At 66.2% G+C, this 115,343-nt stretch carries 93 protein-coding genes and 1 pseudogene (2 of these 94 running past the window's edge); 59 read left to right on the top strand and 35 right to left on the bottom strand.

Going from position 1 to position 115,343, the window contains the following annotated elements:
* Positions 1-2,833 carry the 5' portion of a hybrid sensor histidine kinase/response regulator gene (locus D3877_RS20960; RefSeq protein WP_119832738.1) on the bottom strand. 716 nt of this gene lie to the left of the window's left edge, so the window shows 2,833 of its 3,549 coding nt (coding positions 1-2,833); the start codon lies at positions 2,831-2,833; its stop codon lies beyond the left edge, outside the window.
* A gap of 501 nt (positions 2,834-3,334) precedes the next feature.
* On the opposite strand from D3877_RS20960, the gene D3877_RS20955 reads away from it, so the two are divergent.
* The 3 genes from D3877_RS20955 (at position 3,335) to D3877_RS20945 (ending at position 5,616) form a co-directional block, all read left to right on the top strand.
* Complete coding sequence (locus tag D3877_RS20955; RefSeq protein ID WP_119832737.1) at positions 3,335-3,583, top strand: hypothetical protein; 249 nt, start codon at positions 3,335-3,337, stop codon at positions 3,581-3,583.
* Positions 3,584-3,810: 227 nt separating this feature from the next.
* The gene (locus tag D3877_RS20950; RefSeq protein ID WP_119832736.1) at positions 3,811-4,818 is read left to right on the top strand and encodes an alpha/beta hydrolase; all 1,008 of its coding nucleotides are present in this window, start codon (positions 3,811-3,813) and stop codon (positions 4,816-4,818) included.
* 69 nt (positions 4,819-4,887) lie between these two features.
* Positions 4,888-5,616: an SDR family oxidoreductase gene (locus D3877_RS20945; RefSeq protein ID WP_119832735.1), complete on the top strand. Its 729-nt coding sequence runs from the start codon at positions 4,888-4,890 to the stop codon at positions 5,614-5,616.
* Between the two features lie 19 nt (positions 5,617-5,635).
* Here the strand turns inward: D3877_RS20945 and D3877_RS20940 are convergent, their stop codons facing one another.
* From D3877_RS20940 to D3877_RS20920, 5 genes are read right to left on the bottom strand one after another with little or no spacing between them, the layout of a single operon-like run.
* Positions 5,636-6,430, bottom strand: a complete 795-nt coding sequence (locus D3877_RS20940) for an amino acid ABC transporter ATP-binding protein (RefSeq protein WP_119832734.1) — start codon at positions 6,428-6,430, stop codon at positions 5,636-5,638.
* A 12-nt stretch (positions 6,431-6,442) separates the two neighbouring features.
* Positions 6,443-7,222 (bottom strand): amino acid ABC transporter permease, encoded by a 780-nt coding sequence (locus D3877_RS20935; protein WP_238475009.1) that lies wholly within the window; start codon positions 7,220-7,222, stop codon positions 6,443-6,445.
* A complete protein-coding gene (locus D3877_RS20930; RefSeq protein WP_119833124.1) occupies positions 7,219-7,980 on the bottom strand; it encodes an amino acid ABC transporter permease in 762 nt (253 codons plus the stop codon). The genes D3877_RS20935 and D3877_RS20930 overlap by 4 nt, the downstream gene beginning before the upstream one ends.
* 24 nt (positions 7,981-8,004) lie before the next feature.
* Complete coding sequence (locus D3877_RS20925) at positions 8,005-8,814, bottom strand: transporter substrate-binding domain-containing protein (RefSeq protein ID WP_119832733.1); 810 nt, start codon at positions 8,812-8,814, stop codon at positions 8,005-8,007.
* 17 nt (positions 8,815-8,831) lie between these two features.
* Positions 8,832-10,268, bottom strand: coding sequence for an aspartate ammonia-lyase (locus D3877_RS20920; protein WP_119832732.1), 1,437 nt, complete (start codon positions 10,266-10,268; stop codon positions 8,832-8,834).
* A gap of 566 nt (positions 10,269-10,834) precedes the next feature.
* Here D3877_RS20920 and D3877_RS20915 point away from each other — a divergent pair.
* Positions 10,835-13,081, top strand: a complete 2,247-nt coding sequence (locus D3877_RS20915; protein ID WP_158599958.1) for a SulP family inorganic anion transporter — start codon at positions 10,835-10,837, stop codon at positions 13,079-13,081.
* 6 nt (positions 13,082-13,087) lie between these two features.
* Here D3877_RS20915 and D3877_RS20910 read toward each other — a convergent pair whose 3' ends face one another.
* A complete protein-coding gene (locus tag D3877_RS20910; protein ID WP_119832730.1) occupies positions 13,088-14,758 on the bottom strand; it encodes a response regulator in 1,671 nt (556 codons plus the stop codon).
* 596 nt (positions 14,759-15,354) lie between these two features.
* On the opposite strand from D3877_RS20910, the gene D3877_RS20905 reads away from it, so the two are divergent.
* From D3877_RS20905 to D3877_RS20890, 4 genes are all read left to right on the top strand, one after another.
* The gene (locus D3877_RS20905) at positions 15,355-16,116 is read left to right on the top strand and encodes a class I SAM-dependent methyltransferase (RefSeq protein ID WP_158599957.1); all 762 of its coding nucleotides are present in this window, start codon (positions 15,355-15,357) and stop codon (positions 16,114-16,116) included.
* The gene (locus D3877_RS20900) at positions 16,113-17,549 is read left to right on the top strand and encodes an MmgE/PrpD family protein (RefSeq protein WP_119832728.1); all 1,437 of its coding nucleotides are present in this window, start codon (positions 16,113-16,115) and stop codon (positions 17,547-17,549) included. Before D3877_RS20905 ends, D3877_RS20900 begins: the two co-directional genes overlap by 4 nt.
* Before the next feature lie 596 nt (positions 17,550-18,145).
* Positions 18,146-18,931 carry a transporter substrate-binding domain-containing protein gene (locus D3877_RS20895; protein ID WP_158599956.1) on the top strand — a complete coding sequence of 262 codons (786 nt, stop codon included), beginning with the start codon at positions 18,146-18,148 and terminating at the stop codon, positions 18,929-18,931.
* 121 nt (positions 18,932-19,052) lie between these two features.
* On the top strand, positions 19,053-20,747 hold the full coding sequence (locus tag D3877_RS20890; RefSeq protein WP_158599955.1) for a methyl-accepting chemotaxis protein: 1,695 nt from the start codon (positions 19,053-19,055) through the stop codon (positions 20,745-20,747).
* A gap of 103 nt (positions 20,748-20,850) precedes the next feature.
* On the opposite strand, the gene D3877_RS20885 is transcribed toward D3877_RS20890, so the two are convergent.
* Positions 20,851-21,327: an Lrp/AsnC family transcriptional regulator gene (locus tag D3877_RS20885; RefSeq protein WP_119832725.1), complete on the bottom strand. Its 477-nt coding sequence runs from the start codon at positions 21,325-21,327 to the stop codon at positions 20,851-20,853.
* A 185-nt stretch (positions 21,328-21,512) separates the two neighbouring features.
* Between D3877_RS20885 and ald the strand changes: the two genes are divergently transcribed.
* The 7 genes from ald to D3877_RS20845 all read left to right on the top strand — a co-directional run bounded on the left by ald (position 21,513) and on the right by D3877_RS20845 (position 29,889).
* Entirely contained in the window at positions 21,513-22,637 is a 1,125-nt protein-coding gene (ald, locus tag D3877_RS20880; RefSeq protein ID WP_119832724.1) for an alanine dehydrogenase, read from the top strand.
* Positions 22,638-23,425: 788 nt separating this feature from the next.
* Positions 23,426-24,331, top strand: a complete 906-nt coding sequence (locus D3877_RS20870; protein ID WP_119831375.1) for an ABC transporter permease subunit — start codon at positions 23,426-23,428, stop codon at positions 24,329-24,331.
* A 4-nt stretch (positions 24,332-24,335) separates the two neighbouring features.
* Positions 24,336-25,823, top strand: a complete 1,488-nt coding sequence (livM, locus tag D3877_RS20865) for a high-affinity branched-chain amino acid ABC transporter permease LivM (protein ID WP_119832722.1) — start codon at positions 24,336-24,338, stop codon at positions 25,821-25,823.
* 20 nt (positions 25,824-25,843) lie between these two features.
* Entirely contained in the window at positions 25,844-26,731 is an 888-nt protein-coding gene (locus tag D3877_RS20860) for an ABC transporter ATP-binding protein (protein WP_199720851.1), read from the top strand.
* Between the two features lie 16 nt (positions 26,732-26,747).
* On the top strand, positions 26,748-27,458 hold the full coding sequence (locus D3877_RS20855; protein WP_119832442.1) for an ABC transporter ATP-binding protein: 711 nt from the start codon (positions 26,748-26,750) through the stop codon (positions 27,456-27,458).
* Position 27,459: 1 nt separating this feature from the next.
* Positions 27,460-27,813, top strand: a complete 354-nt coding sequence (locus D3877_RS20850; RefSeq protein WP_119832721.1) for a DUF6867 family protein — start codon at positions 27,460-27,462, stop codon at positions 27,811-27,813.
* Positions 27,814-28,182: 369 nt separating this feature from the next.
* Positions 28,183-29,889, top strand: coding sequence for a methyl-accepting chemotaxis protein (locus D3877_RS20845; protein ID WP_119832720.1), 1,707 nt, complete (start codon positions 28,183-28,185; stop codon positions 29,887-29,889).
* Positions 29,890-29,927: 38 nt separating this feature from the next.
* On the opposite strand, the gene D3877_RS20840 is transcribed toward D3877_RS20845, so the two are convergent.
* Positions 29,928-31,097 (bottom strand): acyl-CoA dehydrogenase, encoded by a 1,170-nt coding sequence (locus tag D3877_RS20840; RefSeq protein ID WP_119832719.1) that lies wholly within the window; start codon positions 31,095-31,097, stop codon positions 29,928-29,930.
* A gap of 334 nt (positions 31,098-31,431) precedes the next feature.
* On the opposite strand from D3877_RS20840, the gene D3877_RS20835 reads away from it, so the two are divergent.
* The 11 genes from D3877_RS20835 (at position 31,432) to D3877_RS20785 (ending at position 45,806) form a co-directional block, all read left to right on the top strand.
* Positions 31,432-33,072, top strand: coding sequence for a VTT domain-containing protein (locus tag D3877_RS20835; protein ID WP_238475008.1), 1,641 nt, complete (start codon positions 31,432-31,434; stop codon positions 33,070-33,072).
* A gap of 16 nt (positions 33,073-33,088) precedes the next feature.
* Positions 33,089-33,742 (top strand): DUF1345 domain-containing protein, encoded by a 654-nt coding sequence (locus D3877_RS20830; RefSeq protein WP_119832718.1) that lies wholly within the window; start codon positions 33,089-33,091, stop codon positions 33,740-33,742.
* Between the two features lie 41 nt (positions 33,743-33,783).
* On the top strand, positions 33,784-34,941 hold the full coding sequence (locus D3877_RS20825; protein WP_119832717.1) for a serine hydrolase domain-containing protein: 1,158 nt from the start codon (positions 33,784-33,786) through the stop codon (positions 34,939-34,941).
* 94 nt (positions 34,942-35,035) lie between these two features.
* Positions 35,036-36,469, top strand: coding sequence for an efflux RND transporter periplasmic adaptor subunit (locus D3877_RS20820; RefSeq protein WP_238475007.1), 1,434 nt, complete (start codon positions 35,036-35,038; stop codon positions 36,467-36,469).
* Positions 36,466-39,600, top strand: coding sequence for a multidrug efflux RND transporter permease subunit (locus tag D3877_RS20815; protein WP_119832715.1), 3,135 nt, complete (start codon positions 36,466-36,468; stop codon positions 39,598-39,600). The genes D3877_RS20820 and D3877_RS20815 overlap by 4 nt, the downstream gene beginning before the upstream one ends.
* Positions 39,601-39,606: 6 nt before the next feature.
* Positions 39,607-42,729 (top strand): efflux RND transporter permease subunit, encoded by a 3,123-nt coding sequence (locus D3877_RS20810; RefSeq protein WP_119832714.1) that lies wholly within the window; start codon positions 39,607-39,609, stop codon positions 42,727-42,729.
* Positions 42,730-42,811: 82 nt separating this feature from the next.
* Entirely contained in the window at positions 42,812-43,366 is a 555-nt protein-coding gene (locus D3877_RS20805; protein WP_119832713.1) for an RNA polymerase sigma factor, read from the top strand.
* Positions 43,363-43,791: a hypothetical protein gene (locus tag D3877_RS20800; RefSeq protein WP_119832712.1), complete on the top strand. Its 429-nt coding sequence runs from the start codon at positions 43,363-43,365 to the stop codon at positions 43,789-43,791. Before D3877_RS20805 ends, D3877_RS20800 begins: the two co-directional genes overlap by 4 nt.
* Positions 43,788-44,243 (top strand): periplasmic heavy metal sensor, encoded by a 456-nt coding sequence (locus tag D3877_RS20795; protein ID WP_119832711.1) that lies wholly within the window; start codon positions 43,788-43,790, stop codon positions 44,241-44,243. The genes D3877_RS20800 and D3877_RS20795 overlap by 4 nt, the downstream gene beginning before the upstream one ends.
* Positions 44,244-44,336: 93 nt before the next feature.
* Positions 44,337-45,356 carry a magnesium/cobalt transporter CorA gene (gene corA, locus D3877_RS20790; protein ID WP_119832710.1) on the top strand — a complete coding sequence of 340 codons (1,020 nt, stop codon included), beginning with the start codon at positions 44,337-44,339 and terminating at the stop codon, positions 45,354-45,356.
* Between the two features lie 45 nt (positions 45,357-45,401).
* A complete protein-coding gene (locus D3877_RS20785) occupies positions 45,402-45,806 on the top strand; it encodes a hypothetical protein (protein WP_119832709.1) in 405 nt (134 codons plus the stop codon).
* Positions 45,807-45,953: 147 nt separating this feature from the next.
* Here the strand turns inward: D3877_RS20785 and D3877_RS20780 are convergent, their stop codons facing one another.
* Positions 45,954-47,075, bottom strand: a complete 1,122-nt coding sequence (locus D3877_RS20780) for a LysM peptidoglycan-binding domain-containing protein (RefSeq protein WP_238475006.1) — start codon at positions 47,073-47,075, stop codon at positions 45,954-45,956.
* Positions 47,076-47,430: 355 nt separating this feature from the next.
* On the opposite strand from D3877_RS20780, the gene D3877_RS20775 reads away from it, so the two are divergent.
* Together D3877_RS20775 and D3877_RS20770 are read left to right on the top strand one after the other, a co-directional pair.
* Positions 47,431-49,527, top strand: a complete 2,097-nt coding sequence (locus tag D3877_RS20775; protein WP_119832707.1) for a methyl-accepting chemotaxis protein — start codon at positions 47,431-47,433, stop codon at positions 49,525-49,527.
* Positions 49,528-49,620: 93 nt separating this feature from the next.
* Positions 49,621-49,911 (top strand): hypothetical protein, encoded by a 291-nt coding sequence (locus D3877_RS20770; RefSeq protein ID WP_119832706.1) that lies wholly within the window; start codon positions 49,621-49,623, stop codon positions 49,909-49,911.
* A gap of 51 nt (positions 49,912-49,962) precedes the next feature.
* On the opposite strand, the gene D3877_RS20765 is transcribed toward D3877_RS20770, so the two are convergent.
* From D3877_RS20765 to D3877_RS20750, 4 genes are all read right to left on the bottom strand, one after another.
* On the bottom strand, positions 49,963-50,469 hold the full coding sequence (locus D3877_RS20765) for a copper chaperone PCu(A)C (protein WP_119832705.1): 507 nt from the start codon (positions 50,467-50,469) through the stop codon (positions 49,963-49,965).
* Positions 50,470-50,549: 80 nt separating this feature from the next.
* Positions 50,550-50,909 (bottom strand): DUF2946 family protein, encoded by a 360-nt coding sequence (locus D3877_RS20760; protein WP_238475005.1) that lies wholly within the window; start codon positions 50,907-50,909, stop codon positions 50,550-50,552.
* A 128-nt stretch (positions 50,910-51,037) separates the two neighbouring features.
* A complete protein-coding gene (locus D3877_RS20755) occupies positions 51,038-51,922 on the bottom strand; it encodes a c-type cytochrome (protein WP_119832703.1) in 885 nt (294 codons plus the stop codon).
* 6 nt (positions 51,923-51,928) lie between these two features.
* The gene (locus D3877_RS20750) at positions 51,929-52,405 is read right to left on the bottom strand and encodes a c-type cytochrome (protein ID WP_119832702.1); all 477 of its coding nucleotides are present in this window, start codon (positions 52,403-52,405) and stop codon (positions 51,929-51,931) included.
* A 161-nt stretch (positions 52,406-52,566) separates the two neighbouring features.
* Between D3877_RS20750 and D3877_RS20745 the strand changes: the two genes are divergently transcribed.
* The 6 genes from D3877_RS20745 to D3877_RS20720 all read left to right on the top strand — a co-directional run bounded on the left by D3877_RS20745 (position 52,567) and on the right by D3877_RS20720 (position 58,422).
* Entirely contained in the window at positions 52,567-53,151 is a 585-nt protein-coding gene (locus tag D3877_RS20745; RefSeq protein ID WP_119832701.1) for an LOG family protein, read from the top strand.
* 126 nt (positions 53,152-53,277) lie between these two features.
* Positions 53,278-54,786 carry a replicative DNA helicase gene (locus tag D3877_RS20740; protein ID WP_119832700.1) on the top strand — a complete coding sequence of 503 codons (1,509 nt, stop codon included), beginning with the start codon at positions 53,278-53,280 and terminating at the stop codon, positions 54,784-54,786.
* Positions 54,779-55,894, top strand: a complete 1,116-nt coding sequence (gene alr, locus D3877_RS20735; protein WP_119832699.1) for an alanine racemase — start codon at positions 54,779-54,781, stop codon at positions 55,892-55,894. The genes D3877_RS20740 and alr overlap by 8 nt, the downstream gene beginning before the upstream one ends.
* A 56-nt stretch (positions 55,895-55,950) precedes the next feature.
* Entirely contained in the window at positions 55,951-56,727 is a 777-nt protein-coding gene (locus D3877_RS20730) for an MlaE family ABC transporter permease (protein WP_119833122.1), read from the top strand.
* A gap of 11 nt (positions 56,728-56,738) precedes the next feature.
* Entirely contained in the window at positions 56,739-57,548 is an 810-nt protein-coding gene (locus D3877_RS20725; protein ID WP_119833121.1) for an ABC transporter ATP-binding protein, read from the top strand.
* 106 nt (positions 57,549-57,654) lie between these two features.
* Positions 57,655-58,422 (top strand): substrate-binding periplasmic protein, encoded by a 768-nt coding sequence (locus tag D3877_RS20720; protein WP_147395246.1) that lies wholly within the window; start codon positions 57,655-57,657, stop codon positions 58,420-58,422.
* Between the two features lie 46 nt (positions 58,423-58,468).
* Here D3877_RS20720 and D3877_RS20715 read toward each other — a convergent pair whose 3' ends face one another.
* Positions 58,469-59,515: a GMP reductase gene (locus D3877_RS20715; RefSeq protein WP_119832697.1), complete on the bottom strand. Its 1,047-nt coding sequence runs from the start codon at positions 59,513-59,515 to the stop codon at positions 58,469-58,471.
* A 209-nt stretch (positions 59,516-59,724) separates the two neighbouring features.
* Here D3877_RS20715 and D3877_RS20710 point away from each other — a divergent pair, with 209 nt between their 5' ends.
* Complete coding sequence (locus D3877_RS20710) at positions 59,725-60,399, top strand: dienelactone hydrolase family protein (protein WP_119832696.1); 675 nt, start codon at positions 59,725-59,727, stop codon at positions 60,397-60,399.
* A 19-nt stretch (positions 60,400-60,418) separates the two neighbouring features.
* On the opposite strand, the gene D3877_RS20705 is transcribed toward D3877_RS20710, so the two are convergent.
* Positions 60,419-61,237, bottom strand: a complete 819-nt coding sequence (locus D3877_RS20705) for a DeoR family transcriptional regulator (protein ID WP_119832695.1) — start codon at positions 61,235-61,237, stop codon at positions 60,419-60,421.
* Between the two features lie 393 nt (positions 61,238-61,630).
* On the opposite strand from D3877_RS20705, the gene D3877_RS20700 reads away from it, so the two are divergent.
* The 11 genes from D3877_RS20700 (at position 61,631) to D3877_RS20650 (ending at position 74,744) form a co-directional block, all read left to right on the top strand.
* Positions 61,631-63,811, top strand: a complete 2,181-nt coding sequence (locus D3877_RS20700) for a methyl-accepting chemotaxis protein (protein WP_119832694.1) — start codon at positions 61,631-61,633, stop codon at positions 63,809-63,811.
* A 334-nt stretch (positions 63,812-64,145) separates the two neighbouring features.
* Positions 64,146-65,714 (top strand): glycerol-3-phosphate dehydrogenase, encoded by a 1,569-nt coding sequence (glpD, locus tag D3877_RS20695; protein ID WP_119832693.1) that lies wholly within the window; start codon positions 64,146-64,148, stop codon positions 65,712-65,714.
* Positions 65,711-66,814 (top strand): ABC transporter ATP-binding protein, encoded by a 1,104-nt coding sequence (locus tag D3877_RS20690; protein ID WP_119832692.1) that lies wholly within the window; start codon positions 65,711-65,713, stop codon positions 66,812-66,814. Before glpD ends, D3877_RS20690 begins: the two co-directional genes overlap by 4 nt.
* 12 nt (positions 66,815-66,826) lie before the next feature.
* The gene (locus D3877_RS20685; RefSeq protein WP_119832691.1) at positions 66,827-67,924 is read left to right on the top strand and encodes an ABC transporter ATP-binding protein; all 1,098 of its coding nucleotides are present in this window, start codon (positions 66,827-66,829) and stop codon (positions 67,922-67,924) included.
* A gap of 12 nt (positions 67,925-67,936) precedes the next feature.
* Positions 67,937-68,812: a carbohydrate ABC transporter permease gene (locus tag D3877_RS20680; RefSeq protein ID WP_119832690.1), complete on the top strand. Its 876-nt coding sequence runs from the start codon at positions 67,937-67,939 to the stop codon at positions 68,810-68,812.
* A 47-nt stretch (positions 68,813-68,859) separates the two neighbouring features.
* On the top strand, positions 68,860-69,678 hold the full coding sequence (locus D3877_RS20675) for a carbohydrate ABC transporter permease (protein WP_199720904.1): 819 nt from the start codon (positions 68,860-68,862) through the stop codon (positions 69,676-69,678).
* A 16-nt stretch (positions 69,679-69,694) separates the two neighbouring features.
* Positions 69,695-69,973 carry a DUF2160 domain-containing protein gene (locus D3877_RS20670; protein ID WP_119832689.1) on the top strand — a complete coding sequence of 93 codons (279 nt, stop codon included), beginning with the start codon at positions 69,695-69,697 and terminating at the stop codon, positions 69,971-69,973.
* Between the two features lie 70 nt (positions 69,974-70,043).
* Positions 70,044-71,831, top strand: coding sequence for an ABC transporter substrate-binding protein (locus D3877_RS20665; RefSeq protein ID WP_238475004.1), 1,788 nt, complete (start codon positions 70,044-70,046; stop codon positions 71,829-71,831).
* A 280-nt stretch (positions 71,832-72,111) separates the two neighbouring features.
* Positions 72,112-73,602: a glycerol kinase GlpK gene (gene glpK / locus D3877_RS20660; protein ID WP_119832688.1), complete on the top strand. Its 1,491-nt coding sequence runs from the start codon at positions 72,112-72,114 to the stop codon at positions 73,600-73,602.
* Between the two features lie 144 nt (positions 73,603-73,746).
* The gene (locus D3877_RS20655) at positions 73,747-74,373 is read left to right on the top strand and encodes a DUF6198 family protein (protein WP_119832687.1); all 627 of its coding nucleotides are present in this window, start codon (positions 73,747-73,749) and stop codon (positions 74,371-74,373) included.
* Between the two features lie 161 nt (positions 74,374-74,534).
* On the top strand, positions 74,535-74,744 hold the full coding sequence (locus D3877_RS20650; RefSeq protein WP_119832686.1) for a hypothetical protein: 210 nt from the start codon (positions 74,535-74,537) through the stop codon (positions 74,742-74,744).
* A gap of 77 nt (positions 74,745-74,821) precedes the next feature.
* Here D3877_RS20650 and D3877_RS20645 read toward each other — a convergent pair whose 3' ends face one another.
* Complete coding sequence (locus tag D3877_RS20645) at positions 74,822-75,082, bottom strand: hypothetical protein (protein WP_238475003.1); 261 nt, start codon at positions 75,080-75,082, stop codon at positions 74,822-74,824.
* A gap of 293 nt (positions 75,083-75,375) precedes the next feature.
* Between D3877_RS20645 and D3877_RS20640 the strand changes: the two genes are divergently transcribed.
* The 3 genes from D3877_RS20640 (at position 75,376) to D3877_RS20630 (ending at position 80,047) form a co-directional block, all read left to right on the top strand.
* Positions 75,376-76,626: an allantoate amidohydrolase gene (locus D3877_RS20640; protein WP_119832685.1), complete on the top strand. Its 1,251-nt coding sequence runs from the start codon at positions 75,376-75,378 to the stop codon at positions 76,624-76,626.
* On the top strand, positions 76,623-77,876 hold the full coding sequence (locus D3877_RS20635; RefSeq protein WP_119832684.1) for a M20/M25/M40 family metallo-hydrolase: 1,254 nt from the start codon (positions 76,623-76,625) through the stop codon (positions 77,874-77,876). Before D3877_RS20640 ends, D3877_RS20635 begins: the two co-directional genes overlap by 4 nt.
* A gap of 116 nt (positions 77,877-77,992) precedes the next feature.
* Positions 77,993-80,047 carry a YgiQ family radical SAM protein gene (locus D3877_RS20630; RefSeq protein WP_119832683.1) on the top strand — a complete coding sequence of 685 codons (2,055 nt, stop codon included), beginning with the start codon at positions 77,993-77,995 and terminating at the stop codon, positions 80,045-80,047.
* Here D3877_RS20630 and D3877_RS20625 read toward each other — a convergent pair.
* The 4 genes from D3877_RS20625 to D3877_RS20610 form a co-directional block, all read right to left on the bottom strand.
* Positions 80,040-80,699: a retron system putative HNH endonuclease gene (locus D3877_RS20625; RefSeq protein ID WP_119832682.1), complete on the bottom strand. Its 660-nt coding sequence runs from the start codon at positions 80,697-80,699 to the stop codon at positions 80,040-80,042. The genes D3877_RS20630 and D3877_RS20625 overlap by 8 nt on opposite strands.
* Complete coding sequence (locus D3877_RS20620) at positions 80,696-82,042, bottom strand: AAA family ATPase (protein ID WP_119832681.1); 1,347 nt, start codon at positions 82,040-82,042, stop codon at positions 80,696-80,698. The genes D3877_RS20625 and D3877_RS20620 overlap by 4 nt, the downstream gene beginning before the upstream one ends.
* A 73-nt stretch (positions 82,043-82,115) precedes the next feature.
* Positions 82,116-82,997: an FkbM family methyltransferase gene (locus D3877_RS20615; RefSeq protein ID WP_119832680.1), complete on the bottom strand. Its 882-nt coding sequence runs from the start codon at positions 82,995-82,997 to the stop codon at positions 82,116-82,118.
* Positions 82,994-86,791, bottom strand: coding sequence for an O-linked N-acetylglucosamine transferase family protein (locus D3877_RS20610; RefSeq protein ID WP_119832679.1), 3,798 nt, complete (start codon positions 86,789-86,791; stop codon positions 82,994-82,996). The genes D3877_RS20615 and D3877_RS20610 overlap by 4 nt, the downstream gene beginning before the upstream one ends.
* Before the next feature lie 359 nt (positions 86,792-87,150).
* Here D3877_RS20610 and D3877_RS20605 point away from each other — a divergent pair, with 359 nt between their 5' ends.
* Positions 87,151-88,293, top strand: coding sequence for an MFS transporter (locus D3877_RS20605; protein ID WP_119832678.1), 1,143 nt, complete (start codon positions 87,151-87,153; stop codon positions 88,291-88,293).
* 10 nt (positions 88,294-88,303) lie between these two features.
* Here D3877_RS20605 and D3877_RS20600 read toward each other — a convergent pair whose 3' ends face one another.
* Complete coding sequence (locus D3877_RS20600; protein WP_119833117.1) at positions 88,304-89,587, bottom strand: family 4 glycosyl hydrolase; 1,284 nt, start codon at positions 89,585-89,587, stop codon at positions 88,304-88,306.
* Between the two features lie 226 nt (positions 89,588-89,813).
* On the opposite strand from D3877_RS20600, the gene D3877_RS20595 reads away from it, so the two are divergent.
* Both D3877_RS20595 and D3877_RS20590 read left to right on the top strand, forming a co-directional pair.
* Positions 89,814-91,154, top strand: coding sequence for a GH1 family beta-glucosidase (locus D3877_RS20595; protein ID WP_119832677.1), 1,341 nt, complete (start codon positions 89,814-89,816; stop codon positions 91,152-91,154).
* 90 nt (positions 91,155-91,244) lie between these two features.
* Complete coding sequence (locus D3877_RS20590; RefSeq protein WP_119832676.1) at positions 91,245-93,083, top strand: ABC transporter ATP-binding protein/permease; 1,839 nt, start codon at positions 91,245-91,247, stop codon at positions 93,081-93,083.
* Positions 93,084-93,236: 153 nt separating this feature from the next.
* Here the strand turns inward: D3877_RS20590 and D3877_RS20585 are convergent, their stop codons facing one another.
* From D3877_RS20585 to gloB, 3 genes are read right to left on the bottom strand one after another with little or no spacing between them, the layout of a single operon-like run.
* Positions 93,237-94,001 carry a C40 family peptidase gene (locus D3877_RS20585; RefSeq protein WP_119832675.1) on the bottom strand — a complete coding sequence of 255 codons (765 nt, stop codon included), beginning with the start codon at positions 93,999-94,001 and terminating at the stop codon, positions 93,237-93,239.
* A gap of 52 nt (positions 94,002-94,053) precedes the next feature.
* Complete coding sequence (locus D3877_RS20580) at positions 94,054-94,662, bottom strand: glutathione S-transferase C-terminal domain-containing protein (RefSeq protein ID WP_238475002.1); 609 nt, start codon at positions 94,660-94,662, stop codon at positions 94,054-94,056.
* A gap of 30 nt (positions 94,663-94,692) precedes the next feature.
* Entirely contained in the window at positions 94,693-95,466 is a 774-nt protein-coding gene (gene gloB / locus D3877_RS20575) for a hydroxyacylglutathione hydrolase (protein ID WP_119832674.1), read from the bottom strand.
* 53 nt (positions 95,467-95,519) lie between these two features.
* Here gloB and D3877_RS20570 point away from each other — a divergent pair, with 53 nt between their 5' ends.
* A complete protein-coding gene (locus tag D3877_RS20570; protein WP_119832673.1) occupies positions 95,520-96,305 on the top strand; it encodes a class I SAM-dependent methyltransferase in 786 nt (261 codons plus the stop codon).
* Here the strand turns inward: D3877_RS20570 and D3877_RS20565 are convergent.
* Complete coding sequence (locus D3877_RS20565) at positions 96,290-97,504, bottom strand: methyl-accepting chemotaxis protein (protein WP_119832672.1); 1,215 nt, start codon at positions 97,502-97,504, stop codon at positions 96,290-96,292. The genes D3877_RS20570 and D3877_RS20565 overlap by 16 nt on opposite strands.
* A gap of 134 nt (positions 97,505-97,638) precedes the next feature.
* Here D3877_RS20565 and D3877_RS20560 point away from each other — a divergent pair.
* The 3 genes and pseudogenes from D3877_RS20560 (at position 97,639) to D3877_RS20550 (ending at position 99,931) form a co-directional block, all read left to right on the top strand.
* Positions 97,639-98,195, top strand: a pseudogene (locus D3877_RS20560) (RBBP9/YdeN family alpha/beta hydrolase).
* Between the two features lie 66 nt (positions 98,196-98,261).
* Entirely contained in the window at positions 98,262-99,161 is a 900-nt protein-coding gene (locus D3877_RS20555; RefSeq protein ID WP_119832671.1) for a 4-(cytidine 5'-diphospho)-2-C-methyl-D-erythritol kinase, read from the top strand.
* A gap of 128 nt (positions 99,162-99,289) precedes the next feature.
* Positions 99,290-99,931, top strand: coding sequence for a LysE family translocator (locus tag D3877_RS20550; protein WP_119832670.1), 642 nt, complete (start codon positions 99,290-99,292; stop codon positions 99,929-99,931).
* A gap of 9 nt (positions 99,932-99,940) precedes the next feature.
* Here D3877_RS20550 and D3877_RS20545 read toward each other — a convergent pair whose 3' ends face one another.
* From D3877_RS20545 to D3877_RS20515, 7 genes are all read right to left on the bottom strand, one after another.
* On the bottom strand, positions 99,941-101,383 hold the full coding sequence (locus D3877_RS20545; protein WP_119832669.1) for an aldehyde dehydrogenase family protein: 1,443 nt from the start codon (positions 101,381-101,383) through the stop codon (positions 99,941-99,943).
* Between the two features lie 185 nt (positions 101,384-101,568).
* On the bottom strand, positions 101,569-103,191 hold the full coding sequence (locus D3877_RS20540; protein WP_119832668.1) for a 5-guanidino-2-oxopentanoate decarboxylase: 1,623 nt from the start codon (positions 103,189-103,191) through the stop codon (positions 101,569-101,571).
* Positions 103,188-104,243 (bottom strand): agmatinase, encoded by a 1,056-nt coding sequence (gene speB, locus D3877_RS20535; protein ID WP_119832667.1) that lies wholly within the window; start codon positions 104,241-104,243, stop codon positions 103,188-103,190. The genes D3877_RS20540 and speB overlap by 4 nt, the downstream gene beginning before the upstream one ends.
* 75 nt (positions 104,244-104,318) lie before the next feature.
* The gene (locus D3877_RS20530; protein WP_119832666.1) at positions 104,319-105,119 is read right to left on the bottom strand and encodes an ABC transporter permease; all 801 of its coding nucleotides are present in this window, start codon (positions 105,117-105,119) and stop codon (positions 104,319-104,321) included.
* Entirely contained in the window at positions 105,116-105,970 is an 855-nt protein-coding gene (locus D3877_RS20525) for an ABC transporter permease (protein ID WP_119832665.1), read from the bottom strand. The genes D3877_RS20530 and D3877_RS20525 overlap by 4 nt, the downstream gene beginning before the upstream one ends.
* Positions 105,967-107,004, bottom strand: a complete 1,038-nt coding sequence (locus tag D3877_RS20520; RefSeq protein WP_119832664.1) for an ABC transporter ATP-binding protein — start codon at positions 107,002-107,004, stop codon at positions 105,967-105,969. Before D3877_RS20520 ends, D3877_RS20525 begins: the two co-directional genes overlap by 4 nt.
* A gap of 189 nt (positions 107,005-107,193) precedes the next feature.
* Complete coding sequence (locus D3877_RS20515) at positions 107,194-108,288, bottom strand: ABC transporter substrate-binding protein (RefSeq protein WP_119832663.1); 1,095 nt, start codon at positions 108,286-108,288, stop codon at positions 107,194-107,196.
* A 238-nt stretch (positions 108,289-108,526) separates the two neighbouring features.
* Here D3877_RS20515 and tenA point away from each other — a divergent pair, with 238 nt between their 5' ends.
* Entirely contained in the window at positions 108,527-109,222 is a 696-nt protein-coding gene (tenA, locus tag D3877_RS20510; protein WP_119832662.1) for a thiaminase II, read from the top strand.
* A gap of 186 nt (positions 109,223-109,408) precedes the next feature.
* On the opposite strand, the gene hppD is transcribed toward tenA, so the two are convergent.
* A complete protein-coding gene (gene hppD, locus D3877_RS20505; protein ID WP_119832661.1) occupies positions 109,409-110,482 on the bottom strand; it encodes a 4-hydroxyphenylpyruvate dioxygenase in 1,074 nt (357 codons plus the stop codon).
* A 166-nt stretch (positions 110,483-110,648) separates the two neighbouring features.
* On the opposite strand from hppD, the gene D3877_RS20500 reads away from it, so the two are divergent.
* The gene (locus tag D3877_RS20500) at positions 110,649-111,128 is read left to right on the top strand and encodes an Lrp/AsnC family transcriptional regulator (RefSeq protein WP_119832660.1); all 480 of its coding nucleotides are present in this window, start codon (positions 110,649-110,651) and stop codon (positions 111,126-111,128) included.
* A 55-nt stretch (positions 111,129-111,183) separates the two neighbouring features.
* Positions 111,184-114,969 carry a tetratricopeptide repeat protein gene (locus tag D3877_RS20495; protein WP_119832659.1) on the top strand — a complete coding sequence of 1,262 codons (3,786 nt, stop codon included), beginning with the start codon at positions 111,184-111,186 and terminating at the stop codon, positions 114,967-114,969.
* Here the strand turns inward: D3877_RS20495 and D3877_RS20490 are convergent.
* Positions 114,941-115,343, bottom strand: the final stretch of a protein-coding gene (locus tag D3877_RS20490) for a MetQ/NlpA family ABC transporter substrate-binding protein (RefSeq protein ID WP_119832658.1). It continues 404 nt past the right edge of the window; 403 of the gene's 807 nt are visible here — the last part of the coding sequence; its start codon lies off the right edge, out of view; its stop codon occupies positions 114,941-114,943. The two genes, D3877_RS20495 and D3877_RS20490, sit on opposite strands and share 29 nt — an antisense overlap.

Genomic DNA, 115,343 nt, shown 5'->3' with positions numbered 1-115,343 from the left:
CCCGGCCCTTGGGCGTGTAGCGGACGGCGTTGGACAGAAAATTCTGCAACACCCGGCGCAGCAATTGCGGATCCGAACGCACCACCGCGCCGGAGCCGACGACGCGCAGGGTCAAGCCGCGCTCCTGCGCCAGGACGGAGAACTCGACGGCCAGCCCGCTCAACAGATCGCCGATGGCGAAGGCGCGGATCTTGGGCCGGACGTTCCCGGCGTCCAGCGACGAAATGTCGAGCAACCCGCCCAACAGCATTTCGGTGGAGCGCAGGGACGCCGCCGCGTTGTCCACCATGCCGCGTTCGGCCTCGCGCTGCGGTCCAGTCGGCAACGGACCGCGCACGCTTTCCTCCAGCGCCGACACGAACAGCCGGGCGGCGTTGAGCGGCTGCAACAGATCATGGCTGGCGGCGGCGAGGAAACGCGTCTTGCTGGCGTTGGCGGCTTCCGCCTCACCCTTGGCCTGTTGCAGCGCCACCGTGCGCTCCCGCACCCGGCGCTCCAGGCTTTCGTTGGCCTCGCGCAGAGCCTCCGCCGCGCGGTAACGCTCGGTCACGTCGGTGTAAGTGGAGACGTAACCGCCCTCCGGCATCGGGTTGCAGGCGATTTCCAGCACGGTCCCGTCCGGGCGGCGGCGTTCGTAGCGGTAGGGCCAGGCCATGGTCGTGGTGTCGCGGTTGACCAGCAGGGCCTTCAGATCCTCCGCGTCATACTCGCCGCGCTCGGTGTTGAAGCGGATCAGCTCGGCGAAGGGCACGCCGACCCGCACCCGGTCGGGCGGCAAATCCAGCAGTTCCAGATAACGGTGATTCCACGCCGCCAACCGAAAATCGGCGTCGATCACGCAAATCCCCTGCCCGACATTCTCCAAGGTGTTCTGAAGCAGTTTGCGGTTGAAGCGCAGCGCCTCCGACGCTTCATCCAGCATCGCCATGGCGTCGCCGCGCGACAGGGCGCGGCCTTGCAACGACGCCGCCATCACCACGCGGGCGGACGCGGCCCCCACCGCTCCGGCGATCAGATTTTCGGTGAAGCGCACGGCGTCCAGATCCGCCGGTCCCGCCCCGCCGCCGCGCCCGACGCCGTAGCCGTCAAAGGCGGCGTTGCCGCGCTCCGGCCCGACGAAGCGGATCGCCAGCGCCCGCAGATCGGCCAGCTTGGCGAGCGAACGGGCCGACGGGCGGCGCTCCTCCTCCTCGCCCTCGTCATAGGCGGCGTCGATGTAGGCGATGGCCTGGGTCCGCTCCACCGCGCTGGGCTTGGCCAGCAGGGAGCCGACCACGAAGGCCAGCAGATTGGCCAGCAGGCTCCACAGGCTGGCGTGGGAAATCGGGTCCAGCCCCTCCAACCCGAACAGCGCTTGGGGCTTCAGCCAAACCAGCCCCCAAGGGCCGTTGTCGAGAAAGGCGTCGGGCACCGGAACGATCCGCGCCATCGACGGGATCAGCAGCGTGTAGACCCACAGCAGAAACCCGGCCCCCAACCCGGCCAGCGCCCCCACCCGGTTGGCGCGCGGCCAATAGAGCGCGCCGAAAAAGGCCGGGCCGAACTGCGCCACCGCGACAAAGGACAGCAGCCCGATGACGGTCAGCGGATAGCCCTTGTCCACCAGCCGGTGCATGACGTAGGCCAGCAGCAGAATGCCGACCACCGACAGCCGCCGCACCAGCAGCAGCGTTCCGACCATGTCGCGGCTGCCGACGCGGGCGGCGAAGCGCGGGCGACTCAACAAAAGCGGCATCACCACGTCGTTGCACAGCATGGTGCTGAGCGAGACCGCCGCGACGATGACCATGCCGGTCGCCGCCGACAGCCCGCCGATGAAGGCCATCAGGCTGAAGGCCCCCGCCTCGGCGGCGATGGGCAGGGTAATCATGAAGGTGTCGGGGTTGATCCGCCCGTCGCCGAACGTCACCAGCCCGGCCACCGCAATCGGAATCATCAGCAGGCTGAGCGCCAGCAGATAGGCCGGGTACATCCAGGCGGCGGCGCGGACATGGCGGGGGTTGTCGTTCTCCACCGTCACGACATGGAACATTTGCGGCAGGCAGAGAAAGGCGATGACCGAAATCACCGTGTTCGACCACCAGGTCGGGTGCAGGAAATCCGGTGTCAGCAGGGCCGCCGCCTGCGGGCGCGTCAGCAAATCGCCGAAACCGTCGAACATGCCAAAGACGATGAACAGCGCCACGGCGAGAAAGGCCGTCAGCTTCACCAGACTTTCAAAGGCGATGGCCAGCATCAGGCCGCGATGATGCTCGCTGGCGTTGATGTGGCGGACGCCGAACAGGATGGTGAAGACCGCCATCGACAAGGCCACGGCAAAGGCCGTGTCGCCCCACACCGGACGGACCCGCCCCGCCTCCTCCAAGGTAGCGGCGGTCAGCACGTCGAAGCTGGCCGCCACCGCCTTCAGTTGCAAGGCGATGTAGGGCAGCACGCCGACCAGCGCCGTCAGCGTCACCAGCGCCGCCACCGCCTGGCTTTTGCCATAACGCGCGCCGATGAAATCGGCGATGGAGGTGACGTTCTGCGCCTTGGTGATGGCGATGGTCTTGGTGAAGATCGGGCGGGCCAACAGCAACAGCAGGGTCGGCCCCAGATAGATCGGCAGGAAATCAACCCCACTGACCGACGCGCGGCCAACCGACCCGTAAAAGCTCCAGCTTGTGTTGTAGATGCCAAGGGTCAGCGCGTAGAACACCGCCGACCAGCGCGATCCCACCGACAGCAGCCCGCCGCCCGACCGACCGGCGGAGCGGCGATCCCCCCACCAGGCGATGGCGAACAGCACGCCCAGATAGGCCGCCGACACGGCCAGCACCAGCCAACTCTGCACGGCGACGTCCCCTTAGCCCTCTTCGAGTCTATGGCTGACCCAACCAACCGCCGGATCTCCACGGCTTACAGACTAAGACAACAGCGGGGGCGGCAACAACGTCCAGCCCCATGAATGCCCAATATTTAGGCGTTTTTGAACCAAGGTAGGGGGCGCGGCTGGTTGGGGCTGCGGAGTAGAACAGCCTCACTCAGGGTCCGGCGCGCATCTCCCACACCGGGAATGGGCAGGCCCGTCCCAGTCGCCGCTGCCGCGACGGTCCAGGCCGGATCCAGGGAAGCGGCCATTCGCGCACCCTCCCTCACGCGTGGATGGCCGCTTCCATATTTTCCACCCCGTCCTCATCACGCCCATTGAAACAAAATTGCGCTTTCGCCATTCTGCATGGGAAAGCGTCGCGCGTGGCGCAATCTGTGGCAAGATGGAGTCCAGAGTGAACCACGCGGGATCACGCCCCCTGCCGGGAGGCTCCCGGAAACGGAAGACGGACACCCAATCAGAATGTTGATCGATGCCTATTTGGGGTTCCGGGTCGGTGACGTCGTGCTTGACCGCGCAGAGCTTGCGGCCGGCACCGCCACCATCAAGGAGATTCACGTCGTTCCGTGCGACTGGGCGCATGGGCTGACCGGCATTGCCGTGATGGAAAACGGCGCCGAGCGGTTCATCGTTCAACTGAAAAAGGTTCGGCCAACCGAAGCGTCGGAAACCGAAACCAACGTCCGCCCGCTGCGCCACCGCGTGCGCTGACCAATGGGGGCGGGAGGCGCGCGCCCTCCCGCCTGTTTCTCCGCCGCCTCGTCCGCCCCCCGACCGCCGCTTGATCCGGCGACCGCGTCGCGCCCGCCGGAAGCTCGCTTGCGCCATAATTTCACAGTATGATATTGCTGTTTATTGGATTTATAATCTATATTGTCAGTAGATATATGCCCGCGTAGCGTCTGGCCCATGGATCGCTCGATCAAGGGGATGGGGTTATGCCGGACACCAATCAGCTTTTCGCGCTCGACCGTTTGGACCCGCAAGTCACCGCCCTGCACGAGCGGATGGGCGCGTTGGGGTTGGCTTCGGCGGATCCCTTGACCATGCCCATCGCCCAGGCCCGCGCGGCGGCGGAGCGCGCCCATGTCTTTTTGAACCAGAACGCGCCCCCCATTCCCGCCCGCGACATCGTCGCCGAGGGGCCGGTCGGACCCTTGCAACTGCGGCTCTACCGCCCGCCGACGACGCAGGACGGCCCGCTGCCGGTGCTGCTCTATTTCCACGGCGGCGGCTTCGCCGTGAACAGCGTTGACACCCACGACCGGCTGTTGCGGCTGCTCGCCCTGCGCAGCGGCGCCGCCGTGGTCGCTGTCGCCTATGGCAAGGCTCCCGAACACCGTTTCCCTCATCAACATGACGAGGCCTTGGCCGCGCTGCGTTGGGTGGCGCGCCATGGCGCCTCCCATGGGCTGGACGGCGAGCGCATCGCCGTCGGCGGCGATTCCGCCGGGGCCAATCTGGCGCTGGGGGTCGCGCTGGCCGCCCGCGCGCCGGGCGAACCGCGCGTGTCCTTCGGCCTGCTGTTCTACGGCATGTTCGCCCATGATTTTCATACGGTGTCGCACCGTCGCTTTGGCGATGGCCGTTATGGCCTGACCACGGCGCGGATGCGCTGGTATTGGGACCAGTATCTCGGCCACGCCGAACCGACCCGCGACCCGCGCGCGGCGCCGCTGCTGGCCGATCTCAAAGGGTTGCCGCCGCTTCTGTTGCTGGCCGCCGGTCTGGATTGCCTGCGCGACGACAGCCTGCGGCTGGCCGAACGGTTGGCGGCGTCCGACGTTCCGTTCGCGTTGTCGGTGTATGAATCCCTGCCCCACTCCTTCGCCAGCATGACCCGGTTGGTCGAGGCGGCGGACGGGGCCGTCACCCGCGCCGCGTTGGCGGTGCGCCAGCATCTGACCGAGGCGTTCGCGCGCGGCGCGCAACCGACCGAAGCTTGACGCGGGCGTCCGCATCACCGACCTTTCCGGAGTTCGGCCGAAACCGCCAGCTCCCAAAGGACCATCGCCATGAAAGCCATCGTCACCGGCCATTCCCGTGGGCTTGGCGCGGCGTTGGCCGCCGCTCTGCTCGACCAGGGCGCCGCCGTTTTGGGATTGGCGCGCTTGGGCAATGAGTCGCTGGCCGGGCGTCTGGAACAGATCGCCGTCGATCTCTCCAACCCCGACGCGGTCGCCGCCTTGACGGCCAAGGGCGGACCGCTCGACCGCTTTCTGGACAATCCCGGCCTTGGCCCGGTTCTGCTCATCAACAACGCCGGGATGGTGGAGCCGATCGGCCCCGCCGGAACGTTGGATCCGGCGGCCATCGCGCGGGCCGTCGCGCTGAACGTCACGGCGCCGTTGATCCTGGCCGACGCCGTCATCGCCGCCACCGACGGCCAGCCCGACCGCCGGGTTTTGCATGTGTCGAGCGGGGCCGGGCGCACCGTCTATACGGGATGGAGCGTCTATGGCGCGACCAAGGCCGCGCTGGACCACCACGCCCGCGCCGTCGCCGCCGACGCGCGGCCCGGTCTGCGCATCGCCAGCGTCGCCCCTGGGGTGGTGGACACCGACATGCAGGCCACCCTGCGCGCCACGCCGGAGGACCGTTTCATCCTGCGAGAGCGATTCGTCTCTCTGAAGGACAGCGGCGCCCTGACCTCGCCAGAGGCTTGCGCCGCCACGATGCTCGCCCACCTGTTGAGTGACGCGTTCGGACGCGACCCCGTCGCCGACGTGCGCAATCTGCCGTAAAGCCTTAGAAAATCACGTTTCAGAACGTCACATGGCCGAGGAAGTCGCGGGTGCGCGGGTCCTCTGGCTGGGTGAAGATCATCTCGGGCGGCCCTTCCTCCACGACGATTCCATGATCGGTGAAGCAAACCTGATCGGCAACCTCGCGGGCGAAGCCCATTTCGTGAGTCACCAGGATGCAGGTGATGCCCTCTTCCGCCAGATCGCGGATGGTCGACAGAACCTCCTTGACCATCACCGGGTCCAGGGCGGCGGTCACTTCGTCGAACAGCATGATGGTCGGCCGCATCGCCAGCGAACGGGCGATCGCCACGCGCTGCTGTTGCCCGCCGGACAGGGCACCGGGGTAGCAATGGGCCTTGTCCAGCAAACGGATTTTGGTGAGCAACGCGACCGCCCGCGCCTCCACCTCCTCCCGGTCCTCTTGCAGAACATGGATCGGCGCCATCATGACGTTTTCCAGCGCCGTTTTGTGGGGAAACAGATTGTATTGCTGGAACACCATGCCGACGCGGCGGCGCAAGGCGAGCTTGTCGAGCGCCGGGTCATGAACCGCAATGCCTTCGACGACGACCGTTCCCGCATCAACCGGGGTCAGCGCGTTGATGCACCGCAAAAGCGTTGATTTCCCGGACCCCGACGGCCCGATCACGCAGGTGACGTCTCCCCGTTTGACCGACAGCGTCACCCCGTTCAGCACCCGCGTCGATCCAAAGCTCTTGCGGACGTTGGCGAGCATGACCGCCGGAGCCGCCGCCGGGCGAGCGGACGCGACGGCGGCTGGGGCCGGGCGTTCGGCGATGGTGTCGAGCATCAACGGACCTCCTCAGAGTTTGACGGCAAACCGGCGCTCCAGGCGGGCGGTCCAGCGGGCGATGGGGTAGCAATAGGCGAAAAAGGCGATCAGCAGCGCCAGATACATCGGCAACAGCAATTCGCTGCGGTTTTCGGCGGACAGGGCGAAACGGGTCAGCGTCATCGCCTCCTCGACCCCGACCACCGACACCAGCGGAGTCGCCATAATCAGCACGGCGTACAGATTCATCCAGGGCGGCAGCATCGGCTTGATCGCCTGCGGCAGGATCACCATCCACAGGGTCTGACGCCGGTTGAAGGCCAGCGCTTCGGCGGAATCCCACTGCGCCGGGGGCAGCGCCTGGACCCCGCCGCGCACGATCTCCGACACGTTGCCCATCACCGGCAGGGCAAGCCCGACCGTGGCCTTGATCCAGGCGGGCATCGCCACCACCAGACCACCCAGCCGCATTTCATAGGGCAGCAGCAGAATGCAATAGAACAGCAGAACCAGCCACGGCGCGTTGCGGAAGAATTGGGTCACGATCTGCGCGGCGTGCCGCAACGGCCAGATCGGCGACATCTGCCCCAGCCCAAGCCCAAGCCCGGCGACGGTGCCAAGCGTCATCGCCACCACGCTGATGAGGATGTTCAGCAGAAACCCCTGCCCGATCAGCGGCGCCCATTTCCACATGGTCGCCAGCAGGCTTGCCGAGCCATCCGCCGCCTGCACCTCGCCAAACAGCACGCTGGCCAGCAGCAGCCCCATCATGCCGACGCCAAAGCGGCCCGAAACCCGAAGAGCGTTCATATCCGCCCCCCCACCGTGCCTAGGCCCGGCACCCGCAACGCCGTCTCCAGCCGACGCAGACCAAAGGACAGCACGCCAACAATGCCGACATAGGCGACCAGCAGAAGATTCATCATCTCCCGCACATTCATGGTGTCCGACCAGACTTGCGCCGAAACATACAGCAGCTCCGGCACGCCAATGGCGTAGGCCAGGGTCGAGGTCTTCACCAGATTGACCAGATTGTTGCTGAGCGCTGGCAGGCAGATGCGCAGCGCCAGCGGCAGGACGACATGACGGTACAAACGCCAACGGCCAAACCCCAACGACTCCGCCGCCTCGATGGTGGAAGCCGGGACCGCCTCGATCCCGGAACGAAAGATCTCAACGTTGAAAGAGCCGCCGAACAGCGACAGAGTGATGACCGCCCAGGCGAATCCATCGAGAAGCGGACGGCTGCTCCCGCCCACCCCTTCCAGGCGCGGCAGCAGATTGCCGACCGCGAAATACAGAAACGACAATTGGATCAACGGCGGGGTGTTGCGGAAAGCATGGACATAGCCATGCACCAGCCGCCGGGCGATGATCGACGAGGTGCCCAACAGCCACGCGCCGATCAACCCGATGACGACGCTGGCGACCACGCTCAACGCCGACAACTCCAACGTGGTCAGCAGACCGGCGAAGAAGCGTTGCCGGTCATAGGAATCATAGAACACCGGCAGATTTATGCCGTGCGCTTGATTCAACCAGGCGAACCATTCCCAAACGCCGTTCATGCCAATCTGCTCCACAACAACGGCTTAGCTTTTCTCGTGCATCGTCTTGAGAAACGGCGACGGCGGGATGCCCCAGTTTTTTTCCAACTCGATCAAGTGACCCGTGCGGTGCCATTCGACGCTCAGCCGCGACAGAAAGGTGGCAAAGGTGCCGTCGCGATTGGCCGCCGACACAGCCATCACCCAGGCCTGTTCGCCAAAGGTCTCCATCGGCATCTCAAAATCCGCCCATTTCGCGCTGTCGCTGACCAGGGTGGACGCGATGAGCGAACTGTCCTGCACGAAGGCGTCGCAATTGCCCGCCAACAGATCGATGTAAGCCTCCGGCACGCCGGGGAAGGCCACGATGATGGCGCCCCAATTTTCCGCAACCGGGCGGTTGTAATAGGCGCCCTGAAGGCCGCAGACCCGCCGTCCGCGCAGATCCTGCCAACGATGGAAGTTCATCGATTTGCGGGCGAGGATGTTGGTGCCGCCCGCGTAATAGGGCGGATCGATCACGGTGGCGGCCTGACGGCGGGCCGGGGTGTCCGACATGGTCGCCAGGATCAGATCGATGCGGCCCTGCCGCAGAAATTCGATGCGGTTGGCGGTGGTGACGGGCACCATTTCCAGGCGGACGCCCAAACGCTTGGCGATCTCGTTCGCCATGTCAATTTCCATGCCGACGAACGCCCCCGATGGGTCGATGAACCCCCAGGGCCGGTAATCGGCCTTCACACCAACAACAAGGACGCCCTTCGCCTGGATCGCCTTGATATCGTCAACCCCCGCTAAAGCCGTCGTGATCGTCAGCAGCAGAAAAAGCAAGGAAGCGGCGATTCTGGAGAGCATGAGGAACCTCTCTCGTATCAAAGATTGGGCGTGATGGCGGTAGCGCGGATCAGGGTAAGCGCCTCATCCCGTGTCAGCAACCCGGCCTGCTCCAGCGAGTCCAGAAAGGGTTGACCCGCCCGGCGCGCGCCCTTCACCAGCTCCGTCGCCTGGACGTAACCGACGCGGGGCAGCAAGGCTGTCGCCACCGCGTCCGACGCCAGCAGATGATCCAGGCAGCGCTGCCGGTTGGCGGTCAACCCCGTCACGCACTGGTCGGTGAACAGAGTGACGCCACGGGTCAGCAAGGCGAAGGATTCAAACAGGCGGCTGGCGATCACCGGGCCAAAGGCGTTGATCTCCAACTGCCCCTGCTGCGCCGCCATGGCGATGCAGGCGTCGTTTCCGGCCACCGCGAAGCCAATCTGCGACAGGGTCATGGGCATGACCGGGTTGATCTTTCCCGGCATGATCGAGGAGCCGGATTGCACCGGCGGCAACGTCACCTCGCCAAAACCGCCGACCGGGCCGGAGGCCAGCAGGCTCAGATCCCCGGCCAGCTTGCCCAGCGCCAGAGCGGCAGTGCGCAGTTCGCCCGACAAGCGGGACAGCGTGTCTGCGTTCTGCATCGCGTCGAACGCGTCGTCCGGCGCGCGCAAAGCGCGCCCGGTCAGTTCGGACAATTCCGCCAGCGCCCGATCCCGAAAGCCGGGCGCCGCGCCGAATCCGGTGCCGATGGCGGTCCCCCCCAAGGGAACCGCGCTCAACCCAGGCAACAGCGCGCCCAATTGCCGCGCCAGACGGCGGACCAGACTGGCGTATCCGCCAAAGGCCTGTCCCAACGTCATCGGCTGGGCGTCCTGCAAGCAGGTCCGGCCCAAACGCAGCGCGTCGGCAAAATCCGCTGCCCGTTCACCCAGCGCGTCCGCCAGCCGGTTCAACGCGACAACCAGCCCGTCGCCATAGGTCCAGGCCGCCAATTGGATGGCGGTCGGCACCACATCGTTGGTGGATTGACAGAGATTGACGTGATCGTTGGGGTGCAGATGCCGGTAATCGCCCGGGCGATGGCCAAGCTGAAGCAGCCCCAGATTGGCCAGAACCTCGTTGACGTTCATGTTCCAGGAGGTGCCGCCGGCCCCCTCCATCAGATCGACGACGAAGGCGTCGCGATGCGCGCCGTCCACCACCGCGCGGCAGGAGTCGATGATCGCCTGGGCCTGATCGGACGCCAGATGACCAAGCGCCCGGTTGCTTCGCGCGGCGGCCTCCTTGACGCGCAACAGAGCGTCCAAAAGAATCGGCTCCTGAGCCAGCCCCCGCCCGGATACCGGAAAATTGCGCACGGCCCGCCATGTGTGGACGCCATAGAGGCGATCGGCGGGCAGAGCGACCTCGCCCAGAGAATCATATTCGATTCTCTTCCCTAATAAATCAGAAATATTTGATGAACTTATCTCAGAATCATCGACCATTCCGTCACCCATAGACCATCCTTCAGAATATTGCTCGCGCAATCATCCGATTAATACCAGAGTATGCGAGCAACACCCGCTTCACAACCGATTTTCTTTTCTTAAAAATTTGCGATCTTTGATTATGAAGTCTTTCTATGTCTCAACCATTCATCAGGCGGGTGGTGGGGTTGGCGAACCTCAAGGCTGGCTCCAAGGCTGTGCGCCACATCGAAGCCATGCACGTCAGACAACTCGGGTGACACACCATCCATTCTTCGCATCGCGCCACCCGTGCTGAAATCATATAGGACGTGCAACAGGCTGCATGGTACTACCTTAAAGACATATGAATAACAATATACTCGCGAGCCTTTCGGGAAATATGCGATCAGGTCCATTTCAGGCGAATTGAACAAGCGTCGGTTGGTCCGTGGTGGCGGTTTCGCCGCCACCGCTCAACAAGGCTCCAAAGCGGGCACTTCAGCGGGGCGGCCCGTTGTTCGGATGGTGTGGGAGGCGGTATGACAGAGCGTGAGAGACGGGAGCGGGACGGCGGGGCCACAGCGTCTCCAGCGCCGCGCTGGATGCCGTCCGATCCTCTCCGCCGGGTCGGCGCCTATCTGACCTCGCACGCCCTGATTGGCGATCTGTCCGGTGGGGCGCTGTCCGGCTTCATCTCCATCACCTATGGATCCTCCTACGCCGCCCTCCTGTTTTCCGGGCCACTGGAGGGCTATCTGCCTTATGGCGTCGCCGTCACCCTCATCACCGCGATTCTGGGCGCCCTGATCGTCAGCCTGATCAGCTCCCTCTATTTCTCCGTCGCCGGTCCCGATTCCAACACGACGTCCGTCCTGTCCATCATGCTGGCCGCTCTGGCGACCCAGCTCAACGAGATGGGGCTGGGCGGCATGGTGCTGCCGCACGTCATGCTGGCGCTGTTCATCAGCACGCTGGCGACCGGGGCGATGCTGTATCTGCTGGGCAGCTTCCGCATGGGGCGCTGGGTGCGATTCGTGCCCTTTCCGGTGATGGGCGGCTTTCTGGCGGCGACCGGCTGGCTGATGACCAGCGGCGCGCTGGGAATCATCGCCAACACGCCCTTGACGCTGGCTGGCCTGCACCGCTTGCTGGATCAAGGGCCATCGCCTCAGTTGCTGGTGGCCATCGCCATGGCGGCGCTGTTTTTCGCCGTGATGAAACGCTCGCGCCATCCGCTGGCCCTGCCGCTGCTGCTGGTCGTCGACATCGCCGCCGTCTACGCCGGTCTCGCTGTGTCCGGCGTCGATCTGGCCACCGCGCGGGCCGATGGCTGGCTGTTCCAGGGCTTGACCGACATCCGCGTCTTTTCCCCCTGGGAGCTGTTGAGCGTCCAGGATCTGCAATGGAAACTTCTGCTGTCCCACGCTGGCGAAATGGCGGCGGTGATGATGGTGGCCGCCATCACCATCCTGCTGTGCGCCACCGGCATGGAGGTCGCCACCGGCCAGGACATGGATCTGGATCGGGAGTTGCGCGGCCATGGGCTGGCCAATCTGGTCACGGCGCTGGCGGGCGGCTATCTGGCCCTGCTGTCGCCGGGGCGCAGCCTGACCATTCTGCGCGCCGGGGCGAAGACGCGGGTCAGCGGGTTGATCGTCGCCGCGCTGTGCGCCGCCGTGCTGTTCGTCGCGCCGACCCTGGTCGGCTATCTGCCCAAGATCGTTCTGGGCGCCTTCCTGCTCTCGCTTGGCGCGACGCTGATGCACGAGTGGCTGGTCGAATCCTGGTCCCGCCTGCTGGTTCGCGAGTATCTGCTCATCATCCTCATCCTGGTGGTGACGATCCTGTTCGGCTTCACCGTCGGAATGCTGGCGGGAATCATCGGCGCCTGTCTGGATTTCGCCATCAATTACAGCCGTGTCGACGTCGTCCAGCATGATCTGAGCGGCGTTGAGTTCCGCAGCACCTTCCAACGGTCGGAGGAGGAACAGACGGTTCTCGACCAGCAGGGCGAGGCGATTCGCGTCATCGTCTTTCGCGGTTTCATCTTCTTTGGCATGGCCAGCCCGTTGTTGGACCGGATTCGCCATGATCTGGCGGTGCGCCACGTCATGCGCTTCCTGATTCTCGACTTCAAAGGCGTCGATGGCGTCGACACCTCGGCGGCGATGACCTTCTTCAAGGTGCGACAAATTGCCCAGCGGGCTGGCGTGGCGGTGGTGTTCACCGGACTTTCCCCGCGAATCCTGCGCGTCCTCAACAGCGCGGGCAGCCTGCGCCTGCAAAAAAAAGACAGTTTTCCCACACTGGACGCCGCGACGGAGTGGGCGGAGGAGCAGATTCTGGCGACCTTCGAGGGGCGGATGGACGACCAGTTCCCGATGCTGAACGAATGGTTGCTGACCGGGCTGGGCGACGGCATCGCCGTGGAGTTCCTGAAAACCTATCTCCAGCCCTTCTATCTGGACAGCGGCGAGTTGCTGTTTCGCCGGGGAACGGCGGCGACGATGCTCTATCTGGTCGATTCAGGCCGCGTGTCGGTGATGGTCGAGGATGAAAACGGCTCGCCCCGCCGCGTCGCCAGTCTGGTCGGCGGCGCCATGGTGGGGGAGGAAGACCTCTACACCTCCGGCACCCACCAGGCGACGGCGATCGCGGAGGTTCCCAGCGTGGTCTACGGCCTGCCGAACGACAGCATGGAACAGCTCAACATCGACCATCCCCGGTTGGCCGCCCGTTTCCACGCCATCATCCTGCGCCTGATGGCCAAACGGCTGCGGCTGTCGCAAAACGAAAGCGCCATGCTGCGCCGGGAAGCCGCCTCCCGCCGCTCCCTGAAACGGGCGTAAACCCTTTCAGTTCAACAGATGCGTGATGCGGTCGATCATCCGCCGCAAATCACGCTTGGCCGTCGTGATCTTGCCCGCCAAAGCCGGAGAGGCGATTTCGGTCGCCAACCAGTCGGGTTCGGCCTCGCGGATGCGGGCCACCACGGTCCGGAACGCCTTGACGACCAGGGGATCGAACAACCGCCCGGACTCCTCCGTCACCCAGGACAGGGCGGCGTCGACCGTCCAGGCCTCGCGATGTTCGCGGTCGGAAATCAGCGCGTCGAACACATCCACGACCGACACGATCCGCCCAGAAATCGGAATGGCGTCGCCAACCAAACGGTACGGATAACCGCTGCCGTCCATCCGTTCATGGTGAGACAGCGCGACTTCCGCCGCGATGGCCAGGATGGAGCGCCCCCGCAGCATGGTCGCGGCGTCGCGCAGGATCTCCCAACCAACAATGGTGTGCTGGCGGATCAATTCGACGGAATCACCATCCAACACCCGCGTGCTGTGCATCACCTGATCGGGCACCACCATCATGCCGATGTCGGCCAAAACGCTGGCGACGCCGACCTTGGCCACCAGATCCTCGTCCAGCTCCTCAGGGTGAAAGGACCGTTGCAGCATCTCGCGCGCGGTTTCGCTGACCAACCGCTCGATTCGCTTGTGATGCCCCTGGATCAGGTTCTTCTTGTATTCGGCCACCCGCGCCAAAGCGAACACCGCCGCCTTTTGCGAGGCGTTCAACTCGTCGATCAGCATCATGTTGCTGAAGGCCGTGGTCGCCTTGGTGCGGAAGATTTCGATCATTTGCCGTTCCATCGCGCTGAGGCCAAGCGCCCCATCGATGAAGGCGACCGCCATCACCTCGTAGCGTGTCTTGATGGCGAAGGCGAAATGCTCGTTGGTCTGCACCGTGCGGCCGTTTTGGAAGACCTCGCGCACGGCAGAGACGATGCGCGGATCCTCAATGGCCGCAATGGTTTGGTTGCGCAGCGCGGAAAAGCGCCCGGACGCGGCGCGGATGCGCGCCACATCGTCTTTGGGCGCGCTGTCGCCGACGACGAACAACAGCGAATCCTGAACAATGTTGAACAGGCTGTTGATCTGCAACAAAAGATTGAAATAAAAATGATGGGAGGACCGCAGCTCGAATATCCCGGCGGTCGACACCATCACCCGCGCCATTCCCTTTTGGCTGCTGTCCTGCGCGATCATCGACGCGTGCAGGCGGATCCCCGACAACACGGCGCCATACAGGCGATCCGTCGCCATAGGGGCCGTCACGACATACCCGTCGATGGCGGTCGCCTCGAACGCGGCGCGCTCAGGCCATTGATCGGGATCGCGGGTGCACAAGACGACGCGGGGCCGCAGGCCCGGACCAGCCCAGGTCGCCGTCGCTTTGTCCATATGCTCGATCAGGCGCTGCACGGCCGCCGGTCCGTCCAGTCCGACATCCATCAGGACCACGGCGATGTCCGGGTGCTGGCCGAACAGGGCCGTCGCCTCCCGCGCGGAAAAGGCGGACAGACACTCAACCCCCCGCCCGTCGTGACGCAGGCTGGCCAGACAACGGCCAACGGCGTCGTGCTGATCCGGCTGAGAATCGGCGATCAGCACCTTCCAGGACGGGATCGGCGCGCCGATCTGGGCGTTGCTTCCATCGTGACTCTGAGACTGCTTCATGGCTGATGACCTGCTGAAACCGGATGGCGCCTCGGCCCATGGCCGGACGCACCATACTAAAAACGACGGACCCGGTCTATGATGGACAATTTTTTAGATCGGCAAGTCGAATCAAGCCTATTGCTGGCGGCAATCAATCCCATAGAAATAATCTTATAAATTGATTCTCTCAGCGGGCGCTCTATCGAGCACACCGCTTGGCGACCGCCGCTTCCTGACATTATGAATTGCTAAACTTCCCTTTGCTTTTGCAAAGAACCACTCCGCTATGCGCGCTTCCAGAAAAAATCAACATTAATTTCATTTATGAAATATTCATGTATTTGCAAACAACTCAAAAGTATATCAAGAAGGACTTAAAACCCACGCCCCGATAGCCGCCGCATACCATAGTATACATTTTAAAAAGCTTACTTTTCTATTGATTATTCCCAAAACTAAATTTATTTAAATTCTGAAACCAAAATCAACCATCCCTTTTGTCTCAGAGACCGGAGATATTCACAATGACGCCCGAATCGCAGTGCCTGCCGCCCCTCAGCGCCGAGGCCACTCCAATGCCAATGGATTCCGTAAAGGGACGTGCGGCGGATGCGATGGTGGAGACGTACCGCAAATATTACACGAGCGGCCTTTACGACAACCGATACCCCGACGTCAGCCCCTTCGCCCTTGAACGCGTCGTCAAGGATCTCGAAGGCAGCAAACGCATCCTGGATTTCGGCTGCGGCACAGGCCGTTACCTGATGCGGATGCTGGAACACACCGACGCTGAGCTGATTGGCTTCGATGTGTGCGCCATCGCCCTGGAAAAGCTGCGCAAGCGCCTGGAAAATCATCCCAAACGGCATCGCGTTCGGCTGATCTGCGGCGATTTCAACGAATGCCCCGATTATGACGGCGCCATGTCGATGTTCGGCGTCCTGTCGCACATCCCGACCCGCGCCGGTCGCCTCGCCACCCTGCGCGGCATCCGCCAGCGCCTTCAGGTCGGCGGTCGTTTCGTCGCGTCGGTGCCGAACGGCATGCGGCGCTATCACAAGGAAAACTTCCTGCGTCACATCGGCCTGGGGCCGCGCGAGTTTGAAGGCACGCCGCTGGAGCCGAACGACATCGCCTATTCGCGCCTTACCGACGACGGCGCCCGCCTCGACCTTTACTATCATGTGTATTTCGGCGGGACCTTCCGCCGTGATCTGTCCGACGCCGGTTTCTCGGTGAACAAGCTTGAGGCCGAAAGCCTGCTGACGGAAACCACCATCTCGCACTCCCTGCGCTGGGCGGTTGTCGATGATGTGGCGCGCCGGATGATCCCTGCAATGGCGGGCTATGGTCTCTACGCGGTGTCCAGCCGATGAGCGCCACAGCCACCGGCGCCGCCAGCAACGCTGACGCCGACGCGCTGCTGCATCGGTTGGCCGTCTGGGTTTCCGCCTTCCGCCTCGACGGCCCTGAGCTGGACTCGGATGTTCGCAGCCGCCTGCGCGCCGCCGCCATTCGCTCCATCATCGACACCGTCGGCGTCGCCTTGGATGGAACCCAACGCCCGGCGGCGCAAACCGCCCGGCGTCTGGCCCGGATGCAATACGCCCCTGGCGCCAGCGCCCTGTTCGGCGCGACGCCCGCCGACCGGGCGGACGCCGGGCTGGTCAGCGCCGGCGCCGCCTTCGCCAACACGGTCGCCGCCCACGCCGATGATCTGGACGACACCTGTTACGTTGGCATCGCCCATGGCAGCGCGGTGGTTCTGCCCGCCGCCATCGCCGCCGGTCAGGCCGTCGGGGCCAACGGGCGCGACCTGCTCGACGCCTTCATCGCCGGGTCGGAGGCGACCTACGCGGTGGGGCGCCTGATGGGCGATCACCTGTATTTCAAGGGGTTCTGGAACACCGGCGTGTTGGGCGCCATCGGCGCCGCCGCTGCGGCGGCCCGGATTTCCCGCCTCGGCCCCGACGAAACCGCCCACGCCATGGCCATCGCCGCCACACAAGTGATGGGGCTGCGCGCGTGTCTGGGCCGTCTGGTCAAGCCGGTGATGGCCGGACGCGCGGCGGAGGCGGGCGTCAGCGCCGCCCTGCTGGCCAGCATGGGCATCGACGGGCCGTTGACCATTCTGGAAGGCGACAATGGTTGGGCCAAGGTTCTGAACGACGGCCAGATCGACCCGACCGCGTTGGACCGGCTGGGCGCGCCGCCGGTGCTGGTCGAGCCGGGCGTGGCCTTCAAGATGTACCCGGTCTGCTCCGCCGCCCAGGCCGCCGTCGAGACGGTGTGCGAGTTGTTGCGCGAGAATGGGTTGAGCGGGGACGACGTCGCTCATGTCCTGTGCGACGTCACCCCGCTGGTTCACATCAGCCTGCGCTATCCCCAACCGCAGACCCCCGCCGAGTCCCAGTTCAGCATGCCGTTCGCCGTCGGTTGCGCCCTGGCCTTCGGCGCGCTGACGCCCAACCAACTGACCCCAGCGGTCCTGGCCGATCCGGCCCTGCAAGCGGCGATGACGCGGGTTGAGATGCGGCTCGATCCCGAGATGGCCGCCGACCCCAAGGCGATGGAGCTGTACCCGGAAGGGTCCCGCGTCACCCTGACCCTGCGGGATGGCCGGGTTTTGAGCCGGTTCCGGGGCGTTTGCACGGGCATGCCGACCCAGCCGATGCCCGACGCTATGCTCCACGCCAAATTCCACGCCTGCGCCGATCCGGTCATCGGCCTGACGGCGGCCGACACGCTGCTGGAGCGTCTGTTGACCTTGGACCAGTTGGACGATCTCGCGGCGCTGTTCCCCGCCTGATCGCCAGCCCTTTCACCCGCAAGGCCCGCCGATGGAACCCCATCGGCGGGCCTTGCGCGTTTCAGCGCGACAAAATGGCCCAGCCGGGCAAAAGCGAACGATCCGCCGCCCTCGCCCCTCCATTTTCGCCTGATTCGGCGCTGGATCGCCACGCCTGCGTCGTCCGCCCCGTCCTTCATCCCCGGTTGTCAATGCTTTGACGCGAACAACCAGCCAAAAGTGGGATTGCAATCGCGATTTTTCCAAAAAAACACCCTCAAACGTTCTATGACGTCGGGGTTTTTCCGATTTTGGTATTTGCTTAGCAGCCTAAAGGAATATAAACACGATGATGCGTGCGTTGTTAACGGTTAGTCTGCGTCGCCGATACAGCCGATACGCACAAAACTGCCGATTATACACAACTGGATGGCGGACAGGCGACATTGCGAACGGAACGCGCCAACAGCAACCCGGACGACAAGCGGCGTAAGGCCGGTTCCGCTTGTCCGCCTCGTCCTGTCGGCGGGTCCGCTTTGGGACCGCAGCGTCGCCATCCCATCCCGCTTTCAACTCATGTGGAGGACGCAATGACGATGAAATGGGCAGCCGTGGCCATGGCCGGCATCCTTTTGGGGTCTTCCTTCGCCGGATCCGCCAAGGCCGACGGCGTCCTGGACGAGGTCAAGAAGCGTGGTCAACTGGTTGTCGGCAACAAGACCGACTTCGCTCCGTTCGGCGCGCTCAACGCGTCGGGCGAACCGGCGGGCTTCGAAATCGACCTTGCGCGCGACGTCGCCAAGCGTTTGGGCGTGGAGCTGAAGATCGTGCCGGTGGTGTCCGCCAACCGCATGCAGTTCCTGCAACAGGGCAAGATCGACCTGATGATCGCCACCATGTCCTACCGCCCGGAACGGGCGGAAGCGGTCGAGGTGGTGCAGCCGGCCTATTACGCCAGCGCGCAAAGCCTTCTGGCGCCCAAGAACGCCTCGCCGAAGCTGACGGCCTGGGAAGATTTGCGGGACAAGAAGGTCTGCGGCGTTCAGGGCGCCTTCTACAACGCCGATGTGGCGGCGTTCGGCGCGCAGATCGTCAATTTCAAGGACACGACCGAGGCGCTGAACGGCCTGAAGGACGGAAAATGCGTCGGCATGGCCTTCGACATCACCTTCTTCGCGGGCAAGCTCCAGGAACCGGAATGGGCGGCTTATGAACTGCCGCTTCCGTCGCGCAACGACGATCCGTGGGTGCTGGCCGTCAAGAAGGGCGAAACCGCCTTTCATGAGTACATGGTCGGCGTCGTCAAGGATTGGCACAAAACCGGCAAGCTGATCGAGTTGGAAGGAACCTGGAAGCTTCCGGCCTCCAGCTTCCTCAAGGCTCAAAAAGAAAAGAACTCGTAAGATCGGCTGAAAAATAATCAGCGATTGTTGATTTCGAAGTGGCGGCGGTTGATCCTGGAAGCCCAACCGACCGCCGCCACTTTTTCTTTACCGGATAAAAGGGTGGGTTCGAATAATGTCTATGACTGCGTTGGCTCATCTTCCTCTGCGGATCAAGCTGCTGATCGCTCCCGTGGTCTACACGGTGGCCCTGTTCGCCATCCTGTTTGTTGGCTTGCAGCAGGGCCGGGACGCGATGCAGGTCGCCGTTGACCTTCATGAACGGGGCCTGCCCCGTCTCCAGCGCGTCTATGAGGTGGTTCAGCGGTTGGGGGACGTCCAACGCAACCTCTTCCTCCTCGCCAGTTGGGAGGGGAATTATTTCCCGGCGGACGACATCAAGCGCTTGACCGGCCAGATCACCAAGGACGGCGAAAGCGTCTCCGCGATGCTGAAGGGCATGGCCCAGGAGGGCGGGGCCGCGTCCGACGTCGGCAAGCTGATAACGCCGACCGACCTGTATCTGTCCCATGTGAGTGAGACGATCCGTCTGCTTCACATCGACATGAGCACCGGCACGCTGAAGCTCAACGACGTCGCCAAAGAGTTTGAAAGCCTGAACGCGGGCATCAAGGGCGTCCGCACCAAGATCGAATCGTCCTTCGACACTCAGATCACCGAATCCCTGTCCGACACCGAGCAATCACGGATCACCATGATCGGCGGCCTCACCGCTGTTCTGGTCCTCTGCACGCTGCTCAGCCTTGTCGTCACGCGCTTCATCGCCCGGATGGTCAGCGGCATGACCAAGGCGATGACCCGGCTGGCCGAAGGCGACGTGACGGTCGAAATCCCCGGCGCCGACCAGCGCGACGAAATCGGCAAGATGGCCGAAGCTGTCCAGGTCTTCAAAGGCAACCTGCTGCGCATTCAAGACGAGCAGGTCAGCAAGATGCGCGCGGCGGAAGAGGAGCGGCAGAAGCGCGAACGGCTGGTCCATCTGGTCAACACGCTCCAGGAAAATGTGCAGAGCGTGGTGAACGCGGTCTCCTCCTCGGCCCAGTTGATGGAGAACAACGCCTCGAACATGCTGCACATCGCCGAGGACACCAGCCGACAGGTGGTCGCGGTCGTGTCCACGTCGAATCAGGCGTCTCTCAACATGCAGAGCGTCACCGATTCGGCGAACATGCTGCTGAACTCCGTCACCACCATCGAAAAGCGCGTGGCCTCCTCCGCCGACATCGCCACCGCCGGCGTCCGCGAGGTGGAGCGCACGAACGAGGTGATTTCCGGCCTGTCCAACGCCGCCCAGCGGATCGGCGAAGTGGTGAAGCTCATCGGCGCCATCGCCGGGCAGACCAACCTGTTGGCGCTCAACGCCACCATCGAGGCGGCGCGCGCGGGCGAAGCGGGCAAGGGCTTCGCCGTCGTGGCCAGCGAGGTCAAGGGGTTGGCCAACCAGACCGCCAAGGCGACCGAAGAAATCTCGCAGCAGATCATCGAGATGCAGACGGCGACCAGCAGCGCCATCGACGCCATCCGCACCACCGGGCGGACGATCACCTCGATCCACGACACCGTGGACAAGATCATGCACGCGGTCAGCGATCAGCGCGTGTCGATCACCGAAATCGTCGATGTGGTCCACCAGACGGCCAGCGGCACGGCGGAGGTGACGCAATCCATCACCACCGTCTCGCAAGCCGCCGAAAAAACCGGCTCGACCGCGCAAACAGTGCTGCGGGCCTCCAAGGATCTGGCCCAGCAATCGGACCTGTTGTCGCGCGAGTTCAAGAGTTTCATCAGCAGCGTCCACCCCGACACCCCGGCGTGACGCGCGCCTGACGACAAAAGCTCTTCTTAAAACAGGACAGCGCGCGGCAAACCTCCTTGCCGCGCGCTGTTTCTTTTCGGGCACAGCCGCCTTGACCGGACGTTCAGGCCCCCGAATCGTCGGGCATCGCCATGCCGGGACGAATCACGCTGCGGATGGTGAAGCTGGATTGGATGCGCACGACGCCGGGCAGGCGCGACAGCGAATCCTGAAAGATCCGCTCATAATCCGCCCCATCCTGCGCCACCACCCGCAGGAAGTAATCCGAACTCCCCGACAGCAGATAGCATTCCCGCACCTCCGGGCAGCGGCGGACGGCGGCGTCGAAGCGGCGGAAATACTCGTCGGTTTGCCGTTCCAACGTGATCTGAACGATCACCACCACCGATTTTTCCTCGTCCACCGTCTCGACGATGGCGGTGTAGCCCCGGATGACGCCGGAATGCTCCAGCATGTGCAAACGGCGCAGGCAGGCCGACGGCGACAGGCCAACCTCTGCCGCCAGCTTGGCGTTGCTCATGCGGCCATCCTTGCGGAGAAGCCGGAGAATTTTGTGATCGAGGGCGTCGAGAGCGTGCATGCAAGTTTATACGAAAAATTGGCGATTCATGCGAACCCACAATCGCATTATCGTGGAATCATGCAAGGCTTTGCAGAGATCCTCCCCGTTCCCCCGACGTAAGATAGGGCCATCAAGACAATCCGCTTCGCTGACGTTTTTAGCGCCCGGAACAGTCTGGCTCTGGACATTTTGGGAGGATCCGAATGGTCACGCGCGTTGGCGTTCCCAAAGAAATCAAGAATCACGAATACCGGGTTGGCCTGACGCCAGGATCGGTTCGCGAATTGACGTCGAGCGGCCAGACGGTGCTGGTCCAGACGGGGGCCGGGGCCGAAATCGGCTTTTCCGATGACGATTACCGCGCCGCCGGGGCCGAAATCGCGGCGACCGCCGAACAGGTTTTCGCCAGCGCCGACATGATCGTCAAGGTGAAAGAGCCGCAACCGGCGGAATGCCGCATGCTTCGCCCCGGCCAACTGCTGTTCACCTATCTGCACCTCGCCCCCGACCCGGAACAGGCGCGGCTGCTGATGGAGAGCGGCTGCACCGCCATCGCCTATGAAACCGTCACCGACCGCAATGGCCGCCTGCCTCTGCTGGCGCCAATGTCGGAAATCGCCGGGCGCATGGCCATCCAGGTCGGCGCGGTGGCTTTGCATAAAAGCGCCGGCGGATCGGGCGTGCTGCTGGGCGGCGTGCCGGGCGTGCTGCCGGGCAAGGTTCTGGTGATCGGCGGCGGCGTGGTCGGCGCCAACGCCGCCCGCATGGCGCTGGGGCTGGGGGCGGACGTCGTCATCGCCGACCGCTCCGTGCCGCGTCTGGCCCAGCTTGACGATCTGTTCGGGCCGCGCCTGAAGACGGTCTACGCCTCGGTCGACGCGCTGGACAAGCTGGTGGCGGAAGCCGATCTGGTGGTCGGCGCCGTTCTGGTGGTCGGCGCCGCCGCGCCAAAGCTGGTCAAGCGCGCGCAGTTGGCCCGCATGCGCAAGGGGTCGGTGCTGGTTGACGTCGCCATCGATCAGGGCGGCTGTTTTGAAACCAGCTGCGCCACCACCCATTCGGATCCGATCTACATCGTTGACGGCATTCTCCATTACTGCGTCGCCAACATGCCGGGCGCGGTCGCCCGCACCTCGACCGAGGCGCTGAATCACGCCACCCTGCCCTTCGCCCAGGCGCTGGCCGTCAAGGGCTGGAAGCGGGCGCTGGCGGAGGATCCGCATCTGGTCGCGGGCCTGAACGTCCATGCGGGCGCGATCACGCATCCGGCGGTCGCCGAGGCGTTGGGACACCCCTTCCGGGACCCGAATTCACTGCTTGCGGACTGAAACCTCAAAACTGAATAAAATATCGCTGCACGCTTATTTCAAGAAACTTTCAACGGAAACAATCGCGCCAAACCGTCGGATTGTTGTTTTTTTTGAGGGTTGGAAAGAGAGTGTTGCGTCCACGGATCACTTTGCTTTACCTGTTTGTGACAAGAATAGGGCCAGCATACGCCACCGGCGCCAAAGTGCCGGGGCCAAAGATCAAGAACAGTTTTGAACAGGGTAAGGCTCGGCGTGTAACGCCAACTGGACCAGAACGGGTGGAAACGCCGCCCGTTCTGGTCGTCGAATCGTTCGGACGCAGCCCGGCTATCACGGCCGGTGGGAACGCCGTGGCCTTGTCGCCACGCCGCGTAAGGGGGAGCTGTGGGTATGGTGTTTTGCCGTGTTTCTGGCTGGGAACGAGGGGCCAACGCCCTTTCCGCGCCAACCGTGATTCCTCTCATTTTGCACGCGCGCCGCGCGGTCGCGTCGGTCGGTCGGACAAGCGTCCGGCGACCGACGGCTCCGCGCGCCTTGCCGCGCGCGCAGCGCTGTCGCTGACCGCAAGCCCCGCCGGACCATCCTTCGGCAGGGCTTCGGTCAAAACCGGGTGCGGCGGCGGGGGGCCAAGCGTCCCCTGCCTCGGGTTTGGATGTTCTCCCCCGTTCATCCATCCCCGGCCCCTCGCCGCCACACACGCCGGTTCCATTGATTAGGCGGCGACAGCCGTTTCGATCACTCCATGCCATCGACGAAGGCCGGTCGTCTGGGAGACGTCGTCTGGGAGATTGGGAGAGCCTGACCTTATGGAATATTTTCTTCAGCAATTGATCAACGGGCTTTCGCTAGGGGCCATTTATGGTCTGATCGCGATTGGCTACACGATGGTTTACGGGATCATCGGGATGATCAATTTCGCGCACGGCGAGATCTACATGATCGGGTCGTTTGTGGCGTTGATCACGTTTCTGGCGCTGGGGGCGTTGGGGATCACCTGGGTGCCGTTGGCGCTGGTGGTGATGCTGGCGGCGTCGATGCTGTTCACCAGCGTGTATGGGTGGACGGTGGAGCGGATCGCCTACCGGCCTTTGCGCAACTCGCCGCGTCTGGCCCCGCTGATTTCGGCGATCGGCATGTCGATCTTTCTGCAAAATTACATGCAGATCCTCCAGGGCGCGCGGTCGAAGCCGTTGCAGCCGATCCTGCCGGGCAATTTGACCATTCTGGACGGCGCGGTGTCGGTCAGCTATGTGCGGTTGGCGACCATCGTGCTGACGCTGGCGCTGATGATCGGCTTCACCATCCTCATCAACAAGACCTCGCTGGGTCGGGCGCAGCGCGCCTGCGAGCAGGACAAGAAGATGGCCGGTCTGCTGGGCGTCAACGTCGACCGCATCATTTCGCTGACCTTCGTCATGGGCGCGGCGTTGGCCGCCGTGGCGGGCATGATGGTGCTGTTGATCTATGGCGTGATCGACTTTTACATCGGTTTCCTGGCGGGCGTGAAGAGCTTCACCGCCGCCGTTCTGGGCGGGGTCGGGTCGTTGCCCGGGGCCATGCTGGGCGGGGTGGTGATCGGGCTGATCGAATCCTTCTGGTCGGGCTATGTCGGTTCCGAATGGAAGGACGTCGCCACCTTCACCCTGCTCGTCCTCGTGTTGATCTTCCGTCCGACCGGCCTGCTGGGTCGGCCGGAAATCGAGAAGGTGTAAGGCCATGACCATGCCGTCTCACGCCGCTGGCGCTCCACATGTCGCCGCCAAGGCCGTCGACTGGTCGGGCAGCCTGCGCGACGCGGGCTTCGCCGCCTTCGTCGCCCTGCTGCTGACCGTTCCGCTGGTCGGTTTGCGCACCATCGACCGCCCGACCGGGCTTGGCATCGAAGCCCGGCCCGAGGAGGTCGTCGCTTCGGTCCTGCTGGTCTTCTTCGGCCGCTTGGGCCTGGGCCTGATCGGCCAGGGTCTGGCGCTGCCGGTGCTGTTTTTGGCGCTGGCCGCCGCCGCCGTCGGTCTGGCCATCCCGCTGCCGACGCAGGTGCTGCGTCTGGTGCTGGTCGCGGGCGGCGGGATCATCGCGCTCCGCGCCGCCTTCGCCGTCACCACCCACCGCTCCAAGCTGACGCTGGCCGAGCGCGACCGCAAGATGGACCGCGTCGCCGCCCAGGTGCAGCACGCCACCAAATACATCGCCCCGGTCGCCTTCATCGGCGCCGTCCTGTTGCCGATGACGCCGCTCGCCGACCGCCAGTTGCTGGACATTGGCATTCTGCTGCTGACCTACATCATGCTGGGTTGGGGGTTGAACATCGTCGTCGGTCTGGCCGGTCTGCTGGATTTGGGCTATGTCGCCTTTTACGCCGTCGGCGCTTACTCTTACGCGCTTCTGGCCCATTATTTCGGTTTGAGCTTCTGGGTGTGTCTGCCGTTGGCCGGGTTGCTGGCCGCTTTTTCGGGCGTGTTGCTGGGCTTTCCGGTGCTGCGGCTGCGCGGCGATTACTTCGCCATCGTGACCTTGGGCTTTGGCGAGATCGTCCGCATCATCCTGGTCAATTGGTACCAGTTCACCGGCGGCCCCAACGGCATTTCCGGCATTCCGCGCCCGAGCTTCTTCGGCCTCGCCGAATTCTCGCGCACCCCGGCGGAGGGGATGGCGGCCTTCCACGAGCTGTTCGGCCTGGAATTCTCGCCGCTGCACCGCATCGTCTTCATGTATTACCTGATCCTGGCCCTGGCCCTGGCCGTCAACCTCTTCACCCTGCGCATCCGCAAGCTGCCGCTGGGCCGCGCCTGGGAAGCCCTGCGCGAGGATGAGATCGCCAGCGCCTCGTTGGGCATCAACCGCACCAACATGAAGCTGGCGGCCTTCGCCATCGCCGCGATGTTCGGCGGCTTCGCCGGGTCCTTCTTCGCCACCCGCCAGGGCTTCATCAGCCCGGAAAGCTTCACCTTCATCGAATCGGCGATCATTCTGGCCATCGTCGTGCTGGGCGGCATGGGCAGCCAGGCGGGCGTCGTCGTGGCGACGCTGCTGGTCATCGGCCTGCCCGAAGCCTTCCGCGAATTGGCCGATTACCGCATGCTGGCCTTCGGCATGGGCATGGTGGTGATTATGCTGTGGCGTCCGCGCGGCCTGCTGGCCCACCGTGACCCGACCATTCTCTTGCACGGCGGCAAGAAGCCCGCCACCGGGGGGGCCGCCCGATGAGCGCCGTGACGAGCACCGCAATGACGGACGACAAGCCTTTGCTGAGCGTTGAGCATCTGACCATGCGCTTTGGCGGTCTGGTGGCCAACAACGACGTGTCCTTTGTGGCGCGGGCGGGCGAGATCACCGCGCTGATCGGCCCGAACGGGGCCGGCAAGACGACGCTGTTCAACTGCGTCACCGGCTTTTACACCCCCACCGTGGGGCGGTTGACGCTGCGCCATTCCGACGGCAAGGAATTCCTGCTGGAACGGATGCCGGGCTACCGCATCGCCCAACAGGCGGGCGTGGCCCGCACCTTCCAGAACATCCGCCTGTTCGGCGGCATGAGCGTTCTGGAAAACCTGATCGTCGCCCAGCACAACAAGCTGATGCGGGCCTCGGGCTTCGCCATCGCCGGGTTGCTGGGGCTGCCGACCTACCGGGCGGCGGAAAATGAGGCGCTGGAGCTGGCCAAATATTGGCTGGACCGGGTGAAGCTGACCGAATTCGCCGATTGGGAGGCGGGCAATCTGCCCTATGGCGCGCAACGCCGTTTGGAGATCGCGCGCGCCATGTGCACGGAGCCGGTGCTGCTGTGCCTGGACGAACCGGCGGCGGGCCTGAACCCGCGCGAATCGGGCGATCTGGCCGAAATCCTGACCTTCATCCGCGACGCCCGCAACCCGAACGGGCGGCAAACCGGCGTGCTGCTGATCGAGCATGACATGAGCGTGGTGATGCGCATTTCCGACCATGTGGTGGTGCTGGATTACGGTCGGAAGATTTCCGACGGCGACCCGAATTCGGTGAAGAACGACCCGGCGGTGATCCGCGCCTATCTGGGCGAGGACGAAGACGCCGACCTGCCGCCGGAGATCGCCGCCGATCTCAGCGTTTCGGCTCCCGCCGCGCAGAAGGGGGCCTGAAGCCATGAGCGAACCCATGCTTAAGGTGTCGGGCGTCCACACCTTCTACGGCGCGATTGAAGCCTTGAAGGGCATCGACATCGAGATCAACGCGGGCGAGATCGTCTCGTTGATCGGCGCCAACGGGGCGGGGAAATCCACCCTGCTGATGACGCTGTGCGGCAGCCCGCGCGCCCGCCAGGGCCGCGTGCATTTCGAGGGCGAGGACATCACCGACCTGCCGACCCACGAGATCGTGCGGCGCGGCATCGCGCAAAGCCCGGAAGGCCGACGGATTTTCCCGCGCATGAGCGTGCTGGAAAACCTGCAAATGGGGTCCATCGTCGCCCAACCGGGCAGCTTCGACCGCGAGTTGGAGCGGGTGCTGACCCTGTTCCCCCGCCTGAAGGAACGCATCGCCCAGCGGGCGGGCACCATGTCGGGCGGCGAGCAGCAGATGCTGGCCATCGGCCGGGCGCTGATGAGCCAACCGCGCCTGCTGCTGCTGGACGAGCCGTCGCTGGGTCTGGCCCCGCTGATCGTCAAACAAATCTTCTCGGTCATCAAAGAGATCAACCGCGAGCAGAAGATGACGGTCTTCATGGTCGAGCAAAACGCCTTCCACGCGTTGAAGCTGGCCCATCGCGGCTATGTGATGGTGAACGGCAAGATCACGATGACGGGGTCGGGCGCGGCGCTGCTGGCCGACCCGGAGGTCCGCGCGGCCTATCTGGAAGGGGGACACTGAGATGGACGCTGTTTTGGGATCGTCGCTGTCGGTGTTCGTCTTTTTGACGATCCTGGTCTTCGGCGGCTTCGGCGTGCTGACCGGCCAAACCCTGGCCGAAGGCTGGAAGCCGATCTCGGCGGTCTGGGCCTATTCCCTCCTGCTGGGGGTCGGCGACCGCTTCCTCGCCTGGGGCCTGGCGGGCGAAACCCTGCTCGCCCCCTGGGGCTTCATCGTCCACACCGCCGCCATCGCCGCCATAACCGCAACCACCTACCGAATGGCCATCGCTCGCAAAATGGTCAACCAGTATCCGTGGATCTATGAAGCGGCTGGACCGCTGCATTGGCGGGAGCGTGTCCCGCCGCGTGGGTGATTGTTTTGACGGCGCCATGATGACGCTTTGAGCAAACGCAATTGGCGACCGCCGGGCACTCATCCGGCGGTTGCCAATCCCAAGAAAATCCGATCATTTTAAAACAACGGCGTCCTGTCTCCATCCACGAGACTGCCGAAATCTTTGGCTGATACTCTGAAGTCGCATCAAAAACAGCGTTTCAGAGAAAAACCCAATGGATCTGTGCGCGTTTCAGCGATATCATACTTCGGCATTTTGTAATAAATCCGTCATTTTTCCGCAAACAACAGTGTCCACTCGGCAATTCAGCCGAGGGAAACACTGACACATGCATGGACGCCGCGCGGGTCGGCGTCCGGCTTTATCCGCACGAGAGGGACCGTGACTATGGCAGCGGACAAAGGGGCAGCGGGCGACAGGGTGGCGGTCGGCGCGAAACCGCGCCATTTCTGGACCATTGGACGGAAAGTGACGGCGGCCTTTGTCGCGGCCATCGTCGGCGGTTTCATCGTCATCATGGGGTTGCAAGCCTCCATGCAGTATGACGACACCGTGCGGTTGGCCACCCACGAAGCCCGCGTGAAAACCGACATGCTGGCCAACGCCACCAAAACCAGCTTCGTCGCCAGCGACGGCGCGTCCATCGAGACGGAATTCATGCCGCTGGCCAACAGCAACGAGGTGCAACTCACCACCTTGCGCGCCGTCGCCCCCAGCGGCGTGTTGGCCGAGTTCACCAACCCGCGTTTCGCAACCTATGATTTGGCCGAAGACAAGGACCTGATCGACGCCGTTCTGGCGGGCAAGGGCGCGCAGGCCCGCTCCGCCAAGGGGCACATCGTCATCACCGTGCCGGTCGTCACCGGAAAAAGCAACCGGCTGGTCGGCGCCCTGCAAATAGCCTGGAGCCTGGAACAGCAGATCGACGCCATCCTCAACCAGATGCGCAACCAGATCGCCATTTGCCTCATCGCCCTGGTGGTGCAAATCGGCCTGTTGAATTTGCTGCTCAGCCGTATGGTCATCAAGCCGCTGCGCGGGATGGCCGGGGCGATGGCCGATCTGGCCGACGGCGACATCAACGTCTCGGTGCCGGGGGCCGACCGCCGCGACGAAATCGGCGCGATGGCCGGATCCGTCACCGTCTTCCGCGACAACGCCCAAGCCATCGGACGGATGCACGCCGAACAGGCGGCCTCCGACGCCAAGGCCGAAGAGGCCAAGCGCGTCGCCCTGATCGGCATGGCCGACCGTTTCCAACGCACCGTCATCCGGTTGGTCGAGGGCATCGCGGCGTCCGCCGCCGGGATGGCCGACAGCGCCGGACAAATGGCCAGCGTCGCCGACCAAGCGTCGGGGCAATCGAAGAACGTCGCGCGGGAATCCGACGACATCCAGTCGAACGTGCGCTCCGCCGCCGCCGCCGCCACCGAACTCGCCAGTTCCATCGGCGGCATCACCGATCAGGTCAGCCATTCCGCCCGCATCGCCAGCGAAGCGGTGTCGCACGCCGACCGCACCAACGCGACGGTGCAGGGATTGATGAGCAACGCCGAGCGGATCGGGCAGGTCGTCGGCTTGATTCACGCCATCGCCAAGCAAACCAATCTGCTGGCGCTGAACGCCACCATCGAGGCCGCCCGCGCCGGGGAGGCCGGAAAGGGCTTCGCCGTGGTGGCGACCGAGGTGAAGGGGCTGGCCGATCAGACCGCCAAGGCCACCGACGAAATTTCGGCTCAGGTCAACGCCATGCAGGCTGTGACGCGCGAGGCGGCGGACGCCATCGGCTCCATCGGCAAGACGATCACCGAGATCGACAGCATCGCCGGGGACATCACCCAGTCGGTGCGCGAACAGAACTCCGCCACGCAGGAAATCGCCCGCGCGGTGGAGATGGCGGCGTTGGGAACCCAAGGGGTGTCGGCGACCATCGCGTCGCTGGCCCACACCGCCGACAGCGCCGGAACCACGGCGGGATCGGTTCTGACCGCCGCGCGCGGCCTGTCCGATCAAACCCGCACCCTGGCCGCCGAAGTCGAGCGTTTCCTGAGCGAAGTGCGCGATCAGGCCAACGCGGACGCGCGGGTGGCGTAAAAAAGGCGGGGGCATTGCGCCCCCGCCCGTCACAAACGTCAGCAGAAGGCTTGAATGCCCGTCTGCGCCCGGCCCAGGATCAGGGCGTGGACGTCATGGGTGCCTTCGTAGGTGTTGACGGTTTCCAGATTGACCATGTGACGGATCACCTGGAACTCGTCGGAGATGCCGTTGCCGCCGTGCATGTCGCGGGCGACGCGGGCGATGTCCAGCGCCTTGCCGCAATTGTTGCGCTTGATGAGCGAGATGATTTCCGGCGACCAGCTTCCATCATCCATCATGCGGCCAGCGCGCAGGCAGGCTTGCAGGCCCAGCGCGATTTCCGTCTGCATGTCGGCCAGCTTCTTCTGGATGAGCTGGTTGGCGGCGAGCGGACGGCCGAACTGCTTGCGGTCCAGCGTGTATTGCCGGGCGGCGTGCCAGCAGAATTCGGCGGCGCCCAGAACGCCCCAGGCGATGCCGTAGCGCGCCTTGTTCAGACAGCCGAACGGCCCGCCGAGACCGGCGACGTTCGGCAGCAGGTTTTCTTCGGGCACGAAGGCTTCGTCCAGGACGATTTCGCCCGTCACCGAGGAGCGCAGCGACAGCTTGCCTTCGATCTTCGGAGTCGAGAAGCCCTTGGTCCCGCGCTCGACCACGAAGCCCTTGATCTTGTTGTCATGGGCGTCCGACTTGGCCCAGACGACCGCCAGATCGCTGATCGGCGAGTTGGTGATCCACATCTTGGAGCCGCTGAGCAGATAACCGCCATCCACCTTGGTGGCGCGGGTCTTCATGCCACCGGGATCGGATCCATGATCCGGCTCGGTCAGGCCGAAGCAGCCGACCAGTTCGCCGGTGGCCAGACGCGGCAGCCACTTCTTCTTCTGCTCTTCGTTGCCATAGGCGAAGATCGGGTGCATCACCAGCGAGGATTGCACCGACATGGCGGAGCGATAGCCGCTGTCCACCCGCTCAACCTCGCGGGAGACCAGACCATAGGCGACGTGGTTGACGCCCGGCCCGCCATATTCCTCGGGGATCGTCGGCCCCAACAGCCCCAACGCGCCCATTTCCGACATGATCTCGCGGTCAAACCGCTCTTCGCGGAAGGCGGAGATCACGCGCGGTTGCAGCTTGTCCTGGCAGTAGGCGCGAGCGCTGTCGCGGATCAGCTTCTCGTCCTCGGACAATTGGGCGTCGAGAAGGAAGGGATCCTCCCACTGCATGCTCTTCACGGTGCGTCTCCTGCGTTAGGGGCTGGGTTCGTTGAACTTGTGTGTTGGGCTTGGTTCTTGACTGGCACTCTGCCGCGTTCACGACATATTCACAAACACATAATTGCGATCCATGGTATAAGGAATTTGTATAGCTTGGAGGGCGAATTGCCAGTGACACAGAGTTCCAAAAAACTTTTAACGTGAAGCTTACCGAATCTTATGTAATTTTGCCCCAATATCCTCAGTCGGATGCCCACTCAGACGGACCGCCAGCCCCGTGTTTGCCGCACTGCAACCAATAACAGCGTTTTCCGATCTCCCTCTGTTGTTTGGACTCGCCTTGTTGACGCTGCTTCACGAGGACGTGGCCATCGCGGCGGGCGCGAGTCTTATCAGCGTCGGCACCCTCAACATTGGCGTCGCCGCCTTTGCTTTGCTGGGCGGAATCATCGCCGGGGATTTGCTGATCTATTGTCTGGGGATTTTGTCGCTGCGGGTCGGCTGGCTGCGCCGTCGCACGGAAGGGCCGTTGCTGGAGCGCTGCCGAAAGACGTTGGAGCACAATCTGTTGCCAGCGCTGGTCACGTGTCGGCTGGTGCCGGGGGTGCTGTTTCCGACCTATTTCGCCTGTGGGGCCATGAAGGTTCCGTTCATCCGTTTCATCCTCATCACCCTCATCACCGCGACGATCCATGTCTGGCTTTTGCTGACGCTGATGACCTCGTCGCTGGAAGCGGCGGCCATTGAAATGCAAGCCATTGGCATCGTTGTCGTGTTGACCATCGTCGGCCTGCGCACCCGGACGGTGCGCCGGGTGGCCTCGGGTGTTTGGGCGCGGCTGAGCCGCAGCGTCGCCCCGCATCTTCCCGACGCGCTGAAAGGCATGCCGACGCCGCACGCCATCGCTCTGCCCGGCATGCCGGTGGTGCCCGCCGGAGCGAAAACAATCGGCTACGCCGAACGCGTTCCGACGTTGCTGTTCTACATTCCCTTAGTCATTCAATGGTTTGCCCTTGGAATTCGTCATCGGAGCCTGTCGCTGCCGACGGCGGCGAATCCGTCGATTGAGGCGGGTGGGCTGTTGGGCGAATCCAAGATCCAATGCATCGACCTGATCGGGCCGGAGGCGCGTCATTGGGTGGCCGGGTCCTGCGATCTGGTCAACCGGGCCAACCTGACCATCGCGGATCTGGAAACGGTGATCGCGGACGGCCAGATGTCTTTTCCGCTGGTGGCCAAACCGGACATCGGTTGGCGCGGCATAGGCGTTCGCCTGGTCCAGGACGTCCCCGATCTTCTGCGTTATTTGAATGAATTCCCCGAGAACTGCCGGGTTATCCTGCAAGACTACATCCCCTATGCCGGTGAAGCTGGGGTGTTTTATGTGCGGATGCCGGGCGAAGTCTCGGGCCGGATTTTTTCTATGACCTTTCGTTACTTCCCGCATGTTGTGGGTGACGGTCGTTCAAACTTGCGCGCGTTGATCGCGCGGGATCCACGCGCCTCCTGGAAGGCCGATCTGCATCACGAGGCGCTGGCCAATCGGCTGGACGAGGTGCCGCCGGAGGGCGAGATCGTCCGCCTGTCGCTGGTCGGCAGCAGCCGGGTTGGCGGGCTGTACAAGGACGCTGGCGCCCATGCGACCGCGACTCTGACCGCGCGCTTCGATGAGATCGCCGACACGATGCCGAATTTCCATTTCGGGCGTTTCGACATCCGTTTCGCCTCGGTCGAACAGTTGCAGCGCGGCGAAGAGTTCCAGATCATCGAGGTGAATGGCGCCGGGGCCGAAGCCATCCACATGTGGGATCCCGAATTCCGTCTGGCCGACGCCTACGCCGTGTTGTTCCAGCAGCAATCCCTGATGTTCGAGGTCGCCGCCGCCAACCGGGCGCTTGGTTTCAAACCCTTGACCGTGATGGAGTTGGTGCGGTTCCAACAACGCCAGCAAAACCTGCTGCCGCTTTACCCCGCGTCCAACTGATCCCAGCGGAGGGCGGATGCGGCACAGCCTGCGCCATCTGGGAAACCGCCCTTCCCTGTTGACCGCCTTGGGAGTCGCCCTGCTGACCGGGGCGGCGGGGCTGTTGTGGCTGCGGCCCGTCACCGCCGGGCTGGTCGGATGGGACGTTGGCGTCGCTCTCTACATCCTTCTGTCCACCCGGCTGATGTTCCGGGCGAATGTGGCGTCGATCCGCCACCGCGCCCAAGTGCTTGATCCAGGGAAATGGGGTGTTTTGATCGGGGCCGTGCTGGTCGCCGCCGCGTCTCTGGTCGCCATCGGGGTCGAGTTGATCGCCGCCAAAGGTTCGCCCCACGCCGGGGCCGCCGCCGGGCTGGCCGCCGTCACCGTGCTGTTGTCCTGGATCTTCTTGCACGTCTTTTTCGCCCAGCATTACGCCCATGATTACTGGCTGGATGGCGACGAACAGGACACGCCGAAAAACTTGGATTTCCCCGGCAACGAACAGCCGGACTATCTGGAATTCCTCTATTTCAGCTTCACCATCGGCATGACGGCGCAGGTGTCGGACGTGGTGACGCGCACGGCGGCGGCGCGCCGGGTCGTGCTGCTTCACGGCGCCCTGTCCTTCCTGTTCAACACCGCCGTTCTGGCTCTGGGCGTCAACCTCGCCGCCGGTTTGGTGGGGTGAGCGGGCCGCCGCAGCCCAACAAACGACCTGGGAATCGCCCCATGACCACACCAACGCAAAGGATTTTCAAGCGGTTGCTGGCGGCGGTTCTGGCCACCGGGTTTGTCGGCCTGACCGGCCTGCCCACCACGGCGCGGGCGCAGATCGTTCCGCAAGCCCAGCTTGAGGAGGCGTTGAGCGCCACGATGCGGCGTTATGACGCGCCGGGCGGCGTCCTGCTGCTGTCGGGGCCGGATGGCCCGCCGCAGATCGCCGCCGCCGGGCTGGCGGAACGGGCGCAACGCCGCCCGGTGACGCCCAACACCCGCTTTCACGTCGCCTCGACCGGCAAGATGATGACGGCGGTCGCCGCCTTGCAACTGGTGCAAGAGGGGAAAATCGCGCTGGACAGTCCAGTCTTGCCGTTGATCGACCTGCCGGGGGCGGCCCGGCTGCCCAACATCGCCACGGCGACGGTGGGCGATCTTCTCAGCCATCGCTCTGGCGTTCCCGATTGCCTGCGCAACGCCAAAACGCCCAACCCACGCCACCCCAACCCCCATTGGACGGCGGCGGAGGCACTGACCAGCGCCCCTTGCGGCGACCCGACGAAACCCGGCTCCTTCGCCTATTCCAACACCAATTTCATCCTGCTGGGCCGCATCGTCGAAAAGCTGGATGGCCGCCCGCTGGCCGACTCGCTGGCCGCCCGCATCTTCCGTCCCGCCGGGATGACCGCGACCACGCTGGGGGCCAATCGCGCGGAGGCCAACCTCGCCCACGGCTACCGCCCTGCCGCCAAGAAAGGGGCCGAGCGCGTGGACGCCAGCCTCTACGCCTATTCCAGCCCGCTGGGCGACGCGCCGGTGACGACGACCGCCGCCGACCTCGACCGCTTCATGACCGCGCTGTTCCGCCGCCCCGGCCTGCTGCTGCGACCGGAAACGCTGGCGACGATGCTGGAGGATCGGGCGGGCGACGAGTCGGATGACGGCTATGGGTATGGAATCGCCGTCGAAGACAGCGATTGGGGCAAGAAATACGGCCATCCCGGACGTTTGGCCGGTTTCCGTTGCGAATCCTGGCACTTCCCGGAGGCGAACCGAACCATCATCTTGATCCTGAACGGCGACGAGAACAGCCCCGACGATGTCGGCATCCGGCTGGCAAGCGCCCTGTTGCCGCCCCCGCCGCCGCCCGCCATTCTGCCCCCAGAATAAAAAACTCGAAACCGACCGACGATTCCGCCGTTGATAGCCGTATCAAGGGTCTCTGGATCACGAGACGCTGAGCGACGGTCAGGACATCATGGGTATGCGTTGGAAGCCGGTCATCACCGGAATGGTGCTCGTGGGGTTGGTCGGCGGCGTTGGTTACGCCGTGCGGGACAAGCTGCTGCACCCGGCGACCTCCTCCGGCTCCGGCGCGGGTGGGCCGCCGCCGGGACCGCCCGGCATGGGGCCGCCCGGCGGCGCCGCTGGGTCGCGCAATTCCACCATCGCGGTGCAGGCCGGAACCGTGGCACGCGAGGACGTGCCGATCTGGTTCGACGGCATCGGCACCGTGCAGGCCTTCAACAGCGTGACGGTGCGCGCGCGGGTGGATGGCGAGTTGCAGCGGCTCGACCTGCGCGAAGGCCAGTTGGTCAAGGCGGGCGACGTGCTGGCGATCATTGATTCCCGCCCGCTTCAGGCCCAACTGGCCCAAGCCCAGGCGAAAAAGGCGCAGGACGAGGCTCAGCTCGCCAACGCCAAGCGCGATCTGGAGCGCAATCTCAGCCTGCGCGAGTTCGCCGCCAAACAGACGGTGGACACCCAGCGCGCCCAGGTCGTCCAGTATGAGGCGCAGATCCGCGCCGACGACGCCGCCATCGACGCGGTGCAGGTGCAACTGAACTACACCACCATCACCGCGCCCATCAACGGACGGATCGGCCTGCGCTCCCTCGACCAGGGCAACATCGTGCGGTCGAGCGACCAGAGCGGCCTTGTCACCATCACCCAGGTGCAACCGATCGCCGTCGTCTTCACCCTGCCGGAAAAGCTGCTGCCCGCCATCATCGACGCCCAGACGCGCGGCGAGGTTCCCGTCCAGGCGCTGGACCGCCAAGGCAAAACGGTGCTGGGGGCCGGGACGCTGGCGGTGATCGACAATCTGATCGACACCGGCACCGGCACCATCCGTTTGAAGGCGACGCTGCCGAACGACCCGCAACGGCTGTGGCCGGGCGGCTTCGTCAATGTCCGGCTGCTCTCCACCATCCGGCGCGGGGCGACCACGGTCGCGTCCACCGTCGTGCAGCGTGGCCCGCAGGGAACCTTCGCCTACGTCATCAAGGACGACCAGACGGTCGAGCAGCGACCGATCAAGGTCGCCCGCATTGAAGAGGGCAAGGCGATCATCGACGACGGTCTGACCCCCGGCGAGCGGGTGGTGGTCGATGGGCAATACCGCCTGCAACCGGGATCGAAGATCCGTCTGGTCGATCCGCCCCCGCGCGGCCAAACGCCCGGCCAAACCCCAGGCCAACCCACCGGCGACGCCGCCCCGCCGCCCTCCCCCGCCTCCCCCGCCTCCTCCGCCGCGCCCGCCGCCGCCCCGCTGGCGAGCGGCGAGCGTCCGCGCGAACGCAGCCCCCGTGACCCGAACAACCCCGACGCGCCCCGCCGCAACCGTCCGCCAACAGACGGCGCCGCCCCGACCGACACCGGCGCGGCGACGCCCCGGCCCGTGCGGGAGCCGTCATGAACCTCTCCGCCCCCTTCATCCTGCGCCCGGTCGCCACCGGCCTTTTGATGGTGGCGGTGGTGCTGCTTGGGCTGCTCGGCTACGGCGCCTTGCCGATTTCCTCGCTGCCGACCGTTGATTTCCCGACCGTGCGCGTCACCACCCAATTGCCCGGCGCCGCGCCCGAGGTCATCGCCTCCTCCGTCACCGCGCCGCTGGAGCGGCAATTGGGGCAGATCGCCGGGATCTCCTCGATGATCTCGACCAGCTCCTTCGGCCTCTCCACCATCACCCTGCAATTCTCCCTGTCGCGCAACATCGACGCGGCGTCGCAAGACGTGCAATCGGCGATCAGCGCGGCGGCGGGCGGCCTGCCCAAGGGGCTGCCCAACCCGCCAGTCTATGACAAGGTGAACCCCGCCGACGCGCCCATCATGGTTCTGGCGCTCAGCGCCGACAGCTTGCGGCTGGAAACCGTCAGCGACGCCGCCGACACGCTGCTGGCGCAAAAGCTCTCGCAGGTGGACGGCGTCGGCTATGTCGGGATCGAGGGCGGCTTGCGCCCGGCGGTGCGGGTCCAGGTCAATCCGGCGGCGGTTTCCGGCCTTGGCCTGACGTTGGAGGATGTGCGGACCACCATCACCCAGGCCAACGTGAACGCCCCCAAGGGCAGCTTCGACGGGCCGCGCCAAAGCTGGTCCATCGGCGTCAACGACCAGATCGAGAACGCCGCCGCCTACCGCCCGATCATCGTCACCTACAAGAATGGCGGGCCGGTGCGGCTGTCCGACATCGGCGCGGTGGTGGATTCGGTGGAAAACACCCGACTGGCCGCCTGGCACGACGGCAAACCGGCGGTGCTGCTGAGCGTCCAGCGCCAGCCCGGCGCCAACATCATCGACACGGTGGACCGCATCCGCGCCCTGCTGCCCGCCCTGCAAGCCTCCCTGCCGCCGCAAATCACCATGGCGGTCTTGACCGACCGGACGGAAACCATCCGCGCCTCGGTCGCCGACGTGCAAAAAACGCTGGTGCTGACCGCCGGTCTGGTGGTGATGGTCATCTTCGTCTTTCTGCGCAAGGCGTGGGCGACGCTGATTCCCGCCGCCGCCCTGCCGCTGTCGCTGATCGGCACCTTCGGCATCATGGCCCTGTGCGGCTTCAGCCTGGACAATCTGTCGCTGATGGCGCTGACCATCGCCTCGGGCTTCGTCGTCGACGACGCCATCGTCATGATCGAAAACATCGTCCGCCACATTGAGGAGGGCGAAAACCCGATGCAGGCGGCGCTGAAAGGCGCGCGGCAGATCGGCTTCACCGTGGTGTCGCTGACCCTGTCCCTGATCGCCGTCTTCATCCCGCTTTTGTTCATGAGCGGCGTGGTCGGCCGCCTGTTCCGCGAATTCGCCATCACCCTGTCCATCGCCGTCCTGGTGTCGGCGGTCATCTCGCTGACGCTGACGCCGATGATGTGCGCCCGGCTGCTGAAACCGGACAGCGCGGAGCCGCAAAACGCCCTGTTCCGCTGGAGCGAGCGGGTGTTCGACGCGCTGTTGAACGGTTACGCCACGTCGCTGCGCTTTGTCCTGCGCCACCAACCGACGACGCTGGCCGTCACCATCGCCACGCTGGCGGCGACGCTGTGGCTGTACGACGTCGTGCCGAAAGGCTTCCTGCCGCAGCAGGACACCGGCGTCATCCTGGGCGTGACCGACGCCGCCCCCTCCATCTCCGTCAAGGCGATGAGCGAGCGGCAACGCGCCGTGGCGGAAATCGTCCGGCAGGATCCCGACGTGGCGGCGGTGGCGAGCTTCGTCGGCGCCGGGTCGGTCAACCCCACCGCCAACGCCGGAAGCCTGACCATCGCCCTGAAGCCGCGCGACCAGCGCGGCGCCTCGGCGGACGAGATCATCGCCCGGCTGCGCGCGGCGACGGCGGACGCGCAAGGCATCTCCTTGTTCATGCAGGCGGCGCAGGACGTCCAGATCGACAGCCGGGTCAGCCGCACCCAGTACCAATATGTCTTGCAGGACGCCGACCCGCAGGAACTGAACAACTGGACGCCGCGCCTGCTGGCGGCGCTGCGCGCCCGCCCCGAACTGACCGACGTGGCGACCGACCAGCAGCCCTATGGCCTGCAAGTCTATCTGACCATCGACCGCGACGCGGCGTCGCGCCTGCATGTGCTGCCGCAGACCATCGACGACACGCTCTATGACGCCTTCGGCCAGCGCCAAGTATCCACCATCTACACCCAGACCAACCAATACCGGGTGATTCTGGAGGTTGAGCCGTCCTTTCAGATGGATCCGGCCTCGCTGTCGAAAATCTATGTGAAGTCCAGCGGCGGCGGCGTCGTGCCGCTCGACGGGCTGGTGACGGTGCAGCGGACCACCGCGCCGCTGGTCATCACCCACCAGGGGCAATTCCCCTCCGTCACCCTGTCCTTCAACGTCGCCCCCGGCGTGGCGTTGGGCGACGCGGTGACGGCGATCCAGCAGGCCCGCGCCAGCATCGGCATGCCCGACACCGCCACCGCGCGCTTCGCCGGAACCGCCGCCGAGTTCCGGTCTTCGCTCGACACCCAACCCTGGCTGATCCTGGCGGCGGTGGTCGCCGTCTACATCGTGCTGGGCGTGCTGTACGAAAGCACGATCCACCCGATCACCATCCTGTCCACCCTGCCGTCCGCCGGGGTCGGGGCGATTTTGGCGCTGATGGCGACCGGCCATGATCTGTCGCTGATCGCCTTGATCGGCATCGTTCTTTTGATCGGCATCGTCAAGAAGAACGCCATCATGATGATCGACTTCGCGCTGGAGGCCGAACGTCATCACGGGCTGCCCCCGGAACGCTCGATCTACGAAGCCTCGCTTCTGCGCTTCCGCCCGATCATGATGACGACGATGGCGGCCTTGCTGGGCGCGCTGCCGCTGGCGCTGGAGCATGGCACGGGGTCGGAGCTGCGCCGCCCGCTGGGGATCGCCATCGTCGGAGGCCTGCTGGTCAGCCAAGTCCTGACGCTCTACACCACGCCGGTGGTTTATCTCTACATGGACCGGCTGGGCCGTCTGCTGCGCCCGCGCCGCAAATCCACCGCCGTTGAAATGAAGGACGAGGCGGCGCCCGGCCAAACGGCGGCGGCGGAGTAAGCGGCGATGGCGCTCTCCACCCCCTTCATCCACCGCCCGGTCGGCACCTCGCTGCTGATGATCGGGCTGTTGCTGGTCGGCATGGTCGCCTACCGCTTCCTGCCGGTGGCGCCGCTGCCTCAGGTGGAGTTTCCCACCATCCTGGTCAGCGCCTCGCTGCCCGGCGCCAGCCCGGAAACCATGGCGGCCTCGGTCGCCACCCCGTTGGAGCGGCGGCTCGCCCGCATCGCCGGGGTGTCGGAAATGACGTCGAACAGCACGTCGGGCAGCACGTCGGTCATCATCCAGTTCGACCTGAACCGCGACATCGAGGCGGCCTCGCGCGACGTGCAGGCGGCGATCAACGCGGCGGGGGGCGATCTGCCCGCCGATCTGCCCAACCCGCCGCGCCTGCGCCGCTTGAACCCGTCCGACGCGCCCATCATGGTTCTGGCCGTCACCTCCGCCACCCTGCCGCCGGGGGAGGTGTTTTCGCTGGCCGAAACCGTCATCGGCCAACGCCTCAGCCAAATTCAGGGCGTCAGCCAAGTCACCATCAACGGGGCGGAGAAAACCGCCGTCCGCGTGCGCGCCAACAGCGCCGCCGCCGCGTCGATGGGCGTCAGCCTGGAAAACATCCGCAGCGCCATCGCCAACGCCAACGCCAACAGCCCCAAGGGCAGCTTTGACGGCGCGGAGGAATCCTGGTCCATCGGGGCCAGCGATCAACTGTTCGGGGCCGACGCCTACCGCAACCTGATCGTCAGCGAAAAGAACGGGGCCATCATCCGGCTGGGCGACGTCGCCGAGGTGATCGAGGCGCCGGAAAACAGCCGCACCGCCGCGTGGTACGACGGCCAGCGCGCCGTGCTCATCAACGTGATGAAGCAAACCGGATCCAACGTGGTGGAGACGGTGGACGCCATCCGCGCCGAACTGCCGGTTTTGGAAGGCTGGATGCCGCCCAGCGTCCACATCGCCATCCGCAGCGACCGCACGCCGATGATCCGCGCGTCGGTCGCCGACGTGCAAAAGACGCTGGCCATCACCGTGGCCATGGTGGTGATGGTGATGGCGCTGTTCCTGCGGCGGCTGTGGGCGACCATCATTCCGGCCACCGCCGTGCCGCTGTCGCTGGCCGGAACCTTCGCGGCGATGTGGGCCATCGGCTACAGCCTGGACAATTTCTCGCTGATGGCCTTGACGATTTCGGTCGGCTTCGTCGTGGACGACGCCATCGTCGTCATCGAAAACGTCGTCCGTCACATTGAGAAGGGCGAAAAGCCCTTCGCCGCCGCGATCAAGGGAGCGCGGCAGGTCGCCTTCACCGTGGTGTCGATCAGCCTGTCGCTGGTCGCCGTCTTCATCCCCATCCTGTTCATGGGCGGCATCATGGGGCGGCTGTTCCGCGAATTCGCGGTGACGCTGTCGGTCGCCATCGCCGTGTCCGCCGTCGTCTCGCTGACCCTGACGCCGATGATGTGCGCCCATCTGCTGACCGCCGAGGCGGAACGCAAGCCGCCGGGCCGCGTCGGTCGCGCGCTGGATTGGATCGGCGACCGGCTGTTCGGCCTGTACGCCGACGGCTTGGATTGGGTGCTGGCGCATCGCCGAATCATGCTGGGCGTCACATTCGCCATCATCGGGGTCAGCGTCTGGCTTTACGGGCAGGTGCCGAAGGGCTTCGTGCCGCAGCAGGACACCGGGATGCTGAACGGCTTCAGCGACCCACCGCCCGACATCTCGTTCCAGGCGATGCTCGCCCGCCAGCGCGCCTTGCAGGACGCCATTTCCGGCGATCCGGCGGTGGAGAGCGTCGGCGCGTCCATCGGCGGCGGCGGACCGGGCGGCACCTATTCCGGCACCGTCTTCGTGGCGTTGAAGCCGCGCGCGGAGCGGGACGAGCTGTCCGTCATCCTGCCGCGCCTGCGCCAACGCGCCGCCCGCGTGCCGGGGGTGCAACTGTTCCTGACCCCGGTGCAGGACATCCGCATGGGCGGGCGGCAGGGCCGCAGCCAGTATCTCTATTCCCTGCAAGACACCGACATCAACGCCCTGAATCTGTGGGCGCCCCGGCTGGTGGAAAAGCTGCGGACCCTGCCGGAGCTGGTGGACGTCGCCAACGACCGCCAGAATGGCGGGGTGCAAGCCAATGTGGTGGTGGACCGCGACGCCGCGTCCCGCCTGGGCGTGTCGTTGAGCGCGCTGGAGGCGACGCTCTACGACGCCTTCGGCCAGCGCCAAGTCTCCACCATGTATTTGATGCAGAACCAGCACAAGGTGGTGCTGGAGGTCGATCCCAAGGACGCGCTTGGCCCCGACGCGCTGAAACGGATCCATGTGCCGGGCCGCAGCGGTCTGGTTCCGCTGTCCACCGTGGCCAGCGTCACCATCGGCAATCAGGCGGCGTCGATCCAACACCAAAGCGGCTTTCCCGTCGCCAACCTCACCTTCGACCTCGCCCCCGACGTCTCGCTGTCTCAGGCGACCCAAGTCATCGCGCGGGCGGCGGAGGACATCGGCATGCCCGCCAGCATCCGCGCCGGGTTCCAGGGAACGGCGCGCGCCTTCGAGCAATCGCAATCAAGCCAACCCTTCCTGATCGTCGCGGCGTTGCTGACCATCTATGTCGTGCTGGGGGTGCTGTACGAAAGCCTGATCCACCCGCTGACCATCCTGTCCACCCTGCCGTCCGCCGGGTTGGGCGCGTTGATCGCGCTGATCCTGACCGGCTACGAGCTGTCCATCGTGGCGATGATCGGCCTGATTTTGCTGATCGGCATCGTCAAGAAGAACGCCATCATGATGATCGACTTCGCGCTGGAGGCCGAACGCGAACGCGGCCTGTCGCCCTTCGACGCGATCCGCGAAGCCGCGTTGGTCCGCTTCCGCCCGATCATGATGACGACCATAGCCGCCCTGCTGGGCGCGGTGCCGCTGGCCTTCGATTATGGCACCGGCGGCGAGCTGCGCCGCCCGCTGGGCATCGCCATCATCGGCGGGCTGCTGGTCAGCCAAATGCTGACGCTCTACACGACGCCGATTGTGTATCTGACGCTGGAAAAGCTGGCGCTGGGCCGCAAACGCGCCCGCCACACGCTGACCGACGCGCCAGCGCCGCCCATCACGCCAGCGGCTCCGGCGGAATAGCGGAGGGGAGGCTGCGACGAACAGGTGCGTTTCCTGGCCGCTTGCCGTAACTCTGCCGAACACCACGGCGAACGGCGCAGCGATGACCGGCACGGAGGACAGCGACGACGCGCTGATGGCGCGGGTAGCGGGCGGCGACGCCGACGCCTTCGACCGGCTAGCCGCGCGCCACATGCGGCGCGCCGTGGCGCTGGCCCAGCGTTTGACCGGCAACCCGTCCGACGCCGACGACATCGCGCAGGAGGCGTTTTTGCGCGTCTGGCGGCACGCCGCGCGGTGGGACGGGGCGCGGGCGGCGTTCGGGACGTGGCTCTACCGCATCATCGTCAATCTGGCCATCGACCGGGGCCGCCGTCCGGGCTGGTCGCCGCTGGACGACGCCGAGGCGATCCCCGACGGCGCGCCCGACGCGCTGGACCGCATCGCCGAACGGCAGACCGCCGCCCAGGTCAACCGGGCGCTGGACGCCCTGCCCGACCGCCAGCGCGCCGCCGTGGTGCTGTTTCACCAGGACGGGCTGAGCCAAAGACAGGCCGCCGACGTTCTGGGACTGGGCGAAAGCGCCTTCGCCTCGCTGCTGGCGCGGGCGCGGGCCGCGTTGAAAACGGCGCTGAGCGCCGGGAGGGAGCCGTCATGATCGAAAGCCAATTCCTCCGCCATCTTGCCGATTTCGGGGCCGACCCCACGCGCTGGCCGCCGGAATTGCGCGCGGAGGCCGAACGGGCGCTGGCCGTCTCCCCCCGCCTGCGCGCCGCGCGGCGAGAGGCCGAGGCGTTCGACCGGCTGTTGAGCGGCGCGGCACCGCAGATCGACGAGGCCCGCGTCGCCCGCCTGTTGAGCCGCGTCGCGCAGACCGCGCGGGCGACGCCGCAGGACACGCTGATGGTTCTGCTGCTGGGCCGCACGCCGCGCTGGACGGCGGCGGCGCTCTGCGTCGCCCTGGTCACGCTCGGCTGGTTGGCGGGGAACCAGCTTGCCGCCCCGGCCAGCCTGCCGCGCGGACAGGCAGTCGCCCTGTTGAGCGACGACGTGACCACCCTGTTCGATGGAGATTCCCGATGAACGGCCTCGCCGCCTTCCGCTTGCCGTCCTTCGTCAGTCTGCGCGCGCTGGCTCTGCTGTCCGTCGCCCTCAACCTGTTTTTGGGCGCGATGCTGCTCGCCAGCCGTCACCCGCCGGGGCCGCCGCCCTACCGCCCGATGCCCGACCGCTTCGTCGAGCGGATCGCCCCCAATCTGTCGGACGGCGACGCCGCCCGCCTGCGCGCCGCCTTCGAGCCGCAACGCGCCCGCTTCGCCGCCCTGAGCGAGGAGTACCGCGTCGCCGGGCAAGCGGTGCGCGCGCTGTTGGAAAGCGCTCCCTTCGACCCGCAAGCCCTGCGCGCCGCCGCCGAGGCCGCCCGCGCCAAGCGCCGCCTCATCAGCGAACTGACCGAAGAAACCGTGTTCGCCACCCTGCCCGACCTGTCGCAAGCGGGCCGCGTCCGCCTGATCGGCTCCGGTCGGGGATTCTAAAGACGCCCGACGCGGCGTGGAGCGGCCTGGCCGAACGTGCTATAGGACCGGATCTGATCGCACCGTCCCTCTTGCGCAACGGCCTTTCCCTCCATGCTGGCCCAACCAACGCCCGACACGTCCCGCCTCTCCGCGCCGAGCGAACCTGGAATCGTCGCCAGCGTCGCCTATTGCGACGGGCGGCGCGTCGCCGACATCCCGGTGGGCGAGGCCGGGGCCTGGGCCGCCAAGCCCGATCATTTCGTCTGGATCGGCCTGTGGGAGCCGGACGAGCCGCTGTTGATGGACATCAAACAGCAGTTCGGCCTGCATGAGTTGGCGGTGGAGGACGCGCTCCACGCCCACCAGCGGCCCAAGCTGGAGGTGTATGGCGACAGCCTGTTCATGGTGCTGCGCACGGCGCGGCTGGACGGCGAAAGCCTGATTCTGGGCGAAACCCATCTCTTCACCGGCAAGGGCTATGTCGTCACCGTGCGGCACGGCCCCTCGACCACCTATTCGCCGGTGCGGGCGCGCTGCGAAGCCGCGCCCCCCCTGTTGAAGCATGGCGAGGATTTCGTCGTCTACGCCGTGATGGATTACGTCGTCGATTGCTATTTCCCCGTGCTCGACCAGATGGCCGGGAAGGTCGAGGAGCTGGAATCCCACCTGATGCGCCAGCCCCCCGGCACGGCGGAGATCGAGCGGATCCACCAGTTGCGCCGTGATCTGGAGCGGCTGCGCCGCGCCGCCTCCCCCCTGTTGGAGGTGTGTTCGCGGTTGGAGCGTTTCGATTTGCCGATGATCGACGCCGACATCCGGCCCTATTACCGCGACGTCCACGACCATGTGATCCGCGTCAACGAACAGATCGGCTCGTTGCGCGAGATTTTGTCCTTCGCCTTTGAAACCAGCATGATCGTCGCCGCCGCCCGCCAGAACGACGTGACGCGCAAGCTCGCCGCCTGGGCCGCCATCCTCGCCGTGCCGACCGCCATCGCCGGAATCTATGGGATGAATTTCGAGGTGATGCCGGAGTTGCATTGGCGCTTCGGCTATCCGGCGGCCCTGTCGGTGATCGCGGTGGTTTGCGGCGGGCTGTTCGTCCGCTTCAAGCGGATCGGCTGGTTGTGAGCGTTTTTTCCGTCCTTCCCCGCGTTGACCAACAAGGTTGATCCAATGACCACGCCCGCCACCCCCGACGCGCTGCGCGCGCTGCTCGACTCCTATCTGCGCTGCCCGCTGGAACAGGCGCGCGCCGAACTGGAGCAGGCGACGCGCGCCTATCAGGCCGACTGGATCCGCGCCCGCGCCGGGGCCGACGCGCCGCCCTTGCCCGCGCCGCCCGCCGCCGCCCGCCCGGCGGCCCGCCCGAAATTCCCCATCGCCGCCGCCGACGTGGCGACCTTGCAAAAGCTGGCCGACGGCTGGACCGCCACCACCGCCGACGTCAGCCGCTGGGCCTGGTTCGAGGACCGCGAATTGGTGACGCTGGAGCCGAACCCGGCGGGAAGCGGTCCGGAGCTGTTGCGCCTGACCCCCGCCGGTTGGGCGGCGGCGGGGCGCGTTCCGCCGGTTGGCTGACGGCGTCTTGCCCCCTCCCCGGCCCTCCCCCGCTGATGCGGGAGAGGGAGTCAGGAGCTTGGTCGGCGCTCGGCGGCAGTTCCCTCTCCCGCGTGAGCGGGGGAGGGTTAGGGAGGGGGCAAGGCGCGCGCCGAACCCTAACCCCACCTACGGACTGGGCGCCGGTTCCCCCGGCGGCACCGTGAAGATCTGACCCGGATAGATCAGGTCCGGGTTGCGGATCTGGTCGCGGTTGGCGGCGTAGATCGTCGTGTAGAGCATGCCGTCGCCCAAGGTCCGCCGGGCCAGCCGCCACAGGCTGTTGCCCGGCTGAACCACCACGTTGCGCCCGTCGGTCATGTCGGCGGGCAGGGCCGAGACCTGGACCGGCAATTCGGCCCGCGCCACCACCTTTCCGGCCTCGCTCACCTCGTCGGCCCGCAGGGTGTAAATTCCGGGGTCGATCAGCTTGTCGGGCGTCAGCCGCCAATGGCCTTGCGGGTCGGTGTGGGCGCGGCCCACCAGGATGTTGTCGAGGTAGAGCTGAACGTCGCTGTTCGGCCCAGCCCGCCCGCCCAGCGCCACCCGCCCGACCGGGTCGTAATCCATCGTTTCGACCGACACGCCGCCCGGCGGGGCCGGGGGAGCGCTTGGCGCGGCGGCGGGCTTGCCGTCGGCTTTCGGCGCGAGTGCCGCCGCCCCTTGCGGGGCCTGCAACAGCGAACTGCCGCCGCTGTCCGTCCCGGCGGCCAGCCCGGCGCGCGGCACCGCCACCGCCAAGGCCGTCGCCGCCGGGGGCAAAAGTGAAGGCGCGGCGGGTGTGGATGCGGGCGCGGGCTTCGCCGATCCCGGCGGCGGATCGGGCGCCATCACGACGACGACCTTGTCGGACAACACCGGCTCGCTCGCCCCCGGACGGATCTCGCTCACGCCCAATTCATGGGCGCCGGGGGCCAGCGGCTTTCCGGGCAGCATCACCCATTCGCCGCGCCCGTCCGCCGTCACCGTGCCGACGGGCGATTCGCCGTCGCGAACCACCACGGTTGCGCCGGGGACCGCCCGCCCGGCCAACACCGCCTCGCCATCCGGGGCGATCCGCACCACGTCGAAACGCGGCGTCGTCACCGGCGGGGGCGGCGACGGCCGCGCGGGCAAGGGCGTCGCCTGTTTCAACGGCGGCGGCGCGACCGGACGCCCCGGCTCCGCCGACCCGGCCAGCCACAGGCCATACAAAACGACCCCGGTCAGCAGGATCACGGCAAGACTGCGGAAAAACGCGTTTCGCTTCACCAGAACACCCGATCTGACGCGCGATCCGACGCGCGGCGCCACCCCAACCGGCCCCATCAACCGGCGAAGCTTGAATATCACGAACGGGAGGACGCCGACAAACGGCGGGAAAAGGATTCGGATTTACACTCCGGCCCGCAGCCGCACAATCGCCGCCCCATGCGACGCTCTGCGCGTCAAAGGCAAGTGGCGCTCCAAATCCTCCCCCTCAAAAACATGTTTAGATTGTTTTTCTTGCGATTGACCTGGGGCGACTCCGGATTGATGCGGCTTGCAAACTCGCGATAATCTCTGGAAAATTCCAATAATGAGTCACGATCTCAGGCGCTTCCTCTAATTGAATAAGAGAGTGGTCATGCACCGTTCCGTGAATGCGCTGGTGTTGTCGCTGTTTGGCGCGGTGGTTCTCGGTCTGCTGCTGGCCGTCACCGTTCGTCTGATCAGCGCCTGGGACGCCAGCAACACGGCGGAAACCACTCGCGCCCTGGCCAAAGCGGATCAAACATTGTTCTCAACGTTGCTGTTTTTGCGGACGCAGCGCGGCGATGGACAAACAGCCATCCTGACTTTGGAGGATCCGAGGGCCAAGCTGGAGGAAGCCCGACAAAATTCTCGAGAAAGGGCGGCGACCGTCATCAAAACTCTCAGCCGCGATCACGTTGATCTTGGCCAGGAAGAAAAATACGTCAAAGAATTCTCAATCCGGTGGGACAGAGCCGACAAAGATTTTGAACAGTTGTTCACCGAAGGGGCGAAACCCCGCGCGCAACGCGACCTGAAACGGATTGAGGGTTGGTACAAGAGCATGGAGGAGGTGCTCGACACGATCGCGACCCTGTCGACCGTGATCTCGAACGCCGTGCGGATGACCGACCCGGTGATCGCCGAATTGGTTCAGGCGCGCCGCACGGCTTGGCAGGTGCGCGATCATTATGGACGTCAATGCTCGCTCCTCCGCCCCAACGTGAACAGCGCGAAACCGCTGGATGAAAAGCAAAAGCTTGCGATGGCGGAATTCCGGGCCGGGGCGCAGGTGGGCTGGTTGACGCTGGATGACTTGCTGGCGCGGACGGGCGTCAGCCCAATCGTCATCAAGGCGGCGGGCGAGGCGCGAAGCGCGTTTGACTCCGCCATGCGCCGTATTGACGAGACGGTGGCCCGCTTGGACGGCGGCAGCCGACCAATCATGCCCCCTGCGGAATGGACCAGCCTGTGCCAAGCGCCTTTCGCCGCCATCGTTGGGATTGGCCTGAGCGCGCTGGACGAATCCGTGACGCGAACCGACGTGATTATTGGCGACGCCACCAAAAGTCTTCGGCTGAGCGCGGCCTTGCTGGCCGTCCTGATCGTGATGACGATCCTGTGCGTGATTGTGCTCCAACGCCGGTTTCACGCGCCGATCATCCAGCTTCTCAGCGGCATCCGCCGGTTGGCGTCGGGCGACTACGTCACCCCGATCAACCGCCTGCCGCACGATGACGAGTTCGGACAACTCGCCGCCGCGCTGGAATCCCTGCGCAGCGGCGCGCTGGAGGCGAAACGGCTCGCCTCCGAACAGGAAGCCCAACAGGCCGCCGAACTCGCCCGCGCCGGACGGGTGGACGCTCTGTGCCGGGGCTTTGACGGCATGGCGGACCGGGCGCTCGGCGCCTTGGGCGACGGCGCGTCGTCTTTGCGCGACACCGCCGTTCACATGCGGGGATTGGCCAAGGAGGCCAGCGACGAGGCCGGCGCCGTGGCGACCGCCGCTGAGCAGGCCACGTCCAACGTCCAAACGGTGGCGGCGGCGACCGAACAGCTCACCGCGTCGATCCACGAAATTTCCCAACGCGTTCAATCCAGCGCGATCACGGCTCGCGACGCGGTGGAACAGGCGACGAGGACCAACGCGACGGTGGAGGCGCTGAACAGCTCCGCCCAACGCATTGGCGAAGTGGTCAAACTCATTTCCTCCATCGCCAGCCAAACCAATCTGCTGGCGCTGAACGCCACCATCGAGGCCGCCCGCGCGGGCGAGGCGGGCAAGGGTTTCGCCGTCGTCGCCCAGGAGGTGAAGAATCTGGCGACCCAAACGGCAAAAGCGACCGAAGAAATCACGCTGCAAGTGTCCGGCATTCAAGACACGACCGGCGACGCCGTGAACGCCATCCGTTTCATCAGCCGCTCCATCACCTCCATCGATGAAATGGCGTCGGCCATCGCCGCCGCCGTCCAGCAGCAGGGGGCGGCGACTCAGGAAATCGCGCGCAACGTGCAGCGAGCGGCGGAAGGCACCCAGCAAGTGACCGTCACCATCGGCGCGGTCGCCAACGTCAGCCGCGACACCGGCGTCGCCGCTGGGGGCGTGTTGGAGGATGTTGAACGCATGGTTGGCGACGTTGAAAGCCTGCGCCGTGACGTTGGCGCGTTCCTTGGCGATCTGCGGTCCGTGCAAGCCCCCATGGCCCAATAAAAAACATTGCGCCACATCAAAAGGATGGCGACGTCCCCCTGGGTTGGATTATGTCCTGGGGCCTTGCTCCAGCCACCGCGACCGCCGTCCATCATGCATGATCCCGAACACCACGACCCGCTGGGACGGCTTTCGCGCCCGCCGCCCGGTTGGGCCTTGTTCTGCCGCCTTCTGCCCGGCTTCGCCGCCGGGGCCTTTGGCGGCGGGCTGTTCGTGGCCTTGCTGCTGGCCTTCGACGTCGCCGGGTTGCGCACGCTGCTGCGCGCCGCCGAACGCCCGCCGCATTGGAGCCTGTTTTTGTCGATTCCGTTGCTGTTCGGTCTGCTGGGCGCGGTCATCGCCCCCAGCCTGAACCGCCCGGAAAGCCGGGGCGTCGATCAATAAGGCGCGGCGCGCGGCGATGTCCCACCGCCGCGCGCCGCGTTGTCGCCTGACTTATGGCTTCGCCGGAGCCTGATGCCCGGTGTGGCCCGCGCCGCCGCCATGGCTGGGCGCGGTTTCGCCCGCCCCTTGGACATCGACCTGCACGACGGTCGGCCCGGCCTTTTCAAAAACCAGGGTCAGGGGAAAGCTCTTGCCCTTGACCAGCGGTTGCTTCAGCCCAAGCAGCATGACGTGCAAGCCGCCGGGGGCCAGCGCGGTGGGGGAGCCGGGGGCGACCTCGATGGCGTTGACCGGGCGCATCTTCATGACGCCGTTGTCCATCAGATGGGTGTGCAGCTCCGCCTTCTCCGCCACCGGGGTGGAGGCCGACAGCAGGCGGTCCTCCTCTTTCCCGTTGGTGCTCAGCACGAAATAGGCCGCGCCGTTGGCGGCGGACGGCGCGGTGGCGCGCGACCAGGGGTGATCGATCTCAACCGCCCCTGCCTTGAAACCATGCGCCGAGGCGGCGCTCGCGCCCAACAGAACCAGGGTGGTGGCCAAACACAGCAAACGCGCCATTGTGAACTCTCCAAAATCAAGCATAACGGCGAAACCGGCCCGCGCCGGACGCCCACAATCCAAAATCGGCGAACGATGATTCAGCCGAAAAAGGGTGGCGCGCGCGCTTGGAGATTGTAGAGGAACCAGCCGGACGGACGGCGCGGCTCAAGCCCCGGCCCGCGATCCACGGCGTCGGCGCCCTGCGCCAACGCGAACAGGTCCGGCGGCGGCAAAGCCAAGCCGCCGATCAGCGGACAGAGCGGGCAAGCGTCGTCGCCCCCCGCCTTGCCCGAGGCGTCCAGGGCGCCGTCCAGGGAAACCGTCTTGAAGCCGTCCGGGGTGCAGACCAGGATCCCGCCGAACAACACCCCGTCGGCGGCGACCGCCGTCGGCATCCAGGCCCACAGCAGAATTTGCGCGAGCAGAGAAAACGTCCCGGCCCCCAGGCCGATCCGCATTCCCCGCCTCGCGCTGTTCCGCACCAGCCTCATGCCCTTGGGTCCGCCCGCCTTGCGTCGATCCAACGATCCCGCAAGATAGCCCGCCCGCCGTCGGCGATACGAGCGGCATTTTCACGCAGAACCGCTCACTCCTTGGGCGGCACGGTCTTCAGATAGGCGATGATCGCCGCGCGGTCCTCCGCCGTCAGTTTGGAGGTGCTGTTGCGCACAACTTCACCCATCGCCCCGCCCGCCACGTCGCCGTCCGGCTTCAACCCCAGCTCCAGCAGCATGCCAAGGTCGCCGTCCGACCATTTGCCAAGCCCTTTGGCCAAGTGGGCGGTGATGTTCGGCACCTTGTCGCCGTCCGGTCCGTCGGGGGTTCCGGCCAGATAGCGGCTCTGATCCAACCCGCCGAGCAGCGAGCGCGGCGTGTGGCATTCCCCGCAATGGCCCAGCGCGTCCACCAGATAGCGCCCGCGATTCCACGCCGCCGGTTTGCCGGGATCGTCGGCGACCGGACCCGGCGTCATGTACATCCATTGCCAACCCGGCACCAGGAAGCGCCAGGAAAAGGGCGGCGACAAGTCGTGCGGCTTGTTGGCCACGGCCTGCGGCTTTTCCGCGAACAGATAGGCTTTCAGGTCCAGCAGATCGCGGTCGGTCATCCGCGTGTAGCTGGCGTAGGGAAAGGCCGGAAACAGCGCCGCGCCGTCTGGGCGCACGCCCTCGCGGAAGGCGCGGATGAAATCGGCGTCGCTCCACCGCCCGATGCCGTTGACCGGATCGGGCGTGATGTTGGGGGTGTGGAAGGTGCCGAACGGCGTGACCAACGCCCGCCCGCCGGTGAGCGGCGCGCCGCCCGCCTTCTCATTGGTGTGGCAGCCCAGGCAGCCCGCCGCCTGGAACAGATAACCGCCACGGGCGACCGCGTCGGCGTCCGCCGCCCACGCCCCGCCGCCCGCCACCAGGGCGAACGGCAGGACGAGCGGCAACGCCCGCGCCGTCAAGGACCAGGCCCGACGCCGCATGGCCGCTTACTGCTTCTTGACGCGGAAATCTTCGTGGCAGGTGCCGCAGGTCTTGGAGGTCGCCCCCAAAGCCTGGGCAATCTGCGCGCGGTCGCCGCCCTTGATCGCCTCGCCCAGCTTGACCGCCGCCGGTTGCACGGCCTTCCAACGCTCTTCGGCGACGCTCCAGCTTTGCCACAGCTCCGGCTTGGCGGCGCTTTCGCCCACGCCGACGGCGGTGCCGGGGACGAACACCGCCTTGGCGTCCATCTTGGCCACGGCCAGCACGGCCTCGGCCCCCTTGGCCGCGTCTTCCAGCGTGCCACCCTCGTTCTTGACGAACTTGGCGACGGCACCCATGCCGCCGCCCAGCTTCTTCATGGTCTGTTGGCGTTCCTTGACCATGTCCGCCGGGTCGGCGGCCCCGGCCATCCCGCCAAAGGCGGCGACGAGCAGAGCGGACAGGGAAGCGGCTGCAAGGGCGTTGACGACGCGGTTGTTCATGTGGTCCCTCCCGGTGATACCATGGCCAAAATGGGCCGGTCCCGGGATTGACGCCGGGGAGCGGCTGATTATTCCGTCCGTCCAACAAAGAAAATGTTCGCCGTCGGCGCGTCGTCAAGCGTCCGGTTCCGGCGGGCAGCGCCAAGAAAGGGTGTGATGCGATGAAGACCCTCTCCTCCGTCTGCGTCTATTGCGGGGCTTCAGCCCAGGTCGCCGACGTCCACAAAGAGGCCGCCCACGCGTTGGGCGACGGTCTGGCCCGCCGGGGCATCCGGCTGGTTTACGGCGGCGGGCGGGTCGGCTTGATGGGCATCGTCGCCGACGCCGCGCTGGCGGCGGGCGGCGAGGTCGTCGGCATCATCCCCGACCACATCCAATCGGCGGAAATCGAGCACACCGGCCTGACCGAGCTGCACGTCGTCGACAGCATGCACACCCGCAAACGGATGATGGTGGAAAAGTCCGACGCTTTCATCATCCTGCCCGGCGGCCTCGGCACGCTGGACGAAGCGTTCGAGGTGCTGACCTGGAAGCAGCTTCGCCTGCACGACAAGCCGATCATCATCGCCGACGTCGACGGCTATTGGCGGCCCCTGCTGGGGCTGATCGACCATATGGTCGCGCAGGGCTTCGCCCGCATCGACCGCAACCGGCTGTACCGCGTCGCCGACCAGATCGACAGCGTGTTCACCGCCCTGGAGGACGCCCCCGACCCGCGCAGTCCCGACCGCAGCCGCAAGCTGTAACCGGCTCCCGCGTCGGGCTTTCCCCGATGTTCACAGCCTGTGGGTAATTTTTATGCACAGGTTTTTCCCGAGACCGCCGCGCCCCGGCGCAGCGTTCTTGTTCCGTTTTCTGCTACAGTGTCCCGCATGAGCAACCAGACCTCCACGCTGTTCGACCCCCGCCCGCAGACCGGCGCCGCGAAGGCGACGCCGGAATACCGCACCCCTCCCAACAACGAGGAGGCGGAACAGGCGCTGCTGGGCGCCATCCTGGTCAACAACAAGGCCTATGAGAAGGTCGGCGAGTTCCTGCGCGCCGATCATTTCTACGACCCGGTCCACCAGCGCATTTTCGCGGCCATCGCCAAGATGATCGACCGGGGGCAGATCGCCAACCCGGTGACGCTGAAGTCGTTGTTCGACAACGACGCCGAACTCGCGGTCGAAGGCGGCAGCGCCTATTTGGCCGAATTGGCGGCGAACGTCGTCACCGTGGTCAACGCCGGAGATTACGGCAAGACCATCCATGATCTGTTCATCCGCCGCCAGTTGATCGAAGTCGGCACCGACATGGTGAACGAGGCGTACCGCCACGACCTCGACGTCACAGCGCTGGACCAGATCGGCGAGGCGGAAAAGCAACTGTTCGATCTGGCCTCGACCGGCGACGTCCAGGGCGGCTTCGTCGCCTTCGGCGAGTCGGTCAAACACGCCATCGCCACGGCGGAGGTGGCCTTCCGCCGCTCCAGCCACGTCACCGGCGTGACCACCGGCCTGATCGACATCGACCGCAAGCTGGGCGGCCTGCACCCGTCCGATCTGGTGATTCTCGCCGGACGCCCATCGATGGGCAAAACGGCGCTGGCCACCAACATCGCCTTCAACGCCGCCCGCGCGCACATGCGGTCGGGCGGACAAGAGGGCGGAGTCGTCGGCTTCTTCTCGCTGGAAATGTCCGCCGAACAGCTCGCCACCCGTATTTTGGCCGAAGTGGTCGAGGTTCCCGGCGACAAAATCCGCCGTGGCGAAATCCGCGACAGCGATTTCCCGAAATTCGTCCAGGCCAGCCAGGATCTGGCGCGCTGCCCCTTTTACGTGGACGACACCCCCGCCTTGTCGGTGTCCGCCGTGCGCACCCGCTGCCGCCGGTTGAAGCGCACCTCGGGCCTGAACATGGTGGTGGTCGATTACCTTCAGCTTTTGCGCGGTTCCTCCTCGCGCGGCAGCGAGAACCGGGTGCAGGAAATCTCGGAAATCACGCGCGGCCTGAAGGCCATCGCCAAGGAGCTTGAGGTTCCGGTCGTCGCCCTGTCGCAGCTCAGCCGCGCGGTGGAGTTGCGCGAGGACAAGCGGCCCCAGTTGGCCGACTTGCGCGAATCCGGCTCCATTGAGCAGGACGCCGACGTTGTGATGTTCGTTTTCCGCGAACAGTATTATCTTGAGCGCGCCGAACCGTCCCGACGGCCCGACGAGAGCGACGACAAGTTCAACGACCGTTACCAGCGCTGGCAGCAACGGCTTGGCGAGGTGCACAACACCGCCGAGGTCATCATCGCCAAACAGCGCCATGGTCCGATCGGAACCGTCCGTCTCTACTTCGACGGCCAGTTCACCAAGTTCGGCGACCTTGACCAACGCAATCAGGACGATGACTGATCTCAACCGGCGCGCTGCCGCCATCCTCACTGTGGACCTTGGCGCGGTGGTCGCCAACTGGACCCAGCTTCGCGACCGTGTGGCCCCCGCCGAGTGCGCGGCGGTGGTCAAGGCCGATGCCTATGGATTGGGGGCCGCTCATGTGGTCCCCGCCCTGCGCGCCGCCGGTTGCTCGACCTTCTTCGTCGCCCAGTTTGAGGAGGCGCTGGTCGTCCGCGCCGCCGCGCCCGACGCCCGCGTGTTGTCGCTGGGCGGCCTGCCCCAAGGCAGCGAGGCCGATTTCGTCGGCAACCGCATCTGGCCGGTGCTGAATCATTTGGGCGAGGTCGCCGCGTGGCGGCGCTTCGCCCACGCTCAGGGCAAGGCGCTGCCCGCCGCCATCCATCTCGACACCGGCATGAACCGTCTGGGTCTTGGTCCGGACGAGTTGGACGCGCTGGTCCGCGCGCCGGAATGGCTGGACGGCATCGACCTGCGTTGTTGGATGACGCATCTGGCCTGCGCCGACGAGATCGAGTCGCCGGTGTCGGCCCAGCAATTGGGCCGATTCCGCGCCGCGCTGGCCCAGTTGCCGACCGCCAAGGCCAGCTTCGCCAATTCGTCCGGCATTTTCCACGGCCCATCCTTTCACTTCGACCTCGCCCGGCCCGGCTGCGCGCTCTATGGCGTCAACCCGACCCCGCACACGGCCAACCCGATGCGGGGCGTGATGCGGCTGGACGCCCGGATCCTTCAGGTCCGTTCGATTGACAGTCCGGCGACCGTTGGCTACGGTGCGGCGCATCGCGTTGAAGGGCCGACCAAAATTGCCACCATCGCCGTGGGGTACGCCGACGGGTATCTGCGCTCGCTCAGCGGGCGCGGCCATGTGCATGTCGATGGCGTCGCCGCGCCCATCGTCGGGCGGATTTCGATGGATTTGATCACGGTGGACGTCAGCGGCCTGCCCGATCACGCCGCGCAGCCCGGCGGGTTGGTCGAGCTGATCGGGCCGAACCGCTTGGTCGACACCGTGGCGGCGGAAGCCGGAACCATCGGGTATGAGGTGCTGACGTCGCTCGGCCCCCGTTACCACCGGGTCTATTCCGACCCCTACGCGCCGCAGTGATTCGCCACCGTGATTCGCTCAACCATGATTTCCACGACAACGACACGGGCCGACTGATGGGTTTCCTTGCCGCCACCGGCCGGGCGTTCCTGGTCTTTCTTGAAGCGACCGGGCGTCTCGCCATGTTCACCGGAACGGCCCTGTCGCACTGCGTGCGTCCGCCCTTCTACCCCCGGCAGATTCTGCGCCAGATGATCGACATCGGCTTTTATTCGCTGCCGGTGGTCGGGTTGACGGCGCTGTTCACCGGCATGGTGCTGGCCCTGCAAAGCTACAGCGGCTTCTCCCGGTTCCAGGCCGAGGGCGCCATCGCCACGGTGGTCGCCCTGTCGATCACGCGCGAGTTGGGGCCGGTGCTGGGCGGTCTGATGGTGGCCGGGCGCATCGGCGCGGCGATGGCGGCGGAAATCGGCACCATGCGCGTGACCGAACAGATCGACGCGCTGTCCACCCTGTCCACCAACCCGTTCAAATATCTGATCGCGCCGCGCCTGATGGCCGGGCTGGCGATGCTGCCGCTGCTGGTGCTGGTCGCCGACATCATCGGCATCTTTGGCGGTTTCCTGGTCGGCGTTTACCGGCTGGATTTCAACGCCAGCAGCTACATCAGCCGCACTTGGGAGTTTTTGGAACCGCTGGACGTGATTTCCGGCCTGGTCAAGGCGGCGGTCTTCGGCTTCCTGATTTCGCTGATGGGCTGCTACCATGGCTACCATTCCAAGGGCGGCGCCCAGGGCGTGGGGGCGGCGACCACCAACGCGGTGGTGTCGGCCTCCATCATGATCCTGATTTCGAACTACCTCATCACCGGCCTGTTCTTCTCGACGAAATGAGCGCCCGCCCGATGCCTTCGCGATCCGACACCAACCGCACGCCGCCCAGCACGACCCCGAAGATCACTCTGAAGGGCGTGACCAAGCATTTTGGCCCGAAAAAGGTGCTGAACGGCATCGATTTGCAGGTCGGGACCGGCGAATCGCTGGTGGTGATCGGCGGGTCGGGCACCGGCAAATCGGTGATGCTGAAATGCATACTGGGCCTGTTGCATCCGGATTCAGGCTCGATCCGGGTGGATGACGCGGAAACCACCAAACTCAACCCACGCGACCGGGAAAAGCTTCAGCACAAATTCGGCATGCTGTTCCAGGGCGCCGCCCTGTTCGACAGCCTGCCGGTTTGGGAAAACGTCGCCTTCGGCCTGATTCAGGGCGAACACATGCCGCGCGCCCAAGCCAAGGAGATCGCCATCGCCAAGCTGGGCGCCGTCGGCCTGACGCCCGACGTGGCGGAGTTGTCGCCGTCGGAGCTGTCGGGCGGCATGCAAAAGCGCGTCGGTTTGGCCCGCGCCATCGCCGACGAGCCGGAAATCATCTTCTTCGACGAGCCGACCACCGGCCTGGATCCGATCATGGCCGACGTCATCAACGAGTTGATCGTCGAATGCGTGAAGGATCTGGGGGCGACCGCCGTCACCATCACCCACGACATGGCGTCCGCCCGCAAGATCGCCGACCGGGTGGCGATGATCCATCAGGGGCGCATCATCTGGACCGGCCACGCCAAGGACATCGACCAGTCCGGCAACCCCTACGTCGATCAATTTGTGAACGGTCGCGCCGACGGCCCGATCAAGATGCAGATCCGGGCGCTCTGAGGGGCGTCCGAAAACATCATCATTCTGTCATGCTTCCGCCCCCGACAGACGCGCAAACCCATGCTAACGTGTGGTCTTTCCGCTTCACGCCCGCCGGGGGTCGCCCATGCCGCTTCGCGCCGTCACCGCCGTTCGCCGCTCCGTTTTGACGCTGGCCGCTTTGGCCGCGCTGACGTTGCCCGCCGCAGCGCAGGACAAGATCGTCCACCTGACCTCCTTGGATTGGCCGCCCTTCAGCGGTGAAAGCCAAAAGGACAAGGGGGCCGCCGTCGCCGTGGTCCAGGCCGCCTTCGCCGCCGTCGGCTACAAGATCGACGTCGCTTTCTACCCGTGGAACCGCGCGGTGGCGCTGGCCAAGGATGGCGGCGATTTTCAGGGCTACTTCCCCGAATACGCCGGGGCCGATGTCGAAAAGGACTTCATCCTCTCCGCCCCGCTCGGCTCCAGCCCGCTGGGCTTCGCCGAACGCACGGCCTCGCCGGTGACGTGGAACGGCCTGGACGATCTGAAAAGCAAGAAAATCGGCGTCGTCGACGGCTACGTGAACACCGACGACCTCGACGCCCGCGTCGCCAAGGGCGAACTGCACGCCGACAAGGCCAACAGCGATCTGACCAATCTGAAAAAGCTGCTGGCTGAACGGATCGACATTGCGGTGATCGACCGCGCGGTGATGAACGACCTGATCCGCACCACGCCCCAGTTGAAGGAATCGGCGGACAAGCTGCGCTTCAACGGCAAGATCCTGGAAGACAAGACCCTGCACATCGCCTTCCGCAAGGACGCCAAGGGCGAGGCGATGGCCAAGGCCTTCGCCGAGGGGCTGGCGAAGATCGACGCCAAGGCCATCCTGTCCAGCGCGCTGGGAAGCTGACCATCACTCTTGCGGCGGGGGGCCACCCCGCCGCAGGGTTCCGCCCTCAGCCGCCGCCGAACACGGTGTTCAACTGCGCGCCGACGCGGACGAAGGTGGTGCGTTTGGGCACCTCCTTCAGCTTGGTGGCGCCGATGTAGGTCATCATGCTGCGCACGCCGCCCATGATCTCCTGCACCGTGCCTTCGATGGGGCCACGGTAAGGCACCTCGACCGTCTTGCCCTCCGACGCGCGGTAGGAGGCGACGCCGCCCGCGTATTTGTGCATCGCCGTGTCCGACGACATGCCGTAGAACACCATGGTGGCGGGAATCCGCTGACCGTCGCGCTCCTCATAACGGATGTCGCCCTCGCATTCGTCGTGCCCGGCCAGCATGCCGCCCAGCATGACGAAATCGGCCCCGGCGCCATAGGCCTTGGACAGGTCGCCCGGCACGGTGCAACCGCCGTCGCCGCACACCTGCCCTTTCAGGCCGTGGGCCGCGTCGGCGCATTCGATGATGGCCGAAAGCTGGGGATAGCCGACGCCGGTCATTTTGCGGGTGGTGCAGACCGATCCCGGCCCGATGCCGACCTTGACGATGTCGGCCCCGGCCAGCAACAGCGCCTCCGTCATGTCGCCGGTGACGACGTTTCCGGCCATGATGACGATGTCGGGGTTTTCCTCGCGCATGCGGGCCACCACCTCGACGAAGCGTTCGGTGTAGCCGTTGGCGACGTCGATGCACAGCTTGTCAACCGGGGCCTTGGCCTTCACCGCCTTGAACTTCTCGTGGTCGGCGTCGGTGATGCCCAGCGAATAAAAGACATTGCCGGATTCGTCGCCCTGGAAAAATTCGATCAGTTCCTCGGCCCGGTAATGCTTGTGCAAGGCGGTCATCGCGCCAAAGCGTGACAGCGTGCGCGCCACCGCCATGGTGCCGACCACGTCCATGTTGGCGGCGATCAGCGGAAAGCCGGTCCAGTCGCGTTGGTTGTGCAGAAAGGTGAAGGTCCGGTTCACATTGACGTCGTTGCGGCTTTGCAGGGTGCTGCGCTTGGGCCGGATCAGCACATCCTTAAAATCGAGCTTGAGGTCGCTTTCGATAATCACCGCTTGCCTGTCCTTGCCCGACCTGATCGGGCTGCCGGTTGAAAGAACCAAACCACAGGGAAGAGAGTGGTCGGCTGAAGCGGCTTCGGCAAGCCTGTTTGTGAACGGGGAGTCAGACGGGCCGCCCCATCTTTTTCCTGTCGCCGCAGCCGGTCGCCGACCAATATTCCCCACACGCGGCGACGCGGCGACCAGAAGAGAGCACGGGCATGAGCGAAAACGAACGCGGCTGGATCACCTTGCAGGCCGAGGACGGCCACCAATTCCGCGCCTATCACGCCCCAGCGCAAGGGACGGAGATCGGACGAATCGTCCTGGCCCCGGAGATTTTCGGAATCAACCATCACATCCGCGCGGTCTGCGACGGCTTCGCGGCGGATGGCTACCGCGTCATCGCCCCCGACCTGTTCGAGCGGGCCGAAGCGGCGGTCGAACTGCCCTATGACAAGGCGGGCATCGAGCGCGGAATCGCCCTGAAAGGCCACGTCGCCACCGAAGCCGCCTTGCTGGATCTCGCGGCGGCGCTCGCCGCTCTTGGTGGTGATGGCGCGGCGGCGGTGGTCGGCTATTGCTGGGGCGGCAGTCTGGCTTGGGCGGCGGCCTCGCGCCTGCCGCTGCGCGCCGCCGTCGCCTATTACGGCGGCGACATCGGCAACCATTTGGACGACGCGCCGCGCGTTCCCACCCTGCTGCATTTCGGCGAGCAGGACCACGCCATTCCGCTGGCGGTCGCGGACGGGGTGCAGGAGCGTCACCCGACGGCGGCGGTTCATCTCTACCCCGCCGGGCATGGCTTCAACTGCGACGAACGCGGCAGTTTTCACGCCGACAGCGCAACCCTGGCCCGGCTACGGACGCTCGGCCTGCTGCGCGCCGTGTTCTGAGGATTCTAAAGAGGCGGGTTCATTCCTCGAACCCGCCTTCCTCCCCGGCCCCCGCCGGGTCGGAACCGTCGGCGACATGGACTTGGCAGTCGGCGTTGGTCAACACCTCCATCAATTCGGGTGGCGGCAGGCGGTCGGTGAACAGGTCGTCCAACACGCGGACGTCGGCCATGCGGATCATCGCGTTGCGCCCGAACTTGGTGTGGTCCGTCACCAGAAAGACCCGGCGCGAGCTTTCGATGATGGCGCGGGCGACGCGGACCTCCTGCTCGTCGTAGTCCAGCAGGTCGCCTTCGCTGTCGATGCCGCTGATGCCGATGATGCCGATGTCCACCTTGTAGCGGCGGATGAACTCCACCGTCGCCTCGCCAATGATGCCGCCGTCGCGCTCGCGCACTTGGCCGCCGGCGATGGACAGGGCGAAGTTGGTGTTTTTGTGTAGAATGGTGGCGACGTTCAGGTTGTTGGTCAGCACGCGCAACCGCTTGTGGCTGAGCAACGCCTGGGCCACCGCCTCCGTCGTCGTGCCGATGTTGAGGAAGAGCGAGGCGTCTTCCGGCACATGGCGGGCGACCATCTCGGCGATGCGGCGCTTTTCCTCCGCCATCAGGGTCTGTCGGGTGGTGTAGGCGATGTTCTCCACGCTCGACGGCACGGTGACGCCGCCCCGAAACCGGCGCACCGCCGCCTGCCCGGCCAGATGTTCAATGTCGCGGCGGATGGTTTGCGGCGTGACGTCGAAATGTTCGGCCAGCCATTGGATTTGCACCATCCCCTTGGCGTGAACCAGGGCGACGATTTCTTGCTGACGGTGTTCGGCGTCAAGGCGCGCGTCCATAGGCTTGTCTCCGGCGGAATCGGCAAGGCGGGCGGCCGCAGTGAATCAGAGGCGCGGAATCGGTCAAAGCGAAAAACGCGACCATCACCGCGCTTTGTTTCGCGCTCCCGCCTGGTGGCGGGATAGGGCCTTTGCAACCGTATGCCCAAACTTGTTCGCCACACAAGCATGTTGCTTTACGAAAGCAAACGCTCATGATATGACAATCGCGAAACACAGCGCACGCAGGCTTGCCCTTAAGCGACTGCTCCGCCCCGCCGGGGTGGAACGGAACGGCTTCCGTCTGTTCGGGTTTCCCCCGTCTTATTGATCCGCCACCGCCAATGCACGCTGTCCAAACAACAGGGCGCCGCGCGTCCCCGTCACGCGCCGCCAGGCGTATAGGAGAAGAGCATGACCGCCGCGTCTGTCGCCGCGCCACAGCGTCCAACCGCAACCGGGTTGCGCATGGGCATCCAAGGCCGCCTGTTCCTGGCCTTTGGCGGGGTGGCGGTTTTGGCGGCCTTCGCCAGCGGCATGGCGTGGTGGTCGTTCGGGGTCATGGGCCAGTCGATGACGCAGATCGGGCGGCATGGCGTGCCCTCCATCGTGCAATCGCTGTCGCTGGCCAAGGAAAGCACGGCCATCGCCGCCAACGCGCCTTCGGTCGCCAACGCGAAGACCCCCGCCGAACTGAGCGAACGCCTCGGCGGTCTGACCCAGCGCTTGGACGGCTTGAAGGAGCGGATCAGCGCCTTGCAAGCCGCCGCCGGTCCCAGCGGCGGCGCGGATCTGTCCGCCGTCGCCGGGTTGGGCCAACGCATGGCCGCCAACATCGAAAAGCTCGGCAAGCTGACCGGCGACCGGCTGGCGATCGAGGGCAAACTCAGCGATCTGGTGTCCGAAGCGGTGATGTCGCACGAGGATTTCACCGATCTGGTCGCCCCGCTGCTGGAAGTGTCCACCCTGTCGGTCAAAAACGTCGTCAGCGATCTGGCGACCGCGCAGGGCGGAGATTCGGTGGCCACGCTCGCCAAGCGGTTGGCGGGCGAGGAGTTGCCGATCATCACCGCGCTGATGGGGGTTCAGGCGAACGGCAATCTGGCCTATGGCATGATCGCCGCCGCGTCCAGCGTGCCGAGCGGCCCGACGCTCGGCAGCATCCGGTCCAAATTTGATTGGGCCTTGCTGCGCGTGAACAACGCCATCGACAGCGTGCCAAAGGACAGCCAGGACCGTCCGGCGCTGGTCAAGGCGCGCGATGGGTTGGCGGTGTTCGGCAGCGGCCCGACCAGCGTCTTTCGCATTCGAAACGAACAGACCAGCGTTCTGACCGACATGGAAAGCACGCTGACCGAAACCCTGAACCTCGCCTCTGAACTGAGCCAGACCATTGAGCGCGTGGTCGCCAGCCAACAGGCGCTGGTCGAGGAGGATGTCGGCGCGTCGGAGGACGGCGTCAGCCACGCCATCGCCGTCCAGGCGGCCACCACCGCCGTGGTTCTGCTGTCCTCCGCGTTGATCGCCTGGTTCTACGTCCGCAACCGTTTGACCCAGCGCCTGTTGCGGGTGATCGCGGCGATGCGCGCGGTGGCGGCGGGCGACTTGACAATCGACGCCTCGGTCGGCGGGCGCGACGAGATCGCCGACATGGCCGAAACCGTCGGGATTTTCCGCGCCAAAAGCTTTGAAATCCAAGACCTTCACGCCCGCCAGGAAGGCATTCAGAAGCGGGCGGAGGAGGAACGGGCGCGCACCGTCACCGCCATCACGTCGAGCATCGAGGCCAGCGTGAAGGGCGCGACCACCACCATCGCCGCCACCTCGGCGGAGATGCGCAGCGCGTCGGAAGGCATGTCGGCGACCGCCGAACGGACCAGCGAGCAGATGGCTGCGGTGCGTGAAGCGGTGGCGGAAACGGCGATGAACGTGCAGACGGTGGCCTCCACCGCGACACAACTCTCGGCCTCCATCGCGGAAATCACCCGTCAGGTCAGCGACAGCAGCCAGATCGCGCGCGGCGCGGTGGACGAGGCCCGCCACACCAGCGAGCTGATGAACGCCCTGGCCGTCGCCGCGCAGAAGATCGGCGACGTCGTCGGCATGATCAACGCCATCGCCGGACAAACCAACCTGTTGGCCCTGAACGCCACCATCGAGGCCGCCCGCGCGGGCGAGGCCGGGCGCGGCTTCGCCGTGGTCGCCGAAGAGGTGCGCAACCTCGCCAGCCAGACCGCGAAAGCGACGGAGGACATCGCCCAACAGGTCGCCTCGGTGCGGACCACCACGCAGGGCGCGGTGTCGGCCATCGACGTGATTGGCCGCACCATCGGCAAGATCGACGAAATCACCGCCATCGTCGCCAGCGCGGTGGAGGAGCAGGTCGCCGCCACCAACGAAATCGCGCGCAGCATCAACCACGCGTCCGGCGCGGTGCAGAGCATTTCCGAAACCGTCGCGGTGGTCGGCGACGCGGTGAATCAAACCGGAAACGCCGCCGCCAAGGTGCTGAACGCAACACGCGCGCTTTCGCAACAATCCAGCGACCTGTCGCAGGACGTTGACCAATTGTTGACGCGAATCCGCGCCGCCTGATGAAGCGGTCCCGCCATCCCGCGACGCGACGCCCCGCGAAGCCCCCGTCTTCCGAGAGAAGAAGGGGGCTTTTTCTTGTGCGATTCAACGCATTGCCAATGGCCTACCACCAACGGCGGGGCGTTGGCGCGGCGCGCCGGGCGGGGGGCCGCAGGCTGTGCGACGCGCCGTTTCGCGCCCGCTGTTTTCGATAGGCAAACGCCCGGATTGAGCGTAGCGTCAAAATATGGTCCGTTGAACGAACATTTTCCTTCACACGCGCTAACGAACATTGTATGTTCCAAAACGAAAGCAGCCGACCCCCAGCCGGGGCGGCGCGACACGGAGAGGAACGATGACGAACGCGTCCAGCGATGCGGTGGATCTGCTGATCGTCGGCGGTGGCGTGAACGGCGCGGGCATCGCCCGCGACGCGATCGGACGGGGTTTGTCGGTGGTGCTGTGCGAACAGGGCGACCTTGCGGGCGCCACCTCGTCGGCCAGCACAAAGCTGATCCATGGCGGTTTGCGCTATCTTGAATATTACGAATTCCGCCTCGTCCGCGAGGCGTTGCAAGAACGTGAAGTGCTGTTGCGCGCCGCCCCGCACATCATTTGGCCGCTGCGCTTCATCCTGCCGCACGACAGCGGCATGCGTCCGGCCTGGATGGTGCGCATCGGTTTGTTCCTTTACGATCATTTGGGAAAACGCAATCTGCTGCCCGGGTCGCATGGCGTCGATCTGACCCGCAGCCCGGCGGGCAAGCCGCTGACCGGCGAATTCACCAAGGCTTTTGAATATTCCGATTGCTGGGTGCAGGACAGCCGTCTGGTCGTGCTCAACGCCATCGACGCGCGGGAACGCGGCGCGGAGATCCTGACGCGCACCCGTTGCGAAAAGGCCCAGCGCCTGAACGGCGAATGGGTGGCGACCCTGGTCAACACCGACAGCGGCGAAACCCGCACGGTGCGCGCCCGCGCACTGGTCAACGCCGCCGGCCCCTGGGTGCGCGACGTCATCAGCCGCCGCACCGGCGCGACGGTCGACAAGTCGGTTCGTCTGGTCAAGGGCAGCCACATCGTCGTGCCGAAGATGTATGACGGCGATCACGCCTACATCTTCCAGAATGACGACCGCCGCATCGTCTTCGCCATCCCCTATGAGGGCAAATTCACCCTGATCGGCACCACCGACCTGGATTACACCGGCGATCCCGGCGCGGTGACGATCAGCCCTGACGAAGTCACCTACATGTGCCGGGCGGTGTCGCGCTACTTCAAGCGCCCCGTGACCGAAAACGACGTGGTGTGGAGCTACAGCGGCGTTCGCCCGCTGTTCGACGACGCCAGCGGCAACGCGTCCGCCGTCACCCGCGATTACGTGCTGGAGATGGACACGCCCGCCGGTCAAGCGCCGATGCTGTCGATCTTCGGCGGCAAGATCACCACCTTCCGCCGCTTGGCCGAAGAGGCGACCGACAAGCTGCTGACCGCGCTGGGCCGCAAGGGCGGCAGTTGGACCGCCGATTTCGCCCTGCCCGGCGGCGACATCGCCAACGCCGATTTCACCGGCTTCCTGGCCGATTTGCGCCGCCGCCGCCCCTGGCTGCCCGACGACCTCGCGCTGCGTCTGGCGCGCGCCTACGGCACGCGGGTCGAGCGGTTGCTGGGCAAGGCCGCCGCGCTGTCCGACCTTGGCCGCGACTTTGGCGGCGGGGTTTTTGAAGCCGAACTGACCTACGCCGCCACCGAGGAATTCGCCGTCAGCGGCGACGATTTCTTGTGGCGCCGCTCCAAACTTGGGCTGCACCTGGACGCCACGATCCGGGACGCCATCGGCGCATGGTTCGACCAGCGCCGACACGCAACGGCCACCGCCCCAGAAAGCACCTCCGGGCGGTTGTCGATGGGAGGACTCCGGTGACTGTATCCCTTGAAGGCGTGACCAAAAAGGTCGGCGCCGACCTGCATCTTCACCCCCTGTCGCTGGCGCTTCAGCCCGGCACCTTCAACGTTCTGCTGGGCCGCACGCTGGCCGGCAAAACCACGTTGATGCGGCTGATGGCCGGTCTGGACGCCCCCAGTTCGGGGCGGGTTCTGGAAAATGGCAAGGACGTGACCGGCGTTTCGGTGCGCCATCGCGACATCGCCATCGTCTATCAGCAATTCATCAATTACCCGGCGATGACGGTGTTCGACAACATCGCGTCGCCCCTGCGCCGCCAGGGCAAATCATCCGCCGACATCGACGCCCATGTCCGCCGCACCGCCGACATGCTGCGCATCACGCCCTATCTGGCCCGCCTTCCCGCCGAATTGTCCGGCGGCCAACAGCAGCGCTGCGCCATCGCCCGCGCCCTGGTCAAGGGCGCCGGTCTGTTGCTGCTCGACGAGCCGCTGGTCAACCTGGATTACAAGCTGCGCGAGGAGCTGCGCGCCGAGCTGCGCGACATCTTCGCCGACGGCAAGACCACCGTCGTCTACGCCACCACCGAACCGCAAGAGGCGTTGATCCTGGGCGGCGCCGTCACGGTGCTGCACGAAGGCCGCCTGTTGCAGACCGGCCCGACCAGCGACGTCTTCCAGTCTCCCGTGACCGAGGAATGCGCGTCGGTGTTCAGCGACCCGCCGATGAATGTGCTGGAGGCGATCCTCACCAACGACCGCGTGGCGCTCAGCGACGGCACCAGCCTGCCTTTGTCGGCGCACGACCGCAACCTGCCCGCCGGTCCCTGCCGCGTCGGCATCCGCGCCAATCATCTGACGGTTCTGCGCCGCTCCGACCGGCTGGTCCCGATCACGGGCCGGGTCGAATTGTCGGAAATCAGCGGATCGGAAACCTTCATCCATCTGCGCCACGGCTCCACCACGCTGATCGCGCGGGAGGACGGCGTCCACACCCACCCCATCGGGTCCGAGATCCAGGTCTACGCCGACCCCGACCGCATCTTCGTCTTTTCCACGGCGGGCGCGCTTGTCGCCGCTCCGCTGGGACGGCGCGGCATGCTGCGCAACATCGCGTGAGGCGCTGACATCATGGCGACCATTCAATTCGACAATCTGGGCCATTCCTACCACCCCCACCCCAGCAAGCCCGACGATTACGCCCTGCGCCGTCTGTCGCAGGAGTGGGAGGACGGCAAGGCTTACGCCCTGCTCGGCCCGTCGGGCTGCGGCAAGTCCACCCTTCTGAACATCATCTCCGGCCTGCTGGTGCCCAGCGAAGGGCGGGTGCTGTTCGACGGGCTGGACGTCACCCGCTGCACGCCGGAAGAGCGCAACATCGCCCAGGTGTTCCAGTTCCCGGTGATCTACGACACCATGACGGTGTATGAAAACCTCGCCTTCCCCTTGCGCAACCGCAAGGTTCCCGAGGCCGACGTCGACCGCCGCGTGCGGCAGGTGGCCGAGGCGCTGGACCTGACCGCCGATCTGAAAAAGCGCGCCCAGCGGCTGACGCCGGACGCCAAGCAGAAGATTTCCATGGGGCGCGGGCTGGTCCGCTCCGACGTCGCGGCCATCCTGTTCGACGAGCCGCTGACCGTCATCGACCCGCACACCAAATGGATCCTGCGGCGCAAGCTGCGCCAGATCCACGAGGAATACCGCCTGACCATGATCTATGTGACGCACGATCAGGTGGAGGCGCTGACCTTCGCCGACAAGGTCGCGGTGATGTATGAGGGCGCCATGGTCCAGCTCGGCACCCCGCAAGAGCTGTTCGAGGCGCCGCGCCACACCTTTGTCGGTTACTTCATCGGCAGCCCCGGCATCAATCTGATGCCCTGCACGCTGGGCGGCGATCAGGCCATCGTCGAGGGCATCGCCATCCCGCTGGCCCCCGGCTCCGCCGCCGCCCTGCCCAACCGCGACGTTCCCAAGCTCGGTGAAAAGTTCGAGCTGGGCATCCGCCCGGAATTCGTCGAGCTGACCCGCAGCGGCGCCAACGGGGCCATCCCGGTTCAGGTGGTCGGCGTGGACGATCTCGGCACGTCGAAGCTGGCGACCCTGCGCATGGGCAGCCACACGCTGAAGGCGCGCCTGTCGGAGGATCAAGAAATCCCGCTCGACGCCGCCATCCGCTTCCCCACCCGGTGGACCAAGCTCTACCACGACAGTTATCTGGTCAATTGAGGAGCCGGAGCCATGGATAAAGTCCAAGACAACCGGGCCTGGTTCCTGATCATTCCCGTGTTTTTGATCGTCGCCTTCAGCGCCATCCTGCCGCTGATGACCGTGGTCAACTATTCGGTTCAGGAAATCTTCGGTCCCGGCCAAACACTCTTCGTCGGCACGGAATGGTTTGAAAAGGTGTTGGCCGACGAGCGGCTGCACGACGCGCTGTTCCGCCAGATCATCTATTCGCTGGCCGTGCTGGCGATTGAAATTCCGCTGGGCATCGTCATCGCGCTCGGCATGCCGGGCGGTCGCAGCGCCAAGACGTCGTTGACGCTGGTGTTGCTGGCCCTGCCGCTGCTGATCCCGTTCAACGTCGTCGGCACCATCTGGCAGATTTTCGGACGCGGCGACATCGGTCTGGCGGGCGCCACCTTCCGGGCGCTGGGCTTCAGCTACAACTACACCTCCAACTCGCTGGACGCTTGGCTGACGGTGCTGGTGATGGACGTGTGGCACTGGACCAGCCTGGTCGCGCTGCTCGCCTACGCCGGTCTTCAGTCGATCCCGCCCGCCTTCTATCAAGCGGCCAAGATCGACGGCGCGTCGAAATGGGCGGTGTTCCGTTACATCCAGTTGCCGAAGATGCGCGGGGTTCTGGTCATCGCCATCCTGCTGCGCTTCATGGACAGCTTCATGATCTACACCGAACCCTTCGTTCTGACCGGCGGCGGCCCCGGCAACTCCACCACCTTCCTCAGCCAATATCTGACGCAGATGGCGGTGGGCCAGTTCGACATCGGCAAGGCGGCGGCCTTCTCGATCATCTACTTCCTGATCGTGCTGCTGTTTTCCTTCGTCTTCTACACCATCATCACCAAGACCGGCTCGGGAGAGAAGCAATGAGCAAGGCCGCCGTTCTCGCCCCCGGCTCTCTGGCCTCCCCCGCCAACATGCGCCGCTCCTCGGCGCGGGTGTCGCGCCGGACCATCATCCTGATCGCCTACATCGTCTTCCTGATGCTGCCCATCTATTGGATGGTCAACATGTCCTTCAAGACGAACGAGGAGATCCTGGCCGGGCTGACGCTGTACCCGCACACGCCGACGCTCCACAATTACATCACCATCTTCACCGATCCGAGCTGGTACAGCGGCTACATCAACTCGATCTATTACGTCACGCTGAACACGGTGATTTCGCTGCTGGTGGCGTTGCCCGCCGCCTACGCCTTCTCACGCTACCGCTTCATCGGCGACAAGCATGTGTTCTTCTGGCTGCTGACCAACAAGATGGCCCCGCCCGCCGTCTTCCTGCTGCCCTTCTTCCAGCTTTATTCGGAAGTCGGCCTGTTCGACACGCACATCGCCGTGGCGCTCGCCCATTGCCTGTTCAACGTGCCGCTGGCGGTGTGGATTTTGGAAGGCTTCATGTCCGGCGTGCCGCGTGAAATCGACGAGATGGCCTACATCGACGGCTACAGCTTCCCGCGCTTCTTCACCACGGTCTTCATGCCGATGATCCGCGCCGGGATCGGCGTCACCGCCTTCTTCTGCTTCATGTTCAGTTGGGTGGAATTGCTGCTGGCCCGCACGCTGACCTCGGTCAACGCCAAGCCGATCGCCGCGACGATGACCCGAACGGTCAGCGCGTCGGGCATGGATTGGGGGTTGCTGGCCGCCGCAGGCGTGCTGACCATCCTGCCGGGCGCGTTGGTGATCTGGTTCGTCCGCAACTACATCGCCAAGGGCTTCGCCCTGGGCCGCGTTTGATCGGGAGTTCGCGACCATGAATTTTGAATGGATGGCGTGGACCCTGCCGACCGCCCTCTTTTTCACCGGGATCGCGTCCATGCTGGTCTTGATGACCGTGTGGGAACTGGTGTCGCCGACGGTGGAGGCCAAGGGCTTCCTGCCGATGCGCACCACCCGGGGCGACCGTCTTTTCATCGGACTTCTGGGCAGCGCCTTCATCCATCTGGGATGGCTGGCGGCGACCGATGCCGCGCTGTGGGGGGCCTTCGGCGTCTCCCTGGTGTGGACTGCCCTCGTCATCCGGTTCGGCTGAAGACGCCGAACCGGCGATTACCAAAGAAGCTCTCTCGGCCAACCAAGATTTGATCCAAGTGGGAGGAATCATGCGTCAGGGAATGACTGTGACCGCGACCAACGGCTCGTCGCTGCGTCGGCGGTTGACAGGGGCGGTGATGGCTGGCGGCATTGGTGTGCTGCTCGCCATGGCCTCGGCGGCTCCCGCCGCCGCGCTGACCGCCGAGCAAGAGGCCGTCGCCAAGAAGATCATCGAGGAATTGCAGCCCTCCACGCTCTCCAAGGACGAGCAGATGAAGGAGCTGGAATGGTTCGTCAAGGCCGCCGAACCCTTCAAGGGCATGGACATCAACGTCGCTTCGGAAACGCTGACGACGCACGAGTTCGAGTCCAAGACTCTCGCCAAGCTGTTCAGCGAGCTGACCGGGATCAAGCTCAAGCATGATCTGATCCAGGAAGGCGACGTCATCGAAAAGTTGCAGACCCAGATGCAATCGGGCCGCAACGTCTATGACGCCTACATCAACGACAGCGACCTGATCGGCACCCACGTCCGCTACGGCCACGCCATTCCGCTGTCCGATTTCATGACCGGCGAGGGCAAGGACGTCACCCTGCCGACGCTGGACGTGAAGGACTTCATCGGCACCAGCTTCACCACCGGCCCGGACGGCAAGCTGTACCAGTTGCCCGACCAGCAGTTCGCCAACCTCTACTGGTTCCGCGCCGACTGGTTCGCCCGCCCCGACCTGAAGGAAAAGTTCAAGGCCAAATATGGCTATGAGCTGGGCGTTCCGGTCGATTGGTCGGCCTATGAGGACATCGCCAACTTCTTCACCAACGACGTGAAGGAAATCGACGGCGTCCGCGTCTATGGCCACATGGATTACGGCAAGAAGGATCCCTCGCTCGGCTGGCGCTTCACCGACGCGTGGCTCTCGATGGCTGGCGGCGGCGACAAGGGCCTGCCCAACGGCAAGCCGGTGGACGAATGGGGCATCCGCGTCGAAGGCTGCCGTCCGGCGGGCGCCTCGGTCGCGCGCGGCGGCGACACCAACGGCCCGGCGGCGGTCTATTCGCTGACCAAATACATCGACTGGCTGAAAAAATTCGCCCCGCCGGAAGCGGCTGGCATGACCTTCTCCGAAGCCGGTCCGGTTCCGGCCCAGGGCGCGGTCGCCCAGCAAATCTTCTGGTACACCGCCTTCACCGCCGACATGACCAAGCCGGGCCTGCCCGTGGTCAACGCCGACGGCACGCCGAAATGGCGCATGGCCCCCTCGCCGCACGGCCCGTACTGGGAACCGGGCATGAAGCTGGGCTATCAGGACGTCGGTTCCTGGACCCTGCTGAAGTCCACCCCGCTGGAACGCCGCAAGGCCGCGTGGCTCTACGCCCAGTTCACCGTGTCGAAGACCGCGTCGCTGAAGAAGACCCTCATCGGTCTGACCCCGATCCGCGAAAGCGACATCAAGTCCGACGCGATGACCGCCGCCGCGCCGAAGTTGGGCGGCCTGGTCGAGTTCTACCGCAGCCCGGCCCGCGTGGCCTGGACGCCGACCGGCACCAACGTGCCGGATTATCCGAAGCTGGCCCCGCTGTGGTGGCAGAACATCGCCGAAGCCGTGACGGGTGAGCGCACCCCGCAGCAGGCGATGGACAATCTGGCCGAGCAGATGGAGCAGGTGATGGCCCGCATGGAGCGCGCCAACATCGGCGGCGACTGCGCGCCCAAGCTGAACGCGAAGAAGGATCCGAAGGAGTGGTTCTCGACCACCAAGGCGCCGAAGGCCAAGCTGGCCGACGAGAAGCCCAAGGGTCAGACCGTGGTCTACGAGGATCTGCTGAAGGCCTGGAAGGAAGGCCGCGCCCAATAACGACGGGTTGCGGTTGACGGTTCACCCTCCTGGTTGCGCCGGGGGTTAACCTGGGGGCGGCGGCCCGCCGCCGCCCCGTTTTTCATTGTTCTCCCTCTCCCGTTTCGGGAGAGGGAAGGGGCCCGCAAAGCGGGAAGGGTGAGGGGTTGCGTCGGCGAATCCCTGGGGCGTGATCGTTGAACCACCCCTCACCCTCCCCACGCTTGCGCGCGGGTCCCCTCCCTCTCCCGGAACGGGAGAGGGTATAAGCGACAAGACGCCATTCCAGGGGGAAGCACCCATGAGCCGAAACGGCCACATCCTCGCCATCGATCAGGGCACCACGTCGTCGCGGGCCATCGTGTTCGACGGACGCGGAACGCCCATCGCCGTGGCCCGCCGCGAGTTTCCACAGCATTACCCCGGCGATGGCTGGGTCGAGCATGATCCCGCCGACATTCTGCGCGACGTCCGCGCGGTCGCCCGCGAAGCGATGGAACAGGCCGGGCTGACCGCCGCCGCCATCGCCGCCATCGGCATCACCAACCAGCGCGAAACCACCGTTGTGTGGGACCGCGCGACCGGCGAGCCGATCCACCGCGCCATCGTCTGGCAAGACCGCCGCACCGCCGCGCTCTGCCACCAGATCGCCGACGCCGGGCATGGCGAAATGGTCCGGGCCAAGACCGGCCTGTTGATCGACGCCTATTTCTCGGCCACCAAGATCGCCTGGATCCTCGACCATGTGCCGGGCGCGCGCGACCGCGCCGAGCGTGGCGAGCTGTGCTTCGGCACCATCGACAGCTTCCTGATCTATCAGTTGACCGGCAAGGCGGTGCACGCCACCGACGCGACCAACGCCTCGCGCACCATGCTGTTCGACATTCACGCGCAGGATTGGGACGATGAATTGCTCGCCCTGTTCCGGGTGCCGCGCGCCATGCTGCCGCGCGTGCTCGACAGCTCCGACGATTACGGCGTCACCGAACCCACTCTGCTTGGCGCCCCGGTTCCCATCGCCGGGGTGGCGGGCGACCAGCAGGCCGCCGCCTTCGGGCAGGCCTGCCTGTCGCCGGGCATGGCGAAATCGACCTACGGCACCGGCTGTTTCGCCCTCATCAACACCGGCACGACGCCGGTGGTGTCGAAAAACCGCTTGTTGACCACCGTCGCCTATCGCCTGAACGGGGTGACGAGCTACGCGCAGGAAGGCTCCATCTTCGTCGCGGGCGCGGCGATCAAATGGCTGCGCGACGGCTTGGGCGTCATCACCCACGCCAGCCAGACCAACGATCTGGCGACCCGCGTTCCCGACAGCCACGGCGTCTATTTCGTTCCGGCCTTCGTCGGTCTGGGCGCGCCCTATTGGGATTCGGAGGCCCGCGCCGCCATCTTCGGCATGACGCTGGACGTCGGCCCCGCCCACATCGCCCGGGCGGCGCTGGAGGCCGTGGCCTATCAAACCCGCGATCTGATGGACGCGATGGCAGGCGATTGGGGCGGGGCCATCAACGCGCTGCGCGTCGATGGCGGCATGGCGGCGAATGATTGGCTGTGCCAATTCCTGGCCGATCTGCTGGGCATGCCGGTCGAACGGCCCGAGATCATCGAAACCACAGCCCTGGGCGCCGCCTGCCTCGCCGCGCTGCGCGTCGGCCTGTTCGACGGGTTGGAGTCGGTGTCCGCCGCTTGGCGCTGCCAAAGCCGGTTCGAGCCGCGCATGGACCCCGAACGGCGCGAGCGGCTTTACGCCGGTTGGCGGGACGCGGTGGCGCGCACCCGCTCCCACTGACCACCCCATGCCGGGGCGCCGACGTCCGGGACAAGGGACGTCGGCGTTCCCGATGGCGTTGTGTGGTGAAGGATTGACTCGCCCCTCCGGTCCAGGGTTTGCTGCGTCGCACACCCGACGTTTCGGCTGAACCGGATCCCCGCCATGGTTGACGCTGTCCTTTCCCCCGCGCCGGTCGAGCGCCACCGGCTCTACGAGGATGCGCTGGCGATGCTGCTTGGCACGCTGTTCATCGCGTTGGGCATGATGCTGTACACCAAGACCATGCTGTTGACCGGCGGCGTCGCCGGGGTGGCGTTGCTGCTCAGCTACGTCACGCGGCTGGAGTTCGGCACGCTGTTCTTTCTGGTCAACATCCCCTTTTACGCGCTGGCCTGGAAACGGCTGGGCTGGATGTTCACCCTGCGCACGGTGATCGCCGTTGGGCTGGTCACGCTGTTTTCGCGGCTGACCGGGGATTGGATCCACGTCGACCACATTCATCCGGTCTACGCCACGGTGATCGGCGGCGGGCTGTTCGGCACCGGCCTGCTGATGCTGTTCCGCCACCGCACCGGGCTGGGCGGCATCAACATTCTGGCGATCTATCTGCAAGAGCGGCACGGCGTCCGCGCCGGGTATTTCCAGCTTGGCGTCGATCTGGCGATTTTGGCCGCCGCCTTTTTCGTCCTGGCCCCCGATCAACTGGTCCTGTCGGTGGTCGGGGCGGCCATCGTCAATCTTCTGCTGGCGATCAACCACAAGCCGGGCCGCTATCTGGGCGTCAGTTGAGGAACGCATCATCCATGGCGACTCCGTGCGGAGTCCGCGTGGCTGGCCTGCGCCGATGGCGGTTCACCGCAGAGAAAGCTTAACCTTTGCTTAACCACACGAGATCATTGTCCCGCGACCTTTACCCCCTCACATCATCGTTTGGAATCGAGCGCCTCATCATGGGCAACAAGACCGTTAAGCTTTCCAACAAGGGCGGATACCGCGAGATCGCCGTGGACGACCTGCCGCGCAACGTGCGGGCCGCCGTCACCGATCTGTCCGCCAAGAACCCGGTGTCCGACATTCTCGTCGATCAGGCCGGGATGCTGTACCGCATCCACCTGACCGCCCCGGCGAACATCTATCTGGACGTGCTGGCCGTCGCCTGAGCGAGCGCTTTCCTTGTGAAAAAGGGCGGCGCGAAACCACGCGCCGCCCTTTTTCATGCCCAAAACGCCGCGCGGGTTCAGTGCCGCCGCCCCTCCAACCGGCACAGCGCCTGATCCAGCACACTCAGCGGGATCATCAGCACGACGCCGCCCAGGATGGCGCGGACATCCTCGATGTCCAGGTCGGTGGTGGCGGCGAGCGTCCGTTCGTCCAGGCCGCGATCCTCGGCGATGATTGTGATCCAACCCGCCAGGGTTTGCGCTTGGGCCATTTGCGCGGCGGTGGTGATGAACGAGAATCGTCCAGACACCGGCGATGCATTCTCGAATGGAATCATGGCGTCCCTCCCCAAGAATTGCGGTTTGCTTTTGCCTCGCGCTTTTCGCACTTGCACAATAAACAGCGTTTTGCTGCTCTGCGGCGCGCGTTCTTTGACAGAATGCGCGCGCCCGTGACTTTGAGATAGTCTCTCCTAAGTCATAGACAACTTGCAACAGCCAAGACTTGGCCCCGCAAAGGAAAGGGGCTTCGGGATTCTTTGAAACTGTCTTCACGGCATCGGGGCTAGGGGCGGGGAAAGCGGCGGGCGTATGATGGCTCCTCACCCCGCGTGTCCCGGATTCCCGCCCGATGCCTCACCCCCCGCTTTCCGGCCAAACCCTTCTCGACCGCAGCGAGGCGCTGGCGGCGATCAGCGCCGAGGATGGGCGGCTGTCGCGCCATTATTTGACCCCGGAACACCGCCGCGCCAACGATCTGGTCGCCGCCTGGATGGCGGAGGCCGGGATGGTCACGCGCGAAGACGCGCTGGGCAACATCATCGGCCGGTACGAGGGCGAGACGCCGGGCCTCCCCGCTTTGTTGATCGGTTCGCACCTCGACACCGTGCGCGACGCCGGAAAATATGACGGCATGTTGGGCGTGCTGTCGGGCGTCGCCGTGGTCGCCGATCTCCACGCGCGCGGGCGCCGCCTGCCCTTCGCCATCGAGGTCATCGGCTTTGGCGACGAAGAGGGGGTGCGCTTTCAATCGACCCTGATCGGCAGCCGCGCCATCGCCGGAACCTTCGACCCGGCGGTTTTGGACAGCCGCGACGCCGACGGACTCCGTCTGGCCGACGCCCTGGCCGCCTTCGGCCTCGACCCCGCCGCCTGGGCCAGCGCCGCCCACGCGCCCGACCGCGTTCTGGGCTATGTCGAGTTGCACATCGAACAGGGGCCGGTGCTGGAGGCGTTGGGCCAGCCGGTCGGCATCGTCACCGCGATCGCCGGGGCCACCCGGTTGGCGGTGACGGTGGAGGGATTCGCCGGGCACGCCGGAACCGTGCCGATGACCCTGCGCCGCGACGCGCTGGCGGCGTCCGCCGAGATGATCCTGGCGGTGGAAAGCCTCTGTTCGGGGCAGGAACGCTTGGTCGGCACGGTCGGGCGGATCGAGGCGACCCCCGGCGCCACCAACGTCATCGCCGGGCGCGTCCGCTTCACCATTGATTTGCGCGCCGACCGCGACGCCCTGCGATTGGAGCGGGTCGCCGCCGTCCGCGCCCGGCTGGAGGCCATCGCCGACCAGCGCGGCGTCGCCATCGCCATCGAACCGCTGCACGACAGCCCCGCCGTCGCCTGCTGCCCCGCCTTGATGGCGCAGTTGGCCGCCTCCGCCCGCGCCCTGGGGCTTGAGGCCCCGGAATTGCCGAGCGGAGCCGGGCATGACGCCATGGCGATGGCGGCGTTGACCGACATCGCCATGCTGTTCGTCCGGTGCGAGCGGGGGATCTCCCACAACCCCGCCGAACGCATCACCGCCGCCGACGCCGAGCAGGGCGTCCGCGCGCTTGCCCATTTCGTTGACCATTTTCAGCCCGCATCGGATCGCCGCTCATGACCGCCCCGAACGCCGCCCCTGTCTCCGCCCTGGCCGCCGCCCTGGCCGCCGCCGTCGATGACAGCTTTGACGCCGAAACCCGCTTTCTGGCGGAGTTGGTCAAGGTTCCGTCCGACAACCCGCCCGGCGACTGCGCCCCCCACGCCGTCCGCGCGGCGGAACTGCTGGAAGCGATGGGCTTTTCCGTCGAACGCCACCCGGTCCCCGCCGATCTGGTGCGGGCGAACGGCATGGTCAGCGCCACCAATTTGATCGTTCGCCACCGCTTCGGCGACGGCCCCACCGTGGCGCTGAACGCCCATGGCGACGTTGTGCCGCCCGGCGAAGGCTGGTCGAGCGATCCCTACGGCGCGGAGATCCGCGACGGTTTCATGTATGGGCGCGGCGTCGCCGTGTCGAAATCCGATTTCGCCACCTACGCCTTCGCGCTGAAGGCCCTGATCGCGTCCGGCGCGCCGCTGGGCGGAAGCGTCGAACTGCACCTGACCTATGACGAGGAGGCCGGGGGCGAGATCGGGCCGAAATGGCTGCTCGACCAGGGCCTGTCAAAGCCCGACTACGCCGTGTCGGCCAGCTTCGCCTATTCGGTGGTGACGGCGCACAACGGCTGCCTGCATCTGGAGGTGCAGGTCGATGGCAAATCCGCCCACGCCGCCCGCCCCGACACCGGGTTCGACGCGCTGGAGGCCGCCAACGGCGTGCTGTCCGCCCTTTACGCCCATCGCCCCGAACTCGCCAAGCGGCTTTCCAACACCGTCGGCATCACCTGCCCGTCGTTGACCGTCGGGTTGATCCAGGGCGGCATCAACACCAACGTCGTGCCCGACCGCGTCACCTTCCGCCTGGACCGCCGCATGATCCCGGAGGAAAATCCGGCGGAGGTCGAGGCCGGTCTGCGCGCCCTGATCGAACAGGCCGCTTCCGGCTATGAGGGCATCCGGGTCGGCGTTCGCCGGATTTTGCTGGCCCGGCCCTTCACCTCGGTCGGCGACGCGCCGCGTCTGGCCGCCTTGTTCGCCCGCCACGCCGAAGCGGTGTTGGGCCAGCCGGTCGGCCAGAACGGCATCCCGCTTTACACCGACGCCCGCCATTATTCGGAGGCCGGGATTCCGACCATCCTCTATGGCGCCGGGCCGCGCGACCTGCTGGAGGCCAACGGCCACCGCGCCGACGAAAAGCTGAAGCTGGACGATCTGCGCAAGGCGACGCTGGTGGTGGCCCGCGCGCTGGCCGAGCTGCTGGCTGCCTGAAGAGCGCAATAACCAATCGCCGCGCTGCGATTTACGCGGTGGGAATTTGGGGGCGAACGCGGTATGACTGGCCGCTTGTTCGCCCCCCTTTTCTTTTGACCGCCCTGGAACCCGTCATGCTGACCGCCCCCAACCTGTTCGCCCACCGTCCCGACCGGAGCGTGCGCCCAAAGCCCGCGCCGTTCCTGCCGATGTCGCGGGCGGAGATGGACCGGCTGGGCTGGGACCAGTGCGACGTGATCGTCGTCACCGGCGACGCCTATGTCGATCACCCCAGCTTCGGCATGGCGATCATCGGGCGGCTGCTGGAATCCCAGGGCCTGCGCGTCGGCATCATCGCCCAACCGGATTGGAGCAGCGCCGAGGCCTTCAAGGTTCTGGGCGCGCCGCGCCTGTTCTGGGGCGTGACCAGCGGCAACATGGATTCGATGGTGAATCACTACACCGCCGACCGCCGCCTGCGTCACAACGACAGCTACACCCCGAACGACGAAGGCGGCAAACGGCCCGACCGCGCCGTGACCGTCTACGCCCAACGCTGCCGCGAAGCCTTCAAGGGCATCCCCGTGGTGCTGGGCGGCATAGAGGCGTCCCTGCGCCGCATCGCCCAGTACGATCATTGGAGCGAAAAGATCCGCCGCTCCGTCCTGATGGATTCCAAGGCCGACATGCTGGTCTATGGCAACGCCGAGCGCGCGATCATCGAAATCGCGCAACGGGCGTTGGCCGGGGAATCGATCCGCGAGATGACCGACATTCGCGGCACCGCCATCATGCGCTCCGCCGTTCCCGACGGCTGGACCGTCATCGACAGCAGCTCTATCGACGATCCGACCGTCACCGTGTCGCCGCGCGCCGCCGGAGCCGATAGCATGGTGGTGCGCCTGCCCTCCTTCGAGCAGGTCAGCGCCGACAAGGTGCTGTACGCCCACGCCAGCCGGATTCTCCACCAGGAAAGCAACCCCGGCAACGCCCGCGCCCTGATCCAGCGCCATGGCGAGCGCGAGGTCTGGCTGAACCCGCCGCCGATTCCGTTGGAAACCAACGAGATGGACGGCGTCTATGATTTCGCCTACGCCCGCGCCCCGCACCCGTCCTATGGCGACGCGCGCATCCCGGCGTGGGAGATGATCCGCTTTTCCGTCAACATCATGCGCGGCTGTTTTGGCGGCTGCTCCTTCTGCTCGATCACCGAGCATGAGGGCCGCATCATCCAAAGCCGCTCCGAAGGCTCCATCCTGCGCGAGATCGAGCAGATCCGCGACAAGACCAAGGGCTTCACCGGCACGATTTCCGACATGGGCGGGCCGACCGCCAACATGTACCGCCTCGCCTGCAAGGACAAGGAGACGGAATCGCTCTGCCGCCGCCCGTCCTGCGTCTTCCCCGACATCTGCAAGAATCTGGACACCGATCACTCCTCGCTGGTCCAGCTCTACCGCAAGGCCCGCGCCGTGCCGGGGGTGAAGAAGATCCACATCGCGTCCGGCCTGCGTTACGACCTCGCCGTGCGGAACCCGGAATATGTGAAGGAACTCGTCACCCACCATGTCGGCGGCTATCTGAAAATCGCCCCGGAGCACACGGAGCCGGGGCCGCTCGCCAAGATGATGAAGCCCGGCATGGGCGCCTATGACGAATTCAAGCGGATGTTCGACAAGGCGGCGAAAGAGGCGGGGAAAAAGCTCTACCTCATCCCCTATTTCATCGCCGCCCACCCCGGCACCACGGACGAGGACATGATGAACCTCGCCCTATGGCTGAAACGGAACGGCTTCAAGGCCGATCAGGTGCAGACCTTCCTGCCCTCGCCGATGTCGCTGGCGACCGCCATGTACCACAGCGAACGCAACCCCCTGCGCCCGGTGCGCCGCACCGGATCGGAAGAGGTGCTGTCCGCCAAGGGCCTGCGCCAACGCCGCTTGCACAAGGCCTTCCTGCGCTACCACGACCCGGAAAACTGGCCGATCCTGCGCGACGCCCTGAAGGCGATGGGCCGCAGCGACCTGATCGGCCCGGGCGAGCACCAGCTCATCCCGGCGTGGCAGCCGGTGGGCGCCACCGCCAAACCGCGCGAGACGGGGCCAAAGGGCGGCAAGGGAACAACCTTCGTCACCCAGCAGAGCGGCAAGGGCCGACGCGTGGTGCCGGGGAAGCCCGGCGTCAGGTGAGTTCCTGCTCCAAATAAAGCGCCGCGACATGGCCAAAGGGTTTGGCGCGCCCTTCTTTATCAAGGGCGCGCAAAGACGCTATTTCTTTGTCTCTAGTCGTTTTGTTGATTTCACCGTCTTCAATGGCGCGCTCCAGACCTGCAATAACTTCGCGTCTCTCGTTCTTCAATGTCTTATCATCCAAATTCAGCGCAACAATCGCTTGAGAGGCCATCGCGTCATCCTTGCGCTTTGGCTTAATCTGGCCTGTGCTGTCATAGCGAAAGCGCCGCTCACAATCGGGGTGCGAGGGTATGAGGTCTTGGTTGTTCGGATCATGCCAATTGTCTTTCGCGTGCCCACAGGTCTTGGGAATATTTTTCGTTGGTTTCTTCCCACAGCTCGCGAATAAATTCAAATAATCGAATGTGCGATTTTTATAAAAATCTCGCGGCCAAAAATGCTCAATATGGCAATCTGAACCATCTATTTTCAATGAGCGTCCGCAATAAGCGCAAACATAACCTTGCTCAACACGCAGGCTCTTGATTATAGATTGCTTTATTTCATAAAATTCGTTAAGTGATTCCCAAGAAAGATTTTTCTCATTTTGATGCTCTGCCAACCAGCCTGTAAATTCAACAGGCTGTGGACCTTTGGGCGAGTGTTTCATTCCCCCTGCCCCCGCTGGCGTTGCCGACGCTCCAAGCGCGCTTGGGCAATCGTCAATTCTGGCGGAGAGCCTTCGATTTTTTCACGCAACTCTGCCAGTTTTTCCGCCGCCGCTTGCAAACGACCGTTGGCAATGGCGTCGTCCAGCGCGTCCAAATCGTCTTTTAGCCCTTCATCGCGCTCATCGGCTCCCAGCACATGCAGCAGAATATGATTGCTGTCGCGCCCATAGGTGGCGTCGGGAATCCAGGATTCAATGAAACCTTCTTTAGAAGCCCGCAAAACACGTATGTTGGCGGCCTCAACTTCTCCCAAGACCTGCGGCGAATGGGTGGTGACGACGAATTGACACCCCGGAAATGTTTCCAAGAGCCATGGGAGAAATTTTCGCTGCCAACCAGGATGCAAGTGGAGTTCAACCTCATCGATCAGAACAATGCCCTTGCAACGGAGAGGGTCATCATTTTCTGGATTGAGAATCGCCAAGCGTCGAGCGAGATCACCCGCAAGTGCGAGGAAAATTTTTTCGCCGCTTGAGAGTTGATCGACTTTAAGCAAATCACGATATACTGCCACAAATTCATTTAATTCTGGAAGAATTGACAAATTTTCTGGCATTGGTCGGCGAACTTTCTTCCACACACACAACCCACGTGGAGCATCCGCTCGATAGACGGGTCTTTCAAGTCCAGTTGAGTGAGTCATCGCCCGCCGAACAGCCTTAAGCTGATGGTCTCGATACTCAGGATCTTCTTGCCATTTTTGAAGTTCCAAAAAGCTGCGATCCCGGAACCAAGCGACAAATTCACGAAAATCAAGCTCTCCATCCAAGGCAAAACGAAATCCTGCGGCTGTTTCCAAATCCGCATTATCCCTCAATCTTTTTGGCATATCCAACACTGCGCGGCGTTGCCCGTAATAAACCAGCAACGGTTCTCCACTCAGTTCCTCTTTCTTTTCGTCATGCCGAGAACGCACATAATCGTTGAGATTGTTAAGATCACTGGACACGGACCCAAGTAATTTTCCGGACCGATCCTGTTTTACCAATGACCACCCGACCGTCGCCCCTTGCTCACTTTCAACGGCAATCGATATTGATGCGTTCAAGCTAAACGAATCACCTCTCAATTGAATATCCGACTCGCTCAGTTGTCGCGCCCGCTGCGGCGACAGATGCACAAAGCGCGCAATGTATTGATCCAGCAAAATGGCCAAAGCATCCAGAACGGACGTCTTGCCCACGCCGTTCTCGCCAACGATCACGGTCAGCCGTTCACCGAACTCAAGGTGCAGCTTGTCGATGCCGCGAAAATTCTCGATGTCCAGCGATTTGAGTTTCATCACGCTCTGCCCAGATGGTGTGTGTTATCGATATCCCAATCAACTCAGTCCGTAAACGCTGTCTTTCCCCGTTTCACCCCCCGGTGAAACGGGGCGTGCAGGCGCGCAAGCAGGGGTGTTCGTCCACGTTCAGCACCGGCAGCAGACCGGCCAGCTTGGCGTTCGCCGCCTTGGGGATGCACAGCAGGTTGACGCCCATGCCCTGGGCGTGGACTCGGGTTCCGTCATCGACGAAGCCGGTGGAATAGAGCGGTTCGGCGACGCCGAAGAAATTCGCCGGGTTGTGGAAGGACGGCAGGAACCAATAACAATCATACTCCAGCGACTGAAGCAGCGACAGCAGGTCGCGCGACTGCTCCAGCCGGTCGTTTTCAACGTAGAGCGCCGGGCGGAACTTGGCCAACACGCCGCGCGATCCCTGCAACACGTCGGCTTCCATCCCCTCCACGTCGATTTTGACGAAGCGCAGTTTGGGGTGGTCGAACAGGCCGTCCAGGCGGTTGATCGGGACCGGGCGGTTTCCCGGCAGCTCGGCCAGCGCCAACGCGCCGTAATTGCCCTCCGCGCTCATCGCCACGTCGGCGATGCGCAGGGTTTCGTCGCGCGCGCCCAAGCCGCCCTGAACCGCGTCCACCCAGGTCAGGCTGTTGAGCGCCAGATTGCCGCAGAGCAGTTGAAAATTCAGCCGCACCGGCTCGAAGGCCAGCACCCGCCCCGTTGGCCCGACCAAACGCGCCAGCGCCACCGTGTGGGCGCCGATGTTGGCGCCGACATCGACCACCACGTCGCCGGGCCGCACAAACTGGCGGAACAGCGCCACCTCCTGCTCGAAATACTCGCCGTAATAATCCAGCGAGCGCCCGACGATGGAATCATGCCGGTTGACCAGCATGTGCCCGTGCCGGGTGGCGAGCAGCCGGTTGTCGCCGCGCTCGCCCAACAGATCGGTGGTCATGGTCGCGGTTTCTCCCCTTGGCCTGGATCGGCGTCGCCGCGCGCCCGGCAGGTTTGGAAAAAGCGGGCGATGTCCGTCGCCGCCGACGCAGCGTCGATGCCCGCGATGCAATGGGCCTCCGCCGCCCGGCAGCCGTCCAGGCAGGGGGGGGCGGCGCGCGGTGGTTGGATCACCAGCGCGGCGTCGCTCCAGGGACGGAAACGGTCGGGGGCTTGCGGGTTGAGCGGGTCGCCGCCCTGCGGGTGGCAGGACAGCGCGGCGACCGGCGTTCCCACCGCCGCCGCCATGTGGGCCGGACCGGAATCCATCGCCACCACCGCGTCCACCTCGGCCAAAAGGGCGGTCAGCGCGCGCAGGTCGGCGGCCCCGGTCAGATCCAGCACCGGGGGCGCCAGCGCCGCCGCCAAGGCGACCGCGCGCGCGGCGTCATCCCGAACGCCCAGCAGGACCACCCCGTCGAAACCGGCCAGCGCCGCCAGCCGGTTCACCAGAGCGGCCAAGGAGGGCAGCGGGTAATTGCGGCGGTCGCTGGCCGTGCTGGGCGCGACCGCCAACAAACGGCGGGGCCGCGCCGACCAGGGGGCGCCGTCCGAACCGCCCGCCAACAGCGCCCGCGCGGCGGCGCGTTCGGCGGCGCTGGGGTACAGCTCCACCCCGCCGCCGTGGTCGCTCCCACCCAACGCCGCCAGCAAGGCGAGGTTGCTGTCCACCTCATGCCGCGCCGGGCCTGCGGGCAAAACATGGGTGTAAGCGGCGTCAAAGCCCCGGTTGCCGGTTTCCTTCCACGGCGTAGCCCGTTCGGTGTGGGCCAGCCGGATCGGCGCGCGGCTGGCCGCCGCCAGGGTCGCCGCGCCGCCCTTGTCGAAATCGAAGCGCGCGGTCACGGCGATGTCGAACCCGGCGCGGAAGGCCTCGGCGAAGCGTTGCAGGTCGGCGGGGCTGCGCCCCCGGAAATTCAACGCGCCGCCCGCCCCACCGCCCGCCCCACCGTTCAAGGGGCTGACCACCGCGTCCACATGCGGGCAGCCCTCAGTCAACGGAACCACGCTGTCGGACACCACCAGATGGATGCGCGCCTGCGGGGCGCTGGCCCGCAGGCCGCGCAAAAACGGCGTGGCGAGGACGAAATCGCCCAACTCGTCCAGCTTGATGACCAAAATCCGCTCCGCCCGCCGCAAGGCGTCCGCCGGAACGCCCGGCAACAAAGCGGGCGGCGGCGGGACCGGGGCCGCCGTCTCGACCGGCTCAGCCGCCACCGGCGCAAGCTCCAGCGCGACCGGCGGCAGACCAGCGGCCCAGCGCCGCCACGCCGCGCGGTAACCCGCCTCGACCGCGCGGGCGTAGCCGCCTTCGTCCATCAGGGCCGACCGCGCCATCCGCCCGCGCAGATCGGCGCGCTGTTCGTCCAGAAAGGCGCGATCCGTGGCCAGCCGGACGCCCAGCGCCAGATAATCGTCGTCGCTCTCCGTCACCAGCGCGCCCAACCCGACCGCGCCCAGCAGCGACGCCCCCCAACGCGAGATGGTCGCCCGCCCGGCCTGATTCAGCACCGGAACCCCCATCCACAGCGCGTCGCAGATGGTGGTTCCGCCGTTGGCGAAAACCGGATCCAGCGCGCAGTCGATGCGGGTGTAATCCTCATACGGGTCCGGGGTGATCCCGCGCAGAACCAGCCGCGCCGCCCCCACGCCATGGGCGGCGAAGGCGGCGAGCAGCCGTTGGTCGAGCGCGCCGCCGCTGCCCAGCCCCCGCCATTTCAGCAGCAGCCGGGCCTGCGGAAGCGCGATCAACAGCCGCGCCCACAGCGCGATGGTGGAGCCGTTCACCTTGGTGACGTTGTTGAAGGAGCCGAAAGTGAAAACCCCCGTCCGCTCCACCGGCGGGCGGTCGGGCGGAGCGAAGGCGGAGTCCGCCGGGCGGTAGCACAGCACGCAGCCCGGCAACCGGATCAACCGTTCGGAATGCAGCCCGTCAGCCCAATCCGGGGCGATGCGCGGGTCGGCCAACTGGTAATCCATCGCCGACAACCCCGTGCTGTTGGGGTAGAGCGGCAGGCTGATCTGCACCGGCGCCGGGCGATGCAGGAACAGCGGCATGCGGTTGCGCGACATGTGGCCGTCGCAATCGACCAGAATGTCGATGCCGTCGGCGCGAATGCGCGCGGCCAGCTCCGGGTCCGACAGCCCGGCGCAGTCCCGCCAGCGATCCGCCGCCGCCTTGAAACGCGCGGTCGCCGCGTCGCTGGGCGTGTCGTTGTAATAACACGTCACCTCGACCGCCGCACGGTCGTGCCGGTCGATCAACGGCAGCAGGAAATGATAGCCGGGACCGGGGTAGCGCTGGAAATCCGGCGACAAATAGCCGACGCGCAAACGGCGATCCGGGTTGCGGTCAACCGCCGTAAAATCGGGGCCGGGCGGCGGCGCGGGCGCGACGAAACGCTCGAACGCGCGATGTTCGGCGAACACGGCGTCGAGGTCGGCGTCCTCGGCAAAGCACAGGCAGAACAGCAGGTTGGAGCGGATGGCGGCGTCGCCCGGAACCCGATCCAGCGCGGCGCGGAAGGCGGCGACCGCCTCCCCATGGCGGCCCAGCGCCATCAGGGCGACGCCCAGGTTGGAGCGGACCAGCGCCTCGTCGCCGCCCGCGCCCAGCGCCAAAACCCGCGCGAAGAGCGGAATCGCCGCCTCGAACGCGTTGGCCTCCAAAGCGTGGGTGCCGATGTTGATCCAGCCGGTGACGCTGTCGGGGTCGAGAGTCACCGCCCGCCGGTGCCAGCCTCCGGCGTCGCCCTGCCGCTTGGCCTGATGCAGAACCGCCCCGGCGTTGGCCGCGAAGGCGGGGGAGGCGGGATCGAGCCGCACCGCGCGCAACGCCGAATCCACCGCCGCGTCGCCCCGCCCCAGCGCCGCCAGCGCCAACCCCAGCCCCGACAGGCCAACCGGAGTCTCCGGCGCCAAGGCCAGCGCCCGGCGAAACCAGCCGACCGCCGCCGCCGGACGGTCGCGCCCCAACAGCAGCGCCGCCAAGGCCAGCGCCGCCCCGGAGTCCAAACGCGCCCACGCCGCCCGCGCCAACCAGACCGCGCCCGTTTCCCAAGAGTCCGTGTTTGACAGGCCGCCGCCCAGAATCGCCAGCGCGTCGGGCTGGTCGGGGACCAGCGCCAGCAACCGGCGGCTGGCCGACGTCGCGCCCGCCACGTCGCCGCTGGCGTGGCGCAGGCCGGTGATCTGCTCCTGCGCCGGAATCAACAGCGGGGCCGCCGCCAGAACATCGTGAAAGGCCGCCAGCGCCTCGGCGGTTCGCCCGGCGTCGCGCAGGGCCGCGCCCCGGTTGTAGGCCGCCGCCGTCAAATTTGGGTCCAGCGCGGCGGCGCGCCCGTACCAGCGCGCGGCCATCATCGGCTGACCGCCGTCATAGAGCGCGTCGGCCAGAACCGAAACGCCCTCGGCGTCGTCCGGGGCCAACGCCAGCAGCCCGCCAAAGGCCCGCGCCGCCTCCGCCGCCCGCCCGGCGGCCCCAAGCAACCGCCCGAGATTGAGGCGAAACGCCGCCTGCCGCCCGTCGCCTTGCACCGCCTGTTGGATCAGCGCGATTCCCGCCGCCAGATCGCCGACCTGCCCCTTGACCAAGCCCAGCAGATGCAGCGCGTCCACCTGACCGGGCTGGCGCCGCAACACCTGCTCATAGAGCGCCCCGGCCTCGGCCCACTGGCCGCTCTGATGCAGGGCGACGGCGCGGGCCAGCAGCGCCTGGGCGTTGCCCGCAGGCTTCAGGCGGTTGGTCGGCTTCATGCGCGCACCGATTCCTCATGACGTCGCGCGGATAATGCTGGGGAGGGTCTGGCGATTGCAAGCCATTCGGCGGTCGCGCGCCGACAGGGGGCGTTCAAGGGGGGAGCGCTTTGCCCCCTCCCCAACCCTCCCCCGCGTTGCGGGAGAGGGAGCATGGAGCGCCGTTGGCGTTCGGCGGAGTTCCCTCTCCCGCGAAGCGGGGGAGGGTTAGGGAGGGGGAAACGGAGCGACGCTCATCCACCGGCAGGCGGCGCCACCCCCGCGCATGACTGCCCCGCGCCACGCCGGGCGCCACCGGGCGGGGATTGCTGGTTACACTTCAGTCCCTGAACCGTCCTCGTCGCGAGCCGCCCCCTCCCATGCGTTTGATCCTTTTGCTTGGCCTCGCCGGGTTCGCCAGCGCCTTTTCGTTGCGCACCACCGATCCGATGCTGACCATCATCGCCGCCGATCTCGACGTGTCGGTGCGGCAGGCCGCCTTGTTGGCCTCGGCCTACACGCTGCCCTACGCGCTGATGCAAATCGTCCTGGGGCCGGTCGGCGACGCCATCGGCAAATCGCGGCTGGTCCGGTTGGCGTTGGTCATCCTGTCCATCGGTTTGGCCCTGTCGGCCATCGCCCCCAGCTATGGCACGGTGATGGCCGGGCGGATTCTGGCGGGCGCCTTCGCGGGCGGCATCATTCCGGCCTCCATGGCCTTGATCGGCGACCGGGTGGCGTATGAAGACCGGCAGGTCGCCATCAGCCGCTTTCTGCTGGCTGTGATTCTGGGCCAGATGTCGGGGTCGGTGGTGTCGGGAGCCTTGGCGGAATGGGCCGGGTGGCGGGTGGTTTTCGGGCTGTCCGCCGGTCTGACCGCGCTGATCTGCGCCGCCACGGTCATCGGCCTGCGCAACGAGGTCGAAAAACGATCCCCCCTGTCGGTCGCCGACGCGCAACAGCGTTACGCCACGGTGCTGACCAACCCGGCCTCCCTGTTCGTCTTCGCCACCGTCGCGGCGGAAGGGCTGCTGATTTTCGGGATCTTCCCCTTCGTCGCCCCGATCCTGATGGCCCATGGCGCGTCCGGCGCGTTCGAGGCCGGGATGACCATCGCCGCCTTCGCCATCGGCGGGGTGGTGTACAGCGCCGTGGTCCGCCGCCTGATCCACGGCCTGGGCCAATGGGGCATGATGAAAGGCGGCGGGCTGTGCTGCGGCGTCGCCTATCTGGTCGCGTCCTTCCCGGTTCCCTGGCCGGTGGTCAGCGGCGCGTTTTTGCTGGCGGGCTTCGGCTTTTACATGCTGCACAACACCATGCAGACCCAGGCGACGGAACTGGCCCCGACCGCGCGCGGTTCGGCGTTGGCGCTGTTCGCCTCCTCCTTCTTTCTGGGCCAAGGCGTCGGGCCGGTGCTGTACGGCGCCTTGGCCGACCACACCGGCTTTCCGCCGCTGCTTCTGGGCGTCGCGGCGCTGACCGCCGCCTTGGGCTTCGTCTCGGTCCGTTTGATCCGGCGTTGACGGGCCGCCGTTACAGGCAGGACCGGATGTAGGGTTTGTTGGCCTCCCACAGCTCGTCCAGAATGGCGACGGCGGCGGTGCTCGACGTGATGACCGGGTCGATCAGCAGGGCTTGCAGGGCCAGTTCCTTCGATCCATGCAACGCCGCTTCCACCGACAATTGCTGCACCCCGGCCTGAACCGACAGCAGCTTGATGATGGGATCGGGCAGGCGGCCCAGCGACACCGGATGCACCCCCGCCGCGTCGGCGATCAAGGGCACCTCGACCGCCAATTCGTCGGGCAGACCGGGAATGACGCCGCGATTGACGACGATGCCGGATTCGATGAAGCGCTTTTGATTGTGCAGCATCCCGGCGATCACCGCGACGGCGCGTTCGCCCCAGCTTGGCTTGGTCCAATCGTCGGGGATCGCCTTGCTGCCGTCAATCACCCCCTCCATCAGATCCTTCAGGATGACGCGGCCCCGCTCGTCATTCTCGAAATCAAAGCCATGTTCGCCGCCCTCCCAGCCATAGGGCAGATACTCGCCCATATGGTCGTCGCTGCACGTCACCCACAGGCCGAAGGCGTGGAACATCCGTCGGGTCAGCGGGGTGAAGGCCGGATCGTGGGTTTTCTCCCGCTCGCGCAACAGCGGGTAGAGGTCGCGCCCGGTTGAGCGTTCGCGGATCGCCGTCAGCCATTGGAAATGGTTGAGGCCCGCCCCCCACACGTCCACCTCCTTTTCCGCCATGCCCAAAATCTGGCAGACGAACCAGCGGGCCAGAAAGATCCCGTGGCACAGACCCAGCGTGCGCACCGACGTGCAGCGCGACAGGCCCAGCACGATGCGGCTTTCCGGGTTGGACAGATTGATGAACAGGGCGTCGGGACAGATCGCCTCGACGTCGCGGACGATGTCCACGATCAACGGCAGGGTGCGCAGGGTGAAGAACAGCCCGCCCGGCCCGCCATTCTCGCCCAGCGTGTGGCGGATGCCGTGCTTTTTCGGCACCGAGAAATCCAGCTTCCACAGCCGGTTGCGGTCAATCGCGATGGCGCACAGCACGAAGCCCGCGCCGACCAGCGCCGCCTTGCGGTCGGTGGTTTTCTCGATGGTGATGCGGGCGTCGCCCTGCCGGTTCAGCACCTCCGCCAACGCCGCCATGCGGTCGAGCGCGTCGGGGTTGGTGTCCACCAGCGTCAGCGTGCTGCCCGCCAACTCGCTGGTTGAAAACAGGTCCTGAAACAGGCTGAGACCAAAGGCGGCGCTGCCCGCGCCGATGAAGACGATCTTGGTGGTGTTGGCCATGGGGATTCCTTCCATGTCGGGGGCGCCTTGCGCGTGGGCGGCCCTTATGCTTTTCCACAAAGCCTACGCCCTTTGGACAGGCCTGCCCAGAGGCGACCAGCCCCAACTGGGCGCGACCTTTCGCCCTGCGCCACCACGTCGCACGGCGCGCGCCACCTATGGCGCCGCCGCCCGGCTTGGGGCATGCTGGTCGCAAAGACAAAACCGTCCGTGGGAGGACAACGCCATGACGTCATTCACCTTTCCGCCCGGATTCCGTTGGGGCGCCTCGACCTCGTCCTACCAGATCGAAGGGGCGCTGGACGTGGATGGGCGCGGGTCTTGCGTGTGGGACCGCTTCGCCGCCCAAGGCCGCATCCAGGACGGCACCAACGCCGCCACCGCCTGCGACCATTACCACCGCTTTCCCGAGGACATCGCCCTGCTGAAGGCGGCGGGCTTCGACAGCTACCGCTTTTCCATCGCTTGGCCGCGCGTGCTGCCAACGGGAACCGGGGCGGTGGAGACTCGCGGGCTGGATTTCTACGACCGGCTGGTCGATGGGCTGCTGGAGGCCGGGATCACCCCGATGGCCTGCCTCTATCATTGGGACCTGCCGCAGCCGTTGGAGGACGCCGCCGGGCCGCAGGGCGGCGGTTGGCAGGGGCGCGACATCATCGGGCCATTCGCCGACTACGCCCGAATCGTCGCCGCCCGCTTGGCCGACCGGGTCAAGGAATGGATGATGCTGAACGAGCCGAACGTCGTCGCCATCTTCGGCTATGGCGTGGGCGAGCACGCGCCGGGCCACAAGCTGGGCGAACAGGGCATCCTGCGGGCGCTGCATCACCAGAATCTGGCCCAGGGCGCCGCCCTGCGCGCCATCGCGGCGGAGCATTCCGGCCTGACGCTCGGCACCGTCTTGAACCTGCAACCCAGCGTTCCCGACAGCGCCAAGCCGGAGGACGTCGCCGCCGCCGCCCGTTGGGACGCGGTGTGGAACCGGGTGACGCTGGACGGCGTGCTGCGCGGCGAAATCCCAGCGCTGCTGGCCGAGAAGATGGACAGCTTCGTCCAGCCCGGCGACCTGGAGGCGATCCGCTACCCCATCGACCTGCTGGGCATCAACTACTACTCCCGCATGACGATGAAGCATGAGGAGGGCCACCCCTTCGACGTCTGGTGGGGGGAGGCGCAATGCCGCCGTTGGACCGGCATGGCGTGGCCGGTCCAGCCTGAGGGGCTGTATGATCTGCTCAGCGAATTGCGGACCGACTACGGAAACCCCGCCGTCTTCATCGCCGAAAACGGCTGCGCCTATGACGATGTGCTGTCCGAAGACGGGCAGATCCACGATGCCGAGCGGGTGCTGTATTTCCGAGAGCATCTGGAATCGGTCGCCCAGGCCGTGGCCGAGGGTTGCGACGTGAAAGGCTATCTGTGCTGGAGCCTGCTCGACAATTTCGAATGGGCCTATGGCTTGGCCAAGCGTTTTGGCGTTGTCCGCGTCGATTACGACACGCAAACCCGCACCCCCAAGGACAGCTACCGCTTCCTCAGCGCGGTGGCGAAAAGCGGGAGCCTGTGACGTTTTGCTTGCCGCCACCCTGTACTTTCGACCAGCGCCGTCCTATTCGTTTGTCATACGGAGGATCGCAGACACAGCCCGGACCCCGACATGGACAGCATGACCACCCCGCCCGGCGCCCCGACCAACGACGCCGGGCGCAGCGCCCGCAGCTTCACCCGCCGCTTCGTTGATTTCGCCGGCGGCTATTGGACCGGCGAGCGGCGCGTCACGGTGTGGCTGCTGACGGTGACGTTGATCGTGCTGACCGTCGGTCAGGTCGTCGTCCCGGTGCTCATCAACATCTGGAGCGAGCAGCTCTTCGACGCGCTGGAACAGCGGTCCATGGAGCGTTTTTACACGATGATCGGCGCGGTGGTCGTCATCATCGGCTACAACATCGTCAACGCCATGCTGCATCTGCTGGTCAAACGGCGGCTGCAACTGGGCTGGCGGCAATGGCTGACCAGCAAGCTGTTGGAGGATTGGCTGCGGCGGGGGCGGCACCACCAGATCGCCTTTCTGCCCGGCGACCACGACAACCCCGATGGGCGCATCGCCGAGGATGTGCGGATCACGGCGGAGATGGCCATTGATCTTGGCCATTCCCTGACCTATTGCGCGATGCTGCTCATCAGCTTCACCAACATCCTGTGGATGTTGTCGGGCCGCATCAGCGTCACGCTGCTGGACACCGAGCTGACGATTCCCGGCCATCTGCTGTTCATCGCCCTGCTTTACGCCGCCATGGGCACCACCATCGCGCTGCTGGTCGGGCAACCGCTGGTCCGCGCCGTCAACCAGCGCCAGCATTTCGAGGCGGATTTCCGTTTCGGTCTGGCGCGGGTGCGCGAAAACGGGCAGGCGATCGCCCTGCTGCATGGCGAAACCGCCGAACGGAAAAGCCTGACCGGCCTGTTCGCCGAGGTGGCGGCGGGCTGGCACGGGCAGACCCGCGCGTTGGGCAACATGATGCTGTTCAGCGCCACCTATTCGGTGCTGTCGGCGGCCTTCCCCATTCTGGTCGCCGCCCCGCGCTACATCGCCGGAACCATTTCGCTGGGCGTGCTGATGCAGACCTCGCAGGCGTTCCAGCAGACCGTCGGGGCGCTGTCCTGGCCCATCGACAATCTGGCCCGCGCCGCCGAATGGCGCGCCTCGGTCGAACGCGTGCTGAATCTGCATGAGGCGTTGGAGCGGCTGGACCGCGACGTCTGCGGCGTCGCGGAAAACCACATCACGGTGGACCGTTCCGAAGAGCATCACAATCTGATCTGCGACGGGGTCAGCATCCACGACCCCAACGGCAAGCCTTTGGTCCACCGCTTCGATCTGGAGATCCACCAGGGCGACCGGGTGCTGATCGTCGGCGACGCGGCGGCGACGGTGCGCCTGTTCCGCGCGGTGGCCGGGGCATGGCCCTGGGGCAGCGGCCACATCATGTTGCCCAGCCACACCCGCGTGTTTTTCATCCCCGAACGGCCCTATCTGCCGCACGAGACGCTGCGCGCCGTGCTGGCCTATCCGGGAACCGCCAACCCCGCCGACGACGACGTGGCGCGCGAGGCTCTGCGCGACGTCGGCCTGCCCCATCTGGCCGACCAGCTCGACCGGATGGAGGAGTGGGACGAAAGCCTGTCGGTGCCGGAACGCCAGCGCTTGAGCTTCGCCCGCCTGCTGATCCGCCGCCCCGACTGGATTTTCCTGGAAGACGCCACCGATTCGCTGGACATCGACAGCGAGGAGGAGTTGCTCGCCATGCTCAGCCGGAAATTCCCGCACGCCACCGTGCTCACCATCAGCAACCATGGCGGGTTGGCCGCCCACCACACCCGCAAACTGATCCTGGAGCGGAAGAACGGCGCCGTCACCCTGCGCGAGATGCACCAGGACGCCGTCATCAACGACAGCGACACCACCCGGCGCGGCCGCCGGGTCGGTCGGGGGTGAGGGGGAAGGTCGCGTTTGCCCCCTCCCTAACCCTCCCCCGCTTGCCAGCGGGAGAGGGAACTCCGCTATACGCCGACAAGGATCAAGACTCCCTCTCCCGCAACGCGGGGGAGGGCTGGGGAGGGGGCAAACGCAACCTTACCCCCTCCCCGTTCAACCCGGACGCCGAACCCCGTTGATGGTTTCGGCGCGGGCGACCACGTCGGCCAGCGGCTCCACCACCACCGACATGGTGAAGACGGTGGCGTGCAGCAGATGCGCCTCGTCCAGCATCAACCCGACATGGCCGGGGAAAAACACGATGTCGCCATAGGCGAAGGCGACGTCGCGGCCATCGCCGGAGATCCAGGCCCCCAGCCGGTCGTCCTTGCGCTGAATCCCGCTGCTGTGGTGCGACACCACCCCCGCCGCCGCCATGGCGGTCAGCACCAGACCGGAGCAGTCGATGCCGAAGGCGCTGCGCCCGCCCCAGACATAGGGGGTTTCCAGAAAGCGCAGGGCGGTGGCGACATGGTCGCGGGCGGGCGGCGCGTCCGCCGGTTCCAGCCCTTTGCCGAACAGCCACAGCCCATCGCCCACCCCGACCCAACCATTCTCCGCCCGCCCGTCGAGCCGAACCAGCGAGCCGAAACTCAGCGTGCCGACCGGCGGGGCCTTGTGGGTGGGGGCCGGGTGCAAATCGGCCCGCAAGGCGCGAACCCGATGGGTGGGCAACACCGGGTCGGCCTGCGGCGTGCCGGGCGGCAGCCAGCCGACATGCCCGTCAAAGCCGTTTTCCACCTGAAGCCAGCCGTCGCGTTCCTCCAGAACGTGAAAGACCTCGCCGCGAATCATCTCGCTGGTTTGCGGCACGCCCGCACGCGGCTCCTCCAACAGGACGGCGTGCGGGGCGGTGAGTTGACGAATCACGGGCGGCATGGCGGGTGCGTCCAAAGGGGAAATGCAAAGCTGCGGCGTTGACGGGCCTGGGTCAGCCGACGGGCGGGGCGGTGCGGCGGAAGCTGTCGCGGTCGGCCATGCGCGCGAACCACGCGGTCAGGGCCGGGCGGCCCTCGCGCCACGGTTCATGGGCGAAGCGGAAATCCAGATAGCCCAGCGTCGCCAGGACGGCCAGCGTGCCGATGGTCACGCCGTCGCCCAGGCTCGCCGCCTCGGCCTCCAACAGATCCAGGGCGCGCGACACGGCGACGCGCTGGCGCTCCATCCACGCGGCGGATTTTTCGCCCTCGGGCCGGGCGTTTTCCAAACGGCGCAGAATGGCCGCGTCGCACATTCCGTCGGCGATGGCCTGAAGCCGCAAGGCCGCCCAGCGCTCCGGCCCAGCCGCCGGGAACACGGACGGACCCGCGCCGAGCGAATCCAGATATTCGGCGATCACCGGGCTGTCGAACAGGGTGGTTCCATCCTCCAGCGTCAGGGCGGGAACCTTGCCCAGCGGGTTGCCCTGGGGAAGATCGGTGTCCGCCGACCAGGGGTCGGTCGGCTGGCGGGTGATCGACTCCGCCACCCCGCGTTCGATGGCGACCATCATCACCTTGCGCACATAGGGGGAGGTGGCGCTCCAACGCAAATTCATCATCGACCCGGCGTCCTTCCGGCAAACAGGGGGTTAGAAATGGTCCTTGCGTCCGCGCAGCTCGGCGAAGACCCGCTCCGCCGATTCTCCGGCCAAACCGACCGCCGCCGCAACCCCGGAATCGTCGGCGCGCAGAAACGGGTTGGTTTGCTTCTCAAGCCCGACGCTGGTCGGAATGGTCGGCTCGCCACGCGCCCGCAGGGCGGCGACGGCGGCGGCGCGGTCGCTCAGCGCGTGGTTGTCCGGGTCCACCGTCACGGCGAAACGGGCGTTCGACAGGGTGTATTCATGGGCGCAATAGACCCGAGTCGCGTCCGGCAGCGCCCGCAACCGCCGCAACGACGCCCACATCTGCCCCGGCGTCCCTTCAAACAGCCGCCCGCAGCCCAGCGCGAACAGAGTGTCGCCGCAAAACAGCGCCTCGGCCCCGGCGAACCAATAGGCGATGTGGCCCAGCGTGTGGCCCGGCACGGCGATCACCTCGGCGGACAGGGCGCCGAACTCCACACGGTCGCCATCCGCCAGCTTTTGATCGAGCGGCGGCAGCCGATGGGCGTCATGCCCGGCCCCGACCACGGTGAGTCCGCCCCCGGCGCCATAGCGCGCGACCAGCGCCGCCACCCCGCCGATGTGGTCGTTGTGATGGTGGGTCAGGAAGATGTGGCTTGGCGTCCAGCCGCGCCGCTCCAGTTCGGCGATCACCGGCGCGGCGTCGCCGGGATCGACCAGCCCGACCTTGCCGGTGGCGGGATCGCGCAGCACATAGAGGTAATTGTCGGCGAAGGCCGGAACGAGAACGACGTCCACGACTGCGAACTCCCTGCTGTTGCGTTGCGAAACCGTGCTACGCTTGGAGCACCATGTACACCGATATCGTCGATCTGCGGGAGTTCTACGAGTCCGCGCTGGGCCAGATGGCCCGCCGGATGATCCGCCGCCGCATCCGCTGCATCTGGCCCGACCTGCGCGGCCAGATCGTGCTGGGGATCGGCTACGCCACGCCATACCTCCGCCCCTTCATCGGCGAGGCCGACCGGGTCGTCTCGGTGATGCCCGCCACCCAGGGCGTCACCTTCTGGCCGCCAGAGGGGCCGGGCATGGTGGCCTTGGGCGACGAGGCGGATTTGCCCTTTGGCGACAACACCATCGACCGGGTTTTGCTGGTCCATGGGCTGGAAGGGACCGAACAGCTTCGCCCGATGATGCGGGAAATCTGGCGGGTTCTGGCCGGGGGCGGGCGGGTGTTGACCGTCGTGCCGAACCGGCGCGGCCTGTGGGCGCGGGCCGATTGGACGCCGTTCGGCCACGGCTTTCCCTATTCGGCCTCGCAGCTCAAGCAGGTGTTGCGCGACACCATGTTCGTGCCCGAACGCACCGGCCACGCCCTGTTCATGCCGCCCCTGCGCTCCCGCTTTCTGCTGAAGACCGCGCCCGCTTGGGAAGAGGTCGGCGGGCGCTGGTGCAAGGCCTTCGCCGGGGTGACGATGATCGAGGCGTCCAAACAGATCTTCGCCGGGGTGTCGTCGCGCCGGGTGGCGCAACAACCGACGAAACGACGCCTGATCGTGCCGATGCCCGGCGGGGCGGCCCCCGCCGCCCGCCAAGCAACCGATGACGACGCGGCGCCGTCTTACCCGCGCACCTGACGCAGCACGTCGCCAACCCGACCGCCCAGGCCGTTGGCCCGCGACGTGATGTTCTGGCTGAGGCCGCCCAGATCCTCCAACGTCTTGTTGACCGTGCCCAAGGTCTGCTCCGCCCCGACGATCCGCTGTTCGGCGGCCATCGCGTCCTGACGCGAGCGGTCGAGCGTGCGCGACACCTCGGCGGTCAGCATCGCCTGCTCGTCGATGGCGGCGGCCACCGTGCCGTTGATGGTCTGGATCGAGCCGATGGTCGAATGGATGCGGCCCAGCGCCTCGTCCACCGCCGCCGTTTCCTTTTGCAGGTTCGACACCTGATCGGCGATCTGCTTGGTGGCGTCGGCGGTCTGGCGGGACAGCGCCTTCACCTCGTTGGCGACCACGGCGAAACCGCGCCCGGCCTCGCCCGCGCGGGCGGCTTCGATGGTGGCGTTCAGCGCCAGCAGGTTGGTTTGGCTGGCGATGGCGTTGATGAGCTTCACCACGCTGGCGATCTGTTCGGCGGCGGCGCGCAGCGAGGTCATCACCGTGGTGGCGCGGTCGCTGTCCACGGCGGCGGCCTGGCTGATTTCGCGCGCCTTGCTGGTGTCGCCGGAAATCTGCATGGAGGTGGAGGACAGACGGTCGAGCACCCCGGCGATGGCGCTGACCGACCCGTCAACCGCGCGGGCGGCGTTGGCGGCGTCGGCGGTCTGGCGCAGGCAGTCGCCGCCCGCCTTGCGGACGGTGCCGACGGCGGCGTCCAGTTTGCGCCCAGCCTCGGCCATTTCGCTGGCCAGACTGCCGACCTCACGCTCCAGACGGTCGCTCATCTCGCGCAGGATCTTGCCCCGCTGCGCCTCGGCCCCATCGGCGCGCAGCATCGACAGCACCCAATGGCGGGCGACGCGGGCGTAGCGACGGGCCTGATCGGCGGGACCGGCGACGCCGAGCGAGCCGATGCGCTCCCCTTCCATGTCGATGGCGATGTTGTAGCCTTCGCGCATGCTGCCGCCCGATTTGGCGGCCTCGTCCTTGCTGACCGCGCGCTCGTCGATGCGGCGGGCCATGATCTCGGCGGCGATGGCGTGGGTGGAGCCGACCCGTTCGCGGGCGGTCGAGGCGATGATGGCCCCACCCTTGCCCATGAAGGAAACAACGACGTCAAGCTCACGGCCAACGTGATCGCAAATGTCCTGAGCGATGGTGGCGCTGATCTCCAAGACTCTTATCCCCCCTGAATGATCCGCTTGGCGATTGATCGGCCGAGCGATCCGAACGCCCCCGCAATCTTGCGGTTGCCCCACGGTCTTAGGACGATACTATACGCGATCCGTGACGTTTCTGAGTTGAAAGAATGACGCAGCCGACCGTTTTGATTCTTCCGGGCTTGGGAAATTCTGGAACCGAGCATTGGCAAAGCTGGTTGCAAAACCGCATTCCCGGCGCGCACCGGGTGGACCAGGACGAGTGGGACCATCCGGTCCCGGCGGACTGGGTGGCCCGGCTTGAATCCGTCATCGCGGCGACGCCGGGGCGGGTGGTTCTGGTCGCCCACAGCTCCGCTTGCATGATGGTCGCCCATTGGGCGGCGGTCGGCCAGCGCAGCGGCACGGTGGACAAAATTGCGGGCGCGCTGCTGGTCGGTCCGTCCGACGTCGAATCGCCCGAGCGCACGCCGCCCGCCGTTCACGGCTTCGCCCCCGTGCCGACCGATCCGTTGCCCTTCACCACCATGGTGGTCGGCAGCGACGACGATCCCTATTGCGCCACCGAACGGGCTTGCGCCTTCGCCGTGCTGTGGGGGCGGACTTCATCAACGCGGGCGCGGTCGGCCACATCAACGTCGCCTCGGGCTTCGGTCCCTGGCCGCTGGGTGAAACGCTGGTCAAGGAGCTGATGGCGCTGGCCTGAAAGCTTGCCGCCGCCGCGCGTCGGTGCGACACAGGGGCGAATCCCCCGTCCGTCCGGCTTGAAGACATGACCGACACCGCCCCCATCCTCGAAGCCGCCCCGGCCAAGCTGAACCTGTATCTGCACGTCACCGGCAAGCGCCCCGACGGCTTCCACATGTTGGACAGCCTCGCCGCCTTCACCGAGTTGGGCGACGCGCTGACGCTGGAACCGCAGGCGGGGGAACTCACGCTGACGATCACCGGCCCCTTCGCGGCGTCCTTGGTCGGGGAGGATCCCGCCGACAATCTGGTGATTCGCGCCGCCCGGCGGCTGGCCGACACGCTGGGTCGGCGGGCGGAGGGGCGGATCGCGCTGACCAAAAACTTGCCGGTCGCCTCGGGCATCGGCGGCGGGTCCGCTGACGCGGCGGCCTGCCTGCGGGCGTTGGCCCGGCTGTGGGGGCTGCCCGCCGACGCCCCGGTGTTGTTCGAGGTCGCCGCCGGACTGGGGGCCGACATCCCGGTCTGCGTCGTTGGCCGCAGCCGCTATTTCGGCGGCGTCGGCGACCAACTGGCCGCCGCGCCGCCCCTGCCCGAAACCCATGTGGTGCTGGTCAACCCAAACGTGCCCGTGCCGACCCCGGCGGTGTTCAAGGCGCGCGGCGCGGCCCCCTTCTCCCAACCCGCCCGCTTTTCGCAAACGCCAAACGACGCCGCCACGCTGGCCGATCTGCTGCGCGCGCGCGGCAATGATTTGACCGCCCCCGCCCTGACCGTCGCCCCGGTGATCGCCGATGTGCTGAGCGCGCTGGAGCACAGCGACGGCTGTCTGCTGGCCCGCCTGTCGGGCAGCGGCGCCACCTGCTTCGCGCTCTACGCCACAGCGACGGAGGCCGAAAGCGCCGCCGCCCGCATCCGGGCGGCGGAACCGGGCTGGTGGGCGCAGGCAACCCGCCTGCGGTCGGACGATTGCACACCGGGTTGACGCGCCGCGAACGGCATGGCTGCGCTTCGTTTGACGCCGGTTGTCGGCGGCGATTGTTCGTGGTCCCCTGATCCAGCGCGCCTACGCTTGCGCCCCTGTGACCGCCCGCCCCCTTCGGAGCCGCCGCCATGACTTGGCAGACCCTCGCCTTCTTCTTCGCCACCGCTTTTTTCATTTCGGCGACCCCCGGCCCCAACATGCTGCTGGCGATGAGCCTTGGCCTGCGCTTTGGCGCGCGCCGCGCCGCCTGGGGCGGGTTCGGCATGTGCGTCGCCCTGGCGGTGATGGCCACCCTGTCGGCCTTTGGCTTGGGCGCCCTGCTCTCCACCTCCGTCGTCGCTTTCGAGGCGGTGCGCTGGGCGGGCGTGGCCTATCTGACCTGGCTGGGGATCGCCGCGTGGCGCGCGCCGGTGACGGAGGCCGGGCCGCGCGACAGCGACGCCGCCGCGTCGGGCGTTGGCGAGGGGTCCGCCGCCCGGCTGTTCCTGCGCGGCCTGCTGGTCGCCTTCAGCAACCCCAAGGCGCTGGTCTTCATGGCGGCGCTGTTCCCGCAATTCATCGACGCCGCCGCCCCGCTGGCCCCGCAACTGGTGGCGCTGATCGCCGTCATGATGGTCAGCGAGTTCGGTTGGATCATGGCCTACGCCATCGGCGGCGACCGGCTGGCCGCGCGCCTGACCAACGTCACGGCGGCGCGCGCGCTCAACCGCCTGACCGGCGGGCTGATGATCGGGGCCGGCGGCCTGCTGGCGCTCGCCCGCCGGGTCTAAGCCGCGCCGTCAAACGCGGCGCGGGCGGACGACGTGCTTGATCTCCTGGAAGGCCGCCAGCCCCCAGGGGCCAAGCTCCCGCCCGACTCCGCTGCGCCGCCAGCCGCCCCAGGACGCTTCGACGAAGACCATTTGCGGGCAGTCGATCCAGACGACGCCGACCTCCAACGCCGCCGCCACCCGCTCGGCCCGCGCGTCGTCGCCGGTGACGACGGTGGCGACCAGACCGAAATCGCTGTCGTTGGCCAACCGCACCGCCTCCTCCTCGTCCGCGAAGGGTTGGACGCAGAGCACCGGGCCGAAAATCTCCTCCCGCCACAGGGCGCTGTCGAGCGGCGCGCCGGTGAGGATCGTCGGCTCGACGAACCAACCCTCCGCCCGGTCCGCCGGAACGCCGCCGCCAGTCACGATTGTCGCCCCGTCCGCCAGACCTTGGCGGATCGCCGCCAACACCTTGTCGCGCTGCGCCCGCGTGGTCAGCGGCCCCATGGTCGTCTCCGGCTCCAGCCCCGGCCCCAGCCGCAGGCCCCGCGCCAAGGCGGTCAGACGATCCAACAGGGGTTGCATCACGCTGGCCTCGACCAGCAACCGCCCGGTGGCTGAACACATTTGCCCGGCGTTGGTGAAGATTCCCGACGCCGCCAGCTCCGCCGCGTGGTCAAGGTCGGCGTCGGCGAACACCACAATCGCCGATTTGCCGCCCAACTCCAGCGACACCCGTTTCGTCCCGCGCGCGGCGGCGGCCATCACCCGTTCGCCCACCGCGTTCGATCCGGTGAAGGAGATTTTCGCGATCTTCGGGTGCGCGCACAGCGGCGTCCCCACCGAATCCCCCGTGCCGGGCAGGATGTTGAGCACGCCGGGCGGCAACCCGGCCTCTTGCGCCAAGGCCCCAAGCTCCAGATCCAGCGGCGCCGTGATCTCCGACGGTTTCAGCACCACCGCGCAACCGGCGGCCAGCGCCGGGGCGACCTTCCAGGCCGAGGTGACGAGGGGGAAGTTCCACGGCGTGATGAGCGCCGCCACCCCCACAGGCTCCCGCCGCAGAACCGCGTCGAAACCGGGATCGGCCAACTCGACCGGGGCGTTCCGCTGGTCGTCAAGCTTGCGGGCCAACCCGGCGTAATAGGCGAAGGTCGTGGCGGAATCGGCCAGATCGACCCGCGCCTCGGCCAGCGGTTTTCCGTTGATCCGGGACGACAGGCGGGCCAGCTCCTCCGCCTTCGCGCGCAGCCCCTCGGCGATGGCGTCGAGGAAAGCGGCGCGCGCCGCCCCGCTGGTCCGCGACCAGGAAGGAAAGGCCGCCGCCGCCGCGCTCACCGCCGCCTCGACATCCTCCGGCCCGCCCGCCGCGACTTGGTGAATGATCTGGCCGGTGGCCGGATCGCAAACCGGCAACGTCCCGCCGGTCCCAGCGGTCCAGCGCCCGTTGATGAACAGTTGGTCACGCATGGGGTGGTTGTCCTTTGGATGGCGCGGGGTGAGTGACGGTTTTGATTTTTTGACACCGATGAACACAGATGGACACAGATGAACGGGGATGCATTTCCCCCATCCAGAAAGTGACATCCAGAAATCGTTTTGAGAATCTGTCTTATTTCATCTGTGTTCATCTGTGTTCATCGGTGTCAACACCCTCACTCCCCAAAACCTGCGCGTTCGTCGATTTCCAGCACCGTCGGCACGTCCCGCCCCGCCGCCTCGCGCAGCGCGGCGCGGAGGTCGGTCGCGCCCGTCACCCGGCGACCGGCGCAGCCGAAGCCCTGGGCCAGCGTCACGAAATTCGGGACCACCAGATCGACGCCGATCGGTTCGATTCCGCGATCCATCATGTAGCCCCGGATTTCGCCGTAACCGCCGTTGTTCCACAGGATCACGACCACCGGCGCGCGGGCTTCCACCGCTGCGGCCAGTTCGGTCAGGGTGAACAGCGCCCCGCCGTCGCCGACCAACGCCACCACCGGGCGGGCGGGGGCGGCGATCTTCGCGCCGATGGCGGCGGGCAGGCCGTAGCCCAGCGTCCCATACCCCGTGCTGGCGTTGAAGAAGGAGCGCGCCGCCTCGGGCCGGAAAAACAGGTTGGCGGCGTAGACCGGCTGCGTCGAATCGCCGACGATGATCGCCCCCGGCAAGGCCGCGTCGATGGCGTCCATCAACCGACGGTGCGGCGCGATCCAGGCCGGTTGTTGGGCGTCCATCCGCACGCGCAACTCCGCCGCCCGGCCCGCGCCATCCGACGCGCCGCCGCTCTCCACCGCCGCCAGCAACGCCGACAGCGCCAGCCGGGCGTCCGCCACCATCGGCACGGCGGCGCGGAACTGGCGCACCAGTTGCTCGGGATCCAGGTCGATGCGGATCAGCGCGCCGTTGATCGCCAGCGGCGTCGGGCCGGGATAATGCTCCGTCTCGCCGAACTCGGTTCCGACCGCCAGCACGACGTCGGCGTCGCGCAAGGCGTGACGCAACGGCTCCGCCGCCATGTTCTCGCCCGCCGCCAGCGGATGGCCGCGCGGAATCAAACCCTTCGCGTTGATCGTGTTGATGACCGGCAGGCCCAGCCGCTCGGCCAGCGCCATGGCGACGTCGCCAGCCTCGACCGCGCCGCCGCCCAGCACCATCAGGGGCGACCGCGCCGCGCGCAGCAGCGCCGCCGCGCGGGCCACCGCCGCCGGATCGGGGGCCGGACGCCCCGGCAGCGGCCACGCCGCGCCCAAAAGACCGTCCGCCGCAAGATCCCCCGCCAGTTGGGCGATGACGTCCACCGGGATTTCCAGATGAACCGGGCGGGGCCGGGCGCTGGCGAACAGGGCGAAGGCGCGGGCCAGCGCCTCGGCCAACTGGACGGGATGCAGGATGGTTTGGCTGAAGGCCGCCACGCCCGCCGCCATGGCGCGCTGACTCGGCAACTCGTGCAACCGCCCCTGCCCCGCGCCGAGATGCTCCGTGCGGTTGACGCTGGAGATCACCAGCATCGGCACGCTGTCAGCGTAGGCTTGGCCCATCGCCGTCAGAATGTTGGTCAACCCCGGCCCGGTGATGGTGAAGCAGACCCCCGGCTTGCCGGTGACGCGGGCGTAGCCGTCGGCCATGAAGCCCGCCCCCTGCTCGTGCCGGGGCGTCACATGGCGGATGCCGGTCGCGGGCAGGCCGCGATACAGCTCCACATTGTGGACGCCGGGAATGCCGAACACGGTGTCCACGCCGTAGGCTTCCAACAGACGGGGCAGCAGTTCCCCAACCGTCAAGCCGCCGCCGCTCATGACGCGCGCCGCCGCTTCAGCGCGTCGACCGACAGGCACAGGATCTCAAACAGCATTTGCGCGCCCGCCTGGGCGGTGTTGCTGGTCGCGTCATATTGCGGGGCGACCTCCATCACGTCGCCGCCGATCACGTCCAGACCAATCAGGCCGCGCAGAAGTTCCAGCGCCTCGCGCGTCGTCAGCCCGCCGATTTCCGGCGTGCCGGTGCCGGGCGCGAAGGCCGGGTCCAGCCCGTCCACGTCGAAGCTGACATAGACCGGGCCGCCGCCGACCACGCGGCGGGCCGTTTCAATGGCGGCCTCGATGCCCTTTTTCTGGACGTCCTCGGCGTGGATCACCGTCATGCCGCTGTCGTAGGAGAATTCCCACAGATATTCGGCGTTGCCGCGAATGCCGATCTGCACCGTGCGTTCGGGGTCGAGCACGCCGTCCAGCACCGCCTGACGGAACGGGCCGCCATGATGGAACTTCGCCCCTTCGTAATCGCCGCTGGTGTCGCAATGGGCGTCGATGTGGACCAGCCCAACCGGCTGGTCGCGCCCGATGGCGCGCAGGATCGACGCGGTGATCGAATGATCGCCGCCAACGGTCAGCGGGATGACGCCCGCGTCCTTGATCCGGCTGTAGAAGGCGAACAGGTCGGCGTGGCACTGGTCCAGGCTGAAGCGGCTGGTGAACGGCACGTCGCCGATGTCGGCCAATTTGCAATCCGCCGCCGGAACCATGCGCAGGGCGTGTTCGTAGGGGCCGATGCGCTCCACCGCGCGGACCGCGCGCGGGCCAAGCCGGGCGCCCGCCCGGTTGGTGACGCCCAAATCCATCGGCGCGCCGATCAAGGCGATGTCGAGGCCAGCGAAATCGACGAAATCCGCCGCGTCGGGGCGATAGGGCGCGTCCAGCAGGGTCGGCGCGCCCGCGTAGGGCAGCGACCGCTTGTCGCCATCGGTGAATTGCAGCGCGGCGACGCGGGCGAATTCAGGATCGAAAATGTCCCCGCCCGACGCGTTGGCGTAACGGTCGCGCAGGCGTTGCAGTTTGGCGGCGTCGATCATGGAATGAGAACCTTTCGGATCAGCAGTCGTGGTTCGGGATTCGCTGGTCAGCGACCCTGGTTTGATGATCGCTGGTCAGCGATCATCGGCGGACCACGCGCCAAGCAGTTTGGGAAGGTCGCCAAAGCGGGCGATCAGGCCGAAGACCAGCGCGGCGACGGCGACGAACAGCACGGCGATGGCCGCCATGGTCGGGGTGTAGCCGTAACGCAGCGCGTTGAAGATCTTGACCGGCAGCGTTTCCATCGTGAAGCCGACGGTCATGTAGGTAATGATGTATTCGTTGAGCGACAGCACGAAGGCGAAGGCGAAGCCGGAGATCACGTAGGGACGGATCAGCGGGATCACCACGGTGCGCAGCACGGTGCGGTCGTCCGCCCCCATGGTCGCCGCCGCTTCGACCAATGTCGGGTCGATGGCGGAAAAGCCCAGCGTCACCGTCACCAGCGGCAGGGTGACGAAGAAAATGCCGTGGCTGACCACCACCGTCCACGCCTCCCCGTAAAAGCCGGTCGAGGTCCAGAAGCCCAGAAAGCCAAGCGCGGTGATGACCGGCGGCAGGACAAACGGCATCAGCCCCAGCGCGTGGATCACCTTGGCCCACGGCGCGTGGAAGCGCCACAGGAACCAGGCCAGCGGAAAGGCGACCAGCACCGCCAGCGCCGCCGACAGGCTGGCCACCAGCAGGCTGGCCTCCAGCGCGTCGCGCCAACCATGATCGGTGAAGATCTCGGCGTACCAGCCGAGCGAGAAGCCTTGCGGCGGGAAGGTCAGCGCCTTTTTGCCATTGACCGAGACCCCGGCCACCACGACCAGCGGCAGCGCCAGAAACAGGGCGACGGCGGACAGGAACAGACGGTTGAGAAAGACGCTCATGCCGCGTTCTCCTTCTTGCCGACCAGCAGCGACAGACCGACCAGCCCCAGGCTGACCAGCACCAGAAACACCGCCATCGCGGCGGCGAAGGGCATGTTCGCCTGAAACAGCGCCTGATCGGTGATGAGCACCGACAGCGTCCAATGCTGCGGACGGCCCAGCAATTGCGGCAGCAGATAGCAGCCCAGCGCGAAGACGAAGACCATGATGAGGGTGGCGACGATGGTGTTGCGCAGGGCCGGAACCACCACGGTGAAAAAGCTGTTGAGCGGGGAGGCCCCCAAGGTGCGCGCCGCCTCCGTCAAGGTCGGGTCAAGCCGGGAGAGCGCCGGATACAGCACCAGCACCGTGTAGGGAAAGGCTTGGTAAACGATGCCGGTCAACACCGCCCCCAGGCTGGGCGACAGCGAGGTTGGGGCGTCCAGCAGCCCGACCATCACCAGCAGATTGCTGATCCCGGCGTTGGCCGACAGCAGCGTCGCCCAGGCGAAGCCGATGATGACCTCCGACAGCGACAGCACCGACAGCAGAAAGACCAGCCACAGCACTTGGGTCCGCCGCCGCAGCCGGGTCAACAGATAGGTGAAGGGAAAGGCCAGCGCCACCGACACAACGGCGACGCCCGCCGCCAGCATCATGGAAAAGCTGAGCACCCGTCCGAAAAAGACCGACAGAAAACGCGCGTAGTTCGACCAGACGAAGGCCGGTTCGTAAAAACCGCCCTCGATCCGCTGAAAGAAGGACACCGCGATCATCAGCCCGAACGGCACGGCGAAGAACAGCAGCAGCATCACGGCGGGAAAGGCGATGGGGCCGTAATCGGCGGCCCGCCGGGGCGGTTGCCGCATCATGATTCCAGCACCACGCAGGAGGCGGGCGGCAGTTCCACCCCGACCAACTGGCCCGGCTCGACGTCCGGTCGGTCCTGCGGGGTGGCGACGGCGATCATCTCGCGCCCGGCCACGTCGATCCGCAACTCGACGTGCGAGCCGAGATCGCGGACGAAGGAGACGGTGCCGGGCAGCCGGTTCGGCCCGGCGGCGTCGCGGTGGACGCGCAGCTCCTCGGGCCGGACGGAAATCGTCGCCTCGCCGCTTGGCGGCAGGCCGGGCAACGCCAGCGCCCCGCCCTCCACCGCCAGCGCCCCGCCGGAGACATGGCCGCGCAGCAGGTTGGTCATGCCGATGAAATCGGCGACGAAGCTGTCGGCGGGGCGGCGGTAGACCTCGATGGGCGAGGCCGCCTGACGGACGCGGCCCTGCGACATCACCACGACCAGATCGGCCATGGTCATCGCCTCGCGCTGGTCGTGGGTGACGACGATGGTGGTGATGCCCAGCCGCTCTTGCAGCAGCTTCAATTCGATCTGCATCGCCTCGCGCAGCTTGGCGTCCAGCGCCGAGAGCGGCTCGTCGAGCAGGAACAGTTTGGGCGACAGGGCCAGCGCGCGGGCTATGGCGATGCGCTGGCGCTGGCCGCCCGACAATTGCGACACGGCGCGGTCGGCGACGCCGGGCAGCCGGACCAGCGCCAGCAACCGTTCCACCTCGCGCCCCTGGTCGGCCTTGGACACGCCCCGGATGCGCAGGGGGTAGGCGATGTTCTCGCCCACCGTCAGATGGGGAAACAGCGCCAGCGATTGGAACACCATGCCAAAATTGCGCTGGTGAGCCGGTTTGTGGGTGATGTCGGTTCCGTCGAGACGGATGCGCCCCTCGGTCGGGCTGTCCAGCCCGGCGACCATGCGCAACAGCGTGGTCTTGCCGCAACCAGACGGGCCGAGCAGGCAGACGAACTGACCATGCGGAATGGTCAGATCGGTGCGCTGCAAGGCGGTGAAGGAACCGTAACGCTTGACGAGACCGTCGAGGGCGAGACCGGACATGGGGCATTCCCGAAATGGCGTGGTGACGTCGGATTGTTTCCCTCTCCCGCCTCGGGAGAGGGTGGCCCGCAGGGCCGGGTGAGGGGGTTCCGAGAATCCCGATGGTCCGATCCTGGACGAACCCCTCACCCTTCCCGCGTCGCGGGCCCCTTCCCTCTCCCAGAGGGAGAGGGAGAAACAGGCCCCCCCTTACCCGACGATCAATTCCGTCCATTTCTGGTTCAGCCAGTCGGCCTTGCTCAGATACAAATCATAGCGCGGGATGATCGGCGCGATGTCGCTGGACACCCCGGCGAACTCGGCGTCGGTCAGATCGGTTTTCTTGCGGTCGATGGTGGGCGCGGTGCCGACCTTGCGCGACAGCAACGCCTGGATTGACGGCTGGCACATGTAGTTGATGAAGACATGCGCCTGTTCGGACTTCTTCGACGCGCGGCTGACCGCCCAGCTTCCGGAATCGGTGATTCCACCCTCTTTCGGGAAGGTCGAGCGCACCGGATGGCCGTCGGCCACCGCCAGCCCGGTGACGTCGTGGTAATATTCGCCCATCGGCACCTCGCCCGCCTTCAACGCGGCCTCGAACTGCGCCTCGTCGCGATACCACAGCTTCACGTTCTTGCGCAGTTCGCTCAGCTTTTTGAAGCAGTCGAGCTGCCCGGCTTCGGTGTCCAGATGCTTGGTGCCGCCAAAGAAGGTCGCCGCCGTCACTTCCAGCAGGAAGGAGTTCGACACCAGCGCCATCAGGCCAAGCTGGTCCTTGCGCTTCTCGTCCCACAGCGCCGCCCAGGAGGTCGGAGCCTCGGGGATCGCCTTGGTGTTGGAGACCAGCGTGATGTACCACGACACCGCGCCGACGCCCGCCACCTTGCCGTCGGGGTATTTGTTGAGCAGATGCGGCAGCACCGCCGCCGCGTTGGGCAGCTTGGCGAGATCCAGCGCCGTCCACAGCTTGGCGTTGATGCCCTTCAACATGCCGACCTGGGCGATCATCGACACGTCGGCGGGGGCCTGGTTGGCGCGGGCGGCCTGCTCCAACTGGACGAGCCACGCGTCGCCGGTCGGCTCGGCGACCGATTCCACGGCGATGCCGGTCGCCTTGGTGAAGTCCGGGAAGATGTGCTTGTCAAAGCTGTCTTTGAAATAGCCGCCATAGACGCCGACCTTCAGCGTTTCCGCCGCGCGCAACACGCTGGGCGCCGCCATCAACCCGGCGACCGCCGCGCCGCCCGCCAGAACGCTGCGGCGGCTGACCCGCAAACCGCCAAGGCTGCTGTTCTTTTCCATCGTGAAACTCCCCGTGAATGCTCCCATGACGCCCGTTCGACGGCCATTTTTGTACGATGCTTGCGCTTTGGCGCGTGGCTTGGAACGGCGTCAATCCTCACTAACCGGCGGGACCGTCGGGAAGAATAGGGATTCACGGAAACTTGCTTTGATGGCCGTCAAACTAATCGGCTGACAGAGCGCGGCGGCTGGGTACAGTGTGGTCCGCAAGAATGACCGCCGCCAAGGAACGCGACCGATGCCGACCAGCCCCCACGCCGACCACAGCCCGGATCTGTTCGACCGTTTGGCGCGCGACGGGGCGGCGGAGTGGGCGCGCTACGTCGATCACCCCTTTGTGCGCGGCATGGGCGACGGCAGCCTGCCCGAGGCGGCCTTTCGTCATTATCTGGTGCAGGATTACCTGTTCCTGACCCATTTCGCCCGCGCCTACGCCCTGGCCATCTACAAGGGCCGCAATCTGGCCGAGATGCGGGCGGCGCTGACCGGGTTGAAGGCGATCCTGGACGTGGAGATGGATCTCCATGTCGGGCTGTGCGCCGGTTGGGGCGTCGCGCCGGAGGAGTTGGAGCGCGCGCCGGAAGCCAAGGCGACCATGGCCTACACCCGGTATGTGCTGGAAACCGGGCTGCGGGGCGATCTGCTCGACCTGCACGTCGCGCTGGCCCCCTGCGTCATCGGCTACGCAGAAATCGGAAAAACGCTCGCCGCCCGCGCGGACGCGCAGGCGGCGAGCAACCCCTACCGGGTGTGGATCGCGGAATATTCCAGCGACGCCTATCAGGCGGTGGCGACCGCCGCACGGCAAAACCTGGACCGGCTCGCCGCCGACAGCCTGACCGCGTCGCGCTACCCCCGCCTGCTGACCATCTTCCAACAAGCCAGCCGCCTGGAGGCCGACTTCTGGGACATGGGCCTGACGTTGGCGGATTGAGAAACTGACGGAACCCAGACTTGCAAAGCTCTGGCGATGGCTTGCCCCCTCCCCGGCCCTCCCCCGCGTTGCGGGAGAGGGAGCCTGGCCCCTTGTCGGCGTGCGGCGGAGTTCCCTCTCCCGCGAAGCGGGGGAGGGTTAGGGAGGGGGACAGGCGCGCGAAACAAGCGCGATCCTACAAACGAATCAGGCCGCCTCGTCCTTCAGAACGCCCCGGCGGATCTGGTCGAGTTCGATGGATTCGAACAGGGCCTTGAAGTTGCCCTCGCCAAAGCCCTCGTTGCCCTTGCGCTGGATGAACTCGAAGAAGATCGGGCCGATGACGGTCTGGGTGAAGATCTGCAACAGCAGGCCCTGGCCCTGCGTCGGCGCGCCGTCGATCAGGATGCGGTTCTGGCGCAGCCGCTCCAAATCCTGGCCATGGCCGGGAACCCGCGCGTCCACTTGATCGTAATAGGCGTCCAGCGTGTCCTGGAACGGCGTGCCGAAGCCGCGCAGGAACTCCACCGTGTGGATGATGTCCTCCGTGCCCAGCGCGACATGCTGGATGCCCTCGCCGTTGTAATCGCGCAGATACTCGACGATCTGCGATTTGTTGTCGGAGGATTCATTGATCGGAATGCGGATCTTGCCGCAAGGGCTGGTCATCGCCTTCGACCGCAAGCCGGTCAGCTTGCCTTCGATGTCGAAGTAACGAACCTCGCGGAAGCCGAACAGGCGGGTGTAGAAATCGCCCCACTCCTCCATCCGCCCGGTGTGGACGTTGTGGGTGAGATGGTCGATGTAGGTCAGACCGGCCCCGACCGGGCGTTGATCGACTCCGGGGAACGGCACGAAATCAACCTCGTAGATGTCGCCGCGCGCGCCATAACGGTCCACCAGATAGATCAACGAATCGCCGATGCCCTTGATCGCCGGGATGTTCAACTCCATCGCCCCGGCGCGCGTCTCGATGCCCCACGCCCCCAGATCGACCGCCCGGCGGTAGGCCGCCGCCGCGTCGCCGACGCGAAGGGCGATGGCGCAGATGCTGGGGCCGTGCAGCGCGGCGAAGTTGCGCGGAAAGCCGGTCTGTTCGGCGTTGATGATGAAATTGACGTCGCCCTGGCGGTACAGGATGACGTTTTTCGACCGATGGCGGGCGATGGCGGTGAAGCCCATCTGTTCAAACAGGCGGCCCAACGCCTGGGTGTCCGGCGCGGTGAATTCAATGAACTCGAACCCGTCGGTCTGCATCGGGTTTTCCCACAAATCGGCCATGGTCGCGTCTCCGGGATGTCGGTTGCTGGGCCGCCGCGAAGGGGCGGCGCGTCATGTCCTCAGCATGCCGGATTGTTGGTGAAAAGAGCTGTCAATCCACTCGCCGGAATCCGGGATCTTTGGTAGGATTTTCCGATCAATCCGCCAGACACGGAAAATTCACCCGATGGCATCCGCCCTTTCGGAGATCGACGTCAAAATCCTCAACGCCTTGCAGGAGGATTCCCGCCTGACGGTGCAGGAGCTGGCCGACCGCGTGGCCCTGTCGGCGTCGTCCTGCTGGCGTCGCCTGCGCTCGTTGGAGGACACTGGAGTCATCCGCCGTTACACCGCTCTGGTCGATCCGAAAGCCGCGTCGGTCGGCGAGTGCGTCTTCGCCCATGTCACGCTGGAACGCCATTCCGCCGAAACCGCCGCCATCTTCATCGAGGCGGTGCGCAAGCGGGCCGAAGTGTTGGAATGCTACGCGGTGTCGGGCGACGCCGATTATTTGCTGCGCGTCGCCGTCGGCGAAATCGCCGATTACAACCGCTTTTTGGAGGAGTTCGTCTTTCATCTGCCCTTTCAGGTCCGCATCCGCTCCAACTTCGCCCTGAAGGAAATCAAATACGAAACCGCCCTGCCGCTGCGCCCGACCGCGCGGTGAGGCGCCAAAGCGTGCTATCCAGGGCCTCGCCACCGACCGGACCCCGCCTGCGACCATGACCGCCCCCTCCTCCCCCGCCGCCCTGTTGGCGTCCGCGCTGGCCCGTCACCGCGCGGGCGATTTGGTTGGGGCGGAACAGGGCTACCGCGCCATTCTGGCCGCCGACGCCAACCAACCCGACGCGCTGCATCTGCTGGGCGTTCTGGCCCACCAATGCGGCCATCATGAGGAGGCGGCGCGGCTGATCGGGCAAGCGGCGGCGCTGCGCGGCGACGTTGCCGAGCACCACGCCAACCATGGTTTGGCCCTGCACGCGCTGGGACGGCTGGAGGAGGCCGAGGCCGCCTACCGCCGGGCGCTGGCCCTTCGGGAAACCTACCCGGAGGCGCACAACAGCCTGGGCAGCGCCCTGCAAGAGCGCGGGCGGCTGGACGACGCCATCGCCCATTACCGCCGCGCCCTGGATCTGAACGGGGCCTATGCGGAGGCCTGGATCAATCTCGGCACAGCGTTGCACGCCGCCGACGATTTGGCCGGGGCCGAAGCGGCGCTGCGCCGCGCCTTGCGGCTGGATCCCGCCAACCCGCTCGCCCACACCAACCTTGGCGTCGTGCTGAAGGAGGGCGGTCGGCTGGATGAGGCCAACGACGCCCATCGCGAGGCGTTGCGGCTGGCCCCTGAGGACGCCGAAATTCTGGTCAACCTCGCCCTGCTGCGCGAGGCGCAGGGGCAGCCGGACGAGGCCGAACGCCTCTACCGCGCGGCCTTGCGCATTGATCCGGCCTTTCCGCTCGCCCGCTGGAATCTGGCGCTGCGACGCTTGGCGCTTGGCGATCTGGCCGAAGGGCAAGAGTTGTACGAAGCGCGCTTCGCCTCCCGCCGGGTGCAGGGCGGGCGGGATTTCACGATTCCCCGGTGGGAGGGCGGCGATCCGGCGGGACGGAGGATTCTGGTTTGGCGCGAGCAGGGCCTGGGCGACGAGTTGATGTTCGGCGGGCTGCTGCCCGATCTGGCGGCGCGGGTCGGCGCGCTGGTGGTCGAATGCGACGCCCGGCTGGTCCCGTTGCTCGCCCGCTCCCTGCCCACCGCCACCGTGCGCGCGCCGACCGCCTATCCGATGGACGCCGACGCCCACATCGCCATGGGAAGCTTGCCCGCGCTGTTGCGGCGCAGGCTGGCCGATTTTCCGCCGCAAGCGGGTTGGCTGCGCCCCGACCCGGCGCGGGTCCCGCTTTGGGCCGAACGCTTGGCGGCGCTGGGGCCGGGATTGCGCGTCGGAATCTGCTGGGGCAGCCAGCGGGTGATTGGGGAGCGCAAACGCTCCTACACCGCGTTGGCCGATTGGGCGCCGCTGTTGGCGCTGCCGGGAATCACCCTCGTCTCGTTGCAGTATGACGGGCGGGAGGCGGAAATCGCGCAGGCCGAGGCGCGATTCGGCGTTCGCTTGCGCCGTTGGCCCGACGCCGATTTGAAAAACGATCTGGAAACGGCGGCGGCGCTGACCGCCAACCTGGATTTGGTGGTGACGGTGGCAAGCTCCGTCGGCGAGATGGCCGGGGCGCTGGGCGTGCCGGTCTGGCGCTTTGGCGGGGCGGGCGACTGGACGGCACTGGGGACCCGCGTGCGCCCCTGGTTCCCCAGCCAACGGCTGTGGAGCGCGCAGCCCGGCGAAAGCCTGCCGGATGTGCTGGCGCGGATCGCCGACGCGTTGCGTCGGCTGTCGGTCCCCCCGGATCCCCGCCCCGCCCTTTTGCCCGACCTTCTCGCTGACCTTCTCTCCGAGGCCCGCCGCCATCACGACAGCGGCCAATGGCCGGACGCCGAAAAACTCTATCAGCGCGTCCTGGAACGGGATTCCGAAAACGCGGAGGCGTTGGAGGGCTATGGCTGGCTCGGTCAACAGGCCGGGCGACCGGACATCGCTGAAACCCTGCTGACCCGCGCCATCGCCGCCCAACCCACGGCGCAGCGCCACAAACGCCGAGCGCTGGCCTTCCAAACGCTGGGCGCCAGGAACGAGGCCGAGCGGGATTGGCGAACCGCCGCCGCGCTCGCCCCCGACGATGTGGAGGCGTTGGGCAGCCTGGGCGCGCTGCGCTTGACGCGGGGCGACGCCGACGGCGCGGCGCACGCGACGCGGGACGCCCTGCGCCACGCCCCCGACCATGCCGGGCTGCACGCCAATCTGGGCTTGGCGCTCCACGCGGCGGGGGGGGACGGCGGCGCGGCGTTGCGGCGGGCGTTGGCGCTCGATCCCGCCTTGGCCGAAGCCTGGAACGGACGCGCGGCGGCGGAACCGCCCGCCTCCGCCGAGACCGCCGCCCGCCGGGCGCTGGTCCTGCGAGCTGATTACCCGGAGGCGCTGAGCAACCAGGGCGTCGCCCTGCTCAACTTGGGGCGGGCGGACGCGGCGGCGACGGCGCTGCGCGCGGCCTTATGGCGGCGGCCTGACGACGGGCGGACGCTCGGCAATCTGGCCCTTGCCTTGGAGCAGGCGGGCGACGACGGCAAGGCCGGGTTGGTCTGGTGGCGGATTCTGCTGCTCGACCCCGGATCGCCGACCGGCTGGGCCGGTCTGGCCGATTTGCGCCAGCGCCAGGGGCGTTTGGACGGCGCGTTGAAGGGCTGGGACCGGGCCTTGACCCTCGCGCCGGGCCGGGCGGATTGGCGCTACAACCAGGGCAACGCCCTGCACGCCGCCGGACGCCCAAGCGAGGCCGACGCCGCCTATCGGCTGGCGGTGGAAACCGATCCGTCGCTGACCCTCGCCGCGTTCAATCAGGGCTACGCGGCCTTGGCGCGCGGCGATCTGGCGACCGGCTGGGCCGGGTTGGAGGCGCGCTTCGCGTCCGGCCAAGCCCTGCCCGACCGCAGATTTCGCATTCCGGCCTGGGACGGCGGCGATCTGTCCGGGCGCACCATCCTGGTTTGGCGCGAGCAGGGGGTGGGCGACGAGTTGATGCACAGCGCCTGTTACGCCGATTTGATCGCGCGGGCCGGACGGGTGGTGATCGAGGCCGACTCAAGGTTGGTTCCGCTCTTCGCCCGCTCCTTCCCCACCGCGCTGGTCCGCCCGGCGACGGAGGAGCCGCAGGACGTGGATCTTCAGGTGGCGGCGGGGTCGCTGCCGCTGCGGATTCGTTCTCGTTTGAGCGATTTTCCACCCCGCGCCGGATGGCTGATCGCCGACCCGGCGGCGGTCGCGCGCTGGCGCGGCGTGTTGTTCCCCCACCCTAACCCTCCCCCGCTGGGCGGGGGAGGGGATGGCGCGCGCACCGACACGCACGCAACGGTTCAACCCCCTCCCCCGCCCAGCGGGGGAGGGCCGGGGTGGGGGCCTGCGCCTCAGACATCATCTCCCGCTCTCGTCATCGGCCTGTGTTGGCGCAGCCGTTTCATGAGCGCCACGCGGGCGGCGAACTACACCACGCTCGACCGCTGGGGGCCGATCCTGACCCTGCCGGGGTTGCGCTTTGTGAATCTGCAATATGACGAGTGCGAGGCCGAATTGGCCGACGCCGAAGCCCGTTTCGGGATCCGCATTCTGCGCCCGGGCATCGACCTGCTGAACGATCTGGACGGCGCGGCGGCCCTGACCTCGGCGCTGGATCTGGTGATTTCCGCCGGAACGTCGGTGGCGGAAATGGCGGGCGCGCTGGGCGTGCCCGTGTGGCGGGTCGGTCCCGCCGGGGAATGGACGGCGCTGGGAACCGGCTGCCGCCCCTTCTACCCCGCGATGCGGCTGTTCACGCCGCCGAAAAACGGCACGCTCGACGACGCGCTGGGCGCCGTCGGGCATGCCTTGACTCAGATCACCAGGCCGGAACGACGGCGTTCTTGAATTTGGTGAGGATGAACTCCTTCACCTCGGCGCTCTGATAGACCTTCACCAGCTTGGCCACCCACGGCTTGTCCTTGTCGGCCTTGCGGACGGCGATGATGTTGGCGTAGGGGCTTTCCGCCGCCTCGCGCGCGATGGCGTCCTTGACGGGATCCATGCCCGCTTCGATGGCGTAGTTGGTGTTGATCGCCGCCGCCGTCACGTCGTCCAGCGAGCGCGGCAGTTGCGCGGCGTCCAGCTCGACGATCTGGAGCTTCTTGGGATTCTCGACGATGTCGATGGGCGAGGCCTTCAGCGTGCCGCCGTCCTTCAGCTTGATGAGGCCCTTGGCCTGCAACAGCAGCAAAACGCGGCCGCCGTTGGTCGGGTCGTTG

Source organism: Azospirillum cavernae (genome assembly GCF_003590795.1).
Classification (GTDB): domain Bacteria; phylum Pseudomonadota; class Alphaproteobacteria; order Azospirillales; family Azospirillaceae; genus Azospirillum; species Azospirillum cavernae.
The sequence above is the reverse complement of the archived record's forward strand: the minus strand, read 5'-3'. Positions and strand labels throughout refer to the sequence as shown.

Bases quoted from the DNA above. Each gene is read 5' to 3' on its own strand.
- D3877_RS20635 (WP_119832684.1), top strand. From the start codon at position 76,623: ATGACCGCCCCGAACGCCGCCCCTGTCTCCGCCCTGGCCGCCGCCCTG.
- D3877_RS20805 (WP_119832713.1), top strand. From the start codon at position 42,812: ATGACCGGCACGGAGGACAGCGACGACGCGCTGATGGCGCGGGTAGCG.
- D3877_RS20760 (WP_238475005.1), bottom strand. From the start codon at position 50,909: ATGCGGATCGGCCTGGGGGCCGGGACGTTTTCTCTGCTCGCGCAAATT.
- D3877_RS20540 (WP_119832668.1), bottom strand. From the start codon at position 103,191: ATGAGCGGCGGCGGCTTGACGGTTGGGGAACTGCTGCCCCGTCTGTTG.
- D3877_RS20940 (WP_119832734.1), bottom strand. From the start codon at position 6,430: ATGCTCGACACCATCGCCGAACGCCCGGCCCCAGCCGCCGTCGCGTCC.
- D3877_RS20930 (WP_119833124.1), bottom strand. From the start codon at position 7,980: ATGAACGGCGTTTGGGAATGGTTCGCCTGGTTGAATCAAGCGCACGGC.
- D3877_RS20530 (WP_119832666.1), bottom strand. From the start codon at position 105,119: ATGAGCGTCTTTCTCAACCGTCTGTTCCTGTCCGCCGTCGCCCTGTTT.
- D3877_RS20625 (WP_119832682.1), bottom strand. From the start codon at position 80,699: ATGAAACACTCGCCCAAAGGTCCACAGCCTGTTGAATTTACAGGCTGG.
- D3877_RS20895 (WP_158599956.1), top strand. From the start codon at position 18,146: ATGGCCGGCATCCTTTTGGGGTCTTCCTTCGCCGGATCCGCCAAGGCC.
- D3877_RS20770 (WP_119832706.1), top strand. From the start codon at position 49,621: ATGCATGATCCCGAACACCACGACCCGCTGGGACGGCTTTCGCGCCCG.
- D3877_RS20640 (WP_119832685.1), top strand. From the start codon at position 75,376: ATGCCTCACCCCCCGCTTTCCGGCCAAACCCTTCTCGACCGCAGCGAG.
- D3877_RS20775 (WP_119832707.1), top strand. From the start codon at position 47,431: ATGCACCGTTCCGTGAATGCGCTGGTGTTGTCGCTGTTTGGCGCGGTG.
- D3877_RS20745 (WP_119832701.1), top strand. From the start codon at position 52,567: ATGAAGACCCTCTCCTCCGTCTGCGTCTATTGCGGGGCTTCAGCCCAG.
- D3877_RS20700 (WP_119832694.1), top strand. From the start codon at position 61,631: ATGACCGCCGCGTCTGTCGCCGCGCCACAGCGTCCAACCGCAACCGGG.
- speB (WP_119832667.1), bottom strand. From the start codon at position 104,243: ATGATCGACGCCGCCAAACTGCAACGCCTGCGCGACCGTTACGCCAAC.
- D3877_RS20710 (WP_119832696.1), top strand. From the start codon at position 59,725: ATGAGCGAAAACGAACGCGGCTGGATCACCTTGCAGGCCGAGGACGGC.
- D3877_RS20825 (WP_119832717.1), top strand. From the start codon at position 33,784: ATGACCACACCAACGCAAAGGATTTTCAAGCGGTTGCTGGCGGCGGTT.
- D3877_RS20515 (WP_119832663.1), bottom strand. From the start codon at position 108,288: ATGGAAAAGAACAGCAGCCTTGGCGGTTTGCGGGTCAGCCGCCGCAGC.
- D3877_RS20870 (WP_119831375.1), top strand. From the start codon at position 23,426: ATGGAATATTTTCTTCAGCAATTGATCAACGGGCTTTCGCTAGGGGCC.
- D3877_RS20840 (WP_119832719.1), bottom strand. From the start codon at position 31,097: ATGCAGTGGGAGGATCCCTTCCTTCTCGACGCCCAATTGTCCGAGGAC.
- D3877_RS20945 (WP_119832735.1), top strand. From the start codon at position 4,888: ATGAAAGCCATCGTCACCGGCCATTCCCGTGGGCTTGGCGCGGCGTTG.
- corA (WP_119832710.1), top strand. From the start codon at position 44,337: ATGCTGGCCCAACCAACGCCCGACACGTCCCGCCTCTCCGCGCCGAGC.
- D3877_RS20645 (WP_238475003.1), bottom strand. From the start codon at position 75,082: ATGATTCCATTCGAGAATGCATCGCCGGTGTCTGGACGATTCTCGTTC.
- D3877_RS20830 (WP_119832718.1), top strand. From the start codon at position 33,089: ATGCGGCACAGCCTGCGCCATCTGGGAAACCGCCCTTCCCTGTTGACC.
- D3877_RS20655 (WP_119832687.1), top strand. From the start codon at position 73,747: ATGGTTGACGCTGTCCTTTCCCCCGCGCCGGTCGAGCGCCACCGGCTC.
- D3877_RS20630 (WP_119832683.1), top strand. From the start codon at position 77,993: ATGCTGACCGCCCCCAACCTGTTCGCCCACCGTCCCGACCGGAGCGTG.
- D3877_RS20670 (WP_119832689.1), top strand. From the start codon at position 69,695: ATGAATTTTGAATGGATGGCGTGGACCCTGCCGACCGCCCTCTTTTTC.
- D3877_RS20935 (WP_238475009.1), bottom strand. From the start codon at position 7,222: ATGAACGCTCTTCGGGTTTCGGGCCGCTTTGGCGTCGGCATGATGGGG.
- D3877_RS20850 (WP_119832721.1), top strand. From the start codon at position 27,460: ATGGACGCTGTTTTGGGATCGTCGCTGTCGGTGTTCGTCTTTTTGACG.
- D3877_RS20730 (WP_119833122.1), top strand. From the start codon at position 55,951: ATGGGTTTCCTTGCCGCCACCGGCCGGGCGTTCCTGGTCTTTCTTGAA.
- D3877_RS20595 (WP_119832677.1), top strand. From the start codon at position 89,814: ATGACGTCATTCACCTTTCCGCCCGGATTCCGTTGGGGCGCCTCGACC.
- D3877_RS20750 (WP_119832702.1), bottom strand. From the start codon at position 52,405: ATGAACAACCGCGTCGTCAACGCCCTTGCAGCCGCTTCCCTGTCCGCT.
- D3877_RS20580 (WP_238475002.1), bottom strand. From the start codon at position 94,662: ATGATGAATTTGCGTTGGAGCGCCACCTCCCCCTATGTGCGCAAGGTG.
- D3877_RS20610 (WP_119832679.1), bottom strand. From the start codon at position 86,791: ATGAAGCCGACCAACCGCCTGAAGCCTGCGGGCAACGCCCAGGCGCTG.
- tenA (WP_119832662.1), top strand. From the start codon at position 108,527: ATGCCGACCAGCCCCCACGCCGACCACAGCCCGGATCTGTTCGACCGT.
- D3877_RS20685 (WP_119832691.1), top strand. From the start codon at position 66,827: ATGGCGACCATTCAATTCGACAATCTGGGCCATTCCTACCACCCCCAC.
- D3877_RS20910 (WP_119832730.1), bottom strand. From the start codon at position 14,758: ATGAAGCAGTCTCAGAGTCACGATGGAAGCAACGCCCAGATCGGCGCG.
- D3877_RS20520 (WP_119832664.1), bottom strand. From the start codon at position 107,004: ATGTCCGGTCTCGCCCTCGACGGTCTCGTCAAGCGTTACGGTTCCTTC.
- D3877_RS20500 (WP_119832660.1), top strand. From the start codon at position 110,649: ATGGCATCCGCCCTTTCGGAGATCGACGTCAAAATCCTCAACGCCTTG.
- ald (WP_119832724.1), top strand. From the start codon at position 21,513: ATGGTCACGCGCGTTGGCGTTCCCAAAGAAATCAAGAATCACGAATAC.
- D3877_RS20725 (WP_119833121.1), top strand. From the start codon at position 56,739: ATGCCTTCGCGATCCGACACCAACCGCACGCCGCCCAGCACGACCCCG.
- D3877_RS20570 (WP_119832673.1), top strand. From the start codon at position 95,520: ATGTACACCGATATCGTCGATCTGCGGGAGTTCTACGAGTCCGCGCTG.
- D3877_RS20680 (WP_119832690.1), top strand. From the start codon at position 67,937: ATGGATAAAGTCCAAGACAACCGGGCCTGGTTCCTGATCATTCCCGTG.
- D3877_RS20860 (WP_199720851.1), top strand. From the start codon at position 25,844: ATGACGGACGACAAGCCTTTGCTGAGCGTTGAGCATCTGACCATGCGC.
- D3877_RS20555 (WP_119832671.1), top strand. From the start codon at position 98,262: ATGACCGACACCGCCCCCATCCTCGAAGCCGCCCCGGCCAAGCTGAAC.
- D3877_RS20925 (WP_119832733.1), bottom strand. From the start codon at position 8,814: ATGCTCTCCAGAATCGCCGCTTCCTTGCTTTTTCTGCTGCTGACGATC.
- D3877_RS20900 (WP_119832728.1), top strand. From the start codon at position 16,113: ATGAGCGCCACAGCCACCGGCGCCGCCAGCAACGCTGACGCCGACGCG.
- D3877_RS20920 (WP_119832732.1), bottom strand. From the start codon at position 10,268: ATGGTCGATGATTCTGAGATAAGTTCATCAAATATTTCTGATTTATTA.
- D3877_RS20755 (WP_119832703.1), bottom strand. From the start codon at position 51,922: ATGCGGCGTCGGGCCTGGTCCTTGACGGCGCGGGCGTTGCCGCTCGTC.
- D3877_RS20525 (WP_119832665.1), bottom strand. From the start codon at position 105,970: ATGATGCGGCAACCGCCCCGGCGGGCCGCCGATTACGGCCCCATCGCC.
- D3877_RS20800 (WP_119832712.1), top strand. From the start codon at position 43,363: ATGATCGAAAGCCAATTCCTCCGCCATCTTGCCGATTTCGGGGCCGAC.
- alr (WP_119832699.1), top strand. From the start codon at position 54,779: ATGACTGATCTCAACCGGCGCGCTGCCGCCATCCTCACTGTGGACCTT.
- D3877_RS20765 (WP_119832705.1), bottom strand. From the start codon at position 50,469: ATGGCGCGTTTGCTGTGTTTGGCCACCACCCTGGTTCTGTTGGGCGCG.
- D3877_RS20810 (WP_119832714.1), top strand. From the start codon at position 39,607: ATGGCGCTCTCCACCCCCTTCATCCACCGCCCGGTCGGCACCTCGCTG.
- D3877_RS20845 (WP_119832720.1), top strand. From the start codon at position 28,183: ATGGCAGCGGACAAAGGGGCAGCGGGCGACAGGGTGGCGGTCGGCGCG.
- glpK (WP_119832688.1), top strand. From the start codon at position 72,112: ATGAGCCGAAACGGCCACATCCTCGCCATCGATCAGGGCACCACGTCG.
- D3877_RS20615 (WP_119832680.1), bottom strand. From the start codon at position 82,997: ATGACCACCGATCTGTTGGGCGAGCGCGGCGACAACCGGCTGCTCGCC.
- D3877_RS20600 (WP_119833117.1), bottom strand. From the start codon at position 89,587: ATGGCCAACACCACCAAGATCGTCTTCATCGGCGCGGGCAGCGCCGCC.
- D3877_RS20550 (WP_119832670.1), top strand. From the start codon at position 99,290: ATGACTTGGCAGACCCTCGCCTTCTTCTTCGCCACCGCTTTTTTCATT.
- D3877_RS20605 (WP_119832678.1), top strand. From the start codon at position 87,151: ATGCGTTTGATCCTTTTGCTTGGCCTCGCCGGGTTCGCCAGCGCCTTT.
- D3877_RS20795 (WP_119832711.1), top strand. From the start codon at position 43,788: ATGAACGGCCTCGCCGCCTTCCGCTTGCCGTCCTTCGTCAGTCTGCGC.
- D3877_RS20820 (WP_238475007.1), top strand. From the start codon at position 35,036: ATGCGTTGGAAGCCGGTCATCACCGGAATGGTGCTCGTGGGGTTGGTC.
- D3877_RS20950 (WP_119832736.1), top strand. From the start codon at position 3,811: ATGCCGGACACCAATCAGCTTTTCGCGCTCGACCGTTTGGACCCGCAA.
- D3877_RS20885 (WP_119832725.1), bottom strand. From the start codon at position 21,327: ATGCACGCTCTCGACGCCCTCGATCACAAAATTCTCCGGCTTCTCCGC.
- D3877_RS20955 (WP_119832737.1), top strand. From the start codon at position 3,335: ATGTTGATCGATGCCTATTTGGGGTTCCGGGTCGGTGACGTCGTGCTT.
- D3877_RS20705 (WP_119832695.1), bottom strand. From the start codon at position 61,237: ATGGACGCGCGCCTTGACGCCGAACACCGTCAGCAAGAAATCGTCGCC.
- D3877_RS20585 (WP_119832675.1), bottom strand. From the start codon at position 94,001: ATGCCGCCCGTGATTCGTCAACTCACCGCCCCGCACGCCGTCCTGTTG.
- D3877_RS20915 (WP_158599958.1), top strand. From the start codon at position 10,835: ATGCCGTCCGATCCTCTCCGCCGGGTCGGCGCCTATCTGACCTCGCAC.
- D3877_RS20785 (WP_119832709.1), top strand. From the start codon at position 45,402: ATGACCACGCCCGCCACCCCCGACGCGCTGCGCGCGCTGCTCGACTCC.
- D3877_RS20590 (WP_119832676.1), top strand. From the start codon at position 91,245: ATGGACAGCATGACCACCCCGCCCGGCGCCCCGACCAACGACGCCGGG.
- D3877_RS20740 (WP_119832700.1), top strand. From the start codon at position 53,278: ATGAGCAACCAGACCTCCACGCTGTTCGACCCCCGCCCGCAGACCGGC.
- D3877_RS20855 (WP_119832442.1), top strand. From the start codon at position 26,748: ATGCTTAAGGTGTCGGGCGTCCACACCTTCTACGGCGCGATTGAAGCC.
- D3877_RS20905 (WP_158599957.1), top strand. From the start codon at position 15,355: ATGGTGGAGACGTACCGCAAATATTACACGAGCGGCCTTTACGACAAC.
- D3877_RS20650 (WP_119832686.1), top strand. From the start codon at position 74,535: ATGGGCAACAAGACCGTTAAGCTTTCCAACAAGGGCGGATACCGCGAG.
- D3877_RS20545 (WP_119832669.1), bottom strand. From the start codon at position 101,383: ATGCGTGACCAACTGTTCATCAACGGGCGCTGGACCGCTGGGACCGGC.
- hppD (WP_119832661.1), bottom strand. From the start codon at position 110,482: ATGGCCGATTTGTGGGAAAACCCGATGCAGACCGACGGGTTCGAGTTC.
- D3877_RS20675 (WP_199720904.1), top strand. From the start codon at position 68,860: ATGCGCCGCTCCTCGGCGCGGGTGTCGCGCCGGACCATCATCCTGATC.
- D3877_RS20665 (WP_238475004.1), top strand. From the start codon at position 70,044: ATGCGTCAGGGAATGACTGTGACCGCGACCAACGGCTCGTCGCTGCGT.
- glpD (WP_119832693.1), top strand. From the start codon at position 64,146: ATGACGAACGCGTCCAGCGATGCGGTGGATCTGCTGATCGTCGGCGGT.
- D3877_RS20720 (WP_147395246.1), top strand. From the start codon at position 57,655: ATGCCGCTTCGCGCCGTCACCGCCGTTCGCCGCTCCGTTTTGACGCTG.
- D3877_RS20620 (WP_119832681.1), bottom strand. From the start codon at position 82,042: ATGAAACTCAAATCGCTGGACATCGAGAATTTTCGCGGCATCGACAAG.
- D3877_RS20890 (WP_158599955.1), top strand. From the start codon at position 19,053: ATGACTGCGTTGGCTCATCTTCCTCTGCGGATCAAGCTGCTGATCGCT.
- livM (WP_119832722.1), top strand. From the start codon at position 24,336: ATGACCATGCCGTCTCACGCCGCTGGCGCTCCACATGTCGCCGCCAAG.
- D3877_RS20495 (WP_119832659.1), top strand. From the start codon at position 111,184: ATGACCGCCCCCTCCTCCCCCGCCGCCCTGTTGGCGTCCGCGCTGGCC.
- D3877_RS20815 (WP_119832715.1), top strand. From the start codon at position 36,466: ATGAACCTCTCCGCCCCCTTCATCCTGCGCCCGGTCGCCACCGGCCTT.